The following is a 112902-nucleotide window of genomic DNA, read 5'->3' on the forward strand; positions in this document are numbered from 1 at the left end:
TCCGGCCAGCAGGCGTCGAGGAACGCCACGCCGTAGGGGAGTCGCACGCGGTACTGCTGCCGGCACGGGGGCAGTCCGGGGACGTCCAGGACGTGCCGCATGCCCCAGATCTCCAACTCGCTCTGCGACCCGCCGTCCACCAGGGCCAGTAGGGCGGCCAGGGCCGCGCGACCGGGCAGCTCCGGACGCCGGGCCAGTTCGCGCCGGATGGCCGGCACGCCGGCCCGGCGGGTGCGGACCGCCGTGATGACCGCCGCCCGGGCGACGCCCGGGAAGCGGAGTGACCGTCGTCCGCCGTGCGCCTGCCCCCAGGCGTCCACCAGCGTCCGGGCCGGCCGGGTCACCGTCAGGCCGTCGACCCGGGTGCCGGACAGCTCGGTCACCCGGTGGACGGTCAGCTGCCGGGCCCGGGCCGGTGCCCGGCGCCGGGCGTCGATGGAGACGTGCACACGGTCGGCCTCGGGCGCCAGCTGCCAGGTGGACAGCGCGGTGTGGTGGCTCAGCACGCCCCCGGTCGACAGGACGGCGGCGACCGCCCGGGTGCGCCACCGATCGGCGCACTCCGGCAGGACGACGACGTGCGGCAGCGGGCGGATCAGTCGCCCTTGGGCAACCCACCGCGACACGCTCGTCGAGCTGGTCCGGCCCACGAGGTCGTCGATGCGGCGGACGCCGTCCGTGCCCATCACGCCGCGCAGGTCGACCGCCACACCCCGGAGCCTGCCGACCGGGCCGCCCGGTCAGGAGGCCGCGAGCGGATCTGTGGACAGCCCACCGCACGCCCCGCGAGGCACTGTGCGGCTGGTGCCCAGATCACCGCCGAACTGGGCACTCAGCGCACAGTGCCAGGCCGCGGGGGCGTCTCAGCGGCCGGCGAGCCGCATCGCCCGGGTCTGCACGTCGGCGCGCAGCTCCGCCTCGTCGACGGTGGTCGACACCCCGTCACGGACGACCTGCCGCCCGGCGACCCAGGTGTCCCGCACGTGCCGCGAACCGACCGACCACACCAGGTGGGTGAGCAGGTCGGTGGGCTCGCCGACCGGGACGAACGCGATGTCCTCGCTGTCCACGTGCACCAGGTCCGCCCGCCGCCCGGCGGTGAGCTGCCCCAGGTCCTCGCGGTCGATCGCCGCGGCCGCGGCCCCGGTGGCCAGCCAGAACGCCTCCGGCGCGGTCAGCGCGGTGGCGTCCCGCTCGCGCAGCCGGGCCAGCTGGGCGGCCAGCCGCAGGTCCTCGAACAGGTCGAGGTTGTCGTTGGACGCCGGCCCGTCGGTGCCCATGCCGACCCGGATGCCCAGGTCGAGCATGTCCCGCAGCCGGGCGGTGCCGCTGGCCAGCTTGGTGTTGCTGCCCGGGCAGTGGGCGACGGCGACGTCGTACTCGCGCCACAGCTCCAGGTCGCCGTCGTCCATGTGCACGCAGTGGTTCGCCAGCACCCGGCCGCCGAGCACGTCGTGCGCGGCCAGCAGCTGCGGCACGCTCTGCCCGTGCTGGGCGAGCAGCTCGTTCCCCTCGGTCGCGGTCTCCGCGACGTGGGTGGTCAGCAGCATCCCGTGCTCGCGGGCCACCTCGGCGGCCTGGGTGAGCACCGGCAGCGGCACGGTGTAGGCCGCGTGCGGGCCGATGCCCCACTCGACCTGGTCGTCGCCGGTGCCGCCGGACGCCGCCGCAGCGGCCAGCTGCTCGTCGAAGCTGCCGAACCCGGGCAGGCCCAGCAGCGGGTGGGTGATCACGCCGCGCGCGCCGGTGCGCCGCACCGCGGCGGCCATCCGGTCGGGGTGGAAGTACATCTCCACGCTGGTGGTCACGCCGTGGCGCAGCATCTCCGCCGACGCCGCGGTCATCGCCACCTCGACGTCCTCGGGCGTCAGCCGGGCCTCCCGCGGCCACATGACCTCGTTCAGCCACCGGTCCAGCGGCAGCCCCTCGCCCTGGCCGCGGAACAGCAGCATCGGCGCGTGCGAGTGGGTGTTGACCATGCCGGGGGTGAGCACCCCGGGCAGGGCGGTGACCTCGGCGTCCGGGGCCTCCGGGGCGTCGGCCGCCCGGCCGACCCAGCGGATGACGCCGTCCTCGACGTCCAGCACGGCGTCGGGGACCACGGTGCCGGTCCGGTCCCCGACGACGACGGCCCGGGCGGTGAAGCGCTGCAGCATGAGAGCTGAACCTAGTGCCGCCGGCCCTCGCGGGCAGAGCGACGACACAGCGAGCCCGGATACCGTGACGCCATGCTGCCTCTCGCCGCGGCCGCCTCGGACGAGGGCGGCATCACCGGCTTCCTGCTCGACCTCATCGACTCCCTCGGCGCGGTGGGGGTCGGCCTGACCATCTTCATCGAGACGGTGATCCCGCCGATCCCCAGCGAGGCGGTGCTCGGCGCCGCGGGGGTGCTGATCAACGACGGCCGGATGTCGATCGTCCCGGTGATCATCTGGGCGACGATCGGGTCGGTGCTCGGTGCCACGATGCTCTACTGGGTCGGGCGGCTGCTCGGCCCGCGCCGGTCGCACGCCTTCCTCGACCGGTTGCCGCTGGTGGAGACCTCCGACGTCGACCGCTCGTTCGAGTGGTTCGCCCGGCACGGGCGAGGGGCGGTCTTCTTCGGCCGGATGGTGCCGATCGTGCGCAGCTTCGTCTCCGTCCCCGCGGGCGTGGTGAAGATGCCGTTCTGGCAGTTCCTGCTGTTCACCGCCGGCGGCAGCCTGCTGTGGAACTGCCTGCTGATCGGGCTGGGCGTCGCGGCCGGCGACTTCGTGCAGGCCAACCTGCACTACCTGGACTACGCGGTCGTCGCCGTCGTGGTCGTCGCCGTGGCCTGGTTCGTCTACAAGAAGGCGACCGGGCAGTACCGCCGGCCGCCGGACGCCGGGGAGAACCTGCCGATCGAGCACCAGGAGGCCGAGCGCGGGGAGCAGGCATGACCTCCGGCGGTCGCACCCGGCCCGACGTCGTCGCCTTCGACGTCAACGAGACGCTGCTGGACCTCGCGCCGGTGCAGGCGGCCATGGTCGAGCGCGGTCAGCCCGGCCACCTGCTGGCCACGGTCTTCTCCCGCACGCTGGTCACCGGGTTCGCCGCCGCGACCGTGGGCACCTGGTGCCGGTTCCGCGACGCGTTCGAGGCATCGCTGGCGCAGGTGACCGGGCTGCCGGCCGCCGAGTGCTCGGCGGTCGCCGACGCGTTCATGGAGCTGTCGCCGCACCCGGACGTCGAGCCCGCGCTGCGCCGCCTCGCCGAGGGCGGGGTGCGGGCGGTCACCCTGAGCCACGGGTCCCCCGGCGTCGCCGAGGCCGGGCTCTCCCGCGGCGGGGTGACGCCGCTGGTCGAGCGGACGCTCAGCACCGAGTCGATCCGGGCGTGGAAGCCGAACCGGGAGGCCTACCTGTGGGCCGCCGGCGTCTGCGACGTGGCCCCGGAGCGGATGGCGCTGGTGGCGGCCCACTCCTGGGACGTGCTGGGCGCCGGGCGGGCCGGGTTGACCACCGGCTGGGTCGCGCGCACCGAGCAGGAGCCCGCCGCGGTGTTCGCCCCGCCGCACGTGCAGGGCCGCTCGCTGCCCGAGGTGGTCGACGCCCTGCTCGCCCTGCCCGCGGCGTGACGGCGCTCGACGTCCCCACCCCGCTCGGCCCGGCCCGGGTGCACCGCGCGGAACCGGACACGTCCCCCCGCGGCACGCTGGTGCTCGGCCACGGCGCCGGTGGCGGCGTGGGGTCGCCCGACCTGGTCGCGGTGACCGGCGCCGCGTGCGCGGCGGGCTGGCGGGTGCTGCGGGTCGAGCAGCCGTGGCGGGTGGCCGGCAAGCGGATCGCCCCGGCGCCGGCCCGGCTCGACGAGGGCTGGACGGCGGTGCTCGCGCACCTGCGGGACGACGGCGCGCTGACCGGCCCACTGGTTTTCGGCGGCCGCAGCGCCGGCGCCCGGGTCGCCTGCCGCACCGCGGAGGCCTCGGGCGCCGCCGGTGTGCTGGGGCTGGCGTTCCCGCTGCACCCGCCGGGGAAGCCGGAGAAGAGCCGGGCGGCCGAGCTGCTGGGCGTGTCGGTTCCCCTGCTCGTGGTGCAGGGCGAGACCGACGCGTTCGGCACCCCCGCCGAGGTGGCCGCCGTCCGGGAAGGGGTGGTGCGCGCCGTCCCCGGCGACCACGCCCTGAAGAAGGACCCTGCCGCCGTCGCCGCCGCCGTCGCCGCCTGGCTCGGCACGCTCCCCGCCTGAGCCGCCGTCCCCCTGCACCAAAGCGCGTCCCCCTGCACCAGCATTGGTGCGGGGGGACGCGCTTCGATCAGGTCACCTGATCAAAGCCGGCGGACGGTCAGCGCTTGCGGCGGCGGCGGAGCAGCAGGGTGAGGAGCACCAGCACCGCGGCGACCCCGGCGGCCGGGGCCGCGTAGCGGGCCACTGCCGCGCCGCCGGCGACCTCGAGCAGGTCGATCGGCTCGGGCTCGGGCGCCGGGGAGGCGGCCGGCCGGGGCGCGGGCGGGCCGGCGGTGGGCGTGCTCTTGGCCGGTCCCCGCCGGCGGGCCGGTTCGGCGGTGCGGTGGTGCCCGCCGGCGGCCGGCTGGGGGCGGCCTTCGCCGGCGCGGACGTCGAGCGGCTCGGCGGGGCCAGCGGGTCCGGCACCGGTGCGGTCTCCGGAGCCGCCTTCGCCGCCTTGGCCGCCTTCGCGGGAGCCGCCTTGGTCGGGGCTGCCTTCGCGGGAGCCGCCTTGTCTGCTGCGGCCGCGGCCGTCTTCTTCGCCGCAGCGGCGGCCTTCTTCGCCGGGCCCTCGCCCGCGGCGCCCTCGGCGGACATCGCCGCCTCCTCCACCACGCCCGCGGTCGTGGCGGCCGCCCCGGCCGCTGCGGCGGCGGTCTTCTTCGCCACCGTCGGCTCCTGGGAGGTCGCGGCGGCCTCCTCGTCCACGGCCACGTCGTCCGCGCCGGTGGCCAGCTGGGCGGCGAGCTTGTCGGCGAACTGGCCGAGCAGCTTGTTGCCGACGTCGGTCATCACGCCGCGGCCGAACTGTGCCGGGCGGCCGGTGATGTTGAGGTCGGTGAGCACGTCGACCCGGGTGGTGCTGCCCTCGGCGGCCAGGGTGGCGGTGATGGTCGCCGCCGCGGTGCCGTTGCCCCGCTGGTCCTTGCCCTTGGCGTCGATGACCGCGCGGTGCGCCGCCTCGTCCTTCTCCACGAACGACGCCTTGCCCTGGTACGTCAGGTTGATCGGGCCGAGCTTCACCTTCACCCGGCCGGTGAAGTCGTCGCCGGTGACCGAGTCGAGGGCGGCGCCGGGCATGCACGGGGCGATCCGCTCGATGTCCAGCAGCACCCGCCAGGCGTCGTCGATCGGCACCGGGACGATGAACGAGTTCTCCAGCTGCACTGCGGGACCTCCGGGTACGGGTTGCTCGACGACCTCCATCCGACCACGTCAGGGGGCCGTGTGCAGGAGATCGGCCCGCGGCACGCCGGACGGCGGCCCGGACGTGACGGACCGGTCCGGCCTGCGGGGGGGCTACAAGCCGACCGCCACGGCGACCGCCCGCCGGGTGAGCACGGTGGCCAGGTGCTGGCGGTAGTCGGCCTGGGCGTTGAGGTCGCTGCTCGGGCTGGTGCCCTCGGCGGCCTGCGCGGCGGCGGCGGTGACCGTCTCCAGGCTGACGTCGACCCCGACGAGGGCGGCCTCGGTGGCCCGGGCCCGCAGCGGCGTGGGCCCCATGTTGGTCAGCCCGATCCGGGCCTCGGCGATCCGGCCGCCCTCGCGGCGGACGGCGGCGGCCACCGCGACGATCGACCAGGCCTGGGCGACGCGGTTGAACTTCTCGTACCGCACCCCCCAGTCGTTCCCGAGCTTGGGCAGCCGGACCTCGACCAGCAGCTCCCCCTCCGCCAGCGCCGTGGTCAGGTAGTCGACGAAGAAGTCGGCGGCACCGACGGTGCGTCGGCCGCCCGGCCCGGCGATCACGAACTCGGCGTCCAGCGCCAGCGCCACCGCGGGCAGGTCCCCGGCCGGGTCGGCGTGCGCGAGCGCGCCGCCGAACGTGCCGCGCCGGCGCACCTGCCGGTCGGCGACGGTCGCGGTGGCCTGCACCAGCAGCCGGCCGTACCGGGCCAGCAGCGGGTCGGTGAGCACGTCGGCGTGGGTGGTCATCGCCCCGATCACCAGCGAGTCGCCGTCCTCCCGGACGCCGCGCAGCTCGGGCACCCGGGTGAGGTCGACGAGGGTCTCCGGCGCGGCCAGCCGCAGCCGCATCACCGGGATCAGCGACTGCCCACCGGCGAGGACCTTCACGTCCTCCCCGCCGTCGGCGACCGCCTGCAGCGCCTCCTCGACGGTGGTGGGCCGCGCGTAGGCGAAGGGTGCGGGTATCACTGGCCTGCCTCCTCGTGGTCTGCGGACTCGTAGCCGGACTCCGTGGTGCGGGCCCCGCCGTAGGCGTTGCTGCCCTCGGCGGCCCGGTCGCCGCCGTCGCCGCCGGTGTGCAGCGCCCGCCACACCCGCTCCGGGGTGAGCGGCATCCGGATGTCGGTCACGCCGAGGTGCCGGACGGCGTCGAGCGCGGCGTTGACCACCGCGGGTGTGCTGGCGATGCACCCGGCCTCGCCGACGCCCTTGGCGCCCAGCGGGTTGCCGGTGGCCGGGTGCACGGTGGTGCCGGTGTCGAAGTGCGGCAGGTCGGTGGCCGAGGGCAGCAGGTAGTCGACGAACGTGCCGGTGGTCAGGTTGCCCTCGGCGTCGTAGACCGCCTCCTCGTACAGCGCCTGCGCGATGCCCTGGGCCAGGCCGCCGTGCACCTGCCCCTCCACGATCGTCGGGTTGACGATCGTGCCGACGTCGTCGACGCAGGCGTACCTGCGGATCTTCACGAAGCCGGTCTCGGTGTCGACCTCCATCGCGCAGATGTGCGTGCCGTGCGGGAAGGAGAAGTTGTCCGGGTCGAAGGTGGCCTCGGCGTCGATGGAGGGCTCGATCCCCTCCGGGTAGTCGTGCGCGGCGAAGACCGCCAGCGCGATCTCCTGGATGTCCATGCCGGCGCCCGGCGTCCCGCGGACGGCGAAGCGGCCGCCGGAGAACTCCAGGTCCTCCTCGCTGGCCTCCAGCAGGTGCGCGGCGACCCGGCGGGCCTTGGCGACCACCTTCTCCGCGGCCTTGACCACCGCGGTGCCGCCGACCACCAGGGAGCGGGAGCCGTAGGTGTCCATGCCGCGGGGGGAGACCGAGGTGTCCCCGTGCAGCACCTCGACGTCCTCGAACGGGACACCGAGGGAGTCGGCGACGATCTGGCTCCACGCCGTCTCGTGCCCCTGCCCGTGCGGGGTGGAGCCGGTGACCACCTCGACCTTGCCGGTGGGCAGCATCCGGATCGATGCGGACTCCCAGCCGCCGGCGCCGTAGGCGAGCGAGCCGAGCACCCGGGAGGGCGCCAGGCCGCACATCTCGGTGAAGGTGGAGAAGCCGATGCCCAGCTGCACCGGGTCGTTCGTGTCGCGGCGGCGGCGCTGCTCGGCGCGCAGCTCGTCGTAGCCGATCAGCGCCAGCGCCTGCTCGGTGGCGGTGGCGTAGTCACCGGAGTCGTACTCCAGCCCGGCGACGGTGGTGAACGGGAACTCCTCGGCGCCGATCCAGTTCTTCCGGCGCAGCTCCAGCGGGTCCATGCCGAGGGTGACGGCGAGCTCGTCCATGATCCGCTCGATCGCGAAGGTGGCCTCCGGCCGCCCTGCGCCGCGGTAGGCGTCGGTGGGCACCTTGTTGGTGAAGACGCCGTCGCACTCGAACCGGTAGGCCGGGAACTTGTAGATGCCGGGGAACATGAACGCGCCCAGCACCGGCACGCCCGGGGTGATCAGCCGCAGGTACGCGCCCATGTCGGCGAGCAGCCGCACCCGCAAGCCCTTGACGTTGCCCGCGCGGTCGCTGGCGACGTCGACGAACTGCACCTGGTCGCGGCCGTGGTGGGCGGTCATCAGCGACTCGCTGCGGGTCTCGGTCCACTTGACCGGCTTGCCCAGCCGGCGGGCGATCAGCAGGCAGAGGATCTCCTCCGGGTTGACCTGCAGCTTCCCGCCGAACCCACCGCCGACGTCGGGGGCGATGACGCGCAGCTTGTGCTCCGGGATGCCGGTGACCATCGCCGCCATCACCCGCAGGATGTGCGGCACCTGGGTGGCCGACCACATCGTGTAGTTGTCGCCGAGGGGCTGGACGACGACCGAGCGGGGCTCCATGAACGCCGGGATCAGCCGCTGCTGCACGAACCGGCGGCTGACCACCACCTCGGCGTCGGCGAAGGCGGCGTCGGTGTCCGCGCCGGTGCCGGCGTCGCCTGCGTCGAAGACGAAGTGGTAGCTGGTGTTGGACGTGGTGTGCTCGTGCACCAGCGGCGAGCCGTCCTGCACCGCCTGCTCCATGTCGAGCACCACCGGCAGCGGCTCGTAGTCGATCTCGATCGCCTCGAGCGCGTCCGCGGCCGCCGTCCGGCTGCGGGCGACGACGACCGCCACCGCCTCACCGACGTGGTTGACCCGGTCGACGGCGATCGAGGGGTGCCCGGGGTTGACCATGTCGGTGGTGACCGGCCAGGCGCACGGCAGCGAGCCCTGCTCGTCGGCGAGGTCGCGGCCGGTGTAGACGGCGACCACCCCGGGCCGCTCGCGGGCGGCGGCGACGTCGATCGCGGTGATCCGCGCGTGCGCCATCGGGCTGCGCAGCACCGCGAGGTGCAGCATCCCGGGCAGCACCGTGTTGTCGGTCCACGTCGTCCGCCCGGTGATCAGCCGGGCGTCCTCCTTGCGCCGGCGCGCCTGCCCGATCTCGGGGGCGGGGGCGCCGGGCTCCTCGGTGACGGTCATGCCTGGGCCACCCGCTCGTCCGCCCCGGCCTGCTCGACGATCCCGGCGTCCACGAGCCCGGGCACGGTCACCTCGTGCTCCGCGCGCATCTCCGCGGCGGCGGAGCGCACCGCCTTGACGATGTTCTGGTAGCCGGTGCAGCGGCAGAGGTTGCCCTCGATGCCCTCCCGGACCTCGTCGTCGCTGGGGTCGGGGTTCTCCTGCAGCAGGTCGATCGAGGCCATGATCATCCCCGGTGTGCAGAAGCCGCACTGCAGGCCGTGCATCTCGGTGAACGCCCGCTGGACCGGGTGCAGCACCCCGGATCCACCCGGCCCACCCGACCCACCCGACAGGCCCTCCACGGTGGTGACCTCGCAGCCGTCGGCCTGGACGGCGAAGACGGTGCAGGACTTCACCGCGTGCCCGTCGAGGTGCACGGTGCAGGCGCCGCAGTTGCTGGTGTCGCAGCCCACGACGGTGCCGACCTTGCCCAGCTGTTCCCGCAGGTGGTGCACGAGCAGGGTCCGTGGTTCGACGTCGTCCGTGTAGGACACCCCGTCGACCCGCAGGTTGATCTGGGTCACCGAGTCCTCCGCTCCATTGCGTGGCAGGTGTGGCCGGGGTCACCCGGCGAGGTGAGTGTGGCAACGGTCACGCCGATCCGCCAGACCACGGGACGCGCGCATTCCTGCCCCACCGGCGGCCATCCGTGCCCTAGCCTGCCGCGATGGACATCGCGCGTTCCCGCGCCCTGCAGGCCGTCGGTGGGGTGGCCATCGCCGGTGGGCTGCTGCTGGGTGGCGCCTCGATGCCGCTGGGGGACTACGGGTGCGGCGCGGCGTTCGGGTCCTCCCCGTACATCGGCGACAACACCACCGACGTCGTGATCGCCTGCGCCGAGCAGCGCGCGGATCGCCAGGAGGTCGCGATCGGCTTCCTCGTGCTCGGGACGGGCGCGGGGCTCGGCGCCCAGGTGCACCTGTGGTCGAGCCGGCGCCCGGCCCGGGCGGAGGACCCGGTCCGTCCGCGGCGCTGACCGGCCGTGCTCAGCGGGCGTGCCGTCCTGGGTCCGAACCCGTGAACCGGGCACTGCGCGTGCTGGTCACCGCGCTCGCCATCGAGGACGGGGCGGTCCGGCCACCGGTTGTCGGTCGGGTGGAGGCCTACCCGCTGGGCTTCACCGAGGTCGACGGCGACCCGGCCGCCTCGGTGCTGCGGGCCCGGGCCGAGCCGCTGACCGGAGATCGAGCCGACGGGGTACCGATGGGCCCCGGACGCATCTGGCCGACCCTGCTGGCCGGCGCCGGGTGGCAGGCGATCTGGCCGGCGCCGCGTCCGGTCGTGGGGGAGGTGGAGCTGCGCGGCACCCTCCTGGTCGACCTGCTGCTCGGCACCGACGGCTGGCCCACCCGCGGCCGGGTGACCCGGGTGCAGGTGGTCGCGGTGACCCGGGACCCGGCGGAGTCGGAGATCTGGCGCCCGCTGCCGGGCGGCCACCGGCTGCGGGACGTGGAGACCGCACCGCGCTGGTTCGACTCCGGGGTGCGTCCACCGCCGGGCATGGAGCCCGGCCGCTGGTACGCCCCCGTCCACGCCGACCCGTGGGTGCAGGAGACCGGCGTCCTGGTGGACCTGGACCTCGACGACGTCCCGCCGCTCCCGCTCCGCCCAGCACTGCTGCCCGGGGCGGTCGGCGGGTACGGCGACGACCTCTGGGTGGCCGACGAGCGGTTGCCGCTGCTCGTCCGGCTGCACGGTGGCCGCACCAGGATGGAGGTCGTGGCCGAGCACCCCTGGCCCGGCGAGATCCTCCCCGCCGGGCAGGAACGCGGGCGGACCCTGCACACCGACGCCAGCGGCTGCTGGCTCACCGGTCCGGACGGCACGCACCGCTGCGAGCGGGACGGCCCGGTGCACCTGGTGGACGACGTCCCGGTGTGGCTGGCGGCGGCATCGGGCGGGACGCTGGCCACCGTGTCGCGCCGCGATCCCGGCGATCCGCGCAGCCCTACGGCGCTCCGGCTCCACACCCGGGACGGCGGGGTCATCGAGGTGCCGGCGGCCGCCGACCGGGTCGTGGAACTGGTCGCGGTCCCCGACGGCTTCCTGCTCGCACTCCAGGGGGACGATCCGCGGCTGGCACACCTCGACCGGGCCGGCGAGCTCCTCGAGGGACCGCCGCTGACCGGCGTCCGGCACGTGCTCGGGCTGGTCGGCGGGGTGCGCCCGGCCCTCCAGGGTCCGGAGGCGGAGCTGCGGCCGGTGGACGTCGACCTGCGCGTGGGCGACCCGCTGCCCGGGCGGGTGCTGCGTGGCTGGGCGATGGACGGCCGGAGCTGGTGGTGGACCCATCCGCCGGACGACTGGGACCCGACCGCGGCCGGGATCGACCCGACCGACGACCGGCAGCGCTGGCTGCTCACCGAGATCGATGCGGCGACCGGGGCGCCGCGGGGCTCGGTCGCGGTGACCAGCCCCCCGGATCACGTGACCGTGGCCGCGGGTCGTGCGGTCTGGTGCTCGGCCGGCGCGGTGGAGCGCTGGCCGGTCCGCGGCGCCGTCCCCGAGCTGGTGGACGTCGCCGCCGCGCTGGCCCGGTTCCGCGGCGCCGCTGACCGCTGACGCGGCCGGACGGACCGGCCCACCCGGCCGCTGGACCGGCGCGGCTGACCCACCGCGCGGTCAGCGAGCGGCGAGCTCCCGGCGGCGCAGCACTGCGGAGGCGAGCAGGAAGCCCAGGCCGAGCACGGCCAGCCCGGCGCCGACGCCGCTGGGCGCTCGGTAGCCCCAGCCGGCGGCGATGACCAGCCCGCCGAGCCAGGCGCCGAGGGCGTTGGCGGCGTTGAGCGCGGAGTGGTTCAGCGCGGCGCCGAGCATCTGCGCCTCGCCGGCGACCTCCATCAGCCGCAGCTGGAGCAGCACCACCATCGTCGAGGCCGACGCGGCGACCAGGAAGACGTTCGCGATCAGGGTGACCGCCTGCAGCGACCCGACCAGCATCAGCGCCAGCAGCACGCCGGTGGCGATCGTGGCGCCGACCAGCGAGGGGAACAGCGCCCGGTCGGCCAGCCGGCCACCCAGCGCCGTCCCCAGCAGGCCCCCGAGGCCGAAGGCCAGCAGCACCACCGGCACGAACCCGGCGGACATCCCGGTGACGTCGGTGACGGTGGGCGCGATGTAGCTGTACATGGCGAAGAGACCGCCGAAGCCGACGGTGGCCACCCCCAGGGTGAGCAGCACCTGCGGGCGGCGCAGCGCGCCGAGCTCGGCGCGCATGGAGGCGTCCTGGCGCCCCGGCGACGAGGGCACCACCAGCAGGATCGCCACGACCGTGACGACGGCGATGCCCACCACCGCCCAGAAGGCCGACCGCCAGCCCAGGTGCTGGCCGAGCCACGTTCCCGCGGGCACGCCGGCGACGTTGGCCGCGGCCAGCCCCAGCATCACCGAGCTGACCGCGCGGCCGCGCAGGTGCGGGGCGACCAGCGAGGCGGCGATCAGCGACGCCGCCCCGAAGTAGGCCCCGTGCGGCAGCCCGCCGACGAACCGGGCCAGCAGCAGGGTCGGGTACCCGGGGGCCAGCGCGGTGAGCGCGTTGCCGACCAGGAAGGCGACCATCAGGCCGACGGCGAGCCCGCGGCGGGGGAGCCGGGCGCCCAGCGCGGCGAGCACCGGTGCGCCGATGACGACGCCGAGCGCGTAGGCGGAGATGTAGTGGCCGGCCTCGGGGATGGTGACCCCGGTGCCGGCGGCGATGTCCGGCAGCAGGCCCATGGTGACGAACTCGGTGGTCCCGATGGCGAAGCCGCCCAGGCCCAGCGCCCCGATCGCCAGGGCCGCGGTGCGCGCCGAGGGCAGCGCCGGCTCCGCCGTCGTGGCCGGGGTGGTCGTTGCCGAGGGTGCTGCGCTCACAGCCGGTGCCAAGGACACCCTGCCGTCCCGGCATTCCCCCCGGCCGGTGTGGCACGCGCCTCCGGGTTTCGGCGCGAACCCGGAGCGCTGCTGCCGAGACTCCCGGGAGGACCCGAGGAGAGGCGGCGATGGCCGGACCGCGCAGGACCACCCCGACCCGCAGGAGGAAGCGCCGCCCGGCGCGGCACCCCGGGCGCTGGGTGGTGCCCACGCTCGCCGTCGCCGGTGGGCTGCTGGTCGCGGCCACGCAGGTCGCCCCCACGGTGCTGGAGGTGACCACCACCAGTCGCGGCGTCGCCGTCGGCGCGCAGCTGAACGTCGACAGCCCGGTGGGCACCGACCCGTTCACCGCGGCCGTGACCAGCGAGGGGCTGGCGCACGCCGGCTCGGCGGCCGCCCGGCAGGCGGACACCGGCCTGGTCGTGCCCCAGCCGCCGCGGCCGCACCGGATCGTCGTGATGCCCAACGCCAACGTGGGCGAGCCGCCGGAGCTCACCCCGCGCCCCGACCCGTGCGGTGGCTTCACCACACCGCGGCGGATGGACCCCGGCGTCGTCCCCGGTCCCGGGTCGGCGACGGTGAGCTGGATGACCGCGAACCGGCCCGAGGTGCTGTCCTACCGGGTGTCCGCGGTGAGCCAGGTGCTGGTGCCGGGCGAGCAGGCCGACCCGGTCCGGCTGCAGGTGCCCGCGGCCGAGGGGTGCCAGGAGCAGGCCGTCGTGCTGCCCGGGCTGACCCCCGGCGTCCCCTACGTGTTCTGGCTGGAGGAGGAGACGCTCAGCCCGAGCACCGGGGTGGCCCGGCTGTTCCAGGTCGGCACCTCGGCGCCGGTGGTCATCGGCTGACCACCGGCGCCGCGGACGTCAGTGCGCGACGGCCGGGGTGTCGGCGGGGTCGACGTCGGTCAGCTCCCACGGCCGGACGACGGTGAAGAGGACCACCAGCGCGAGCACCAGCGACCCGACGATCACCGTGCCCATGGCGACCGCGTCGTTGCCGAGCAGCCCCACCACCGGGGAGACCGCGGCGCCCACGCCGAACTGCACCGCGCCGAGCAGCGCCGCGGCGGTGCCGGCGGCCTCCCCGTGCCGGGACAGCGCCAGCGCCGGGGCGTTGGGCAGCGCGAGACCGCAGGCGGCGAGCACGCCCCACAGCGGGATCGCCACGCCGAACAGACCGCCGGTGCCGGTGGCGGCCAGCGCCAGCAGCACCGCGCCGGCGACCGCGCCGGCGATCGTGGCCGAGACCAGGATCTGGGCCGGGCCGAACCAGCGCAGGAGCACCGGGTTGAACTGCGTGGCGCCGATCAGGAAGACCGCCCCGGCACCGAAGAACAGGCCGAACTGCTGCTCGCTCAGGCCGAAGTCGCGCTGGTAGACGAAGGACGAGCCGGAGACGTAGGCGAACAGCCCGGCCATGGTCAGGCCGGCGACGAGCACCAGGCCGACGTAGGTGCGGTCCCGCAGCAGGGCCCGGTAGCCGCGCAGCGTGCCGACGACGCCGTTGCTGCGCCGGCGCTCCGGCGGCAGGGTCTCACGCAGCGCGAACCAGCCCATGGCGACCAGCAGCGCGCCGTAGACGGCGAGGACGACGAACACCCCGCGCCAGGAGGTGAACCGGAGCACCTCGCCACCGATGGTCGGGGCGAGCACCGGTGCCGCGCCGATCACCAGGAACAGCCGGGAGAGCATGGTGGCCGCGGCCCGGCCGGTGAACAGGTCCCGGACGACGGCGATCGCGATCACCGCACCGGCGGCGGCGCCGACCCCCTGGAAGAACCGCAGCGCGCCGAGCACGGCGACGTTGGGGGCGACGAGCACCAGCAGCGACGCCAGCACGTGCACCGCGGTACCGGCCAGCAGCGGGCGGCGCCGGCCCAGCGCGTCGGCCAGCGGGCCGAGCACCAGCTGGCCCAGGGCGAGGCCGACGAGCGTGCCGGTGAGGGTGAGCTGCACCGTCGCCGAGGTGGTCTGCAGGTCCTCGGTGATGGTCGGCAGCGCCGGCAGGTACATGTCGATGGTCAGCGGGCCGAGGGCGACGAACGCCCCGAGGACCAGCGCGGTGCGGGCCTGGCTGCGCGGTGCCGGCTCCGGTGCGCGGTGTGCCCGCGCGCCGGTGGCGGGCGCCGCGGCAGCGGTGTCCTGGGTGGTGGTCAAGCGGGGCTCCCCGTGGTCGATCATCTCGCGGGGCCGACGCTGGTCACCGCACTACCGCGCAGGACAAGGCCGCGCTCCGTCAGCTTGTTCCAGCCCCCGGGTAGCCCAGGTGGTTGTTCACCGAAACGTCACCCGGGCGTGTCAGCCGGCGCCCCCACCAGCCCGGGGCAGGGTTCAGCCGGCGACGGGCGGCGGCGCGACCGGCAGCAGCGCGGTGGCGTCCCGGGCCCGCCAGGCGCCGGCCCACAGCCCGGCCCCGTAGGCGAGGTCCTCCAGCCGGCGGCCGGCGGCGAAGGCCGCGAGGTCGACCTCCGCCCGGTGCGGCCACCAGGCGGCGACGGCGTCCCCGGCCAGCACCGCGAGCACCAGCGCCCGCGCCCGGCGGGAGACCAGCGCCGCGGCCAGCGCGAGCGGCCAGTGGTGCCGGGTCACCGAGCGGGCGAGCATCCGGCCGGCCCCCGCCGTCCCGCGCAGCACCAGCCCGGCCGCCCACCGGTACGGCGGCCGCCGTCCGGGCGGGGCCACCCGGACGGCCAGCCGTCGGGACGCCTCGGCCAGCACGGCGGTGGCGGCCAGCGCCCCGGCCGGCCGGCCGGTGAGCGCGAGCGCCCAGGCCGCGCCCGACCACGGGGAGAGCACCACGGGAGCGACGAGCGCCCCATGCCGCTGGGCCAGCAGCGCCGCGCCGCTGCCGTAGAAGGCGCGGCGGGTGAGGAAGTCCCGCGGGTCGACCCGGTGCTCGTGCGCCACCCGGGCGGCGGGCTCGTAGCGGACCCGCCAGCCCGCGCCGATCAGCCGCCACACCAGGTCGACGTCCTCCGCCACCTGCATCGACTCGTCGAAGCCGTCGCCGATCGCCGACCGCCGGGCGAGCAGCGCCGCGCTGGGCACGTAGGGGACGGCGCTGCGCGGGTGCACCAGCGCCGTCCGCTCCCCCATGTCCAGCGCGCTCGACAGCGCCTCGTACCGGGCCACCCAGCCCTCGGCCCGCACCGGCAGCGCGGTGATCCGCGGTGCGGCCAGCGCCAGCCGCGGGTCGGCGCCCAGGTGCCCGGCCAGGAGCCCCAGCCAGCCGGGCTCGGGCACGCAGTCGGAGTCGACGAACGCCACCAGCGGCGTGGTCGCCACCCGGAGCCCGGCGTTGCGGGCCGCGGCCGGCCCCCGTGCCTGCTCGTGCCGGATCACCTGCGCCCCGGCCACCTGGACCGGGTCGGCCGAGCCGTCGTCGACCACGACCACCGGGCAGGCCGCCGTCCCCGGATCCGCGCGCAGGGCGGCCAACAGCCGGGTGAGCCCGTCGGTGCGGTCCTTCACCGGGACGACGATCGTGACGTCGCCGGTGGCGGCGGGCGAGACCTCCGGGTGGGCGATCCCGGCGTCGACGAGCCGGCCGGTGAGGGTGGCGCTGCGGGCGTCGGTGACGGTCACCCGGTCCCCGTCGACCATCGCGCGGGCGGCGGGGGCCAGGCGCAGCTGCCGCAGGGGCGAGCCGCCGACCAGCACCGCGCCGTCCTCCCGGCGCTGCACGGCGGGGTCCAGCCGGACCACCAGCCCGGTGGGCAGCGGCTCCTCCGGCGGGGACGGCGTCGTCAGCACGTGCCGGACGGTAACGGGCCCGCACACGACGACGCCCCCGCCGGCCCGGGGAGGGCCGACGGGGGCGTCAGGTGCTGCGGGCGGTCAGCCGCGGGTGCGGGCGCCGTACCGCTGGTTGAACTTCTCGACCCGGCCGGCGGTGTCCAGCACGCGCTGGTTGCCGGTCCAGAACGGGTGCGACGACGCGCTGATCTCGACCGGGACCACGGGCAGGGTCTCGCCGTCCAGCTCGACGGTGCGCTCGCTGGCGATCGTCGAACGGGTGCGGAAGGTGGCACCGGTCGACGTGTCCTGGAAGACGACGGTCCGGTACTCGGGGTGGATGCCGTTGCGCATGGTGGGTCCTCTCGGTCTGCGCGGGACGTCCGCCCCCAGGCGGGGCGGGCTGATCGCGACTGCCCGGTACAACCGGCCCCCGGGGTTCGCTGTTCCCGGGTGGACCCGCCCGGGGCAGGGTCGAGCCGCGTGCGCACGCGGCCTCACCCCACCCGGCCCGGGTTGACCCGGGCGACGGGCAGGGCAGGGCTCAGAGCCGGGGGTCGACCGGCTCGGACTCCAGCGCCAGGACGGCGAAGACGCACTCGTGCACCCGCCACAGCGGCTCGCCGCGGGCCAGCCGCTCCAGCCCCTCCAGGCCGAGCGCGTACTCGCGCAGCGCCAGCCCGCGCTTGCGGCCCAGGTTCCGCTCGCGCAGCCGGGTCAGGTTCGCCGGCTCGGTGTACTCGGGGCCGTAGACCAGCCGCAGGTACTCCCGCCCGCGCACCTTCAGCCCGGGCTGCACCACCCCGCGCCGGCCGCGGGTGAGGTTGCCGGCCGGCTTCACCACCATGCCCTCGCCACCGCCGGCGGTGAGCGCGGTCCACCAGGCGGTCGCCGCCTCCTCCTGCGCCGGGTCGGTGACGTCGACGAACCGGTGCCCGGTGCCGCGCAGCAGCCCGGGGTCGGCGGCGGCCAGCCGGTCACCGACGGCGAGGTGCCAGTCGTGCGGGCGGTCGCTGAAGGTCGCCCCGGCGGAGGCGAGCAGCTGGAACGGGGCGAACGCGGTGCCGGTGAGCCCGTCGGTGGGCCAGCAGTAGCGCCGGTAGGCGGCGGTGAACCCCTCGGCGTCGGCCCGGCGGGCACGCTGGCGGTCCAGCAGTTCCCCGACGTCCAGGCCCCGGCCGGCCGCCTCGGCGAGCACCGCCTCGGCCACCGGCAGCGCGGCGCGGGCGGCGGCGCCGACCGGGGCGTACTGGCCACGGATCAGCTCCCCGGCCTTGGCCGACCAGGGCAGCAGCTCCCCGTCGAGCAGCAGCCAGTCGCTGCCGAGCTCGTCGAAGAGACCGGCGGTCTCCGCCGCCCCGGCCAGCCGGGCGAGGAAGGCCGTGGTCAGCTCCGCGCCGAAGAACGACCGGCCGGTGCGGGTGTACAGCGCGCCCCGCTCGGTGACCGGCCGGTCCGGGTCGCCGGTGGCGTCGGCCCGGCGGACCAGCGCCACCGCCCGCGAGCCCATGTGCTTCTCCTGGCAGACGACCCGGTCGACGCCCTCGCCGCGGTAGTAGGAGAAGGCCTCGGCCGGGTGCTCCAGCCGGTCCTCCCGCGCCGAGGTGGCGACCGGGCTCATCGTCGGCGGCAGGTAGGCCAGCTGCTGCGGCGCCAGCGCGAACCGGCTCATCACCTCGATCGCGGCGGCCGCGTTCTCCTCGCGCACGGTCACCCGCCCGGACAGCCGGGTCTCCACCACCCGCTTGCCCAGCACGTCGGCGACGTCGAGGACGGCGTCCGGCCGGGCCGGCGGTGCGTCGTCCGCGCTCAGGAACGGGCGGGCCGGCTCGTACCAGGTGCGCTGCGCGGGCACGGCGACCAGCTCGCGCTCGGGGTAGCGCAGCGCGGTGAGCCGGCCGCCGAACACGCAGCCGGTGTCCAGGCACATCGTGTTGTTGACCCACTCGGGCTCGGGCACCGGGGTGTGGCCGTAGAGCACCGTCGCCCGGCCGCGGTAGTCCTGCGCCCACGGGTAGCGCACCGGCAGCCCGAACTCGTCGGTCTCCCCGGTGGTGTCGCCGTAGAGGGCGAAGCTGCGCACCCTGCCGCTGGACCGGCCCTGCAGGTGCTCGGGCAGCCCGGCGTGCGCGACCACCAGCGCGCCGCCGTCCAGCACGAGGTGGCTGACCAGGCCGTCGCAGAACTGCTCGACGTCGGCGCGGAACTCCGGGCTCTCCGCCGAGAGCTGCTCCAGCGTCTCGGCCAGGCCGTGGGTGACCTGCACGTCGCGCCCGCGCAGCGCCTTGACCAGCTTGTTCTCGTGGTTGCCGGGCACGCACAACGCGGTGCCGGCGCGCACCATGCCCATGACCAGCCGCAGCACGCCCGGGGAGTCGGGCCCGCGGTCGACCAGGTCGCCGAGGAAGAGCGCCGTCCGGCCCCCGGGGTGGGTGGCGCCGACCGGCCGGCCGGCGTCGTCGCGCGCCAGCTGCCAGCCGAGGGCGGTGAGCAGCTCCTCCAGCTCCGCCCGGCAGCCGTGCACGTCGCCGACGACGTCGAACGGGCCGGTCCGCTCCCGCTCGTCGTTGTACTGCTTCTCCCAGGTGACCACCGCGGACTCGACGTCGGCCACCGAGGTGAGCCGGTGCACCTTGCGGAAGCCCTCCCGGGACAGCCCGCGGAGGCCGCGGTGCAGCTCGGCGCGCTGCCGGCTGACCACCCCGCGCGGCAGGTCCCGGTCCGTGCGGGCGGCGTTGCGCTCCTGGCACACCCCCTCGGGCAGGTCGAGCACGATCGCCACCGGCAGGACGTCGTGGTCGCGGGCCAGCTGCACCAGCGAAGCGCGGTCCTCCCGCTTGACGTTGGTGGCGTCGACGACGGTGAGCCGGCCGGCGCGCAACCGGGTCGCGGCGATGAAGTGCAGGACGGCGAAGGCGTCCGGGGTGGCCGACTGGTCGTCCTCGTCGTCGGCGACCAGGCCGCGGCAGACGTCGCTGGAGAGCACCTGGGTGGGGCGGAAGTGCGCGCGGGCGAAGGTGGACTTGCCCGCGCCGGAGGCCCCGATCAGCACCACCAGCGCCAGGTCCGGGATCGCGAGCTCGGTCATGCCGCCACCTCCGCGACGACGCCCCGGGTGAAGACCGCCAGCTGGGTCGGCGGCCCGACCTGCGGGTCGTCCTCCCCCACGCCGAGCAACCGCACCGTGTACCCGTGCCGCGCGGCGACCCCCTCCGCCCAGCCGGCGAACTCCGCCCGGGTCCACTCGAAGCGGTGGTCGCGGTGCCGGAACCCGCCGGCGGCCAGCGCGGGGTACCGCACGTTGTGCTCCACGTTGGGCGTGGTGACGACGACGGTGCCCGGTGATGCCGCGGCGAAGACGGCGTCCTCCAGCGCCGGCAACCGGTCGGGGTCCAGGTGCTCGACGACCTCCATGAGCACGGCGGCGTCGTAGCCGGCCAGCCGGGCGTCCCGGTAGGTGAGAGCGCTCTGCACGAGGGTGAGCCGCGCCCGCTGGCGCTCCGGCATCCGGTCCAGGTGCAGCCGGCGGGCGGCGACCTGCAGGGCGCGGGCGCTGACGTCGACCCCGACCACCTCGGTGAACGACGGCTCGCCGAGCAGCGCCGGGAGCAGCGCGCCGCTGCCACAGCCCAGGTCGACGACGCGGTGGGCGCCGGCGGCCCGGAGCGCGGCGAGCACGGCGCCGGCCCGCAGCTGGGCCAGCGGGGTGGGCCGGTCGGCGGGCGCGTCGGCGGGCAGGTCGGTGGGCACGGCGTCGTCGAACGTCTCGGCGTCCGTGTCGTCGACCTCGGCGAGCCGGGCGAGCGCCTGCCCGGCCAGCGACCGGCGGTGCGCCAGGTACCGCTGGGTGATCAGCTCCCGGTCGGGGTGGGTGGCCAGCCAGCCCTGCCCGGCGCGCAGCAGCTTGTCGACCTCGTCGGTGCTGACCCAGTAGTGCTTGGCGTCGTCGAGCACCGGCAGGGCGACGTAGAGGTGGTTGACCGCGTCGGCCAGCCGCATCGTGCCGGTCAGCCGCAGGTCGACCAGCCGCGAGTCGCCCCACTCCGGGAACTGCTCGTCCAGCGGCAGCGGGGTGGCCTGCACCGTCCAGCCCAGCGGGGTGAAGAACCGCTCGGCCAGCTCCGCGCCGCCCCGGCAGGACAGCGCCGGCAGGTGCACCTCCAGCGGCAGCGGCCGCCCGACCAGGTCCGGCCGCTCCTTGCTGACCCCGCGGCGGGCGCTGGCGAAGGCCTTGCCCAGGGCGACGGCGAGCAGGCTGGACGCCGCGTACGGGCGGTCGTTGACGTACTGGCCGAGGCTGAAGCCCTCGGCGGCGGCGCCCCGCGCGCCGCGGACCAGCCCGATCGGGTCGACCTCCAGCAGCAGCGCGACGGTGCACCGCTGCTCGGTCGCCTCCGGGTAGAACACGTGCGCGACCCCGGTGGAGACCTCGACCTGCTGCGCCCGGGCAGGGTTCTTGTGCAGCAGGAAGCCCAGGTCGGTGGCGGGTTCGTGGGTGGTCGAGAGGGTCAGCAGCACTGCGGCAGTGTGTCGGTTCCGGCACGCGTCCGGCCAGTGCGTTCGCGGGTGCGCGGTGACCGGACCGTGACCTCCGTGTGGTGAGGTCAGCCTCACCTGACCACCTGAAGGAGCACTGCATGTCCCGCACCGCCCTCCGCGGCACCGTCCTCCGGGGCACCGCCCTGCTGGCCGCCGCACTCGTCGTCACCAGCTGCGGCTCCGACTCCGGCGACGAGGAGACCAGCGCCGGGGGTGGCACGCCGTCCAGCAGCTCGTCCGGCGCCTTCCCGGTCACCGTGGACACCGCCTTCGGTGAGGTCGAGGTGCCCGAGGAGCCGACCCGGGTGGTGGCGCTGGGCTGGGGCGACGCCGAGACGGCGCTGGCGCTGGGCGTGCAGCCGGTGGGCGCGAGCGACTGGCTGGGCTTCGGCGGCGAGGGCGTGGGCCCGTGGGCCGAGGGGCTCTACGACGAGGCACCGGAGCTCATCGAGACGATCGAGCCCAGCTACGAGGCGATCGCGGCGCTCGACCCGGACCTGATCCTGGACACCAAGTCCCCGGCCACCCAGGAGCGCTACGACGCGCTGAGCGCCATCGCGCCGACGATCGGGCAGCCCGAGGGCGCCGACCAGTACCTGACCAGCCCGGAGCAGCAGCTGGAGATGATCGGCGCCGCGCTCGGCAAGAGCGAGGAGGCCGCCGCGCTGCAGGCCGAGGTCGACCAGGCGTTCGCCGACGCCGCCGCCGCGCACCCCGAGTTCGACGGGAAGACCGTGGTCGTCGGCACCCGCACCAGCGAGGGCTACGGCGCCTACGTCGAGGGCGACACCCGGGTGGAGTTCATGGAGCAGCTGGGCTTCACCAACTCCCCCGCGGTGCAGGAGCTGGCCGAGGACAGCTTCTCCGTCTCGCTGAGCAACGAGCAGCTCCCGCTGCTGGACGCCGACCTCACGGTGATGTTCCCGATCTTCATCGACGCCAGCGAGATCACCGACGACGCCCTGTTCCAGGCGGTGCCCTCCGTGCAGGACGGCCGCGCGGTGGTGCTCGACGACACCACGCTGACCAACGCGTTCTCGATCGGCACCCCGCTGGCCACCCAGTACGCGCTGGAGAACGCCGTCCCGCTGTTCGCCGACGCCGTCAGCTGAGCCACCCCGAACGGCCGTCCCGGCGCCCAGGTGGGCCGCCGGGGCGGCCGTTCGGCGTTCAGCCGCGGAGGCGGCCGGTGGGGTCGACGTCCCAGCCGGCGACGGCGGCCACCAGCCGGCGCACCATCCCGGCCAGCAGCTCCGCCCCCTCGGCCGCCGAGGCACCGGTCGGGTCGCCCAGCACGCCGTCCGGGCTGACCCCGCGCACCCCCTCGGCCCGCAGCCGCGGCAGCAGCTCGCCGATCGGCGTCGTCACCCCGGGGGTGGCGACCGCCTCGTCCACCCCGTCCGGTTCCACGTGCAACATCAGTGACGTCTCGGTGCGCCCGGCGTGCGCGTCGCCCCCGGCAACGCCGCAGGGGAACCAGGCGACGTCCCGCCGCTCCGTGCGCAGCAGCGGCACCGCCGCGCGCAGCGCGTCCAGGTTCCCGCCGTGGCCGTTGACCACCAGCACCCGGCCGGCCCACCGCCCGGCGGAGCGGCCGTACTCGGTGAGCAGCGCGGTGAGCGCCTCGGTGCCGAGGGAGATGGTGCCGGGGAAGCCCTCGTGCTCGCCGCTGGCGCCGTAGCCCAGCTCGGGCGCCAGCCAGGCGCCGTCCAGGTCGGGGACGGCGGCCTCGGCGACGGCGCGGGCGACGACGGTGTCGGTGGCCAGCGGCAGGTGCCGGCCGTGCTGCTCGACCGACCCCAGCGGGACGACGACCAGCGGCCGCGACCCGATCTCCGGCCACCTGGCCCCGCTCAGCCGCACGTCCGGAACCCTGCCAGACGGGGTGTCACCCGCCCCGGCGCGGGGCAGGGAGCAGCCCATGACCTCCAACGACGAGACCCGCAAGGTCGCCGAGCTGCTGAAGGACGAGCGGATCGCCGCGCTCACCACCACCGCCCTCGACGGCACCCTGATGAGCCGGCCGATGGCGATGCAGGAGGTGGAGTTCGACGGCGACCTGTGGTTCTTCGCCGCGCGCGACTCCCGCAAGGTCGCCCAGGTGCGTGAGCGCCCCCAGGTCAACGTGGCCACCTCCGGCAGCTCCAGCTGGGTGTCGCTGACCGGGATCGCGGTGGTGATCGACGACCTGGCGAAGAAGCAGAAGCTGTGGAACAAGGCCGTGGAGGCGTGGTTCCCCGACGGCCCGGACGACGCTGACGTCGTGCTGCTGCGGGTGGAGGCGACCTCCGCGGAGTACTGGAACTCCCCCGGGGGCCGGGTCGCGAGCGTCATCAGCTTCGCCAAGGCCAAGCTCACCGGCCAGGCCTACGACGGCGGCGAGAACGAGCGCGTCGACCTCTGAGGCCGGGCGCCCCGGTCCGCCGCGCTGTGGGCAACAGCGCGGCGGGCGGCCCGGTCAGCCGAGCTGCAGCCCGGCCAGCGGCGACTCGTCGCAGATCCGGGCGGGCGGTGCGGGTGTCGGCCGAGCGGGGATGCTCGGCATCCCGAGCAGGGTGGGCTGGCCGCGGACCGGGCCCTTGTGCGAGTGGTCCAGGTGGCTCTTGGGCGTGACCAGCTCCAGGTCCCGAGCCGCCAGTGCGGTCTCCCCGTGGCCCTGCACGCACTCCGGGTCCGGGCCGTCCAGCGGCAGGCCGGTGAAGAACTTCGCCGCCATGCAGCCACCGCGGCAGGCGTCGAAGTGGGCGCACTTGGTGCACGCGCCGCCGGTCTGCGGGCTGCGCAGCTCGGTGAACAGGTCCGAGGTCTGCCAGACCCGCTGGAACCCACCCTCGCTGCGCACGTTGCCGGCGAGGAAGTTCTCGTGGATGGCGAACGGGCAGGCGTAGACGTCACCGACCGGGTCGATCAGGCAGACGACCCGGCCGGCGCCGCACAGGTTCAGCCCGGGCAGGGCCTCGCCGAACGCGGAGAGGTGGAAGAACGAGTCGCCGGTGAGCACGCCGTCGCCGTTGGCCAGCAGCCAGGAGTAGAGCTCCCGCTGCTGCGCCTGGGTCGGGTGCAGCTGGTCCCAGACGTCCGCACCACGGCCGGAGGGGCGGAATCGGGTGATCCGCAGCTGGGCGCCGTAGCGGTCGGTGAGCGCCTTGAAGTCGTCGAGCTGGGAGACGTTCTCCCGGGTGACGACGACCGAGACCTTGAAGTCCTTCATCCCGGCCTCGGCCAGGTTCTCCAGCGCCCTCGTGGCGGTGGCGAACGAGCCGGCGCCGCGGACCCGGTCGTTGACCTCCGCGGTCGCGCCGTCGAGGGAGATCTGCACGTCGACGTAGTCGGTGCGGGCCAGCTGCGCGGCGCGGGTCTTGTCCAGCTTCACGCCGTTGGTGGAGAACTTGACCCCGACGTCGTGGCCGATGGCGTAGTCCAGCAGGTGCCAGAAGTCCGGCCGGACGGTGGGCTCCCCGCCGCCGACGTTGACGTAGAAGACCTGCATCCGCTGCAGCTCGTCGATGACCGCCTCGGCCTCGGCGGTGGACAGCTCGCGGGGGTCGCGCCGTCCGGAGGAGGACAGGCAGTGCACGCACGCCAGGTTGCAGGCGTAGGTGAGCTCCCAGGTCAGGCAGATGGGGGCGTCGAGGCCGTACTCGAACTGGTCGACCAGCCGGCCGCCGGTGGGGCGCTCGACGGCGGGGCGGGAGGGCAGAACGGCGGTCATGCGGATCGCCTCTCGATCATCTGGGAGCGGGCGAGGTCGGCCAGGGCCTTCACGTACGCCGGGCGCTGGGCCTCCGGCACGTCGCAGGCGGCGAGCGTGGCCGCCGCACTGGGGTGGTCGGCGAGGGACTCCACGACCCGGACCAGCGCCTTCGACTTCAGGAAGGAGAGCTTCCGGTTGCCGAAGTGGTAGACCAGCGCGCCGAACGGCTCCGGCCGCAGCGCGACCGACCGGGCCCGCCGCCAGGGGAGTGCGGGATCGAAACCGGCTGCTGCGGCCGGAGCGGGGGCGGACACGGTCGGCTCAGTAGACGCCGCACATGCCGTCGATGGAGACCTCCTCGACGAGGGACTCCTCGACCAGCGCCTCCTCGGCGGGCGCGGCGGTCTCGATCTGGCTGTCCTGCTGCGTGGTCTCGGGCACCATTGCCTCCGGGTGAGCTGGGTCACGCTGACCCCGGCGACGCTAGGTGACACCCAGTGCCACCGACAAGGGAGACGAGGGGCCCTTTCCGCGCGGCGGAAGAGAGAGGATGGCGGGGTGGTCGAGACGGTGGCCGGGGACGCGCGTGACCTCACGCGGGCCCGGATCGAGCAGGCGGCGCTGGAGCTGTTCACCGGCACCGGCTTCGAGCAGGTGACCACCGACGAGGTCGCCGACGCCGCCGGGATCAGCCGGCGCACGTTCTTCCGCTACTTCGCCACCAAGGCCGACGCCGTGTGGGGCGACTTCGCCGGCCACGTCGCGCGCCTGGAGTCCCGGCTGGCCGCCACCGACGACACCCAGCCGGTGATGGCCTCGATCTGCGCGGCCTACGTGGCGGTCAACGACTACGCCGCGGCCGACCTGCCCCTGCTGCGGCAGCGGATGCGGCTGATCCTCACCGAGCCGGCGCTGCAGGCGCACTCCCAGCTGCGCTACGCCGCCGTCGACCGGGTGGTGGCCGAGCACGTCGCCCGGCGCGCCGGGACGACGCCGGACGCGCTGCTGCCCCGGCTGGTGGCCACCAGCACCCGCGCCGCGGCGACGACCGCGTTCGAGGTGTGGCTGGCCGACGGGGAGATGACCCTGGCGGTCTCGCTGCACAGCGCCTTCGACCAGCTCGCCGACGGCTTCCCCGCGCTGCGCCGCTGACCCCCCCCATCGGAGGGGGCGTCCCTGGCGGGTGCGTCCAGTGCTCGGGTGATCCGGCCGATCGGACGGGCATGCCCTCCGCGCGCCCGCTGCCGGCCCCCTCCCGGCGCGCGGCCGTGTGCGCGCCGCCGACGTCGACTCCGCCGAGGTCCGCCGCCACGTCGCCGGCCGGGCCCGCACGTCGGGGCTCGCGGCCGGCTCGGTGGCCGCGGTCGGCTACCCGGGGTGGGCGGTGCTCGACGCGGCCCTGGAGCCCGCCGCGGCCGGCCGGCTGCTCGCCGTGCGCGCGGTGGGCACGGCGCTGATCTGGGCGCTGCTGCTGGTGCTGTGGCGCCGGCCGGTGGGCCGGCGGTACCCCGGGGCACTGGTCTTCGCCCTGCTCGCGGTGGTCCAGGTGACGACCGCGTGGATGCTCACCGAGGTGCGGCACCTGGAGTTCTACCTGCTGGGCCTGTCGCTGGCGCTGCACGCCAGCGGGCTGCTGCTGGTGGTCCGGCCCCGCTGGACGGTCCGCCTGGTGCTGTGCACGTGGGCCGCGTTCCTCGTGGCGGTCCCCCTCGACCCCACACCGGTCCCCGCGCGGCTCGTCGTGGCCGTCGTCGTGTTCCTCGCCATCACGAGCTTGGTGGTGCTGGTCGCCCACTGGCACCGCTGGCAGCTGGCCCTGCGCGAGTTCGTCGCGCGCCGGCGCCTGGAGGCAGAGCAGCAGCGCACCCAGGAACTGCTCGTGCGGCTGGAGCGTCTCAGCCACGAGGACCCGCTCACCGGCCTGGCGAACCGGCGGCGCTGGGACACCGCGCTCGCGACGCGGTGCTCCGGGGCCCGGGAAGCCGGCACCCCGGTGGCGGTCGTGCTCATCGACCTGGACCACTTCAAGCAGGTCAACGACCGGTTCGGCCACGCGGCCGGTGACGCGGCCCTGCAAGCGGTGGCGCAGCTGCTCCGCAGCCGGGTGCGCGGCGGTGACCTGGTGGCCCGGCTGGGCGGGGACGAGCTCGCCCTGCTGCTGCCCGGCGCCGAGCTGGTCGACGCCGTGCGGTTGGCCGAGCGGGTGCGGGCCGAGGCCCACGCCCTGTGGCCGGCGGGCTTCAGCGGCCCGGGGATCAGCCTGTCCCTCGGCGTCGCCGCCGCGGTCGGGGACGGGGCCGACCCACGGGCCCTGCTGGCCTCGGCCGACGCCCAGCTGTACCGGGCGAAGGCGAGCCGGGACGCGGTCAGCGCGGCGCGGTCCGTGCTCGCCTGACCGACCGGACGGCGTCGCTCAGGCGGCCACCGGGTCATCGGTGAGCCGCGCCCGGCGACGCCGCAGCCGGGCCGGCTCGAAGCACCAGGCCACCGCCGCCGCGCCGAAGCCGACGGCGCCCAGCCACCACCACGGCGTGTCGTTCAGCGCGAGCAGCACGGCGCAGCCCGTGGCCAGCGTGAAGGCCAGTGCACCGACCACCAGCTGGGCGCTGGTCGCCGCCCGCCGCCCGTCGAGCAGCCGGACGGCGGCGACGCGCACCCGCGGGTCGGTCGGCACGGGGCCCCGGCGCGACGCGCGGTCCGCCGTCCGGGCGGCGTGGCGGCTCAGCCCGGCGGTGACCTCCCGGAACCGGGCGTCCTCCCGGCGGGCGCCCCGCGATCCGGCCAGCCCGGCGACCACCCCCACGAGCAGCCCGCTGAGCAGCGCCTGGGTCAGGGAGAGGTCGAGGTCGTCGTCGGTGCCGAGCAGGAAGGCGCCGTAGGCGGTGAACACCAGGCCGAGCCCGAGGGTCTGCACCCACCACGGCCGTCGCGGAACGAGAACGGACACCACCCGAGGGTGGCAGGCCGTGGCGCCGGTGACCAGCACCGACGCCACGGCCCGGGGTGATCAGACGGTGGGGTTCTTCTGGGAGACGCCGCGCAGCACCTCCGACGGGCGCTGCTGCTCCCCGGCGTAGGAGCTGACGACGACCAGCGCGCCGGTCAGCGCCGGGATGACCCACTGCAGCGTGTCGAGCCGCTCCTGGGCGACGGCGACCTCGGCGCGGGCCCGCTTGGACGGCTTGGTGCCCCGCTTGGACGGGGTGGCGCCGCCGGCGGCGACGATCTGGCCCAACGCCCGGCTGTAGGCGGTGACACCCAGGGCGGCGGCGGTGAGGGCGGTCTTGACGACCGACATGCCAGCGGCGCCCTGCTGCTGGGCGACGCGGCGCTTGTTGGCCTGGAGCTGGCCGACGCTGCCGATCAGGTGCGCACCGATCGCGGCGGCGTTGACCGGCGTCCACCGGTTCCAGCCGGCGTTGGCGACGGCGCCGGCGGCCTTGGCGCTGCCGGCCTCGGCGGCGGCCTCGTTCAGGGCGACCGCGTTGGCCAGGGTGCCGCCGAACCAGGCGGCGAGGCCGACGTCGTGCAGGGAACGGGAGAGCGTGTTGCGGGCCATGGCTGGGCTCCAGGTGTCGGGGACGGGCCGGCGGCCGAGGGCCGCCGCGCATGGGCCGACCGGTACCCCGCGGTTCCGCGTCCCACCCGCCGACACGCCATCCGCCGCCGGCCGTGGCAGCCTCGGGCCATGGCGGACGCGGACCTGCACTTCTACTTCGACCCGGTGTGCCCCTTCGCCTGGATGACCAGCCGGTGGGTGCGCCTGGTGCAGTCCCAGCGCGACTACACCGTCGACTGGCGGTTCATCTCGCTGCGGCTGATCAACGCCCACGTCGACTACGACGCCCAGTTCCCGCCGGAGTACGAGGCCGGGCACACCGCCGGCCTGCGACTGCTGCGGGTGGCCGCCCGCAGCCGCGCCGAGCACGGCCGGGCCGCCGTCGGCACGCTGTACGCGGCCCTGGGGCAGCGCATCTTCGACACCGCGCCCGACCCGGGGGCGACCGGCGCCGAGCGGGGCACCCGCGAGTACCTGACGCCGGTGCTGGAGCGCGCCGGCCTCCCGGTCGAGCTGGCCGATGCGCTGGAGGACACGTCCTTCGACGCCGTCGTCCAGGCCGAGACCGACGAGGCGCTGGCACTGACCGGCAAGGACGTCGGCACGCCGATCCTGCACGTGCAGCCGCCGGAGGGGCTGGCGTTCTTCGGCCCGGTGATCAGCCGGCTGCCCGCCGAGGAGGACGCCGTCCGGCTGTGGGACCACGTCGTCGGCCTGGCCGGCTTCCCCGGCTTCGCCGAGCTCAAGCGCAGCCTGCGGGAGCTGCCCCAGCTGCGGGGGCTGGGCGTCGCCGACGGCGAGGTCGGCACCCAGGAGGACTGGCACGGCGGCAGCCGCCGTCAGCACCGGTAGAACTCACCCGTGACCGAGAGCCTGACGCACCGCGACTCGATCGTCGTCGCGACCACCCCCGACGCGCTCTACGACCTGGTGTCCGACGTGACCCGGACCGGCGAGTGGAGCCCGATCTGCGCCGCCTGCTGGTGGGACGAGGGCGCCACCGGGGCGGTCGGGGACTGGTTCACCGGCCGCAACGAGGTGCCCGGCCGGACGTGGGAGACCCGCAGCCAGGTGGTCGCGGCCGAGCGGGGCCGGGAGTTCGCCTGGCTGGTCGGCGGGAGGCTGGTGCGCTGGGGTTTCACCATGACGCCGGTCGAGGGCGGCACCCGGCTCACCGAGACCTGGGAGTTCCTCCCCGCCGGCCTGGCCCTCTTCGCGGAGAACTACGGCGACCAGGCCCCGGCGCAGATCGCGGACCGGACCCGGGCCGCGCACGAGGGCATCCCGGCGACGCTGGCCGCGATCAAGCGGATCGCCGAACAAAGCTAAAGAGTCCTTGCGCAAGACTTCTTGCGCATGTCACGCTCTCGCCATGACCGACGACCCGGGACGGCGCGAGCTCCGCGATCCGCAGGCGATCCGCGCCCTGGCCCATCCGCTTCGCATCGCCCTGCTGGAGGTGCTCTCCGGGGAGGGCACCGCCACCGCCACCCGCTGCGCCGAGCTGCTCGGCGAGAGCGTGGCCAGCTGCTCGTTCCACCTGCGCACCCTGGAGAAGCACGGCTTCATCGAGCGCGCGCCGGGTGAGGGGCGGGAGAAGCCGTGGCGACTGCTGGCCCTGACCCAGGAGATCCGCCCGGCCGACGACGAGGCCGGCCGCGCGGCCGGGACCGCCACCGACGACTTCTTCCTCGACCACGAGACCGCCCGGATCCGCGCCTGGTGGGACCGGCGGGCGCAGGACGACCCGGAGTGGCGGCACGCCACCTGGATGACCGGGTCGACGTCGTGGCTGACCCGGGCGGAGCTGGCCGAGCTGCAGACGGAGATCGGCGCGGTGGTCGAGCGCTTCTTCGTCGACCGGGCCGAGGGCGCGGCGCAGCGGCCCGGCGCGCGGCCGGTCCGGCTGTTCACCGCCACCAGCGTGGGCCTCAGCAACGGCGTCGGCTGATGGGCGCGTTCCGGGAACCCCGATTCCGGCGGCTGTTCGTCGGCTGGTCGCTGGGCAACTTCGGCGACAGCGCGCTGTACCTGACGCTGGGCATCTGGGCCAAGGAGCTCACCGGCAGCAACGCCGCGGCGGGCCTGGTCTTCCTGGCGATCCTGCTGCCCACCGTCGCCGCCCCGGCGATCGGGCACCTGGCCGACCGGGTGCGCCGCCGCCCGCTGCTCATCACCGTCGACCTGGCCGCGGGGCTGGGTGTCCTCTCGCTGCTCACGGTGCGGGGCCCGGACCAGCTGTGGCTGCTGTACGCGGTCGCCTTCGGCTACGGCCTGGTGGCGACGGTGCACACCGCGGCGCAGTCCGGGCTCGTGCGCGACCTGCTGCCCGACGAGCTGCTGCCCTCGGCCAACGGCGCGCTCTCCACCGTCGACCAGGGGCTCCGCCTGGTCAGCCCGCTGGTGGGGGCGGGGCTGTACGCCGCGTTCGGTGGCGGGGCGGTGGCGGTGCTGACCGCGTCGACCTTCGCCGTCGCCGCGGTTCTGCTCGGCACCGTCCGGATCATCGAGTCCGACCCGGCAGCGGTCGCCCGGGAGCCGTTCCGGCGTGAGTTCACCGCCGGGTTCCGGCACCTGGCCGGCGACCCGGTGCTCCGCCAGATCGTGCTGGCGCTCGCGGCGGGGATGAGCGTGCTCGGCCTGCTGGACACCGTGGTATTCGCGGTGATCGACGAGGGGCTGGGCCGGCCGGCAGCGTTCTTCGGCGTGCTCACCAGCGTGCAGGGTGGCGGCAGCGTGGTCGGCGGCCTCACCGCCGCCTGGCTGCTGCGCCGGGTGGGCGAGGTGCGGGCCGTCGGCGTCTCGCTGGCCGCGTTCGCCGTCGCACTCACCCCGATGGCGTTCGGCTCCACGGCGCTGGTGCTGGCCGGTGCCGCGCTGGCCGGGGCGTCGATCCCGTGGTTCGTCGTCGCCTACGTCACCGCCCGGCAGAAGCGCACACCCCGCCACCTGCAGGGCCGGGTGGCCGGCGCCGGGATCGTCGCGATGAACGGTGCGCAGACCGTCTCGTCCGGGCTCGGGGCGGTGCTCATCGGGCTGGTCGACCACCGGCTGCTCATCGCCGTGGCCGTCGCCGTCCTCGCCGTCACCGGGGCGCGGCTGGTGCTGCGGCCGAGGTCAGCCGGCCAGCCAGTCCCGCAGCCCGGCCAGCAGCCGGTCGACGTCGGCGTCGTCGCTGTAGGGGGCCAGGCCCACCCGCAGCCCACCGGCGTCGCCCAGCCCCAGGTGGCGGCTGGCCTCGAGCGCGTAGAAGGAGCCGGCGGGGGCGTTGACGCCCCGCTCGGCCAGGTACCGGTGGGCGTCCCGGGGGTCCCGGTCGGCGAAGGTCAGCAGCAGGGTGGGGGTGCGCCGGGCCGCGCGTGACCACAGGGTGACGCCGGGCAGCTCCCGGACGCCGTCCTCGATGCGCGCCCGCAGCCGGTCCTCGTGCTCCTCGACGGCGGTCATCGCCGCGATGAGCCGGCTGCGCCGGTGGCCCTCGGGGCCGGCGATCCCGGCCAGCACGTCGACGGCGGCGGTGGTGCCGGCGAGCAGCTCGTAGGGCAGCGTGCCCAGCTCGAACCGCTCGGGGACGGCGTTCGTCGAGGGCAGCAGCTTGTCCGGGTGCAGCGTCTCCAGCAGCGCCGGGGCGGCGACCAGGCAGCCGCAGTGCGGGCCGAGGAACTTGTACGGCGAGCAGACCAGGAAGTCCGCGCCCAGGGCGGCGACGTCGACCGGGGCGTGCGCGGCGAGGTGCACGCCGTCGACCCAGGTCAGCGCGCCGGCTGCGTGGGCGAGCGCGGTGATGGCGGCGACGTCGGGGCGGGTGCCGATCAGGTTGGAGGCGCCGGTGACCGCGACCAGCCCGGTGCGCTCGGACAGCAGCGCGCCGACGGTGGCCGGGTCGAGCTCGCCGGTAGCCGGGTCGAAGTCGGCCCAGCGCACGGTCGCGCCGCGTGCCTGCGCGGCCTGCACCCAGGGCCGGATGTTCGCGTCGTGGTCGAGCCGGGTGACCACCACCTCGTCGCCCGGGCCCCAGCCGGCCGACAGCACCCGGGACAGCTCGTACGTCAGGGCCGTGGCGCTGCGGCCGAAGACGACCCCGCCCGGGTCGCCGCCGGTGAGGTCGGCGATCGCCTGCCGGGCGGCGACGACGACGGCGTCGGCACGCCGCTCGGCCGCGGTGACCGAGCCGCGGTTGGCCATCGGCGCGGTCATCGTCGCGGCGACCGCCTGGGCCACGGCGAGCGGGGTCTGCGACCCGCCCGGCCCGTCGAAGTGGGCGGCCCCGCCGGCCAGGGCGGGGAACTGGGCACGCAGTGCGGCGACGTCGAAGCTCACCCGGCCACGCTAACCGCGCCGGGTGACAGGGGTCGGCGCTAGGTTCCGCCGCATGGTCGACCTCTCCGACGCCACCCAGCTGCTGGTCTTCGGCAGCACGCGGGTCCCGAAGCCGGAGTCCCGGCACCTGTTGCTGCTGGCCGAGGGCGTCGTGCACGTCGACTTCGACGACCCCGACCACGTCTTCCTGGCGACCGTCACCCGCGTCGCCCGGGTGCACCTGCCGACCGGCGACCCGGTCGTGGCGGTGCTCGACGGGGTCGGCGTGCGCCTGACCGACGTCGAGCTCGCCAACCACGTGACGGTCGTGCTGGCGGGCAGCGGACCGGACGCCGAGGAGCAGGCGCGCGCGTACACCGAGGCGTTCAGCGCGTGGGGTGCGGTCGCCCGGCACGAGGCGCCGCCCTCGGCTCCGGGCGAGCGCCTGAGTGCGCTCCACTGCGGAGTCACCGACGACGTCGGGACGGTCTATGCGCTCTCGTCCGGGGCGTTCGGCGGCAGCGAGGACCCGTGGCAGGGCCGGTGGCAGTTCCTGCCCCTGCCCCCGCCGGACGCGCGCCGGCTGCGGGTCACCGTCGGGGACGGTCCCGCCGTCGACGTGCCACTGCCCGACCGGAGCTGACCGGGCGGGCCGTGGGCTACGGGTTGGGCTGCCCCGGTCGCAGGCGGCCGGTCAGCGTCGTGACCCGGGTGCCGACCACCACCAGGTTGAGCACGATGACCGCCAGCCAGACGGCCCGCCACCCGCCGGTCTGCGCGACCGCACCGATGGACAGCAGGATCGTGGAGAGGACCAGCCAGCCGAGCTCCGCGGTCAGGAGCAGCTGGGTCCGGCGCCGGGACATGGCCGGAGGATGGCCCAGCCTGGTGCGCCTGTACAGCTCTGCGCCAGGATGCAGCCCGTGTCGGGAGCCGAGCCGGTCGTGCGCGTCGCCGGGCCGGGCGACGTCCCGGCCGTCTGCCGGTTCGGCGAGGAGCACGTCCCGCCGCACTACACCCCGCTGATCGGCGCCGAGGCAGCCGCCGCCCAGGTCCGCGACTGGTGGGACGAGCCGTCCATCGGCGCGGCCGTGGCCGAGGGGCTGGTGGTCGTCGCCGAGGCCGGCGGGCAGCTGCTGGGTGTCGCCCAGCGGGGGTGGTTCGCCGGCCACCACGTGGTCTGGAAGCTCTACGTGCACCCCGACCACCGCAGCCAGGGACTCGGCTCGCGGCTGCTCGACGCCGTCATCAGGCAGCTGCCGAACGACGCCCAGCGGCTGCGCATCGAGCACTTCGCGGCCAACGAGCGGGCGGGTGCCTTCTACGAGCGGGTGGGCTTCGCCGTCGAACGGATCGAGCCCAGCCCCACCGGCGACCCGGCGCTCGCCGTCGTCTGGCGCGCCCGCCGGCTGGACCTTCAGGGCGGCGACCAGGTGTAGGTGCAGTCGGCTTCCCGCTCCTCGTTCCGGCTGCCGTCGTCCTCGTCGACCAGGGTGAAGCCTGCGGCCTCGTAGAAGTGCCGGGCGCGGATGTTGCGCTGGAACACCCGCAGCGACAGCCCCTCCGGCCGGGCGCGCACGGCGTCGTCGAGCAGAGCCCGGCCCACCCCGGCGCCCTGGTGGTCCGGGTCGACGTACAGCTGCGCCAGCCAGTCGCCGTCCACCGCGGCGAAGCCGACGACGCGCCCGCCGTCCAGCGCGACCCGCACCCGCTGCCCGGCCAGCACCACGTGCGCCATCCACCAGCGGGTGGCGGCCTCGTCGTGGGGGGAAGCCAGCCAGGGCATCGCCACCGACCGCGACCGCCGGAGCAGCGCGGTCAGCGCCTCGGCGTCGTCCGGCGCGCCGTCCCGGATCAGCAGGGTCACGAGAGGCGCGACGCGAGCAGCTGCCGGCCGGGCCCCTCGAGCTCGGTCAGGGCGACGGTCCGGCCGCAGGCGGCCAGCAGGAGGTCGATGCCGCGGCCGCGGACCTCGGCGCCGTCGCCCTGCGCCCGGTCCAGGTCGGTGCTGACCAGCCGGAGGCCGCGGAGCCGGCCGCGGGGCACGAACCCGACCGGCCGCCCGGTGGTGATGAACTCCAGCGCGACCGCCACGGCCGCGGGGTCCGGGTCGAACGGCAGGCCGAGCGGCAGCCGCATGTCGCCCTCGTGCACCAGCACCTCGGTCAGCGGGGCCCGCGGCCCGGTGAGCGGCGGGGTGAACCGGCTCTCCGCCCGCTCCCGCAGCAGCGCGACCGTCTCGGCCACCGGACGACGGCCGGCCCGGCGCGCCGCCTCGTCGTTCGCCCGGTGCAGCCGTCCGCCGGCCCGCACCAGGTCGCGGGCGAACTCCCCCAGGGCGCCCGGCGCAGCTGCGTCGGCGAGGTGGGCACCGACGGTGCGGACGTCCCACCCCGCGCAGAGGCTCGGCGTGGCCAGCTGGGCGTCGTCCAGCCCGGCCAGCAGGTCCGCGACCGCCCGCCGGCGCACCGCGGCCAGCGCGAACGGGTCGGCGCTCATCGGGCCACCGCCGCGACGACCCGGTCCGGGCGCACCAGCACCGAGCGGCCACGCAGCCAGCGCACCAGCTCCGCGGAGCCGAACGCCGTCGCGTCGAGCACCGGCCCGGGCCAGTCGCCGGGCACCCGGCCACCCGCGGTGAGCACCGCCCAGCCCTCGCCCAGCAGGTCGTCCAGCCGCCCGCCCGCCACCGCCGGCTGCGGCAGCAGCGCCCCCACCGGCGACCCCGGGGCGAACCGCCGACGGCGCACCAGCGGCCCCGGCCGCAGCGGCGGCGTCCGGCTGTCGGCGGCGAAGGCGGCGACCCCGGGCAGCGCGAGCACGCCCCGGCGGAGCAGCGCCGCGGAGCGCCCGCCGCCGTTCATCAGCCGGCCGAGCAGCACCGCCAGCCGGACGAGCGCGGTCGCATGCGGCGCCCGCTCCGCCTGGTGGGTGTCCAGCAGCGCGTCGTCCGCCCCGGCCAGCACCGCCGCGAGCTTCCAGGCGAGCTGGTGGACGTCGCGCAGCCCCAGGCCGAGGCCCTGGCCGATGAACGGCGGGGTGAGATGCGCGGCGTCGCCGCACAGCAGCACCCGCCCGGCGCGCCAGCGGTCGGCGACGGCAGCGCGGTAGGTGTACTCCGCCGTCCGCACGACGGCGCACCCCGCGGCGCCGAACCGGCCGAGCAGCGCCGGGAGGTCCGGGTCCCGGGCCGACTCCCCCGGCGCGAGCCGGAACTCCGCCCGGTACCGGTCGCCGGCCACCGGCATGAACGTCGCCGGCCGCGCCGGGTCGCAGACCTGGTGCACGCCGGGCCAGACGTCGAGCGGGACGTCGGACGTCAGGTCGACCACCAGCCAGCGCTCGGCGGGGCCGAGGTCGCGCATCCACCCGCCGATCAGCCGGCGCACCGTGCTGTTGGCGCCGTCGCAGCCGAGCACCGCCTCGGCGACCAGCTCCTCGACCGCCCCGGTCCCCCGGTCCCGCAGCCCGAGCCAGACCGCCCCGTCCCGCTGTTCCACGTGCAACACGTCCACCCCGCCCCGCAGCGACGCCCGCGGCTCGGCGTCCAGCGCGGCGCGCAGCACCGCCTCCAGGTCGGGCTGGCTGAACATCGAGCCCTGCGGCCAGCCGTGCACCCCGCGCCCCCGCGGGGCCTCCAGCAGCACCCGGTGCTCGGCGTCCAGCAGGCGCAGCCCGGCCATCGGCCGGCTCACCGCGGCGAACGCGTCGGCGACGCCGGCGGCCTGCAGCACCCGCAGCGACTCGTCGTCCAGGTGGACCGCGCGCGGCTGCGGGTACGGCGCATCGTGCCGGTCGAGCACCAGGACGTCGACCCCACGACGGGCCAGCAGCAGCGCCGCCGTCACCCCCACCGGGCCGGCGCCCACCACCACCACGGTCACCGGCTCAGTCTCGCCCACGTGCGGGGTGCCACCTGACGGAAGTCGGCGTCGCGCCGATGTGACCGACGGCATAGGTTCCGGCTCCGGGTGCGGGAGCGCGCCCGCCCACCGACGCCCTCGACGAGGAGGGCAGGAGGAGGTCCCCGTGCCCGTCCCCACCCGCGGCGCGATCCTGCGTGAGGCCCCCGGCAGCTGGGAGGTCACCGACCTGCTGGCCGACGACCCCCGTACCGGCGAGATCCAGGTGAAGCTGTCCACCTCCGGGCTCTGCCACTCCGACGACCACATCGCCACCGGCGACATGCCCAGCGGCCACTACCCGATCTGCGGCGGCCACGAGGGCGCCGGCGAGGTGATCGGGGTGGGCCCGGGCGTCACCGACATCCGGGAGGGCGACCACGTCGTCTTCTCCTTCCTGCCGGCGTGCGGCCGCTGCCGCTGGTGCGCCACCGGCAAGCAGTACCTGTGCGACTCCGGCGCCAACATCGGCATGGGCTCGCGCTGGGACGACGCCGAGAGCTTCCGGTACTCCCTGCCCGACGGCACCCCGGTCGGGCAGATGTGCGGGCTGGGCAGCTTCTCCGAGGTCACCACGATCGACGTCCGGTCGGCGGTGAAGATCGCCTCCGACATCCCGATGGACATCGCCTGCCTGGTCTCCTGCGGCGTCGGCACCGGCTTCGGCACCGCCACCCAGGCCGGCGCGGTCGAACCGGGCGAGACGGTGATCGTGATGGGCATCGGCGGGATCGGCATCAACGCCGTGCAGGGCGCGGCCTTCGCCGGCGCCAGCCACGTGATCGCCGTCGACCCGGTGCCGTTCAAGCAGGAGAAGGCCCGCGAGTACGGCGCCACGCACGCCTTCGGTGACATCGAGGAGGCCACCGACTTCGCCCGCAGCGTCACCAACGGCCAGGGCGCGGACAAGGCGCTGGTCACCGTGGGCGTCACCACCGGCGAGCACGTGGCCCAGGCGCTGGCCAGCGTCCGCAAGGCCGGGGTGGTCGTGGTGACCGGGCTCGGCCCGGTCTCCGCCGTCGGCCTGCCGATCTCCTCCATGGACTTCACCCTCTTCGGCAAGGAGATCAAGGGCGCGCTGTTCGGCGACCAGAACCCGACCACCGACATCCCGCGGATGCTGCGGCTCTGGCAGGAGGGCAACCTCAAGCTCGACGGCCTGATCACCAACCGCTACCGGCTGGACGACATCAACACCGGCTACCAGGACATGCACGCCGGCAAGAACCTGCGCGGCGTCCTCGAGTTCAGCTGATGACGATGACGACCTCCGCCTCCCCGACCTCCGCCGCCCGCCTCGACGGCGTCGGCATGGTGCACACCGCCCGGCAGCGGGTGGTGGCCCGGGTGCGGGAGGCGGAGGTCGTCGCCGCCGCGCTGGCGGCGGGCCGGAACGTGGTGCTGGAGGGTCCGCCCGGCACCGGCAAGACCACCCTGCTGCGGGCCCTGGCCGACGGCACCGGGGTGCCGCTGGTGCTCGTCGAGGGCAACGCCGAGCTCACCCCGACCCGGCTGGTCGGCCACCACGACGCCTCCCGGGTGCTCACCGAGGACTACCGGCCGGAGAACTTCGTGCCCGGCCCGCTGACCCGGGCGATGACCGAGGGCGCGCTCCTCTACGTCGAGGAGTTCAACCGGGTGCCCGAGGAGACGATGAACGTGCTGCTCGGGGTGCTCTCCGAGCGCGAGATGCACGTGCCGCGGTTCGGCCGGGTCACCGCCCGGCCGACGTTCCGGCTGGTGGCGGCGATGAACCCGTTCGACGCCGTCGGCACCGCCCGGATCACCCCGGCGCTGTACGACCGCTCCTGCCGGGTGGCCATGGGGTACCAGACCGAGGACGACGAGCGGGCGGTGGTCACCACCGCCACCGGCGGCCCGGCGCCGCTGCTGCACCGCGCCGTGCGGGCGGTGCGGATCACCCGCGACCACCCCGAGCTGCGGATCGGCTCCTCCGTCCGTGGCGCCATCGACACCGTGCTGATCGCCCGGGAGCTGGCCGGCGTGCGCGGGGTCGGCCCGGACGACGAGGAGGTCGGCACCGACGCCGCCCTCGCCGCGCTGACCGGCAAGGTCACCGTCTCCGACGGCATCGCGCGCCCGGTGGAGGACGTCGTCCGCGACATCTGGCGCCGGGCCGGTGAGGAGCTGGGAAAAGCCTGACCCCCGGGCCCGACCCCGGGGCACCGGCACCGCCCCCCGCACCGGACCGGCTCGCCGACCCGCCGGGACGGCGACCGGCGCAGCCCGCACCCGTCAGCGAGGACGCCGACGTCGAGGCGCTGCTGCGCGGGCAGCGCACCCCGCGCGCCGGGCGGGCGGAGCTCACCCGCGCCCACCCTGACCTGCCGCAGGTCAGCCCGGAGGCCGGTCAGCTCGACGAGGCGGCGCTGGCGGAGGTGGCCGGCCGGGACCCCGATGCGGCGGTGCGCCTGCTGACCGCGCTGGGGCGGGCGGTCGACCCGGCGCTGCGGGCCGCCGCCCGGGCGCTCGCCGCACGCCTGCCGGTGACCGCACCGCGGCGCGGCCTGCCGGACCGGCCGGGCAGCCGGCGGGTGGTCACCCGCCGCGATCCCACGGGCGCCGACGTCGATCTGGACGCCACGCTGGCCGCCCGCGGCGCCGAGCCGCACTGGCGGGCCGAGCACCTGCACACCCGCGGCTGGCGGGCGACCGGGCGGGCCTGCGTGCTGCTGGTCGACGCCTCCGGCTCGGTGGCCGGCGACGAGCTGGCCTCGGCGGTGCTCACCGCGTCGGCGCTCACCCAGCGGATGCGCCCGGGCGACGAGCTCGCCGTCGTCGCGTTCTGGTCGACGGCGGTGGTGCTGCAGCCGCTGTCCGCGGTCGCCCGGCCGCAGCTGGTCGTCGACCGGCTGTTCGACCTGCGCGGGGGCGGCACGACCGACCTGGACCTGGCGCTGCGGACGGCGGCCCGGGAGCTGGCCCGCACCCGGACGGCGGCGCGGGAGGTGCTGCTGCTGTCCGACGGGATGCCCACCGACAGCCCCGACCCCCGCCCGGCGGCAGCCGCGCTCACCCGGGCGGGAGCGCGGCTGCACGTGCTGGGGCTGTCCACCGACGAGGAGTCGGTGGCGAACTGCGCAGCGCTGGCCGCGGCCGGCGGGGGTCGCAGTGCACCGTTGCACCGCCCCGCGCTGGCCCCGGCCGCGGTCCGCGCGCTGCTGGATTGAACGCTGCCGGGTCAGGCGCCCGGCTGCAACGTGTTCAGGTCGATCGGCGCCTCCGGGGCGACGATGTCGAACTGCTCACCGTGCTCGGTCAGGGTCAGGGTCTGGTTCCCGTCGTCGGTGTTCTCCAGCTGCAGCGGGTACGGCTCCCCCTCGGCCGCGACGGCCAGCGTGCTGCCGTCGGTCTGGGTCACGATCAGCACCTCCTCGCCGTCGAGCTCGTCGGTGGTCACCTCGTCCTCGATCTCGGTGTCGGGGTTGCGCAGCTGGTCGACCAGGGTGGCCAGGGTGAGCTCCTCGAAGCCGGCCGTGCCCTCCTCGGGGACGACGACCCAGGCACCGTCGAGCTGTCCGGCCACCTCGGCGGGCACGCCGGAGGCGGTCCAGAAGTCGCCGGGCGCCTGCAGGTAGACGACGCCGCCGGTGCGCAGCAGGCTGAGGGTCAGCCCGCCGGTGGTCACGGTGCCGCTCACGTCCTCACCCTGCATCACCAGGTCGACGGTCTCCGCCTCCGCGCCCGCACCGGTACCGCCGGTGACGTGCACGGAGCCCGCCTCCTCGAGGGCATCGGCGGCGGCCGAGGCGACCTCCGGGCCGGTCTGGTCGGTCGCGCCGGACTCGCTGCCGCTCTCCGCGGCGGAGGACGACGACGCCTCGCCGGTCGTCTCCTCGTCACCGCCGCAGCCGGCGAGCAGGACGGCGGCGAGTCCCGCGGTGGCGCCGGCGGTGGCCAGCCTGCGGATCTGCATGGGGTCTCCGTTCCTCGGTGCCGGGAGCACGCTCGTCGCGCCCCGGCCGGGCGCATCATGCCCGGCGCGGCTGCGCGGCACTCGCAGGGCGCACCGGTGGGCGGATCGCCAGGCCGGCCCGCGCCGCGTCCAGCTGCACCGGCGAGCGCAGCACCGCCGGCCCCAGCCGCAGCACCCCGTCGCTGCGCGGCGCGCACCGCACACCGCCCCGGCCGCGCATGCCGCGGTGCGCGCCCGGGGCGAGCACCCGGTCCAGCCAGGCGCAGGGGTGGGCCGGCCGGCCGCCGGCGAGCACGATCCCGTCCAGGCTGAACTCCACCCCGCGGAGCGCCTCGACCTCCGCGCCGCGCAGCACCACGTTGCGCCGGGTGGCCAGCGGGTCGAGCGGGCCGGCCCCGAGCTCGGCGGCGAGCGCCTCGACCGCCTCGGCGGCGAGCACGGTCACCGAGGCGTCCCGGTGCGCGGGCTTGCCGAAGTAGCGGTCCCCGACGACGCCGAGCCCGGCCCGCACCTCGATCCGGTCCACCCGCTCCACCGGCCGCGCGGCCACGGCGTCGTCCGGCCGCCCGTCGTACCGGTGCTCCGGCGAGGCGAGCAGCCCGACGACCTCGACGTCGTACCGGTACGGCAGGTCGTCGGTCTCCACGCCGCCATCCTGCCCGCTGCCCCGGGCGGTTCGCGGCCGGTTCGGGACCGCCGGGCCACGCCGGGGCGACCCTAGGGTGGGCGCATGGGCGTCCACGAGGCGGTGCGGCGGTTCGGCCGGATCTCGGCCGACCGCGGGCTCCGCGTCCACGGCCTGGTCGTGCACCAGCGGGGGGCGGCGGCTGTCGACGAGCACTGGGACCTCGATCTGCGCCGGGACGTCTTCTCCGCGTCGAAGACGGTCACCGCGCTGGCGGTGGGTCTCGCCGAGGCGGAGGGCCTGCTCAGCCGGGACGACCCTGTCCTGCGCCACCTGCCGCAGCTCGCCGCTCGGGCAGCTCCCGGCGTCGAGCTGGTGACCGTGGACTCGCTGCTGCGGATGACGTCGGGCCTGACCTGGCGTTGGGCGGCTCCCGATGCCGATCACCCCGGCGATCCCGCCGTCGACGTCCTGGCCGGCCGCCCCGTCGCGACGCCCGGATCGGTGTTCCGGTACCGCGGGGGGAGCACCTACCTGCTCAGCCGCGTGATCCACGCGTGCTCCGGCGTGGACCTGCGGGACTTCCTGGTGCCGCGGCTGTTCACCCCGCTGGGCATCGCGAACCCCCAGTGGCACCGGTGCCCGTTGGGACACTCCCTCGGCGCGGTCGGACTGTGCCTGCGCACCTCCGAGCTCGCCGCGTTCGGTCGGCTGCTGCTGGACTCGGGCCGGTGGCACGACCACCAGCTGGTGCCCCCGGACTTCGTCAGCGCGTTGACCAGCGACCCGGTCGACACCGACGGGCACGTGGCAACCGGCGCCCCCGGCCCGCACCCGGACAACGCCCGCTATGGCCGGGGCGTGTGGTTGTGCGCCCGGGACGACGCCTGGCGGATGGACGGCATCCACGGCCAGGTGAGCGTCGTGCTGCCCCGACACGACGCCTGCGTCACCGTGACGGCCGGGTACCCCGGGCCCACCAGCGACGTCCTCGACGCACTGTGGTCGGTGGTCGTCCCGGCGCTCGGCTGACCGGACCGTCCGGGCGGTGGTCCGGGCCGGCGTCACCCCGCGGAGGCCAGCCCCGCCAGCACGTCCCGCAGCGGCGTCGCCGGGCGCCCGAGCAGCTCGGCGAGCAGCGGCCCGGTGGCGGCGAACTCCCCGCGCCGGGACGCGGCGAACATGCCCAGCAGCATCCGCGCCTGCCCCTCGGGCACACCGTGGCCGATCAGCCCCGCCGCCCACTCCTCGTCGTCGACGACCACCCGCCGCACCGGCCGGCCGGTCAGCTCGGTGAGGAGGGCGGCCACGTCGGCGAGGTCGAGGGCGGCCGGACCGGTCAGCGGCGGGGTCGGGCCGTCGAACCGGCCCGGGTCGGCCAGCAGGACGGCGGCCGCCTCGGCGAGGTCACCGTGCGTCGTCCAGGAGACCGGCCCGTCGGCCGGGGCGACGAGCTCACCGGTCTGCAGCGCCGGGCCGAGCAGCAGCGGGACGGTGCTCGCGTAGAAGCCGTTGTGCAGGGCGGTGAACGGCACCTCGGCGCCGGCCGCGTACGTCTCGGTCGCCGCGTGGTCGAGCATCGGCCCGAACAGCGAGTCGGCCGCGGCCGCCTGGTGGCTGGTGTAGACGACCCGCCCGGCTCCCGCCGCACGGGCCGCGTCGACCGCGGCGGCGTGCTGGGTGACGGCATCGGTTCCGGTCGAGTCCACCGAGACGACGAACACCTGGGTGGCGCCGGCGAAGGCGTCGGCGAGGGACGCGGGGTCGGCGAAGTCGCCGCGCCGCACGCGCACGCCGCGGTGGGCGAGGTCGGTGGCGCGCTGCGGGTCGCGGACGCTCACCCCGACCTGGTCGGCGGGCACCCGCTGCAGCAGGTGCTCGACGACCTGGGACCCGAGCTGGCCGGTGGCACCGGTGATGACGATCATTGATCTGCTCCTTGCGTTATCGGTGGAAACATCAGCACGCTAACAGCCCGCTTCCGTCGATATCAAGAGGGCGTTATCGTTGGTCCATGACGCAACCGGGGCGGGACGCGACGCGGTCGGCGCTGGTGGAGGTCGCCGCGGCGCTGCTGCGTGACGCCGGGCCGGCCGCGGTCACCACGCGGGCCGTCGCCCAGGCCGCCGGCGTGCAGCCGCCGACGATCTACCGGCTCTTCGGCGACAAGGACGGGCTGCTCGACGCGGTCGCCGAGCAGGTGTTCGCCACCTGGGTCGCCGGCAAGCGGCTGGCGACCGAGACCGACGACCCGGTGGCCGACCTGCGCGCGGGCTGGGACGGCCAGATCGCCTTCGGCCTGGCCAACCCCGGGCTCTACGGGCTGCTCAACGAGCCGGGCCGGGCCACCCGTTCACCGGCGACGCTGGCCGGGATCGACGTGCTGCGCGCCCGGGTGCACCGGATCGCGGCGGCGGGCCGGCTGCGGGTCTCCGAGCGGCGGGCCGTGGAGATGGTGCACGCCGCCGGCACGGGTGCCGTGCTCGCGCTGCTCACCCAGCCCCCCGCCGATCGGGACCTCGGTCTCGCCGACGCCATGTGGGCGGCCCTGGCCGCGGCCGTCCTGACCGATGAGCCGCCGGCTGCGGCGGGCGACACCACGGCAGCCGCGGTCGCCTTCCGCACGGTCGCGCCCGACCTGCCCGGCCTCACCCCGGCCGAGCGGGCCCTGCTCAGCGAGTGGCTGGACCGCGCGATCGAGGGGTGAGGTCAGCGCTCCGCGGTGCGGTGGATCGGGCCGGCCACCTCGGCCAGCCGCTCCCCCGTGCCACCCCAGCGACCGGAGATGATCTCCGCGGCGATCGAGATGGCGGTCTCCTCCGGCGTGCGGGCGCCCAGGTCCAGCCCGATCGGCGAGGCCAGCCGGCCCAGCTCGGCGTCGGTCAGCCCTGCGTCGGACAGCCGCGCGAGTCGTTCGGCGTGCGTCCGTCGCGATCCCATCGCGCCGACGTAGGCCACCGGCAGCCGCAGCGCGACCTCCAGCAGCGGGACGTCGAACTTCGGGTCGTGGGTGAGCACGCAGAGCACGGTGCGCTCGTCGATCCGGCCGGCGTCCACCTCGGCCTGCAGGTACCGGTGCGGCCACTCGACCACCACCTCGTCGGCGTCGGGGAAGCGGCGGGCGGTGGCGAAGACCGGCCGGGCGTCGCAGACGGTGACCCGGTAGCCGAGGAACGCCCCGACCCGGGCGACGGCGGCGGCGAAGTCGATCGCGCCGAACACGACCATCCGGGCCGGCGGGGCGAAGGAGGAGACGAACAGCGTCAGCTCGTCGCCGCGCCGCTCGCCGTCGTGGCCGTAGGTGAGCGTCGCCGTGCGCCCGGCGGCGAGCAGCCCGCGGGCGTCGTCGGCGACGGCGTCGTCCAGCCGCTGGAGGCCGAGGGTGCCCGACGCCCGGTCGGGCCAGAGCACCAGCCGCTTCCCCAGCCGGTCGTCGGGCCCCGAGATGCAGGTGACGACGGCGACCGGCTCGTGCGCGCCCACCGACGCGGCGACGGCACCGAGCTCGGGGAAGGACTCCCGGGAGACCGACTCCACGTACACGTCGAGGACCCCGCCGCAGGTCAGGCCGACGGCGAAGGCGTCGTCGTCGCTCACGCCGTACCGCTGCAGCGACGGCGTCCCGGTCGCGACGGCGTCCCGGGCCTCCTCGTAGACCGCGCCCTCGACGCAGCCGCCGGAGACGCTGCCCACCGCCGTCCCGTCCGGGCCGACCAGCATCGCTGCCCCGGGCGGGCGGGGCGCGGACCGCCAGGTGCCCACCACCGTGCCCACGCCGACCGTCTCCCCGGCCTGCCACCACCCGACCAGGTCCTCAAGAACTTCGCGCATCTGCGTCCTCCTGTCTTTCGGCCTCGGTCGGAGGCTCGCCGCGAGCCTGCGAGTGGTGAGTGGACCGGGGTCCTTCAGGCATGTGTGATCACCCCTGCCAGCTCCTCGAACGCGGCCAGGCTGTGCCCGGCGACGAAGTGGTCGACCGACGGCAGCGCCGCCACCATCCCGCCGGTCAGCGGCTCGTAGCCGGACCGGCCCTTGTGCGGGTTCACCCAGACGACGGCGTGCGCGAGCCGGTGCAGCCGGGCCATCTGCTCGCCCAGCAGCTCCGCTCCCCCGCGCTCCCACCCGTCGCTGCACACCACGACGACGGCGCCCCGGGCGGTGCCGCGCTGACCCCAGCGGTCCAGGAACGCCTTGAGCACCTCGCCGATCCGGGTGCCGCCGGACCAGTCCGGGATCGCCGCACCCCCGGCGGCCAGCGCCCGGTCCGGGTCACGCAACCGCAGTTCCCGGGTGACCCGGGTCAGCCGGGTGCCGATGGTGAACACCTCGGTCGACGCCGGCCGGGCCCGGACGGCGGCGTGCGCGAACCGCAGCAGGGCGTCCGCGTAGGGGCTCATCGAGCCGGAGACGTCGACCAGCAGCACCACCCGGCGCGGGCGGGGCCGGGCCCGGTGGTGCGCCAGCCGGCGCACCTCCCCGCCGTCCCGCAGCGCGGCGCGGACGGTGCGGCCGGCGTCGACGGCGCCGTGCGGGGAGGGTGCCCGCCGCCGCGACCGGCGCATCGGGGTGGCCGGGGCGAGCAGGGCGAACAGCCGGCGCAGCTCGACGCGCTCGGCGACGGTGAGCTCGGCGACGTCCCGGTGCCGCAGCACCTCCGCGCCGCTGGCCTTCGTCGCCAGGTCCGACGGTTCCTCGCCGGCGTCCCCGGTGCCGCCGCCGGTGAGCGGCGCGACCGTCGCGAGCCGGGCCGGTTCGTCCCCGCCCCGGGGACGACCGCGCGGCACCTGCCCGGAGAACCAGGCGGCGAAGGCCGCGTCGTAGCGGTCGAGGTCGTCGGGGCTGCCGCAGAGGGTCAGCCGGCCGGCCCAGTAGACGGCGGTGGCGTCGAGGACGTCGAGGTGCGCGACGGCGGCGAGCATGGCCTCGACCCGGTCGGGCGAGGCGGCGACCCCGGCGTTCCGCAGCGTGCGGGCGAAGCCCAGCACCGTCGAGACGACGTCCCGGGTGTCAGGCACCGAACAACGCCCCCCGGGCCAGGGAGCGCACCCGCTCGCCGTCCTCCCGGTACTTGAGCACCGCGCCGAGGGTGCGGGCCGCGGTGTCCGGGTCGAGCTCGCGGCAGCCCAGGGCGTGCAGCGCGCTCGCCCAGTCCATCGCCTCGGCGACCCCGGGCGGCTTGAGCAGGTCCAGCTCGCGCAGCCGGCCCGTGGCCCGGGCCACCTGACGGGCCAGCTCGTCGGTCACCTCGGGCAGCCGGCGGCGCAGGATCGCCACCTCGCGGTCGAAGTCCGGGTGCTCCAGCCAGTGGTAGAGGCAGCGGCGCTTGAGCGCGTCGTGCACCTCGCGGGTGCGGTTGGAGGTGAGCACGACGAGCGGCGGGGTCTCGGCCCGGATCGTGCCCAGCTCGGGGACGGAGATGGTGAAGTCGCTGAGCACCTCGAGCAGGAACGCCTCGAACTCGTCGTCGGCCCGGTCGACCTCGTCGACCAGCAGCACCGACGGGGAGTCCTCCAGCGCCTGCAGCAGCGGGCGCGCCAGCAGGAAGCGCCGGTCGTAGAGCCCGGCCTCCAGCTGCTCGGTGTCGCCGGTGGCGTGCGCGGCCTCGGCGGCGCGCAGGTGCAGCAGCTGGCGGCCGAAGTCCCAGTCGTAGAGGGCGTGGCTGGCCTCCAGCCCCTCGTAGCACTGCAGCCGGTACAGCGGCCGGCCGGTGACCTCGGCCAGCGCCCGGGCCAGCGCGGTCTTGCCGACGCCGGCCTCCCCCTCCAGGAACAGCGGGCGGTGCATGACCAGCGCCAGGTACGCCGCCGTCGCCAGACCCTCGTCCGGCAGGTAGTCGGTCGACTCCAGGGCGTCGGCGAGCTGAGCGGGGTCCGTGGGCTGCGTCACCTGACGCAGCATCCCACCGCCGGGCCGGCGCGGTCGGTCAGTCTTCCGCCATCGCGGGCAGGTAGTCGTCGTAACTGGCGATGACGTCCTCCAGCTCGACGACGTCGGGGAAGTCGGCGACGTCCTGGTGCGTGCGCAGGAACCGCACGGTGCGCCGCACGACGTCCTCCTCGTCGTCGGCGCCCAGCCGGTCCAGCGCCTCGGAGCTGAGCCGGAACCAGGTGGTCACGTCCTCGGCCTCGGTGGGCTGCACCACCACGTACTCGCCCTCGCCCTGGGCCTGGATCTCGATGTCGTCGTCCCGCACGTCGTCAGCCACGGCGGGAGCCCTACCCGGAGCGGCCCCGGGAAACGCGGGTCAGGCGGGCGGACCCCAGGCCCGGTGACACTGGGCCAGGCTCGCCGCGTCCAGCTGGTCGGCGCTGAGCGCGGCGACCGGCAGCGGCGGGCCGCCGGGCCGCAGCCCGGGCAGCAGCAGGGCCAGATAGCGCCGCCAGATCTGCGGCGCGGTGCCCTCCGCGAGCTCGGCGACGGCGCAGACCATCTGGGTGATCATCTTGAAGTCACCGGGGGTGAGGTCGGTGCGCAGCTCGCCGGCCGCCTGGGCCCGCTCGACGAGCTCGGTGAGCGGCTCCTCGAGCTTCTCCTTGACCCGCAGCATGCTCTGCGGGTCGGAGGCGCTCATCAGCACCTCGCGCAGCCCCCGGTTGAAGGCCTGCAGCTCCATCGCCGACTCGAGGCAGCTGACCAGCCCGCGCCACGGGTCCTCGTCGGCCAGCGCCCTCTCGGCGTTGGCCACCAGCACGTCGATGCACTCCTCGAGCACGGCGGTGGCCAGCTCGAACTTGTTGGCGAAGTGCCGGTAGGCGGTGCCGACGCCGACGCCGGCCTCGCGGGCCACGTCGTCCAGCGTCGCCTCGAGGCCCCGCTGGGCGAAGACGGTGCGGGCGGCCTCCAGCAGCAGCTCGCGGTTGCGGGCGGCGTCGCGGCGCAGCGGGCGGGCGGCGGTCTCCGCGGTGGTGCTCATCGTGCTGGTCACGGAGTCCTCCTGTCCCGCCCGCCGCGCCGTCGCGACGGTCATCCCTCACAGGGTGCCACGTCCGGCCCCTGCCGCTACAGCGCGACGACCGCCGTGGACTCGTCGATCTCCGGCACCCCGGGCCGCAGCACGACGGCCGAGAGCACCCCGCCGACGGCGAAGATCGCCGCGGCCCACCAGAACGCGGTCGTGTAGCTGTGCACCGCGGCCTCGGCCAGCAGGGTCGGCCCACCGGCGTGCCCGCCGATCCAGTCCGCCGCCGCGGTCGCCGCGATGGTGTTCAGCAGCGCCGCACCGATCGAACCGCCCACCTGCTGGGTCGTGTTGACCATCGCCGAGGCGACGCCCGCGTCGTCCTCGGTGACGCCCAGGGTGCCCAGGCTGAACGACGTGGCGAACACCAGGCCCAGGCCGACGCCGGTGAGCAGGATCGCCGGCAGCACCGTGGTCGAGTAGTGCGACTGGATGTCGATCCGGGTCAGCACCACCATGCCGGCGGCGGACAGCAGCATGCCGCCGGGGACCAGGATGCGCGGCGGCACCCGCGGCGCCAGGACCGTGCTGGCCGCACCGGCGGTGACGATCAGCGCGCCGGTCATCGGCAGGAACGCGATCCCGGCCCGGACCGCGCTGTAGCCGAGCGTCGCCTGCAGGTAGTAGGTGAGGAAGAGGAAGACGCCGAACATGCCGGCCGCGGCCAGCGCCATCGCCAGGTACGCCCCGCCGCGGTTGCGGTCCAGGACGACGCGCATCGGCAGCAGCGGGTGCCGCACCCGGGTCTCCAGGACGACGAAGGCGGTCAGCAGCAGCGCGGCGGCGACGAGCAGCCCGACCGTGACGCCGTCGGACCAGCCGTCGCTCTCCGCTCGGGAGAACCCGTAGACCAGCGCGAACAGCCCGGCGCTGACCAGCAGGGTGCCGGGGAGGTCGAGCCGGGGCCGGTGCGCCGACGCCCGGTGGGTGATCAGCAGGAACCCGCCGACCAGCGCGGCGATCGCGAAGAAGAGGTTGACGTACATCGTCCAGCGCCACGAGGCGTACTCGGTGAGGACGCCACCGAGCAGCAGCCCGATCGAGGCACCGGCGCCGGCGATGCCGCCGTAGATGCCGAAGGCGCGCCCGCGCTCGCGCGCGGTGACGAAGGTGGTGGCGAGCAGGGAGAGCCCGGCGGGCGCCAGCAGCGCACCGAAGGCGCCCTGGACGGCGCGGGCGGCGACGAGCATGCCGAAGTCGGTGGCGGCGCCGCCGACGGCGGAGGCGACGGCGAAGCCGCCGAGACCGACCAGGAAGACGGCCTTGCGGCCGAGCAGGTCGGCGATCCGGCCGCCGATGAGCAGCAGGCTGCCGAAGGCGAGGGCGTAGGCGGTGATGACCCACTGCCGGTCGGCGTCGCTGAACGCGAGGTCGGCCTGGGCGTAGGGCAGGGCGATGTTCACGACGGTCGCGTCGAGCACGACCATCAGCTGCGCCACGGCCAGGACGGCGAGCACCCACCAGCGGCGGGCGTGGTCGGGCGGGTCGTCGACCGTGGTCGATCGGCTCACGAGGGTGTCGGACACGGTTCCTCCAGACGACGATGCGGAGTCGGGATCTCCGCTTCGTCGGAGACCGTACGGCACATCCGGAGTCGCTGTCTCCACTTTTCGCCCTGCGATCTGCATCTCGCCCGGTCGGGGCACGATGGGCGGATGCCGGACACCCCGCCCCACGACCTGGCCCGCGATGACCTGGCCCTCGGCGACGACCTGCGCGCCTTCATCGACGCCTCCCCCTCGCCGGGGCACGCGGTGGCCGAGATGGCCCGCCGCCTGGTCGCGGCCGGCTTCACCGAGCTGGCCGAGACCGACAGCTGGGCCCTCACCCCGGGCGGCGCCCACTTCGTCGTCCGGCGGGGCGGCAGCCTCATCGCCTTCCGGGTGGGCAGCGGCGCGCCGGCGGAGACCGGGATGCGGCTGGTCGGGGCGCACACCGACTCCCCGACCTTCCGGGTGCGGCCGCACTCCGACGTCCGGCAGGCGGGGTACCGGCTGGTCGGCGTGGAGCCCTACGGCGGCGGGCTGTGGCACACCTGGCTGGACCGGGAGCTCACCGTCGCCGGCCGGGTGGCGCTGCGCGGCGGCGGGGAGGCGCTGGTCGAGCTGCCGGGCGCACCGCTGCGGCTGCCGTCGCTCGCCATCCACCTGGACCGCAGCGTGCGGGACGGGCTGACCCTCGACCCGCAGCGGCACCTCGTGCCGGTCTGGGACCGCGACCTGGGCACCGAGCCGGGGCTCCGGGAGGCCGTCGCGGCGGCGGCGGGGGTCGGGGTGGACGACGTCGTCGGTCACGACCTGGTGCTGGCCGACACCCAGCCCGCCGCCCGGGCCGGCGCCGACGGCAGCTGGGTCGCCGCACCACGGCTGGACGACCTGGCCTGCTGCCACTCGGGGCTGACCGCGTTGATCGGGGCGCCGGCCGGGGAGCGCACGCAGCTGCTGGTCTGCAACGACCACGAGGAGGTGGGCAGCGGCTCGATGTCCGGGGCGCGCGGCAGCTTCCTGGAGGACGTGGTCGACCGCCTGGTGGCGGCGACCACGCCGGGTGATGCGCAGGCGGTGCACCGCACGCTCGCCCGGTCGGTGCTGGTCAGCGCGGACATGGCGCACGCCGTGCACCCGACCCGGGGCGAACGGCACGAGCCGGCGCACACGCCGCAGCTGGGTGGCGGGCCGGTGCTGAAGGTGAACGCGAACCAGGCGTACGCGACCGACGGCGTGGGCGGCGCGTGGTTCGCCGAGCGCTGCGCGGCGGCGTCGGTGCCGGTGCAGTGGTTCGTCAGCCGCGCGGATCTGCCGTGCGGCAGCACCATCGGCCCGCTGACCGCGACCCGGCTGGGCATCGCCACGGTGGACGTCGGCGCCCCGATGCTCGCCATGCACTCGGCTCGCGAGCTGGCCAGCGCGCGGGACGTGCCCCTGATGGTGGCGGCGTTGACCGCCTGCTTCACCGACTGATCCGCGCGTCACCGCCCGCCGCCGCCGATCAGTACGGCGGCGGCGCGGTGACGGCGGTCAGGCCGGTGGGGGTGGTCACGGTGAGCGTGCCGTCGACGGCCAGCTCGTGCCGCCAGCCTGGCGCCTGGTGCTTGCCCCGGTGGTCGGTGGTGCAGTAGCCGACGAGGTTGGTCGCGCTGGTCGATCCCTGCGGGTACGGGACGTCGTGGTCGAGCTCGCCACCCCGGGGCACGCGGCGGCGACAGCCGGGGAAGCGGCAGCGGCGGTCGCGGGTGCGGACGAACCGGTTCAGCTCAGACCCCGGCCGGTAGCCGTCGGTGGCCGGCGGCGGGCCCAGCCCGGCGCGGCCGGCCAGGTCATGGGCGCACCCCTCCGGACGCCGCCGACAGGCGCGAGCACCGCAGCGCGCGGCGCGACGCAGTTCGGGGAGGCCGGCCAGCGCCAGGAAGGTCCCGGTCAGCGCGTCGGCGAGCACGAGCCGCGGCCGGTCGGCGAGCCCACCGCCGCCGGTGCGGGCGAGCAGGTCGGCGAGCACCGACCGCTGGTCGTCGTCGGCAGCGGCGAGCGCGGCCAGCGCATCGTCGGCCGCATCGACCCGGCCGGCCGCACTGTTCCGCCAGCCGTCCTCGTCGGCGGCGTCGGCGCGGCAGGCATCGGCGACCTCCCGACGGGCGTGCCCGACCGCCTCCTGCGCCGTGCGCAGGGCGGTGCTCGCCTGGTCGACCGCCTCATCGGCGCGCGACCACCACCCGGGACGGCCCGGTGGCGCCTCACCGTCGCCCGGCGGTGCGACCGCCTCCGCGGGAGCCCCGACATCACCGGGGGACCCCAGGGATCCCGCGCACCGCTCCGCCTCCTCGGCAGCCCAGGCGTCCAGGACGTGGTGCTCGAACTGCGCCCACCCGGCGTGCGGCCAGACCTCGTCGACGTCCTCGGGCTCCCGGCGCTCCGCGGAGCTGCCGCCGCGGACGGCCGGCGTCGAGTCCGGGTCGGCATCGGCATCGGCGTCGGCATCGGCGTCGGCGTCGGCATCGGCGTCGGCATCGGCGTCGGCGTCGGCGTCGGCGTCGGCATCAGCGCCGGCGGGGGCATCAGCGCCGGCTGACACTACGTCCGCCTGGGCGTCCAGATCGGCGGCCCCGGCGGTCACCTCGACGCCGGTCGACGGGGAGCCGCTCTCACCGTCGACCGCCTCCCCCGCCGGGTGCTGGTGCTCACCGCCTCCCCCGAAGGCTCGGACCAGCGCTCGGACCACCTCGGCCGGGACGACCTGGCCGTCGACCTCACCGGGTGCGTCACCACCGAGCACCGTGGCGACCGGCGCAACCACCTGGAGCACCACCTGCACCGCCGGCCAGTCCCGCCCACCGGGGCGGAGGACGAGATCGAGCAGGCAGTCGGCCATCTTCTGACCGCGGGTGCGCTGGTCGCCCGGCTCGTCGAGCGCGTCGGCGTAGGCCTCCAGCGCCCGGTACAGGGCCTGCGCCTCGGGGATGGTGAGCAGGGCGGCAACCTCGGCGGTGCCGTCGATCCGCCCGGGACGCCGGTGGACGCCGCGCTCGGCGAGCGCCCGCGAGAGCCGACGGGCCGCGGCCCGGGCGTCGCGGCGGAGCACCTCACGCCGCGCCTTGGCGCCGAGCTGCGCCGGCGTGGTCACCCGCCCGGCCGACCACTCGAGCAGCGCGGCCTCCACCTCACCGCGGACCTGGTCGTCCTCGATCGGGGCGACCTTGTCGAGCATCGGCCACAGGTGCCCGGTGTGCAGGGCGCCGGACTCCAGCGCCGCCAGCGTGCGGGGCAGCCGGTGGACCAGCGTCAGCGACCGTTCGAGCAGCGCCTCCGCCGCCTCGGCGCTGATCGACAGCGCGACCACGAGCTCTCGCGCGGCCCACTCGCTCACCGGCCGCAGGACCTCGGCCCGGGCGGCCCAGCGTTCGGCGCTCATCGCACCCGGCTCGCCCGGCGACCGGTCGGCCGACGCGGGCCGGGATGCGGCGAACGCGGCCACCGCCCGAGCGCGCTGCGCCGTCTGCCGGGCGATCTCCCGGTCCGCGACCTGGACGGCGCCGAGCGGACCCGACGAGAGCGCGACCGCAGGGGACGTCAGCCCCTGCTCGGCAGTCCCCGTCGCGGTCACATGTTCGATCATACGTTCGAAAGGCGATCGCCACAAGCGCTTGACTGGGCAGATAACCATCTCGCCGGCACGCCGACCGGCCATGATCGGCGAGGCCACCGACAGTCCTGCCCGGACGTCGGCCGCGACCGTCGGGGACGTCGTCCGCCCGTGACAAGGTCATGACACCAGCGACAGAGGAGGACCGCCATGCCGCCGTCGAGCAGGTCGGCGAGTGGACGACCTGCGACACGAGCGGGGCGCCCTACACGGTGACCACCCACCGCTGACCAGGCCGTGCGTGGCCTGCGGCACACTCTGCGTCGTGCTCACCGAGGACCGGCAGGACTCGTCGTGGCGTCCGGCGCCCGACCGTTACGAGCAGACCCCGTACCGGCGGGCGGGCCGCAGCGGGGTCCTGCTGCCGCCGGTCTCGCTGGGCCTGTGGCAGAACTTCGGCGGGGACCGGCCGCTGGAGACCGCCCGGGCGATCCTGCGGCGGGCGTTCGACCTCGGCGTCACCCACATCGACCTGGCCAACAACTACGGCCCGCCCTACGGCGCCGCGGAGACGACGTTCGGGCAGGTGCTGCGCAGCGACCTGGCGCCGTACCGGGACGAGCTGTTCATCGCCACCAAGGCCGGCTACGACATGTGGCCCGGCCCCTACGGCGACGGCGGGTCGCGCAAGTACCTGCTGGCCAGCCTCGACCAGTCGCTGCGCCGCACCGGCCTGGACCACGTCGACGTCTTCTACCACCACCGCCGCGACCCGGAGACGCCGCTCGCGGAGACGATGGGTGCCCTGGACGCCGCTGTCCGCGCGGGCAAGGCGCTCTACGTCGGCCTGTCCAACTACGCCCCGGCCGACCTGCGCGAGGCCGCCGCGATCCTCGCCGACCTCGGCACGCCGGTGCTGCTGCTCCAGCCGCGCTACTCGATGTTCGACCGGCGGCCGGAGGGTGAGCTGCTCGACACCGCGGCCGAGGTCGGTGCCGGGGTGGCGGTCTTCTCCCCGCTCGCCCAGGGCCGGCTCACCGACCGGTACCTCGACGGCATCCCGGAAGGGTCCCGGGCCACCCGCAGCGCCTACCTCTCCGCCTCCGACGTCACCGACGACCTGCTCTCCCGCGCCCGCGCGCTGGACGCCCTCGCCGCCGCGCGCGGGCAGAGCCTGGCCCAGCTGGCGCTCCGCTGGGCGGTCCGCGACGAGCGGGTCACCACCGCGCTGATCGGTGCGAGCAGCGTGGCCCAGCTGGAGGCGAACCTCGCCGCCACCACGGGACCGGACCTCACCGACGAGGAGCTGGCCGCGATCGAGGCGCACCTCCCCTCGGCCGGGACGGCGCTGCAGGTCTGAGGGATGGCGCCCCGACGCTGCCCCTGCGGCACCGGCCTCCCGCTGGCCGAGTGCTGCGGCCGGCTGCACGACGGCACCGCCACCGCGGCGACCGCCGAGCAGCTGATGCGCTCCCGGTACAGCGCCTTCGTCGTCGGCGCCCCGGCGTACCTGCTGGCCACCTGGCACTCCACCACCCGCCCGCGCTCGCTCACGCTCGACCCGGACGTGCGCTGGACCGGCCTGGACGTGCTCCGCACCACCGGCGGCACGCTGCTCGCCGCCGAGGGCACGGTCGAGTTCCGCGCCTCCCACGTCATCGGCAGCGCGGCCGGCAGCCAGCACGAGGACAGCCGCTTCGTCCGGGAGGACGGCGCCTGGCGCTACCTGGACGGCGTCGCCCTGCCCTGACCACCGCACTGTTCACCGGGGCGTCGTCCGGCGGTTTGTTGCGACCCGTTCGCAACAGCTAGGTTGTTGCGAGCTGTTCGCAGCAAGCCCTGGCCGCCCGTGAACGGAGCCCCGTTGCCCTCCCGCGCACCGCTCGTCCTGCTCGCCGCCGTGGTCCTGACCGGTTGCACCGCCCCCGGCAGCGGTACCGACGCCGCCGAGGCGGGCACCGACCGGCTGGTGCTGGCCGACGCCTACGAGCCCGAGGCGTTCAACCCGGTCGCCGGGCACGGCGAGACCGGCTACTCGCGGGTGTACGACGGGCTGGTCCGCCTCGCCGGCGGCGGGGACGGGATCCCCGAGCTCGAGCCGGCGCTGGCCAGCCAGCTGCCGCAGGGCAACGACGACGCCACCGAGTGGACCGTCCCGCTGCGCGAGGGCGTCACCTTCTCCGACGGCACGACGTTCGACGCCGAGGACGTCGTCGCCACCTACGAGGCCGTGCTCGACCCCGCGTCCGCCTCCCCGATCGCCAGCAACTACGCGATGGTCGAGAGCGTCGAGGCGGTCGACCCGCAGACCGTCGTCTTCCGGCTGGCCTACTCCTACGTGCCGTTCCCGACCAAGCTGCTGCTGGGGATCGCGCCGGCCGAGGCGCTGGCCACCCCCGGCCCGGCCGAGGAGTCGGCGCTGAACACCGCCCCGGTCGGCACCGGGCCGTTCGTGCTCACCGAACGGCGCGGCGACCGGACGGTGTTCGAGGCCAACCCGGAGCACTGGGGCGGCGCACCCGAGGTCGACGAGCTGGTCGTCGTGTACGTGCCCGACGACAACACGCGCGCCCAGCGGATGGCCAGCGGGGAGTTCGACGGGACGACGCTGCCGCCGCTGCTGGCCGACACCCTCGCCGACGACGAGGAGCTGACCGTGGTCGGCCACCCCTCCGCCGACTGGCGCGCGGTCTCGCTGCCGGCCGGCAACCCGGTGACCGGCGACCCGGCCGTGCGGCGGGCGCTCAACGTCGCCGTCGACCGCGAGGCGATCGTCGCGTCGGTGCTCGGCGGGCACGGGGAGGCGGCCTCGACCTTCGTGCCGGCGGTGTTCGGTGCGTACGCCGAGCCCGCGGCGGTGTTCGGGCACGACCCGGACGAGGCGCGCCGCATCCTCGACGACGCCGGCTGGGTGCCCGGACCGGACGGCGTCCGGGTGCGGGACGGCCAGCGGGCCGAGTTCACCGTCATGTACTTCCCGGAGGAGACGCTGCGCCGCGACCTCGCCCAGGCCTTCGCCTCCGACGCGCTGGCGGTCGGCGTGGAGGTCGACCTGGAGGCGGTCGACCGGCCGCAGTTCCGGCCGCGCATCCCCACCGACGGCGCACTGCTGGGCGGCGGCGACGTCCCCTACGACCCGGACACCCAGCTGTACAACGCGCTGCACTCCTCGTTCACCGCCGACGGCGTCGGCGGCCCGTTCGACAACCCCGCCGACTACCGCAACCCTGCCGTGGACGCCGCGCTCGACGAGGCCCGGCGCAGCACCGACGACGGCGTGCGGGTCGACGCCTACCGCGAGGTGCAGCGCCAGCTGGTCGCCGACCCGCCGGCGGTCGCGCTGGCCTTCCTCGAGCACGTCTACGTGATGCGGGACGGCGGCTGGACCGGCACCGAACCGGTGCTCGAGCCGCACTCGCACGGCGTGAGCTGGGGCCCGTGGTGGAACCTGCGCGACTGGCGGCGCGAGGGGTGACCCTGACCGATCTCCCGGCGCCCCGGGTCGCCGACGCACCGGCCGGAACGGCCCCGCGTCGGCGACCCCGGCGGGCGCGCTGGCAGGCGGCCGGACGGCTGGCCCGCCGGCGGCTGCTGTTCGTCCTGCCGGTGCTCGCCGTCGTCTCCGGCGGCGTCTTCGCCCTCGCCGCGGCCTCCCCGTTCGACCCGCTGACCGGCTACCTCGGCGACCGGTACCTGACCGCCAGCGAGGAGGCGCAGGCCCGGATCGCCGAGGAGCTGGGCACCGGGCGGCCCTGGTGGGAGCAGTACGGCGACTGGCTGGGCGGGCTGGTCACCGGCGACCTCGGCACGTCCCGGTCCTTCGGCCAGCCGGTCGCCGAGGTGCTCGCCGAGCGGCTGCCCTGGACGCTGCTGCTGGTCACCGTCGCCCTGGGCCTCGCCGTCGTCGCCGCGCTCGTGCTGGGCACGTGGAGCGCGGCCCGGCGCGGCGGCTGGGTCGACCGGGTGGTCACCCCGGTCTGCCTGCTGCTGCAGGCGGTGCCGCCGTTCGTGGTGGCGCTGGGCGCGGTCGCGCTGTTCGCCATCGCGCTGTCCTGGCTGCCGGTCGCCGGCCTCACCGACGCCGGCGCCGAGCTCTCGGCCGGGCAGGTGGCCCGGCACCTGGTGCTGCCCGCCGCCGTGCTGGCCGCCTCGCAGCTGCCCTGGCTGCTGCTCAACGTGCGCCAGTCGGTGCTCGCCGCGCTCGCCGACGACGCCGTCGTCGCCGCCCGCGCCCGTGGCCTCAGCGAGCGCACCGTCGTCACCAGGCACGCCCTGCCGACGGCGCTGCTGCCGTTCGTGACGCTGCTCGGCGCCCGGCTGCCCGAGCTGGTGGTCGGCGCCGTGCTGGTCGAGGAGGTGTTCAGCTGGCCGGGGGTGGCGCAGGCGGTGGTCACCTCCGCGGTGCAGCTGGACTTCCCGCTGCTCGCGGTGCTCACCCTGCTCACCACCGCGGCGGTGCTGCTCGGTTCGCTGCTCGCCGACGCCGCCTACGTGCTGCTCGACCCCCGGGTGGCCGCCGATGGCTGACCGCCGGCTGCTCACCGGGCTGGCCCTGCTCGCGCTCGTCGCCGGGTACGCCCTGCTGGTGCCCTGGGTCGCCGGCGTCGACGACCGGGTCACCGACTTCGCCGCCGCCCGGCAGGCGCCGTCGTGGGCGCACCTGTTCGGCACCGACTCCGCCGGGCGGGACCTGTTCGTCCGCACCGCCGCCGGGCTCCGGATCTCGCTGCTCATCGCCGTCGTCTGCGCGGTGCTGTCGGTGCTCATCGGCGCGCTGGTCGGTGCGCTCTCGGCAGCCGCCGGCGGCTGGGTCGACCGGGTGACCATGCGGGTGGTCGACGCGGTCAACGCCGTGCCGCACCTGCTGCTCGGCATCGTGCTGGTGGCGCTGTTCCGCGGCAGCCTGGTCGCGATCATCGCCTCCATCGCGCTCACCCACTGGACCCAGGTGGCCCGGATCGTCCGCGCGGAGGTGCTCTCGCTGCGCGACCGGGAGCACGTGGACGCCGCGCTGCTCGGCGGGGCGGGCCGGTGGCGGGTGGTGCGACGGCACCTGCTGCCCGCCGCCGCCCCGCAGGCGCTGGTCGCCGCCGTCCTGCTGCTGCCGCACGCGGTGTGGCACGAGTCGACGCTGAGCTTCCTCGGACTGGGCCTGCCCCCGCACGCGGCGAGCCTGGGCACGCTGCTGCAGGAGGCCCGCAGCTCGCTGCTGCTCGGCGGCTGGTGGACGCTGGTGTTCCCCGCGCTCGGCCTGGTGCTCGCCACCCTCGCCGTCGCGGCGGTCGGGTCGGCGCTGCGTGACCGCACCGCGCTGCCCGAGCGGGCCGGAGCCCGGCTGTGACCGCCCCGGTGCTCGCCGTCCCGGTGCTGACCGTCTCCGGGCTCACCGTCCGGTTCCCCACGGGACGGCGGTCCACGGTGCACGCGGCCACCGACGTCTCCTTCGACCTGGTCCCGGGCCGGGTGCTGGCGCTGGTCGGGGAGAGCGGGTGTGGCAAGTCGGTGCTGGCGGCGGCGCTGCTGCGGCTGCTCCCGCCCGGCACCGAGGTCAGCGGCACGGCCGTGCTGGCCGGCGGCACCGACCTGCTCGGCGCCCCCGGACGGGTGCTGCGCCGCAGCATCCGGGGCCGCCGGGTGGCGCTGGTGCCGCAGTCCGCGGCGACCGCGCTCACCCCGGTGCGCACCGTGCGCGCGCAGGTCGAGGAGACCGTCGCCGAGCTGACCCCGGACGTCGACCGCCGGGCCCGCGCCGACGAGCTGGCCACCCGGGTGGGGCTGGCCCCGGCCGACCTGGACCGCTACCCGCACGAGCTCTCCGGCGGCATGGCGCAGCGGGTGGTCGTGGCGCTGGCGCTGGCCGGCGACCCCGACGTCGTGCTCGCCGACGAGCCGACCGCCGGCCTGGACCGACCGCTGGTCGACCGCACCCTGCGGCTGCTGCGCTCGGTGGCCGACCGCGGCTGCGCCGTCCTGCTGATCACCCACGACCTCGGCGCGCTGCAGCGCACGCCCGGGCTGGTGGACGACGTCGCCGTCATGTACGCGGGCCGGCTGGTCGAGACCGGCCCGGCGGACGCCGTGCTCGGCGACCCGGCGCACGACTACACCCGGGCACTGCTGGGCGCGCTGCCCGCGGGCGGGTTGGTGCCGATCCCCGGCATCGCGCCGACGCTCACCGACCTGCCGCCCGGCTGCGCCTGGCACGCCCGCCGGCCGCACAGCGGCGCCTGCGACGGCGGGGAGGCGGTGCACGTCGCCGGAGCCCGGACGAGCCGCTGCCGGCCCCCGGCAGGTGCCCGGTGCTGACGCTGGCCGGCGTGACCGCCGGGTACGGGGCGGAGCCGGTGCTGCACGACGTCGACCTCCGGGTCGCGCCCGGCGAGGTGGTCGGGCTGGCCGGGCCCAGCGGCACCGGCAAGACGACGCTCGCCCGGGTCGCCGCGCTGCTGCTGGCGCCCCGGCAGGGCACCGTGACCGTGGACGGCGTCCCGGCCGGCGGCGTCCGGTACGCCCGCCCACCGGAGCTGCGCACCGCCGTCGGCATGGTCTTCCAGTCGCCGCGCCGGTCGGTCGACGCCCGGCTGCGGCTGCGCGACGTGATCGCCGAACCGCTGCGGCTGCGCGGACTGCCCACCGCCGGACGGCGCGGCGCGGCCGCCCGCGACGCGCGCACCGCCGAGCTCGCCGACCGGGTCGGGCTGACCGCCGACCTGCTCGCCAGAAGGCCGCACGAGGTCAGCGACGGGCAGCTGCAGCGGGCCTGCCTGGCCCGGGGGCTGGCCGCGCGGCCGCGCTACCTGGTGTGCGACGAGATGACCGCGATGCTCGACGCGTCGACGGCGGCCGCGCTGGTCGGCGTCGTGCGGGCCGAGGTCGCCGCCGGGCGGCTGGGCGTGCTCGCGATCAGCCACGACGAGGACCTGCTCGCCGTCTGGGCCGACCGCGTCGTCGGGCTCGGCGGGGTTCGGCCCGCCGTCTGAGGGGCAGGGGTCCGGCATGCGTGTGACCTTCATCGTGCTCGGCGGCCGGGGCGACCTGACCGGACGACTCCTCCTGCCCGGGCTGGCCGAGCTGTTCGCCGCCGACGGCGACGGCGTCGGCGGGGACGAGATCGACCTGCTCGCGGTGGGTCGGGCCGGGTGGTCCGACGAGGACTACCGCGGCTGGGCCCGGGAGCGGCTGGCCGAGCACGCCGGGCACGTGCCGGAGGAGGTCCGGGACCGCCTGGTCGGCCGGCTGGCCTACCAGCAGGGCGACGTCACCGAGGCCGCAGACCTGCGCCGGGCCCTGGCTCGGGCCGCGGGCCGCCCGGTCGTCTACCTGGCCCTGCCGAACACCGTCTTCCTGCCGACGCTGCAGGCGCTCACCGAGGTCGACCTGCCCGAGGGCACCTCGATCGGCGTGGAGAAGCCGTTCGGCCGCGACCAGGCCGACGCCCGCGAGCTCAACACCGTGCTGCACCGGCTGGTGCCCGAGGACCGGGTGTTCCGCACCGACCACTTCCTGGCCAAGCAGACCGTGCTCAACCTGCTGGGGCTGCGGTTCGCCAACCGGCTGTTCGAGCCGGTCTGGAACGCCGGCCACGTGGACCGGGTGGAGATCGTCTTCGACGAGACGCTGGGCCTCGAGGGACGGGCCGGCTACTACGACGGAGCCGGCGCGCTGCGGGACATGCTGCAGAACCACCTGCTGCAGCAGCTGGCGCTCGTGGCGATGGAGCCGCCACTCGCCGTCGACGGGCCCAGCCTGTCCGCGCGCAAGGCCGACGTGCTGCGCGCGGTGCGCCCCCCGGCCGACATGGCCCGGGACACGGTGCGCGCCCGGTACACCGCCGGCACGGTCGGGGGCCGCCACCTGCCCGACTACACCAGCGAGGACGGCGTCGACCCGGCGCGGGAGACCGAGACCTACGCCGAGTACACGGTCACCATCGACAACTGGCGCTGGGCCGGGGTGCCCTTCCGGCTGCGCAGCGGCAAGGCGCTGGGGGAGGGCCGCCGGGAGATCGCGGTGTGGTTCAAGCCGGTGCCGCACCTCGCCTTCGACGGCGTCGGGCAGCCGGAGCCCGACGTCCTGCGGCTGGGGCTCGACCCGGACCACGTCACGCTGGAGCTGAACCTCAACGGGGCGGGCGAGCCGTTCGACCTGGAACGCCGCGACCTGGACATCGACCTCCCACCCAACTCCCTGTCGGCCTACGGCCTGCTGCTCCGGGAGATGGCCACCGGCGCCGCGGCGCTGTCGATCAGCGACGTGGAGGCCGAGGAGTCGTGGCGGGTCGTCGAGCCGATCCTCGCCGCGTGGGCCGCCGGGGCGGTGCCGCTGCAGGAGTACGCGGCCGGTTCGTCGGGGCCGACCCGCGACTGAGACGTCGCCCGGCCGGGTGACATCCCGGCCGGGATTCGCCGTCCCGACGGGGACGCGCCAGGCAGCGGCCACCGCTCGGACACCTGACCCGCTGAACCTGGCGGCGTCCGGGCCCCGCCCAGGGGCCTCCCGGCACCCGAGGTGTCCCTGTGACCCCCACCGCGCTCGCCGTCCCCGCCGCGCTCCGGTACACGACGGCCACCCACACGACGGCCACCTACACGACGGCCACCTACACGGCGGCACTCGCCACCGACGCCGCCGACCTCGCCGCCGTCCAGCGCCTGCGCCACGAGGTGTTCGCCGTGGAGGGCGGCGCCCAGCTGGGTCCGGCAGGCGCCGCCGTCGGCCTGGACGTCGACGAGTGGGACGAGCTCTGCGACCACCTGCTGGTCCGCGAGGAGAGCACCGGCGAGGTGGTCGGCACGTACCGGCTGCTGCCGCCGGAGAGCGCCGCCGTCGCCGGCCGCAGCTACTCCAGCGGCGAGTTCGACCTCGACCGGCACGCCACCCTGCGCCCCGGCCTGGTCGAGGCGGGCCGCAGCTGCGTGCACCCGGCCCACCGCAGCGGTGCGGTGATCACCCGACTCTGGGCGGGCGTCGCCCGGTACGTGCTCGACCGCGGCGCCACCCACCTGGGCGGCTGCGCCTCCGTGTCGCTGTCCGACGGCGGCGCGACCGCCGCGGGCGTGTGGGACCTGGTCCGCGACCGGCACCTGTCCCCCGCCGCCCTGCGGGTCGTGCCGCACGTGCCCTTCGACGTCGAGCGCCCGCCCCGGCCGGACCGGCTGGTGGTGCCGCCCCTGCTGCGCGCCTACCTGAAGCTGGGCGCGCGGGTCTGCGGCCGGCCGGCCTGGGACGGCGCCTTCGGGACGGCGGACTTCTACGTGCTGCTCGACCTCGCCGACGTCCCCCGCCCGGTGCTCGACCGGCTGACCGGGGGAACCCGATGAGCGTCTGGCTGCCCGTGAGCGCCTGCACCGCCGCCTGCGCCGGCGACCCGGCCGCCACCGCGGACGCCGCCACCCGGCGCCGCCGCTGGCTGCGGCTGGCCGGCGCGCTCGCCGGGGCGGGCGCCGCATCGCTGCGCGCGCCGGCGACCAGCACGCGTGGCCGCCGCCGCATCCTGGTCTGCGCCGCGGCCCGGGTGCTGACCGCCGTCGGCGTCCGGGTCGAGGTGCACCCCTCCCCGGTCGGCTGGCCCCGCACCGGGCCCGGGCACGGCCCCGGCCACCTGGTGGTCAGCAACCACGTGTCCTGGGTCGACGACCTGGCGATGCTCACCGTCGTCCCCGGGTTGCCGGTGGCCAAGCGCGAGGTCGGCGAGTGGCCGCTCGTCGGCGGGCTGGCCCGCCGGGCCGGGCTGGTGCTGCTCGACCGCGCCCGGATCCGCACCCTCCCCGGCGCCGTCGCGCAGGCCGCCGCCGCGCTGCGGGCCGGCGCCACCGTCACGGTGCACCCGGAGGGGACGACGTCGTGCGGGGTGGAGCTGGCGCGGTTCCGCCCCGCCTTCTTCCAGGCCGCGGTGGACGCCGCCGCCCCGGTCTGCCCGGTCGCCGTCCGGTACCGGCTGGCCGGCGGGGACCCCACCGCGCTCGCCGGCTACCTGGCCGACGAACCGCTGTGGCGGAGCGTAGCCCGGGTCGTCGCCGCCCGCGGACTGGTCGTGGAGGTGCACCTGCTGCCCGCCCTGGACCCGGCAGGGGCGAGCCGCCGGGAGCTGGCCGCACTGGCCGAGTACGCCGTCGCCGCGGTCACCGAGTCCCGCGCCCCGGTCGTCGCCGCGCACCCGCGCCGGCTCCGGACGCCCGTCCGGCGGGTCGTGCCGGCGCCGCGGGAGCCCTCCCGTGCTGCGTGAGACCGCGCTGCCCGACACCGCGCCCGGCGACCCGGCCACCGTTGCCGTCCCCGGCACGCCGGGGATGCGGGTGCTGGTGGTCGCCGAGACGTTCCTCCCCGCGGTGAACGGGGTGGTGAACTCGGTCCTGCGGCTGGTCGACCACCTGGCCGTGCGGGGGCACGACCCGGTCGTGCTGGCGCCGTCGGGGGCCGACTACGAGTCCCGGTGCGGCGCCCGGGTGCAGGTGGTCACCGTGCCGGCGATGCGGCTGCCCCGCTACCGGCAGCTGCAGCTGGCCCGCCCCACCGGCGACCTCACCCCGGTCGTGCGGCGGCTGGCCCCGGACGTCGTCCACCTCGCCTCCCCGGCGCTGCTCGGGCTGGCCGCGGCGCGCGCCGCCCGCACGCTGGGCGTGCCGTCGGTCGCGGTGTTCCAGACCGACCTCGCCGCCTTCGCCCAGCGCTACCGGCTGCCCGGCGGCCCGGCCGCCGCGTGGCGCTTCCTGCGCACCGTGCACGGCACCGCCGACCTCACGCTCGCACCGTCCTCACCGACGGCGGCCGAGCTCCGGCGGCACGGGATCGGCCCCGTCGCCCTGTGGCCCCGGGGCGTGGACCTGGAGCAGTTCTGCCCCTCCCGGCGCGACCCGGCGCTGCGGGCCGAGCTGGCACCCGGGGGCGAGCTGCTGGTCGGGGTGGTGGCGCGCCTCGCGCTGGAGAAGCGGCTGGACCTGCTCGGCCCGATCAGCGAGCTGCCCGGGGTGCGGCTGGTCGTGGTCGGGGACGGCCCGCAGCGGCGGGCGCTGACCCGGGCGATGCCGCGGGCCCGGTTCCTCGGCCAGCTGGGCGGGGCGGACCTCGGCGCCGTCGTCGCGTCGCTGGACCTGTTCGCGCACCCGGGCGCCGACGAGACGTTCTGCCAGGCGGTGCAGGAGTCGCTCGCCGCCGGGGTGCCGGCGGTGGTGGCCGCGTCGGGCGGGCCGCTGGACCTGGTGCGGCACCAGGAGAACGGCTGGCTGTGGGCCGGCGACGACCCGCACGTGCTGGCCGCGATGGTCGCCGGGCTGCGCGACGACCCGGCGGCGCTCGCCGCGGCCGCCGCCCGGGCCCGGCCGTCGGTGGCCTGCCGCACCTGGGGCCGGATGGGCGATGCGCTCATCGACCACCTGCGGGGGGTCCGGGCGGCCGCGGCGCTGCCCCCGTGACCGCACGCACCGGTTCCACACAGACCGGTTCCACGTGGAACGAACCGGCCGGTTCGGGTGAGGATCGGGGGGTGGACATCCAGCCGGCGCCCTCATCGCTCATCGACCTGTCGCAGTGGCGGCTCAACGCGCTGCCGGACACCAACAGCGACGAGGACTGGGACGACGACCGCGAGCTGTTCGACCCCCAGGGCAACCGGGTCGACTCCTGGCGCGAGGGCTTTCCCTACGACGAGCGGCTGCAGCGCCGCGAGTACGAGATCCAGAAGCGGCTGCTCCAGATCGAGCTCCTCAAGCTGCAGGGCTGGGTGAAGGACACCGGCCAGCGGCTGGTCATCGTGTTCGAGGGTCGTGACGCCGCGGGCAAGGGCGGCACCATCAAGCGGTTCACCGAGCACCTGAACCCCCGTGGCGCCCGGGTGGTGGCCCTGGACAAGCCGTCCGAGCGCGAGCAGACGCAGTGGTACTTCCAGCGGTACGTGCAGCACCTGCCCGCTGCCGGGGAGATCGTGCTGTTCGACCGCTCCTGGTACAACCGGGCCGGCGTCGAACGGGTGATGGGCTACTGCACGCCCGAGCAGTACCGGCTGTTCATGCGCCAGGCGCCGGAGTTCGAGCGGATGCTCGTCGAGTCGGGCACGCACCTGGTGAAGTTCTGGTTCTCGGTGACCCGCAGCGAGCAGCGCAGCCGGTTCATCGTCCGGCAGATCGACCCCGTGCGGCAGTGGAAGCTCTCCCCCACCGACCTGGCCTCACTGGACCGGTGGGAGGCCTACACCGAGGCGAAGGAAGCCATGTTCCTGCACACCGACACCGGGCACGCGCCGTGGACGGTGGTCAAGAGCAACGACAAGAAGCGCGCCCGCCTCGGTGCCATGCGGCACGTGCTGGACCGCTTCGACTACACCGACAAGGACGCCGCGGCCGTCGGGACCCCGGACCCGCTCATCGTCGGTGCGGCCGCCGACGAGCTGCCCGCGGCGCGCTGACCCCCGGACCCGGGGACGACACAGCGCCCGCCCCGAACTGCCGGGGCGGGCGCTGTGCTGGATCAGGTGGTGCTGGGTGTCGCTGCGATCAGCGGCGGGTCTCGTCGATCCCGTCGGTGTCGACCTGCTCCTTGCGGACGGTCTCGCTCACCTGCTGCTGGTCGGTGACGGTCTCGGTGCCCAGGCGGACGCGCTCGACCGGCACGGCCTCCTTCTCCACGACGGGACGCTCGGCGTGCAGCGTCACCTCGTGCTCCTCCTCGGAGATGGCCGGTCCGTCCATGGCGTTGCCACGGTTGGCGTCGGTGATCGGCTCACGCTCGAGCCGCACCTCCTCGTGGGACACCGGCACGGTCTCGGTCACGTTCTCGGTGACCACGAACTTGCGGAGCCGGGCGCGGCCGGTCTCCTCCTGCCGGGTGCCGACGTTCATGCGCTCCTCGGAGAGCGTCATCGCGTCGTCGGTGTTCGGGCCGGAGGTGTCGTGGCCCGTGGTCCCGTGCCGGTCGGTGTCGGTCGTCCCGGCAACCGTCTCCGTACGGGTGGTCTCCGTCGTCGCGGTGCCGCGGGTGGTGCCGTAGTACCGGTAGAGCTCCTGCTCCTCCTCGGGGGAGAGGTGCCCGTCGGTGTCGATCTTCGGCGCGTCCTTGACCTGCGCCTTGCTCACCGGGACGCGCACACCGTCGCCGGTCAGGTCGGCGTCCGCGATCGGGACGAAGGACTCCTTGGTGCCGAACATGCCGGTCTTCACGGTGACCCACTCCGGGTTGCCGGACTGGTCGTCGAGGTAGACCTCGGAGGCGGTGCCGATCTTGTCGCCGTCAGCGTCATAGACGTCTGCGCCGATCACGCGGTCGAGGGTGTCGGTGCCGATCATGGTTCCGTTCTCCTCAAGTTCGGGGACGTGTCGTCGCAGAGGGGTCTGCCCTCACGGCCCGCGCGGAAACGGCTGCAACACGATCGACATGCCCGAACGCGTGTGCCGCGCGGCGGGAAGGGAGGGCATCCGCGCAGGTCACGTGCTCGCGAGGGGCGAGATCGGCATCCGGAGCGACACGCCCGGGCGCGCTGGATTGGTCCCCGGCCAGGCGTGTCGTCCAGATCTGCGCCCGCTCCCGCCGCAGCATGGGGGCGTGCCTCCCCGTTCGCCGTACGACGACCTGGTCCACCCCCGCACCCAGAAGAAGCCCTCGCCCCAGGTCGAGGCGCTGAAGGACGTCGTCGTCGAGGACCCCAGCAGCGGGTTCGTCGGCGCCGTCGTGCGCTGCGAGAAGGACGTCGTCCACCTCGAGGACCGGTTCGGGAAGGTCCGCGCCTACCCGCTCGGGCCCGGGTTCTGGGTCGACGGCCGGCCGGTGGTGCTGGTGCGGCCGAAGACCAACGCGCCGTCCGGCCCGCAGCGCAGCGCGTCGGGCTCGACGTACGTCGTCGGGGCCCGCGCCCGGGTGGCCCGCGAGGGGCGCATCTACGTGGAGGGCAAGCACGACGCCGAGCTGGTGGAGAAGGTCTGGGGCCACGACCTGCGGATCGAGGGCGTCGTCGTCGAGCCGCTGCACGGTGTGGACGACCTGCCGGGCATCGTCACGGAGTTCCGCCCGTCGTCGGGCCGCCGGCTGGGTGTGCTCGTCGACCACCTGGTGACCGGTTCCAAGGAGTCCCGGATCGCCGCCCAGGTCACCGGCGACCACGCGCTGGTGGTCGGGCACCCGTTCATCGACATCTGGCAGGCCGTCAAGCCGTCCGTGGTCGGGATCAAGGCCTGGCCGACGGTGCCGAGGGGTGAGGACTGGAAGACCGGCGTCTGCAAGCGGCTGGGCTGGGAGGACGACACCGGCTACGTCTGGGCGCAGCGCATCCTGGCCCGGGTGAAGGTGTGGACCGACCTGGAGCCGACGCTGATCGGCCGGGTCGAGGAGCTCATCGACTTCGTGACCACCGACTGACCCGCCTTCGACGTCGACACTGTGCGGTGAGTGCCCACTCCGGGATCCGAGTGGGCACTCACCGCACAGTGCCCGGAGACGACGGCGGCCGCCGCCCCCGGTGGGGACGGCGGCCGGCGCACGCGACGTGCTTGCTCAGCTGGGGATGTAGTTGAACTCGTCGGGGTTCGGGCCGTTGCGGCCGTCCTTGCGGTCCAGACCGTCGATCTCCCGCATGTCGTCCTCGGTGAGCTCGAAGTCGAACAGCGCGAAGTTCTGCTCGACCCGGCTGCGGGTGACCGACTTGGGGAAGATGATGTCCCCGCGCTGGACGGCCCAGCGGAGCGCGGCCTGCGCCGGGCTCTTGCCGTACCGCTCACCGACCCGGATGAGCGTCGGGTCGTCGAGCACCTTGCCCTGCGCGATCGGGGCCCAGGCCTCGGTGTGGATCTCGTGCTCGGCGTTGAACGCCCGCAGGTCGTCCTGCGCGAAGTAGGGGTGCACCTCGATCTGGTTCACCACCGGCCGGACCTCGGTCTCGGCGAACAGCCGGTTGAGGTGGTGGGCGTTGAAGTTGGAGACGCCGATGGCCTTGACCCGGCCGGAGCGGTAGATCTCCTCCATCGCCTTCCAGGTCTCGACGTAGTCGACGTCGATGCCCGGCAGCGGCCAGTGCACGAGGAACAGGTCCAGGTAGTCGAACTCCAGCGCGTCCATGGTGCCGTCGAACGCCTTCAGCGCGGCGTCGCGGGCGTGGAAGCCGTTGTTCAGCTTGGAGGTCACGAAGACCTCCTCGCGCGGCACGCCGGACTGGCGGACGGCCTCGCCGACCTCGGCCTCGTTGCCGTACATCTCGGCGGTGTCGATGTGCCGGTAGCCGACCTCGAGGGCCGTGCGGGTGGCCTCGACGGTGTCCTCGGGCTTGATCTGGAAGACGCCGAAGCCCAGCTGCGGGATCTCGACGCCGTTGTTCAGGGTGATCGTGGGCACGGTGGTGGTGGCCATGCGTGGTCTCCTCTTCTCGACTACGGGTGAGTGGCGGCGCGCGGGGACCTTCCGCGCTGCCGGCCTGGGGCTCTGCCTACCCGGGCCCGGCCGCCGCTACCCGCGAGTCATCTCACCCCGGGTGGCGGGAATGCTCAGGGCAGCCGCCGGGCCAGGTCGCCGGCGAAGTCCTCGGCCACGGCCAGCTGCTCGCGCAGCGCGGTGACCCGGGCGGTGGCCGCCTCGTGGAACATCCGCAGCCGGTCCAGCAGGCGTTCGCGGTCACCGGTGGCCCGCTCGAGGTCGGCCAGCAGGGTGAGCAGCTCCTGCATCTCCTCGAGGCTGAAGCCCAGCGGCTTCATCCGCTTGATGACCTCGAACCGGGCGACGTCGGCCTCGCTGTAGAGCCGGAAGCCGCCCTCGGTCCGCGCCGTGGGGACGACGAGGCCGTTCTCCTCGTAGAACCGGATGGTGCGCAGGCTGAGCCCGGTCCGCTCGGCGACCTGGCCGATCTGCACCAGCCCGCCGCCGGCGGCCGCGGTGGCCGGGGGCATCAGTGCGCCCCGGCGAGCTGGCCGGTGTGCCGGTCGTAGCGGTCGGCCGAGTGGCCGGTCAGGCCGACGACCTGGACCTGCTTGCCGCGCAACTCGTACTTGTGCGTGATCGCGTCCAGCGCGGCCACCGTGGAGGCGTCCCAGACGTGCGCGTGGGTCAGGTCGATGACGACGTTCGTCGGGTCGCCGGCGTAGTCGAACTGGGTGTAGAGGTCGTTGCTGGAGGCGAAGAACAGCGCGCCGCTCACCTGGTAGACGCGGGTGTCGCCGTCCGGGTCGGTGACGCTGGTGACCTCGACCAGGTGGGCCACCCGGCGGGCGAACAGCACGCAGGCGACCAGCACGCCGGCGCCCACGCCGATGGCGAGGTTGTGGGTGATCAGGGTGCCGGCCACCGTCGTGAGCATCACCGCGGTCTCGCTGTACGGCATCCGGTGGATGGTGCGCAGGCTGTGCCAGTCGAAGGTGGCGATGGAGACGAACACCATCACCGCGACGAGGGCGGCCATCGGGATGATGCCGACGACGTCGCCCAGCGCGACCACGAGCACGAGCAGCAGGGCGCCGGCCAGGAAGGTCGACAGCCGGGTGCGGGCGCCGGACTTCACGTTGATCATGGTCTGGCCGATCATCGCGCAGCCGCCCATGCCGCCGAACAGGCCCGAGGCGATGTTCGCGGTGCCCTGGCCCCAGGACTCCCGGGTCTTGTTCGAGGGCGTGTCGGTGATGTCGTCGACCAGCTTCGCCGTCATCAGCGACTCCATCAGCCCGACGAAGGCGACGCCGAGGGCGAAGGGCGTGATGATCGCCAGCGTCTCGAGCGTGAACGGCACCGCCGGGATGCCGAAGAAGGGCAGGGTGTCGGGCAGCGCGCCCTGGTCCCCCACGGTGGGCACCTCCCATCCGGCGGCGACGACGGCACCGGTGACCAGCACGATCGCCACCAGCGGCGCCGGGACGGCGCTGGTGAGCCGCGGCAGCCCGAAGATGATCGCCAGGCCGACGGCGGCCAGCGGGTAGACCAGCCACGGGACGTCGACCAGGTGGGTCAGCTGGGCGGTGAAGATCAGGATGGCCAGGGCGTTGACGAAGCCCACCATCACGCTGCGCGGGATGAACCGCATGAGCTTGGCGAACCCGAGCAGGCCGAGCACCACCTGGAAGACCCCGCCGAGGACGACGGCGGCGAAGAGGTACTCGACGCCGTACTCCAGCGCCAGCGGCGCCACCACCAGCGCGATCGCACCCGTTGCCGCGGTGATCATCGCCGGTCGGCCGCCGGTGAAGGCGATGACCACGGCCATCACGAACGACGAGTAGAGGCCCACCCGCGGGTCGACCCCGGCCAGGATGGAGAAGCTGATCGCCTCGGGGATCAGTGCCAGCGCGACGACGAGGCCGGCCAGCACCTCGGTGCGGGCGACGGAGGGGTGCAGCCAGGCGGGGCGGCTCAGCCGTGCGGCGGGCAGGGTGAGGGACAAGCAGGACTCCAGGAGCTCTCCGGCGCAGGGCGGCACGCCCGCGCGATCTACCCCCACCCTGCCGGACGACCCTTCCCTCACGTAAGGGTCAGGTGGTGAGTCCTCCGTCACGTCCGGCGGGGACCTCGGCCACGACGGGGGCGTCCGGACGGCGCAGCACCAGCCACCCGGCGACACCGACCAGCCCGGCCAGCGCCGCACCGAGCGCGGGGACGGCGAACGCGCCCTCGGCGCCCCACGCGTCCACGGCGGCGCCGGCCAGGGCCGAGCCGGCGGTCACCCCGACGGTCAGCCCGGTGGAGGTCCAGGTCAGCCCCTCGGTGAGCGCTGCCCGGGGCACCCGCGACTCGACCAGCGACATCCCGGCCACCAGCAGCGGGGCGATGGCCAGCCCGGCCAGGAAGGCCACCCCGACCAGCACCGGCAGCGAGTCGACCAGGTGCAGCGCCTGCGCCGCGAGGCCGAACAGCAGGGCGCAGGCCAGGAACCGGCTGACCAGCGTGCCGGGCAGCCGGAGCACCCCGTAGGCCAGCCCGGCGACCAGGCTGCCCGCGGCGTAGGTGGACAGCGCGAGCCCGGCGGCGGCCGGGTGCCCCTCCGCCTCGGCGAACCCCACGACCACGACGTCGATCGCGCCGAACACGCTGCCCATCGCCAGGTAGGTGACCGCGATCGCCACCAGCCCCGGGGTGAGCACCCGCACCCGGGGCCGCGGCTCGCCGGCCACCCGCCGCTCCACCGGCGGCGCGGTCGCCTCCAGCCGGGAGAGCACCAGCCCGCCGACGACGCCCAGCAGCAGCCCGGTCAGGAAGCCGGCCGGCGGGGACACCGAGGCGGCGAGCACGGTGACGGCGGGCGGGGCGGCGACGAAGACCACCTCGTCTGCGACGGACTCGAAGGCGAAGGCGGTCTGCCGCTGCTCGGCGTCCGGCAGCGCGTGCGCCCACCGGCTGCGCACCACCGAGCCGACGTTGGAGCCGCTGGCCCCGCAGACGGCGGCCAGCGCGAACCAGGCCCAGCGGGGCCCGTCGGCGACGACCACGGTGACGAAGGCCAGCCCGGTGACCAGGTAGAGCAGCGCCGTCCAGCGCAGCACCGGGCTCTGCCCGATCCGGTCCATCAGCCGGGCCCACTGGGGGCTGGCGACCGCGAAGGCGAGCGACAGCGTGCCGGCGATCGCGCCGGCCAGCGCGTAGCTGCCGGTCTCCCCGGCGACCAGCAGCACCGAGCCCAGCCCGACGGTGGCCATCGGCACCCGGGCGAACCAGCCGGCCAGGGAGAAGGCCCGGGCGCCCGGCACGCTGAACAGCCGGGCGTAGGGGGAGAAGACGGTGCGGGCTGACACGTTCTCGTTCTCGCGCTTCCTGGCCACAGGCGAGTGCGGGGGTGCCCGCCGGACCCTCGGGTGGCGGTGCCGAACCTAGCAGCGCACCACCGCTCGCGTACGCCACTACATTGGGTCGGGTGACCACCTCCAGCCCCCTGCCCGACCCGCGGGTGCGCCCCCAGGTCACCCCGGGCACCGGCGGGCTGGTCGACCGGCACGGCCGGGTCGCCACCGACCTGCGCGTGTCCCTGACCGACCGCTGCAACCTGCGCTGCACGTACTGCATGCCGCCGGAGGGCCTGCAGTGGCTGCCGAAGGTCGAGCAGCTCACCGACGACGAGGTCGTCCGGCTGGTCCGGATCGGCGTCGAGCTGCTGGGCGTCCGCGAGGTCCGGTTCACCGGTGGTGAGCCGCTGCTGCGCCCGGGGCTGCCCGGCATCGTCGCGGCCAGCACCGCGCTGCACCCCCGGCCGGAGGTCTCGCTGACCACCAATGCGATCGGGCTGTCCCGGATGGCGCCGGCGCTGGCGGCGGCCGGGCTCGACCGGATCAACGTCAGCCTGGACACCCTGGACCGCGACCGGTTCAAGCAGCTCACCTACCGCGACCGGCTCGACGACGTGCTGGCCGGCCTGCGGGCCGCGCACGACGCCGGGCTCACCCCGGTCAAGGTCAACGCCGTGCTGCTGCACGGGATCAACGACGTCGACGCCGTCCCGCTGCTCGACTTCTGCCTGGAGCAGGGCTACGAGCTGCGGTTCATCGAGCAGATGCCGCTGGACGCCCACCACGCCTGGACCCGCGGCCGGATGGTCACCGGCGAGGACATCCTGGATCGGCTCTCCACCGCGCACACGCTGACCCCCGCCACGGAGGACCGCGGCTCTGCCCCGGCCGAGCGCTGGCTGGTCGACGGCGGCCCGGCCACCGTGGGCGTGATCGCCTCGGTCACCCGCTCCTTCTGCGGCGCCTGCGACCGCACCCGGGTCACCGCCGACGGCCAGGTGCGCAACTGCCTGTTCGCCCGGGACGAGTCCGACCTGCGTGGCCCGATGCGCGAGGGCGCCACCGACGCCGAGCTGGCCGACCGCTGGCGGATCGCCACGCTGGGCAAGCTGCCCGGCCACGGCATCGACGACCCGTCGTTCCTGCAACCCTCGCGGCCGATGTCCGCGATCGGGGGCTGAGGCCGGTGACGGTCACCGTCCGGTACTTCGCCGGGGCGCGCGCCGCCGCCGGTGTCACCACCGAGTCGCGGGAGGCGGCCAGCCTCGCCGAGCTGGTCGGCCAGATCGTCGACGACCACGGCGAGCGGCTGGAGCGGGTGCTCACCGCGTGCTCGTTCCTGGTCGACGGAACGCAGACCCGGGACCGGTCGTTGGTGCTGTCGCCCGGTGCGGTGGTGGACGTCCTGCCGCCGTTCGCCGGGGGATGACGTGAGGAGAGCGACATGAGCGTGTGGGACAAGGCCAAGGCCAAGGTGGACCAGGCCGTGGGCCATGCCGAGGAGCTCTGGGGCCAGTCGCACGGCGACGCGGCCGCCGCGCTCGACGGCGAGGCCCGCCGCCTGGAGGGCGAGGTCGAGGAGGAGCAGGCCGAGCACCCCGAGCACTCGCACCCCGGGCAGCACCCCGACGACGACGGGCTGGCCGGCGCCGGAGCCCGCTGACCCACGCCGCGGCGGCCACCGCGGGCCGCCCGGTGCGGCCAGACTGACCCCCTCAGGCACCACGCCGGTCGACCGAGGGAGTCGTCATGACCGAGCTGGCCCCACCCCTGCCGCAGCTGCTGCACGCCGACGAGGGCGCGGCGCTGTGGTTCACGGGCAACCTGATCACCGTGAAGGCGACCGGCGGGGAGACCCACGGCCGCGTCACGGTGGTCGAGTTCCTGAACCCGCCGGGCTTCGGCCCCCCGCTGCACCGGCACGTGCACGAGGACGAGATGTTCTACGTCCTCGAAGGATCGGCGGTGTTCCACTGCGACGGCGCGGAACTGCCGGCCGGTCCGGGGGACTTCGTGCTCCTCCCGTCCGGCATCCCGCACACCTTCCTGGTCTCCCCGGACGGGCCGCTGCGCACCCTGCAGATCACCACCCCGGCCGGCTTCGAGCAGTTCGCCGCCGCCGTGGGGGAGCCGGCCACGGAGCGCCGGCTGCCGGACCCGGCACCCGTCGACCCCGCCGCCCTCGCCCACGCCGCGGCGCTGCACGGGCTGGAGATCCTGGGGCCGCCCCCGAGCCCGTGACGCCGGGAGGACGCCGTTCAGCCGACCCGGACCGGCGCGACCAGCCGGATGGCGACCAACGCGACGTCGTCCTCCGGCCGGCCGTGCACCAGCCGGTCCAGCAGCTCGTCGCACAGCTTCCCCAGCGGCAGCCCGGCCACCTCGACGGCTGCCTGGCGCAGGCGCGCCATCCCCTCGTCGAGGTCCCCACCGCGCCGCTCGATCAGGCCGTCGGTGTAGAGCAGCACGGTCGTCCCGCAGTCGAGCGTGACCACCGACTCCGCCCGCTCGGCGGTCGCGTCCACGCCGAGCATCAGGTCACCGCGCCAGTCGGCGAGCGCGGCGAGGGTGCCGTCGGGGTGGATCACCAGCGGCGGCAGGTGGCCGGCGTTGCTCCACCGCATCCGGGTCAGCCCGCGGTCGGCCTCCGCGGGGGTCTGCTCGAAGCGGGCCACCGCCGCGGTGGCGTAGGTGTCCACGTGCAGCTGCGACATGGCGGCGTCCAGCCCGCGCAGCACCTCGCCGGGGCCGGCGTCGCTGTAGGTGGCGACCCCGCGCAGCAGCGCCCGCAGCTGGCCCATCGCCGCGGCGGCCGCGGTGTCGTGCCCGACGACGTCGCCGATCACCAGCATCGTCGCACCGGACGGCTGGGTGAACGCGTCGTACCAGTCACCGCCGACCCGGGCGGCCTCCGCCGCGGGGGTGTAGCGGACCACCACCTCGGCCTGGTCGTCCTCGTACCCACCGGTGAGCAGGCTGCGCTGCAGCGCCTCGGCCAGCTGGCGCTGCTGGTCGAACAGCCGGGCGTTGTCCAGCACCAGCCCGGCCCGGTCGGCGACCTCCTGGGAGGTGGCCAGGTCGGCCTCGCTCGGCGTGCGCCGGCCGTCGAAGTAGAGGGTCAGCACCCCGAGGGTCCGGCCGCGGCCGCGCAACGGCAGGGTCACCCCGGAGCTCGGCGCGAGCAGCTGGAGCAGCTCCCGGGCCTCGCACTCGGGCATCAGGTCGGCCACGTCCGGACCGGGCGCGACCACCATCTCCCCCAGCAGCGCCCGCACCACCGGTGAGGTCACCGGCATCGAGGAGAGCCGGACCTCGGCGTACCGCGCGACGATCGCGCGCTTCGCCGGGTCGACGTGCCACCAGCCGACGTCGCGGGGGCGCCCGTCGTCGTCCAGGACGGTGAGGATGCACCAGTCGCCCAGCACCGGGACGATCAGCCGCGGGATGCGGGCGGCCGCGGTGTCGACGTCCAGCGTGCCGGCCAGCTCGGCGCTCACCCGGGCCAGCATGGCCAGCCGCTCCTGGGCGGCCCGCCGGTCGGACACGTCGATGAAGTACATCGCCAGGCCGGCCTCGCTGGGCACCGCCCGCACCTCGAACCAGGCGTTCAGCGGGTGCGGGTAGAACGACTCCACCATGGCCGATCGTCCGGTCGCGACGCACTCCCGGTAGGTCCGCCCGAAGTCGTCGTCGCGGTTGGCCGGGAACATCTCCCAGTAGTCGCGGCCGATCAGCTCCTCGCGCGGCACCCCGACGATCGCCTCGCCCGCCGCGTTCAGGTAGGTGATGCACCACTCGCGGTCGACGGACATGTAGCCCATCGGCATGAGCTCGAGCTCCCGCTCGCCGTCCTGATGAGCCGTCACGCCCCACCTCCCCGTCCCGGTTCGGAGGCCGAGCGGTTCAGTTATGTCATGACGGCTCGATGACGAGCAAGCAGCCACACCCCAGCCGCCCCAGCGGTCACGGGCAGGCGACCCACTCCTCGGCGCCGTCGGTGAACACCTGCCGCTTCCAGATCGGCAACCGGGCCTTCACCTCGTCGACCAGCTCCGCGCAGGCGGTGAACGCCTGACCGCGGTGCGCGGCGCTGACCGCGCACGCCAGCGCCACGTCCCCGATGCCCAGCAGGCCGACCCGGTGCGAGACGGCGACCGACTCCACCTCCGGCCGCGCGGCGAACTCGGCGGCGATCTCGGCGATCAGCGCGGCGGCGGTCGGGTGGCCGACGTACTCCAGCTCGGTGACCGAACGTCCGCCGTCGTGGTCGCGGACGACGCCGGCGAAGGAGACCACCGCGCCGGCCGCCTTCCCGGCGACGGCGTCCTCGTGCTCGGCGACCGAGAGCGGCTCGTCGGTGACCCGGGCCAGCAGCGTGCTCACGGCGGCGACGGTACCCGGGGAGGTCACCCGGAGGGCGGGACGTCGAGGTCGGTGGGGTCGGCCAGACCGGTGCAGTCGACCTCGACCACGTCGCGGCCGGCCAGGTAGGCGCGGGCGCCCTCGTCGCCGGTGGCCGTCTCCACCACCCCGGCCCAGTGCTCGCGGCCGAGCAGCACCGGGTGGCCACGGACGCCGCCGTAGCTGGCCACCGCCAGGGCGTCGGGGGCCGCGTGCGCGGCGACCCGGGCCAGCGCCTCCGGCGTCATCCCCGGCATGTCGACCAGCTGCACCAGCACGGCGGTGACCCGGCCGGGCCACCCGCGCAGGCCCTCCAGCCCGGTGCGCAGGCTGGAGGCCATGCCGGTCTCCCAGTCGCGGTTGGCCAGCACGCTGGCGCCGGAGAGGTCGGCACGCTGCCACACCTCCACGGCGGCGGCGCCCAGGACGACGAGCACCGGGTCGCAGACCGCCGTCGCCGTCCGCACCGCCCGTTCGACCAGCAGGCTGCCGCGGTACTCGACCAGCGCCTTCGGCATGCCGTACCGCCGGCCTCCCCCGGCGGCGAGGACCAGGCCGGCCACGGGTGCGCCGGAGGTCATCCGCCGGCCGCCGCTCGGACCTGCTCGCTGGTCAGGCACGGCTCGGCCTGGTCGCTGGCGTGCGCCACCCGGGCCAGCAGCCGGCGCAGCTGCGCGCTCTCGTCCGCGTCGAGGTCGCCGAGGAGCCGGCCCTCCACCGCCCGCAGTGCCGCCCGGGACCGCTCCAGCGCCGCCCGGCCCTCGGCGGTGACCACCACCTGGCGCACCCGCCGGTCAGCGGGGTCGGGCCTGCGGGTGACCAGCCCCGCGGCCTGCAGGTCGTCGACCAGGTAGGTCATCGCGGTCTTGTCGATGGCCAGCCGCTGGGCCAGCGCCAGCTGGGAGGACGGCGGCCCGGCCTGCACCGCCACCAGCACCTGGTAGCCCCGCGGGCCACCGGGCAGGTCGTCGACCGCGGTGAGGGCGGTCTGCCGGAAGGCAGTGGCGACCCGGTGCAGCGACCACCCCAGCTCGTCCTCCAGCCCGGGGGCGGCCGGGCCGACCTGCTCTCGACTGCTCGTCACCGGCGCATCGTACGGGAATGCTACCGTCCGGTCAACAGATCATCTGAGTGCCAGACGATCTCACCGACCGACGACCGTGAGGCGACCGACCATGAGCACGACCAACCACCCCGACCGCGCCGCGACCGCCGCCGACGCGGTCCACCCGTTCACCGTCGACGTGCCGCAGGCCCAGCTCGACGACCTGCAGCAGCGACTGGCCGCCACCCGCTGGCCGGACGCCGAGACCGTCGCCGACACCAGCCAGGGGCCGCAGCTGGCCAAGGTCCGGGCCCTGGTCGAGCGCTGGCGCACCGGCTACGACTGGCGGGCCACCGAGGCGCTGCTGAACGGGTGGGACCAGTTCGTCACCACCATCGACGGCCTGGACGTGCACTTCCTGCACGTCCGCTCCCCCGAGCCGGACGCGATGCCGATGGTGATGACCCACGGTTGGCCGGGCTCCGTGCTGGAGTTCCGCTCGGTCATCGGGCCGCTGACCGACCCCGTGGCGCACGGCGGCCGTGCCGAGGACGCCTTCTCCCTGGTGATCCCGAGCCTGCCCGGCTTCGGGTTCTCCGGACGGCCCACCGGCACCGGCTGGGACCTGCCCCGCACGGCCCGCGCCTGGATCACGCTGATGGCCCGGCTGGGCTACGACCGCTTCGTCGCCCAGGGCGGCGACCTCGGCGCCGGGGTCACCGAGGAGATGGCCGCACTGACCGCCACCACCCCCACCGGGCTGGCCGGCATGCACCTGAACATGGCCATGTTCTGGCCCACCCCGCAGGAGATGGCCGAGGCCACCCCGGAGGAGCAGCAGATGCTCACCGAGGCCCGCTACTACGACGAGGTGCTGTCCGGCTACGCCAAGCAGATGTCCACCCGGCCGCAGACGATCGGCTACGCCCTGTCGGACTCCCCCGTCGGGCTGGCCGCGTGGATCTACGCGATGTTCCAGGACGTCGGCGGCGCGCGCGGGGACGCCGAGGCGGTCTTCGACGTCGACGAGATGATCGACGACGTGATGCTGTACTGGCTCACCGGCACCGCGGCGTCCTCGGCCCGGATGTACTGGGAGCTCGCCCAGGGCCAGTGGGGGCCGCCGGCCGGCGCAGCGCCGATCGACCTGCCGACCGGGATCACCATCATGCCGGGGGAGTACGTGCGCAAGTCCCGCCGCTGGGTCGAGCGCCGCTACACCGACCTGCTGCACTTCGACCAGGTCGCCGCCGGCGGGCACTTCGCCGCGCTGGAGCAGCCGGAGCTGCTGGTCGAGGAGATCCGGACGACGTTCCGGCGGCTGCGCTGATCCCTCACCGGCTGACCGCCCTCACCGGGGGTAGACGGCGACCTCGGAGGCCTTGACCGAGGCCCAGACGTCGGCGCCGGGCGCGAGCCCCAGCTCGGCGAAGGAGGTGGCGGTGACGTCGGCGGTCAGCGCCACCTCCCCGGCCAGGTCGCAGCGCACCACCGGCCCGTGCGGGGTGGCGGTGACCAGCCGCAGCGGCCACACGTTGCGCGGGCTGCCCGCCGGGCGCTGCAGGTAGAGCGCCACCGACTCCGGCCGGACGGCGACGAACACCGACCCCCGCGCGTCGGCGGCCACCGCGACCACGCCGCCGCCGTCCAGCTCGACCGTCGTCCCGGCGCCGGTGCCGGCCAGCAGGACCAGGCCGACCAGCCGGGCCACGTAGTCGGTGCGCGGCCGGCGCGCGACCTCGGCCGGGGTGCCGGCCTGCACCACCCGGCCCTCCTCGATGACCAGGATCCGGTCGGCCAGCGCCATTGCGTCGACCGGGTCGTGGGTGACCAGCACCGCGCTGCCGGCGTAGTCGGCGAGGTGCCGGTGCAGCTCGGCCCGGACGGCGAGCCGGGTGCGCGCGTCCAGCGCCGACAGCGGCTCGTCGAGCAGCAGCACCCGGGGGTCGCCGACCAGCGCCCGGGCGAGCGCGGCCCGCTGCGCCTGCCCACCGGAGAGCTGCCCGGGACGCCGCGCCCCGAGGTCGGCCAACCCCACCCGCTCCAGCCAGCGCCCGGCGACGGCGCGCGCCTCCGCCCGCCCGGCACCGCGGGTGCGCAGCCCGAACGCCACGTTCTCGGTGACCGTCAGGTGCGGGAACAGCAGGTGGTCCTGGAACACCACGCCCACCGACCGCTGGTGCGCGGGCAGTGGATCCCAGGCCCGGCCGTCCACCCGCACGTACCCGTCACCGGGACGCAGCAGCCCGGCCAGGACGCGCAAGACGGTGGACTTGCCGGCGCCGTTGGGTCCCAGCACCGCGAGCACCTCGCCGTCGGCCACCGCGACGTCGACGTCGACGCTGACGCCGCCCCGGTCGACCACGACGCGCGCGTCCAGCGTCATGCCGCGGCCCGGCCCAGCCAGCGGTCGCGCAGCAGCAGCAGGGTGGCCAGCGAGACGCCGAGCAGCACCAGCGAGAGCGCGATCGCCGCTTCCGGGTCCGACTGCAACGCCAGGTAGACCGCCAGCGGCATCGTCTGCGTCGTCCCGGGGAAGTTGCCGGCGAAGGTGATCGTCGCGCCGAACTCGCCCAGCGCCCGGGCCCAGCAGAGCACGGCGCCGGCGGCGATCCCGGGGGCGACCAGCGGCAGGGTGACCCGGCGGAACGTCGTCCACCGGTTCGCGCCCAGGGTGGCGGCGGCGTCCTCGAACCGGGCGTCCGCCGCGCGCAGCGCGCCCTCGACGCTGATCACCAGGAACGGCATCGCCACGAACGTCTCGGCGATCACCACCGCGGTCGTGGTGAACGGGATGCTCACCCCGAGGTGCTCGTACAGCGGCCCGCCGAGCAGCCCGGTGCGGCCGAGGACCAGGAAGAGCGCGACGCCGCCGACCACCGGCGGCAGCACCAGCGGCACGGTCACCAGCGCGCGGAGGACGGCGCGGCCGCGGATCCGGGAGCGGGCCAGCACCCAGGCCAGCGGGACGCCCAGCACCAGGGAGAGCGCGGTGGCCGCGGTCGCCGAGACGAGCGAGAGCCGCAGCGCCTCGCCGACCTGTTCCCGGGCCAGCTGCGGTCCGATCTCCGACCACGGCGCCCGGACGACCAGCCCGACGAGCGGCAGCACCAGGAACGCGACCGCCACGGCCGCCGGGACGAGCAGCGGCGCCGGGACCCCGCCGTCCCGGAGGCGGCGGCTCACGGGGTGCGGAAGCCGGCGTCGGCGAGGGCCTGCCGGCCGGCCGGGGACCGCACCAGGTCGACGAACGCGCGGGCGGCCTCCGGGGCGGGCGCGTCGGCCAGCACGCCGATCGGGTACTCGTTGACCGCCCCGTCCGCCTCCGGGAACGCGATGCCCTCGACGTCGGGGCCGGCCGCGCGGACGTCGGTGGCGTAGACCAGCGCCGCGTCGACCTCGCCCAGCTGCACCTTGGTGAGGGCGGCCCTGACGTCCTCCTCCTCGGTGTCCGGCCGCGCGGTGATGCCGGCCGCGGCGAAGACGTCCTCCGCCGCGGCGCCGCAGGGCACCTCCCGGGCGCAGACGGCGAGGGTGAGCTCCGGGTCGGCGAAGTCGGCCAGCCCGGTGACGTCGCCCGGGTTGCCGGCGGGCACCGCGATCTCCAGCACGTTCGCCGCGACGACCGCCGGTTCCCCGGCCAGCAGCCCGGCATCGGCGACGACGGCCATCTGCTGCTCGTTGGCCGGGGCGAAGACGTCGGCCGGGGCGCCCTGGGCGAGCTGGGTGGCCAGCGCCGAGCTGCCGGCGAAGGTGAACCGCACGTCCAGCCCGGGGTCGTCGGCCTCCAGCTGCTCGCCCAGGTCGGTGAAGACGTCGGTGAGCGAGGCGGCGGCGAACACGGTGAGCGTGCGGTCGGCCCCGGCGGCGGGGCCCCCACAGCCGGCCAGGAGCAACGCGACCATGCAGAGGACCAGCACCCCCACGGCACGGCGGCACCGCAGATGCGCGCTCGCTCCGCTCCTCGCTCGCTGGCGCTCGCTGCGGTGCTCACTCACGGCACGTCCACGCTGACCTGGGTGGCCTTCACCGTCGCCACCGCACGGGCGCCGACCTCCAGCCCGAGCTCGTCGGCGGCCTCCCGGCTCATCAGCGACACCAGCCGGAAGGGCCCGGCCTGGATCTCCACCTGGGCCATCACGCCGTCCCGCAGCACCCGGGTGACGATGCCGGCCATCCGGTTGCGCGCCGAGGACGACCGGGTCACCCCGGGCGCCGGCGCCTCGTGCAGCTCGGCGGCCACCCGGGCCAGGTCGACCCCGTCGACCTGCGCCGGGCCGGCGTCGCGGGAGGCGGCGAGCCGGTCGGCGTCGATCCAGCGCCGCACGGTGTCATCGCTCACCCCGAGCAGCGCGGCGGCCTCGGCGATGCGGTAGGTGGCGGCCACCAGAGCACGGTAACCACCGCAGATGCGGAACTACAAGCGCGTATCCCCCGCCACTGCGGCGATCCGGGTCAGGCGGGGACGCGTCGGCGGAGCAGCACCGGGGACCGGCCGCGGACCGGCCGGGCCTCCCCGCGGGCCGGCCGCAGCGAGGCGAGCGACCAGGCCCCCACCCGGAACAGGGCCTCGCGGATGATCCGGCCGTTCATCTTGCTCTGCCCGAACTCCCGGTCGGCGAAGACGATGGGCACCTCGGCCACGCGGAGCCCCCGGGACCACGCCTGCCGGGCCACGTCGATCTGGAAGCAGTACCCCTGCGACTGCACCGATCCCAGGTCCAGCGACTGCAGCGCCTGCCGGCGGAAGGCGCGGAACCCGCCGGTCGCGTCACCGATCGGCAGGCCGAGGGCCACCTGGACGTAGCGGTTCGCCGTCCGGCTGAGCACCTCGCGGCGCCGCGGCCAGTCGCGCACGCTGCCACCGGGCACCCAGCGCGACCCCAGGACGACGTCGGCGGTCGCCAACCGCGCCAGCAGCCCGGGCAGGTCCTCCGCGCGGTGCGAACCGTCGGCGTCCATCTGCGCGACCACCTCGTAGCCGGCGTCCAGCGCCCAGCGGAACCCCTGCACGTAGGCCGGCCCGAGACCGGCCTTGCCGGGGCGGTGCAGCACGTGCACCCGGGGGTCCGTCGCGGCGATCCGGTCGGCCAGGGCGCCGGTGCCGTCCGGGCTCGCGTCGTCGATGACCAGCACGTGCGCCTCCGGGACGGCCGCCAGCACCGCGCTCAGCGTCCGGGGCAGGCTCTCGCGCTCCTGGTAGGTCGGGATGCAGACGCACACGTCTCGAAGGCTCACCGTCGGGCCGTGCCCCCCTCCGACCGGGGGACACCTGCCCGAGGACACGATCGGGCAACGATTTACGAGTCTTGACCGGATCGTTACCCCGTGGTGCGGGTGCCTCGCCGGAGCCGCGGACATGGCAGGAGGGACCGACGAACGCGACCTCAAGGAGCACGACATGAACCGCATCGCCCGTGGCCTCGCAGCCGCGTCCGCCTCCAGCCTCATCGTGTTCGGCGCCGCCGCCTGCAGCGGCGAGAACGAGGACGACGACGGCACGGTCCAGGTGACCGAGACCGAGGAGCTCACCGAGACCGAGGAGCTCGAGACCGAGGTCACCGAGACCCTCGAGCCCACCGAGACCGAGACGGCGACCGAGGAAGAGGTCGTCGAGACCGAGACCGAGGTCGACACCGAGACCGAGACCGAGTTCGACGTCGACGTCACCGAGGACAACTGACCAGTGCTCCTCGCCGCTCCAGCGGCTGAACAGTCCCCAGCGGGCGGCGCCTCCGGGCGCCGCCCGCTGTGGGTCTGGGCACTGCCCCTGACGCTCCTCCTGCTGGGCGCCGCGCTCCGCTTCTGGGCCCTGGGCGACCCCGGCCGGCTCTACTTCGACGAGAAGTACTACGCCCAGGACGCCCGCGACTACGTGACCCGCGGCGTCGAGGAGGGCCGGCCGGCCCACCCGCCACTGGGCAAGTGGGTCATCGCCCTGGGCATCCAGGTCTTCGGCTGGACCCCGTTCGGCTGGCGGGTCGGCGTCGCGCTGGCCGGGTCGCTGACGGTGCTCCTCACCTACCTCACCGGACGCCGGCTGTTCCGACACCCCGCCTGGGCCGCGCTCGCCGCCCTCCTCGTGGCGCTGGACGGGCTCGCGCTGACCAGCAGCCGGATCGCCATGCTGGACGCCGTCCTCGCACTGTTCGTCGTGCTGGCGGTCTGGCTCGTGCTCGTCGACCGGGACGCCCGTCGCGCCGGGGGCGGGGCCGGGGAGCCGCTGCGCAGCTCCTTCATGGGCTCCCGGTACCGCTGGCTGGCCGGCCTGGCCCTGGGACTCGCCGTGGCGACCAAGTGGTCCGGGCTGCTGGCCATCGGCGCCGCCGCGCTGCTGGTGCTCGGCACCGAGCTCGCCGGCCGCCGCGAGGGGATCGGCCGGGCGACCCGCCGCGGCCTGGCCGTGACCGCCGGCGGGGTGCTGGCCTTCCTGCTCGTGCCCGCGGCCGTCTACGTCGCCAGCTTCACCGGCTGGTTCGTCAACTACGCCGACAGCCACGCCGGCGTCCAGGCCTGCGAGGCCGGGGAGTGCGACACGTCGTTCGGCCAGCGGGTGGACACCTGGGTCGACACCCAGGTCGACCTGGTCGGCTTCCACCAGCGCCTCGAGGCCACCCACCCCTACCGGTCGGACCCGCAGGGCTGGCCCTGGCTCGAACGCCCGGTGCTGGTCTACCTGGAGCGCTGCCTGAGCCCCGAGGACGTCGACGAGGGGTGCGCCGTGCCCGCCGGCACCGACGCCCGCATCGTGATGCTCGGCAGCCCTGCGCTGTGGTGGCCGGCCCTGCTCGCCGCGCCGGTGCTGCTCTGGCGGTCGGTCGTCCGGCGGGACGGCGCGGCGGCCACGATCGGGGTGACCCTGCTGGCGCTGTGGCTGCCCTGGTTCGCCGCGGGCAAGCCCGGCTACTCCTTCTACCTCGTGCCCGCGGTGCCCTTCCTCGCCCTGGCGCTGGTCCGCGCCGTGCAGGTCAGCCGGTGGCCGCGGCTGCTGGGTGGCGGGGTGCTCGCCCTGAACCTCGCCGCCTTCGTCTTCTTCGCCCCGATCTGGCTCGGCCTCCCCCTCACCCCGGACTCCCTCGACCTGCGCTACTGGCTGGACTCCTGGCGGTGACGCGCCGCCCGTCCTGCACCCCGTTTGTCGATCTCGGAGGCCGGGCATCGGGCGCCGGTGACCGTGACCGAGCAGCACAATCCGGTTGGCCGCGATGCTTCTGCGCGCACCCGGCGCATCCGGCAGACCGCCCGGGAGGTGCTCGGGTTCACGGAGTTCCGCCCCGGCCAGGAGGAGGCGATGAAGGCCGTCGCCGCCGGCCGGGACACCCTGGCGGTGCTGCCCAGCGGAGCCGGCAAGTCGGCGGTCTACACGGTGCTGGGCGCGCTGCTCGAGGGGCCGGTGCTGATCGTCTCGCCGCTCATCGCGCTGCAGCGGGACCAGGTCCAGCGGCTGACGGAGCTGGGCGAGGAGGCCGTCGGCCAGGCCGCCGTGCTGAACTCCGGCCTCTCCGGCAGCGACCAGCAGGCGGTGCTCGACGGGCTCCGTGACGGGACCGTCCGCTTCTGCTTCCTCGCGCCGGAACAGCTGGCCAAGCCCGAGGTCGTCGACACCATCCGCGAGGCCGGGCCCGCGCTGTTCGTCGTCGACGAGGCGCACTGCGTCTCCGCCTGGGGCCACGACTTCCGCCCCGACTACCTGCGCCTGGGCGGCGTGGTCGAGCAGCTCGGCCACCCGACCGTGCTGGCCCTCACCGCCACCGCCGCACCCCCGGTGCGCACCGAGATCCTGGAACGGCTGGAGATGCGCGACCCGGAGGTCGTCGTCGCCGGGTTCGACCGGCCGGAGATCCGCCTCGAGGTCGAGCAGCACCCCGACGCGCACGGCAAGCACGCCGCGGTCCTCGACCGGGTCAGCGAGCTGAGCGAGCGGGGCAGCGGGATCCTCTACAGCGCCACCCGCCGCTCGACCGAGGAGTTCGCGCAGGCACTCGCCGGGCGGGGGCTGCGGGCCCGCGCCTACCACGCCGGGCTGAGGAAGGCCGAGCGCGAGGAGGTCCAGCGCGAGTTCATGGCCGACGAGCTGGACGTCGTCGTCGCCACCACCGCCTTCGGGATGGGCATCGACAAGCCCGGCACCCGGTTCGTGGTGCACGCGGAGCCCGCGGACTCCGTCGACAGCTACTACCAGGAGATCGGCCGCGCCGGCCGTGACGGCGAGCCCGCGGTCGCGGTGCTGGTCTACCGGCAGGAGGACCTCGGCATCCGCAGGTTCTTCGCCGCCGGCGCCCCCGCCGAGGAGGAGCTGCAGCAGGTGGCCGGGCTGGTCCGCGCCGGCGTGCAGGCCGGCATGGACGGCGTCGACGTGCGGTCGCTGCGCGAGGAGACCGGCCGGGCCGCGACGCCGCTGGTACGCGACCTCAACCTGCTGGAGCAGGCCGGTGCGGTGGTGCTGGACGACGAGGGGACGGCCTCCCCCGCCCCCGACGCACCGCCCCCGGGCGCGGCCGCCGCGGCCGCCCGCGAGCTCGCCGAGCACCACGTCCGGGTCGACGAGAGCCGGATCGAGATGATGCGCGGCTACGCCGAGACCACCGGGTGCCGGCGCCAGTTCCTGCTCGGCTACTTCGGTGAGCAGCTCGACGAGCCGTGCGGCAACTGCGACAACTGCAGCGCCGGGCTGTCCACCGGGCAGCACACCGCCGACGCCGACCACCCCTTCCCGGTGGACGCGGCGGTGGAGCACGCCGAGTGGGGCCCGGGCGTGGTCATGCGGCACGAGGACGACCGGGTGGTCGTGCTCTTCGAGGCGGTCGGCTACAAGACCCTCGCCCTGCAGGCCGTGCTGGACCACGACCTGCTCCGCGTCCGCACGGGCGGGTGATCTGCGTCCGCTCGCCGTGCGGGTTCCCTGCGGTGGCTTGATCATGAACGGGGACCGGGCGGAACGCGCCCGGCCGGGAGGAGCACGCGTGAAGGTCCTGGGCATCAACGCCATCTACCACGACCCGGCGGCGGCCCTGGTCGTCGACGGGAAGGTCGTGGCCGCGGCCGAGGAGGAGCGCTTCAGCCGGCGCAAGCACGGCAAGCGCCCGCTGCCGTGGAGCGCCTGGGAGCAGCCGGAGCTGGCCGCGGCCTGGTGCCTGGCGGAGGCCGGCATCCGGCCCGAGGAGCTCGACGCGGTCGCCTACTCCTTCGACCCGGCGCTGATGGGCACCCCGGAGGAGTCCGGGCTGGACGACCCCGGCGACGTGATGCGCAAGCAGTACGCGGAGATGGCGCCGGAGTTCCTGGCCCACGCGCTGCCCGGGCTGGACCCGGCGAAGGTCCGCTTCGTCAAGCACCACGTCGCGCACGCCGCCTCGGCCGGCAAGGCCGCCCCGCAGCGGGACAACGCGGTGCTGGTGCTCGACGGTCGCGGGGAGGCGCACAGCCACCTCGCCGGCCGTTACGTCGACGGGCAGCTCGAGGTGCTCGCCGGCCAGGCGCTGCCGCACTCGCTCGGCCTGATGTACGAGGACCTCACCGCCCACCTGGGCTTCCTGCGGAGCTCCGACGAGTTCAAGGTCATGGCGATGGCGTCCTACGGCAAGCCGCGCTTCCTCGGTGAGCTGTCGGAGCTGATCCGGGCCACCGACGACGGCGGCTTCCGCACCGAGGCGATCGACTTCGCCGAGTTCGCCCCCCGGCTGGGCAAGGGCGAGCAGTGGACCGCCGACCACGCCGACCTCGCCGCCAGCGTGCAGACGCGGCTGGAGGAGGTGCTGGTCGACCTGGCCCGCTGGGTGCACGAGCAGACCGGCGAGAAGACCCTCACCCTGGCCGGCGGCACCGCGCTGAACTGCGTCGCCAACACCCGCATCCTCGCCGAGAGCCCGTTCGAGGAGGTGTGGGTGCAGCCGGCCGCGGGCGACGCCGGCACCGCCCTGGGCGCCGCGCTGCACGTCGCCGCCGAGCTGGGCGAGACCACCGAGCCGATGCCGGGGGCGGCGCTGGGCCGCGGCTGGAGCGACGACGAGATCGAGCAGTGGCTCGTCACCGCGGCGATCGACTACGAGCGCCCGCACGACGTCGCCGAGACGGTCGCCGAGGTGCTGGCCGACAACGGCATCGTCGCCTGGTTCCAGGGCCGCAGCGAGTACGGCCCGCGCGCGCTGGGCCACCGGTCGCTGCTCGCCCACCCCGGCTTCGAGGCGAACCTGGAGCGGATGAACGACGTCAAGGGCCGCGAGCAGTTCCGCCCGGTGGCGCCGATGGTGCTGCTGGAGAGGGCGCCGGAGATCTTCAGCCGCGGCCCGATCCCGTCGCCGTACATGCTCTTCGTGCACGACGTCGCCCCGGAGTGGAAGGACCGCATCCCCACCGTCACCCACGTCGACGGCACGGCGCGGATCCAGACCATCGACCCGGCCACCGAGCCGCTGGTGCACCGGATGATCTCCGCCTTCGAGCGGCGCACCGGCGTCCCGGTGGTGGTGAACACCAGCCTGAACACCGCCGGGCGGCCGATGGTCGACGACCCGCGCGACGCCCTGGAGTGCTTCGGCTCGGCCCCGGTCGACCTGCTGGCCATCGGCCCGTTCGTCGTCCGTCGACCGAAGGCCACCGCCCGACCGGCCTGAGGTCACGATCCGGGATCGACCGCCACCCCATCGGGTGGCGGTCGTTTTCGTACCGCCCGCCTGGGAACTCCCTGTGACGGCCCGTCGAGACAGGGCGGCGCCGACGACGATCCCGGAGGCACCCATGACCACAGCAGACCAGCACGGCGCCGGCCGCCGAGGCATGACCTGGCCGCAGATGCTCGCCCTGGCGATCGGCGTGGTCTACACGCTCGTCGGCATCGTCGGCTTCTTCATCACCGGGTTCGACGACTTCGCCGAGCACACCGACGAGACGATCCTCGGCTTCGGCATCAACCCGCTGCACAACATCGTGCACCTGGTGATCGGCCTGGCCGGCATCGCCCTGTCCCGGAAGCTGGGCACCGCCCGCACGTACGGCTGGCTGCTGGCCGTCGGCTACGGGGCGGCCTTCGTCTACGGCCTGTTCGCCGCCGGCGAGACCGACTCGCTGAACTTCCTCAGCATCAACTGGGCCGACAACTGGCTGCACCTGGCCAGCGTGCTCGCCGGCCTGGCCATCGCGCTGGGCCCGGTGAAGGACGCGACCACCCGCGGGCGCGACGAGTCGCTGCGCACTCGCTGAGCCCCACCGCACGAACCGCACCACCGCCCCGGCCGCCCACCCGGCGTCCGGGGCGGTCGTGTGTGCACACCCCGGTGGGGCGTGGATCACATCTGCCGCTACCGTCCGGGCATGGACTTCAGCCTCTCCGCCCGGGCCGAGGACGTCACCGGCCGGATGTGGGACTTCATGCGGGAGCGGGTGTTCCCCGCGGAGCCGGTGTACGACGCCTGGCGGGCCGCCCGCGGCCACGACGACCACGGCCACCCGCCGGTGCTCGAGGAGCTCAAGGCCGAGGCTCGCGCCCGCGGGCTGTGGAACCTCTTCTCCCCCGAGCACTCCGGGCTGTCCAACCTGGAGTACGCCAGCGTCGCCGAGGTGACCGGGTGGTCGCCGGTGATCGCGCCCGAGGCGACCAACTGCGGCGCGCCGGACACCGGCAACATGGAGACCCTGATGCTCTTCGGGACGCCGGAGCAGCAGGAGCGCTGGCTGGCGCCGCTGCTGGCCGGGGAGATCCGGTCCGGGTTCGCGATGACCGAACCCGACGTCGCCAGCTCCGACGCCCGCAACATCCAGACCTCGATCGTCCGCGACGGCGACGAGTACGTGGTCAACGGACGCAAGTGGTGGACCTCCGGCGCCGCCGACGAGCGCTGCCAGGTGTTCATCGTGATGGGCAAGACCGACCCCGACGGCGAGCCGCACCGCCAGCAGTCGATGGTGCTGGTGCCCCGGGACACCCCCGGCCTGGAGATCGTCCGGCACCTGCCGGTCTTCGGCTACCAGGACCAGCACGGGCACTCGGAGCTGCGGTTCACCGACGTCCGGGTGCCGGCGGCGAACCTGCTGGCCGGGGAGGGTGACGGCTTCATGATCGCCCAGGCCCGGCTGGGCCCCGGTCGCATCCACCACTGCATGCGCGCGCTGGGCATGGCCGAGCGGGCCCTGATGCTCATGGTCGAGCGCGCCAAGGCCCGGGTCGCCTTCGGCCGGCCGCTGGCCGAGCAGGGCACCGTGCGTGAGCTGATCGCCCGCTCGCGGATCGAGATCGACTCCGCCCGGCTGCTCGTGCTCAAGACCGCCGACCTCATCGACCGGCACGGGGCGAAGGGCGCGCGCACCGAGATCGCCGCGATCAAGGTGGCCGCGCCGCAGGTGGCCTGCGACGTGATCGACCGGGCGATCCAGGTGCACGGGGGCGCCGGGGTCAGCAACGACACGGTGCTGGCCCGCTTCTACGCCAGCGCCCGCACACTGCGGATCGTCGACGGGCCCGATGCGGTGCACGTCCGCTCGGTGGCCCGCGAGGAGTTGGCGCGCGAGCGCCCCTGGCACGGCTGACGTCGGTAGATCCGCCCGGTCCGGGGTGTATCAGGACCCGGGGGTCACGACTCGGTCACGGCGACGTCCCTCCCGCGCCCGCACGGCGTCTGCAGGGGTGACGGCGGGAGGAGACCGGGTGCGAGGCGACGACGAGGTGCAGCACAGCGGGGCGGGGAGCGAGCCGGCCTCGGTGGTGGCGATGCGCCAGCTGGCCGAGGAGGCCCACCGGCGGCCGTACGGTCACCGGCCGCCGAGAACGCTCCCAGCTGCGCGGGCCGTTCCCACCGGGCTGCGGCGGTGGCCCGTCGGGAGCCTCGCGGAGGAGGCAGTGTGGACGACGTCCGGACGCTGGCGGCGATCCCGCCCCGGCTGAGTGGCCGGGTCGTGTCCATCGGGGTCGGCTCGGCGATCGTCCCGGTGGCCGCCTTCAGCGGTCCGGCGCCGGTCACGCCGTTCCCCTCCGAGCTGGTGGCGCGGGAGAGCGCCTGACGGGTCTCAGGTGCGCGGGGCGCGCCGGTACAGCAGGAACCCGACGACCGCGAGCGCCACCCCGAGCACCAGCTGGGCGATGCCGACGCCGGCCCGGTCCGAGCCGAACCAGGAGACGCTGGAGACCAGCAGCACGGCCGCGACGCCCAGCACCAGCAGGGCGACGAGTCGTTCGCGGGGACGGTGGGGACCGGGAGAGCTCACACCCCGACCTTACGGAGCAGGGACCTCCGGACCTGCCCGACCCGGCGGCGCGGGGGATACGTTCACCGGCCATGACCGAGGTGATCACGGTGTCCGGGCTGGTGAAGACGTTCGGCCGCACCCGGGCGCTGGACGGGCTGGACCTCACCGTGCGCGCCGGGGAGGTGCACGGCTTCCTCGGGCCCAACGGCGCCGGGAAGTCCACCGCCATCCGGGTGCTGCTCGGGCTGCTGCGGGCCGACTCCGGCGACGTCCGCCTGCTGGGCGGGGATCCCTGGCGCGACGCCGTCGCCCTGCACCGCCGGCTGGCCTACGTGCCCGGCGACGTCCTGCTGTGGCCCTCCCTCAGCGGTGGCGAGGTGATCGACCTCCTCGGCCGGCTGCGTGGCGGCCTGGACGGCCGCCGCCGCGCCGAGCTGCTGGACCGTTTCGACCTGGACCCGCGCAAGAAGGCGCGCACCTACTCCAAGGGCAACCGGCAGAAGGTCGCGCTGGTCGCCGCGCTCGCCTCCGACGCCGAGCTGCTGCTGCTCGACGAACCGACGTCCGGCCTGGACCCGCTCATGGAGGCGACCTTCCAGAGCTGCATCCAGGAGATCCGGGCGGAGGGCCGCACCGTCCTGCTGAGCAGCCACGTCCTCGCCGAGGCCGAGGCGCTGTGCGACCGGGTGAGCATCATCCGCGCCGGCCGGGTGGTGGAGAGCGGGACGCTCGCGGAGCTGCGGCACCTGACCCGCACCTCCGTCACCGCCGAGACCGTCCGCCCGGTCGCGGCGCTCGAGGGGCTGGCCGGGGTCCACGACCTGGTCCACCGGGACGGCCGGGTGGCCTTCGACGTCGACGGCGACGCCCTGGACGCGGCCGTGCGCTGCCTCAGCGAGGCGGGGCTGCGGACGCTGACCAGCAGCCCGCCGACCCTGGAGGAGCTGTTCCTCCGCCACTACGACGACGAGCTGCCCCGGATCGAGCACCCCGCCGAGGAGGCGGCCCGGTGAGCGCCGCCCGCGCCGGGGCCGGCACGGGCACCCTGCTGCGGTTCGCGCTGCGCCGGGACCGGGTCCGGCTGCCGGTGTGGGCGCTGCTGGGGGCGCTGCTGGTGGCCGTGCAGACCTCGGCCAGCCAGTCGACCTACGACACGCCGGAGTCCCTGGTCACCTACCGCGCGACCGTGGGCAGCAACGCGGCGAGCATCGCCCTGTCCGGCCCCCCGGTCGGGCTGGACACGGTCGCCGGGACGGTGGCCTTCGAGATGGCCACCCCGCTGGCGCTGGTGGCCGTGCTGATGGTGATGTTCACCGTCGTCCGGCACACCCGCGCCGACGAGGAGGCCGGGCGCACCGAGCTGGTCCGGTCGGCCCGGGTGGGCCGGCACGCGCCGCTGTTCGCCGCCACGGGCACCGCGGGCGCCGCCTCGGTGGCGCTGGGCGCGGCGGTGACCACCGGCGCCGTCAGCACGGGGCTGCCGGCCGGCGGGGCGGTGCTGCTGGGCGCCTCGGTGGCCGGCACCGGCCTGGTGTTCACCGGGGTGACCGCCGTGCTGGCCCAGGTGAGCGGAGGCGCCCGCGGCGTGTACGGGCTGGTCGGTGCGGTGCTCGGGCTGGCGGTCGTGCTGCGCGCGGTCGGGGACGTCGAGGGCAACGGGCTGAGCTGGGCGTCCCCGATCGGCTGGGCCCAGGCCACGCACCCGTGGTCGGACGACCGCTGGTGGCCGCTGCTGGTGTGCCTGGCCGCCGTGGGCGCACTGGTGCTGACCGCCCGGCAGCTGGTCGACCACCGCGACCTCGGCGCCGGACTGGTCGCGCCCGGGCCCGCCCGGGCCACCGCGCCGCGCAGCCTGCGGTCCCCCCTCGGGCTGGCCTGGCGGCTGCACCGCGGTGCGCTGCTCGGCTGGGCGGTGGGGGTGTCGCTGCTCGGAGCGGTCTACGGCCTGCTGGCCGAGTCGGTGGAGACGCTGCTGGCCGACAACCCCGAGGCGGCCCAGTTCCTGCCGGACGGGTCCCCCGGCGGCCTGGTGGACGCCTACCTGAGCGTGACGGTGACCGTGAACGCGCTGCTGGCCACCGCGTACGGGGTCAGCGCCGCGATCCGCGCCCGCACCGAGGAGGCCGCCGGCCGCGCCGAGCCGGTGCTCGCGACCGCGACCGGGCGGATGGGCTGGCTGGGCAGCCACGTCCTCGTCGCCCTCGCCGGGACGGCGCTGCTCCTCGTGCTCATCGGGCTCGCCACGGGCGCGGCACGGGCCACCGCCACCGGCGACGCCGCCGAGCTCAGCCGGCTCGCCGGCGCGGCGCTGGGCTACGCGCCCGCGGTCTGGCTGGTCACCGGGGTCGCGGTCGCGCTCGCCGGCGTGCTCCCCGCCGCCGCCACCGCCGCCGCGTGGTCGGCGTTCGGCCTGGTGGCCGTGCTCACCGTCTTCGGCGACTCCTTCGACCTGCCGGCGTGGCTGGTCGAGCTGTCCCCGCTGGCCCGGACGCCGGCGATGCCCACCGAGCCGTGGTCGACGCCGCCGGTGCTGGTCCTGGCGGTCGTCGCCGCCGCGCTGATCACCGTGGGCCTGGTGGGCTTCCGGCGTCGTGACCTGACCACCGCCTGAGACCGGTCAGCCCCGCTTCGTCGGCGGCTTGCCCTCGGCGCGCGCCTCCTGGGCCTGGACCGGGTCGTAGGCGCAGGCGTCGGCCACCTCGGCGGCCGGGTCGCCCGGCGTGGTCGAGGCGGCGGAGGAGCTGGGCGCCGCGGACCCGGTGGCCGGCGCCGGCGGCGTCGTGCTGGCCGCTGCGCCGTCCGCCGGGGCACCGTCCCCGGCGTCGCCGCCCGGAGCGGGGTCCAGCGCCTGCTGCACCAGCGAGCGGATCCGGTCGTAGTCGGGGTAGGCCGGGGTGATCACGGTGTCGTCGAAGACGACGCTGCGGATCTCGGTGTCCTGCACCAGGAAGGCGAGGTCGACGACGTCGTCCAGCAGCGACTGCGGGATGTCGGTGGAGACGATGTCCTGGGTGGTCGCGGCCAGCTCCCGGTACCGGGACAGCAGGGTGACCGGGTCGGCGGCCTCGACGATCGCGTCGATGACGCAGCGCTGGCGGTCCATCCGCTGGTAGTCCGACAGCCCGTACCGGCCCCGGGCGAAGTCCAGCGCCCGCGGACCGTCGAGGTGCTGGTCGGGGCCGGGGGCGATGTAGTCGTCGGGGAGCTCCTCACCGACGATGCCGTTGACCGGCACCCAGTAGTTCACGTTGACGTCGATGCCGCCGAGCGCGTCGACGAGCCGGCTGAACCCCTCGAGGTTGACCAGCACGAAGTAGTCGATCTGCAGCCCGAGGGCCTCGCCGACGCCCAGCTTGAGCATGTCCGCGCCGAGGTCGTCGGTCGGCCCCAGGATGTCCGGGTACCAGGCCGGGCCGTTGCGGTAGACGGCGTTGAGCAGGCTCTCGCTCTCGCTGCCGACGTCGAACCCGTCGGGCCACACCTCGTGCAGCGGGCTGTCCTCGGGGAAGGGCAGCTCCTGCAGGTTGCGGGGGAGGCTGAACAGCGTCGTCTCGCCGGTCCCGGTCTGGATGTTGGCCACGATGACGGTGTCGGTGCGCACCCCGTCGCGCCCGTCCCCGCCGTCGCCGCCGAGCAGGAGGATGTTCACCTCCTCCCGGTCCCCGAAGGGGTGGGCGTCGTCGACCGGGTCGGTGACCGTGGCGCTCTCCCGGTCGGCGAAGACCGTGTCGACCAGGTCCCGCTGGGCCAGGACGGCGCCGACCGCCTGGGAGGCCGGCCAGGCGATCCCCGCGCACAGGGCCAGGACGACCCCGGCCCCCAGCGCCTGCTGCCAGGCGCGCAACCGGCTCGGGCGCAGCACGAGGTACCCGGCGACCACCATCAGCGCCCAGGCCACCGCGAGCGCGACCACCCCGACGACCAGCCAGGTGAGGGCGGTGGAGTCGACGGCCACCATGATCGCGTCCCGCCAGCCGCCGAGGCCGAGCCACACCAGGCCGGCCATCAGCAGCCCGAAGACGACGAGCACGGCGGCGCCCAGGCGGCGCCGGCCAGCGGCCAGGAACGCCGTGCCGGGGAGGACGGCGCCGAGGACGGTGAGCCCGAGCGCCGGGCCGAAGTCGCGGGGTGCGTGCCGGGGGCGGCGGTGCAGGGCACGCGCCCCGCCCCGGGCGCGGCCAGGTGGCTGGTCCGGGCCCGTCGGGTCGTCGCTCACGCGGCCGTCGTCCCCTCGCAGCACCTGGTCATCCCGCCCATGCTCCCACCGTCGGCCGCGGGTTCGCCCTGGTTCCGACGCTGGATCACTCGTCCGGACCGGTCAGGGCGACGTTGCGTCCGCGCACGACCACGGTCTGCCGCGGATCCGGGGCGCGGCGGTGACCAGCGGCACAGTCTGCGGACTGGGCAGCCCCGGCGGCGGGTAGCCCCGAGGAACGCCGGGCCCCGGCCCGCGTTGTTACGGTTGCGTAGGTTACGAGACCGTAGGTGACGTCCAGGAGGACCAGTGACGCAGACGACCCCGCAGACAGCCCTGCTGATCGAGCTCGAGTCCGTCGTGGCGGAGAACCTCGACCGCCACCTCGGGCTGGCCCAGGAGTGGCACCCGCACGACTACGTCCCCTGGTCCCAGGGCCGCGACTTCGCCTTCCTCGGCGGCGAGGACTGGTCCCCGGAGCAGTCGAAGCTGGACGAGACCGCCAAGGCGGCGATGTTCACCAACCTGCTCACCGAGGACAACCTGCCCAGCTACCACCGGGAGATCGCCACCCAGTTCGGCCGGGACGGCGCCTGGGGCACCTGGGTGGGCCGCTGGACGGCGGAGGAGAACCGCCACGGCATCGCCCTGCGCGACTACCTCGTCGTCACCCGCGGCGTGGACCCCGTCGAGCTCGAGCGCGCCCGGATGGACTACATGACCTCCGGCTACGACTCCGGGGACAAGACCGCCCTGGAGACGGTCGCCTACGTCTCCTTCCAGGAGCTGGCGACCCGGGTGAGCCACCGGAACACCGGCAAGGCCACCGGCGACCCGATCGCGGACAAGCTGCTCGCCCGGATCGCCAAGGACGAGAACCTGCACATGGTCTTCTACCGGAACATCGTCTCCGCGGCCTTCGAGATCGACCCCGACGCCACGATGCGCGCGGTGGCCGACGAGGTCATGCGGTTCGAGATGCCCGGGGCCACCATGGCCGGCTTCCGCAAGAACTCGGTGATCATCGCCAAGGCCGGCATCTACGACCTGCGCCTGCACCACGACGAGGTCATCTCGCCCGTGCTGCGGGCCTGGAAGGTGTTCGAGCGGACCAACCTCGGCCCCGCCGGCGAGCAGGCCCGCGAGGAGCTCGCCCAGTTCATGGTCGGGCTGGACGCGCAGGCGACGAAGTTCGTGGAGAGCCGCGAGCGCATGCGCGCCCGCCAGCAGGCCCGCCAGGAGACCCCGCTGACGCCGCTCCCCCAGGCCTGAGGCGACCCGGGGGACCGGCCTAGGCTCGGTCCCCGTGCGCCTGGCGACCTGGAACGTGAACAGCATCCGCAGCCGCGTCGACCGGGTGGAGGCCTGGCTGCAGCGCAGCGACGTCGACGTCCTGGCGCTGCAGGAGACCAAGTGCAAGGACGAGCAGTTCCCGGAGGACCGCTTCCGGGCGCTGGGGTACGAGGTCGCGCACGTCGGCCACTCGCAGTGGAACGGCGTGGCCCTGCTGTCCCGGGTGGGTCTGACCGACGTCGAGGTGGGCTTCCCGGGCATGCCGTCGTGGGCCAAGGAGGGCGCCGAACCGGTCGCCGAGGCCCGGGCACTGGGCGCGACCTGCGGCGGGGTGCGGGTGTGGAGCCTCTACGTGCCCAACGGCCGCACGCTGACCGACCCGCACCTGCAGTACAAGCTCGAGTGGCTCGAGGCGCTGCGGGTGAGCGCGGGCGGCTGGCTGGGTGCGGACGCCGACGCGCCGGTCGCCCTGGTCGGTGACTGGAACATCGCGCCGCAGGACGACGACGTCTGGGACATCTCGGTGTTCAGCCACTCCACGCACGTCTCCGAGCCCGAGCGGGCGGCGTTCCGCGGGGTGGTCGAGGCCGGCTTCACCGACGTCGTCCGGCCCTACACCCCGGGGCCCGGCGTCTACACGTACTGGGACTACACGCAGCTGCGCTTCCCCCGCCGCGAGGGCATGCGGATCGACTTCGTGCTCGGCTCCCCCGCCCTCACCCGCCGGGTCACCGACGCCCGGATCGACCGCGAGGAGCGCAAGGGCAAGGGCGCCAGCGACCACGCCCCGGTCGTCGTCGACCTCGCCGACTGAGCACCCATCCGGCGGTTCCGCCGGATCACCGGACGCCGCTGACCAGCGAGAACCGTCGGTGGCCAGGGGCATGATCGAACGGATGATCGCCCGGCCCGGGTGCGCGGAGACCCGGGTCGAGCGGCTGCACGCCCACCACCTGCGGCAGGCTGCAGGGAGGAGGCCCCGACGTCTTGCTTGGCTGCGCGGGCGAATCGCGCTGACTTCAGTGGACGCTCTCGAAAGTTGGGCTGGCCTGCGTCGTCGGCTGCCTCTCCCTGCGTAGTCTCTCCCTGCTATGGGTGACTTCTGGAACCTCGGGACGGACGCCCCGTGGGGACGCGCTGATTGGCTGTCGTTCGGCCAGTTGGTCTTCACTGTCCTGGGTTTCGGCCTGGCATTTTTTCAACTCCGGCGCGGAGCAGAGGCTGCGGAAGGAAGTCAGCAACTCCTTAAGAACCTTGGCCTTCGACTTCTCGGCAACGACTTGCTAGTTCTGCTGCCACAGCTTCAACGCGTGGAAGACGACATCTACTACGCGGTCAAGTCTGGCGATCCCGACTTAGTGGAAAAGCATTTGGTTATTTATGCCAGGAGCGCTAGCCATGTTGCGGAGTTACTCCGGAAGCATGAGGGCGACGAAAACAGAGCGCTCGTAGACTTGCTGGACCAAACAATTAAGGCCGCGACCCGCGCAAAAGGCGAGCTGGCGGAGGGTGCGTCGCGAGATCTGCGCGAGGTGGTGAAGTTGACAACCGGCAGAATGACCAAGGCCTCCGTTGAGGTCAGCGCCGCCGTAGCTCGACTCCAGCGGAAAGTAGGAGACGAATGAGCATATTGTCGGGCGAAGACGCGACTGAAGTCCTGAGACGGCTCCATGAGCGAACGGAGCAGGGGCAGCTCCAGTGGGACATCTGGCGTGAGGCCGTGGAGTATCAAGCATCCACCGAAAACTTCCATTATTACCTGAAATCCCGCGACGAAGATGACTCGCCGCCGTACCGCCTCGAGTTATGGAAGAGGCGCACAAAACCTACCGGCGAGAGTGACAACGTTAAGGTCGCCGAGATATCGACTACCGATGGGGCCGCATACAACAGTCAGCTTTCTCGTCTCTACGCGGCAGTGAAACTATCAAGCATTGGGATTAGAGACCTGAAAAATGACGTCCTGAAGGACCTGGAGTGATGGGCGAATCCTGCCGCAGACGGGTCGCCTTGACTGAGGTCGCAATGTAACTCGTACTTGCCTTCAGACTTCGCTTCCCGGCTCTCCGGCCCTCCGGCAGTGAGTGCATCGCCGCGAGGGTCGTCGCGGTGCACGATTCTGCCCGACAAGTGCCCGTGAGCTACGTCGGCACCAGTGGCGCCCTCGACGGATGGGGAGGGCGACCGCAAGGCGCCGCTGGATGGTGGACAGCGCCCCGGGCTCGGGCTGTGGCGGACCCTCTGCTCGCCGGGCGTCTCAGGCGACCCGAGGGGGTCGCCTCTTGGCACTTCTTCTGCACCGTGCGGGACGCGTCCGGCGGTGTTCTCTTCTCATTGCCGCCCCACGCGGCGGCTCTTGGCCGCTGGCTCGGGCCGCCTGAGCAGGAAGGGCGCCGCCCCGACAGCCGTTGCACCAGGCGATGACCACCGCGCTCGCCGCTCCCGCCACTGCCCCGGCTCCCTCCGCCACCCGCCGCTGGACGCCGTCCCGCGTCCTGGTCACCCGCTCCGCCGCCGAACGGCCCTACGGCCAGCGGGTGCTCGCCCGCCTGGAGGCGGCCGGGGTGAACGACATCGAGCTTCTGCGCGGCGACCGGCTGGCCAACCTGCGCGGCGACGGCGACCGGGCGGCGTTCATGGCGGCCAAGCAGACGCTTGCGCTGGTGGTGCCGCCGGCGTCGCTGCGCCGGCTCCAGCCGATCGCCCCCTCGGCCGACTGGCGGTTCGACCTGGCGCAGGGCTGCCCCGCGCACTGCCAGTACTGCTACCTGGCCGGTTCGCTGTCCGGGCCGCCGATCACCCGGGTGTACGCCGACCTCGACGAGGCGCTGGCCGGCCTGGACGCCTACGTGGGCCACGGCACGGTCACCTCCGGCTCCGCCGCCCGGGCCGGGGAGGGCACCACCTTCGAGGCCTCCTGCTACACCGACCCGCTGGCGCTGGAGCACCTGACCGGTGGCCTGGCCACCGCGGTCGAGCACTTCGGCACCCACGACTGGGCCGGGCCGGTGCAGCTGCGCGCGACCACCAAGTTCGACGACGTCGCCGGCCTGCTAGAGCTCGCGCACGCCGGCCGCACCCGGCTGCGCTTCTCGCTCAACGCCGGCCCGGTGGCCCAGCGCTTCGAGGGCGCCACCTCGCCGGTGGCCGCACGGATCGCCGCGCTCGGCGCCGTCGCCGGGGCCGGCTACCCGGTCGGGCTCACGCTCGCGCCGATCATGCCGGTCGACGACTGGCGCGAGCACTACGGCCGGCTGCTCGACGACGTCGCCACGGCACTGCCCGCGGGCACCGACCTGACCGTCGAGTGCATCACCCACCGCTTCACGCCGGGCAGCAAGGAGACGCTGCTCGACTGGTACCCGCGCACCCGCCTGGAGATGGACGAGGAGCGGCGGACGACCAAGCGCGGGAAGTTCGGCTCGGTCAAGCACGTCTACCCGCGGGAGACGATGAGCGAGCTGCGGAGCTGGTTCGAGACCGCGATCGCCGACCGGCTCCCGCACGCCCGGCTGCTGTACTGGACCTGACGGTCAGTGCGGGCGGTGCTGGACCAGCCCGATCGGCACCGGGCCGGGCCAGTCGGCCTCCAGCGCCTCGGCGGTCTCCTCCCGCAGCTCCGACGCCGCCCCCACGGTGCACAGCCGCAGCGGCAGGGGCCCCTCGATCGAGCGCACGTCGGCGACCACCACGGTGATGTTGTCCGTCGGCGGCCCGGCCAGCGCGGCGTCCCGCAGCGTCGCGGCCGCCTCGGCGGGGCTGCCGGTGCCGAGCAGCCCGGCGATCACGTCGGCGGGGACGACGTCGGAGAGGCCGTCGGAGCAGACCATCACCCGGTCACCGGGGTGCGCGTCGAGCCGGATGACGTCGAGCGCGGCGACGTCGTCGTCGGCGCCGTGCAGGGCGGCGTAGACCGCGGACCGCTGGGGGTGCACCTTCGCCTCGGCCGGGGTGAGGCTGCCGGCGTCGATCAGCGCCTGCACCAGGGTGTGGTCGGTGCTCACCTGGCGGAGCTCGCCGTCCGCGAGCAGGTAGCCGCGCGAGTCACCGATGTGCAGCAGCACCAGACCCTCGGCGTCCGCGTGCACCGCGGTGAGCGTGGTCGCCATGGTGCGCAGCCGCGGCCGTTCGGTGTAGGCGGCCCGGATCCGCTCGTTGGCGCTGGCCACCACCCGCACCGGGTCCTCGGCGCCGTCCCCGGGGGCGCCCACCGCCAGCGGCGCCAGCCAGGTGGCCACCAGCGAGGAGGCCACCGCCCCGCCGACGTTGCCGCCGACCCCGTCGGCGATCGCCACGAGCAGCGGCCCGCCGACGGCGGAGTCCTGGTTGTCCGGGCGCGGACCGCGGGTGGAGACGGCTGCGCTGTCCAGCACGAGCACCGTCTCCACCTCCTGACCTGCCGCACGTCCGCCGGGCACTGCGCACAGCAGTGATCACGAGGACGTTAGATGACTCGACCGCGCATCGCCCGCGGGCAGCGCCGTACGCCGCCCGCGGCTCCGGGCGCCCCGACAGACTGCCACCGGGGTACCCGGACGCCGAGCCCCGCCCCGTGGCGTCGTGCGCCCAGCCCCGTAGCGTCGGAGGGCGTGCTCGTCCTGCTGCCCCCGTCGGAGACCAAGCAACCCGGTGGCGAGGGACCTCCGCTCGATCTCGCCGCGCTCACCGCACCGGAGCTGACGCCGGTCCGGGCGCAGCTGGTCGACGCGCTCGTCGCCCTCTCCGCCGACGTCCCGGCCGCCCGTGCCGCGCTCGGGCTGTCGGCGAAGCAGGACGACGAGATCGCCCGGAACGCCGCGCTGCGCACCAGCCCGACGCTGCCGGCCATCGAGCGCTACACCGGCGTGCTCTACGACGCGCTGGACGTCCGCTCGCTCACCCGCGCCCAGCGAGCCAGGGCCGCGACCCGGCTGGCGGTCGGCTCGGCGCTGTTCGGCGTCGTCCGGGCCGGTGACCCGGTGCCGGCCTACCGGCTGTCGGCAGGCTCGGCGCTGCCCGGCCTGCCCACCCTGCGGTCGCTGTGGAAGCCGGCGCTCACCGACGTGCTCACCGCGACCGGCGAGCTCGTCGTCGACCTGCGGTCCGGCGCCTACGCCGAGCTGGCTCCCGTGCCCGACGCGGTCACCGTGCAGGTGCTCAGCGAGCGGCCCGACGGCACCCGGGCGGTCGTCTCCCACTTCAACAAGGCGCACAAGGGCCGCCTGGCCCGGCTGCTGGCCACCACGACCGCTGAGCCGGACTCGGTGGTGCGGCTGCGCGCCCTGCTGCGCCGCAACGGGTTGCACGTGGAACATCCCGGTGGCAGCGAGCTGGTGCTGGTCGTGCCGGCCGACGCGGTCACCCGGTGAGCACGGTTCCTCAGCGCTGAGAGACCGGCTAGCGTCGCCGGGGTGAGCGACGACCTCTGCACCCGCCCGGCGACCGAGCTCGCGGCGTTGGTCCGCGGGCGGGAGGTCAGCGCCCGCGAGCTGCTGGACGCCCACCTGGCGCGGATCGAGCGGCTGAACCCGGCGCTCAACGCGATCGTGACGCTGGACGCCGAGGGCGCCCGGGCCGCGGCCGACGCCGCCGACGCCCAGCTCGCCGCGGGCCGGCCGGTCGGCCCGCTGCACGGGCTGCCGGTGGCGCACAAGGACACCCACCAGACCGGCGGCATGCGGACGACGTGGGGCTCGCCGCTGCACCGGGACACGGTGCCCGCCCGGGACGAGCTCGCCGTCGCCCGCCTGCGGGCCGCCGGCGCGATCCGGGTGGGGAAGACGAACGTGCCGGAGTTCGCCGCCGGCTCGCACACCTTCAACACGTTGTTCGGCGCGACGCACAACCCGTACCGGCACGGGCTGTCGGCCGGCGGCTCCTCCGGCGGGGCGGCCGCGGCGCTCGCGGCCGGGCTGGTGCCACTGGCCGAGGGCAGCGACATGGGCGGCTCGCTGCGCAACCCGGCCGCCTTCTGCAACGTCGTCGGGCTGCGGACCACCCCGGGCCGGGTGCCCACCCACCCCGCGCCGATCGGCTGGTCGCAGCTGTCGGTGCAGGGCCCGATGGGGCGCACCGTCGCCGACGTCGCGCTCCAGCTGTCGGTGCTGGCCGGCCCCGACCCGCGGGTGCCGATCTCGCTGTCCGACCCCGGCCACCCCTTCGCCGCGCCGCTGCCCACCGAGCTCACCGGCCTGCGGATCGCCTGGACCCCGGACCTGGGTGGTCGGGTGCCGGTCGACCCGGCGATCACCGAGGTGCTGATGGCCCAGCTCGGCGTCTTCCGCGAGCTGGGCGCCACCGTCGAGGAGGACTGCCCGGACCTGCGCGACGCCGACGAGGTGTTCGGCGTGCTGCGCGCCTGGCTGTTCGAGGCGAGCTTCGGTGACCAGGTGCGGCGCAGCCCGGACTCGTTCAAGGAGACGATCCGCTGGAACGCCGCGCGCGGTGCCGAACTGACCGGCGCCGACGTCGGCCGGGCGGAGGTCGCGCACACGAAGCTGTACGAGCGGGTGGTCGGGTTCTTCGAGCGGTACGACGTGCTCCTCGCGCCGACCACCCAGGTGCTGCCCTTCCCGGTGGAGGTCGAGTACCCCACCGAGGTGAACGGGGTCGAGTTCGACGACTACCTGGGCTGGATGCGCTCGTGCACGCTCGTCTCCGCCACCGGCTGCCCGGCGCTGTCGGTGCCCGGTGGGTTCACCGCCGACGGGCTGCCGGTGGGCCTGCAGATCGTCGGCGCGCCCCGGTCCGACCGGCGGGTGCTGGAGGTCGGCCACGCCTTCGAGCAGGCCACCGGCCACGGCCTGCGCCGTCCGCAGCTGGGCTGAGGGATCAGTCCTCGGGGCGGGTGGCGGCGCGGTAGGCGCCGCCGGTGCCGGGGGTGCCGGCCGGGCGGTGTGCCCGCGCCACCTGCACGTGCTCCTCGTGCCGGGCGAAGACCACCGTCCCCACGAGGAACAGCCCCGAGATGACCAGCACCACCGCGGTGAACGCGTTGGTGAAGGGCAGGTCCAGCCCGGCCAGGACCAGCACCCCGGCGGCGACCAGGGCGAGGGCCGCGAGGACGGCGCCGGCGGCCCGCCAGGGGCTGCGGCCGACCTCCTCGACGCCCGCCACCGCCTTGTCCTGGGCGTAGTCCAGCGGCTTCTTCGCCCACGCGAACCGGGTGGCCAGCACGGCCAGCCCCGCGGCGACGAGCACGAACCCCGGCCCGGGCAGCACGAGCAGCGCGAGGCCGGAGAGGGTCAGCAGGCCACCGAGCACGGCGACGACGACGGTCTTCACCGTCCGGTTGTGCCCCACCGGTCCCCCGGCCATGCCCCCGGGGTCAGCGGGCGCGGCGGCGCAGGCCGCGGAGCGTGCGGACGGCGACCAGCAGCTCGGCGAGCTCGTGCCGCTCGCCGGTCGCCAGCTCCTCCAGCTGGACGGCGGCACGCTGCTGGGCGACGTCCCAAGCGTCGGCCCACCGTCCGACCAGCGCGTCCGCCGGCTCGTCGTCGGAGCTGCGCAGGTCCAGCACGTCGGCGGTGAGGGTGGCCTGCTCCGCGGCCAGGTCGTCGCGCAGCGAGGTGCGGGCGATGGAGTCCCAGCGCCGGTTGCGCGGCAGCGCGATGACCAGCTCGCGCAGCGGGACCAGCCCCAGCCGCTCGCCCAGGCACTGGGCCACCTGGCCGGCGAGCGCGATCGGCGCCCCCGCGGCCTCGGCGACCACCGCGAGGTCAAGCGCGGCCGGCAGCAGCGGCGCCGCGGCCACCTCCGCCGCGAGGTCGGCGGGCACGCCGTCGGCCTGCAGCGCGGCGGCCCGCTCGGCGTACCCGGCCGCGTCGGCCCCCAGCAGCCACCCCGGCAGCCCCGCGCAGACCTCCGTGACCGGCCCGGCGAACCGGTCGACGACCGTCTGCAGCGACGGCGCCGGCTCGGCGGTCAGCTCCGGCAGCCGGATCAGCCAGCGGGTGGCCCGCTCGGCCAGCCGGGTCGCCTCGGTGCGCAGGTGGACGAGGGTGGCGGCCGGCACCCGGTTGTCCAGCTCCCGTGGGGCGTCCCACATCCGGTCGACGTCGAACACGGCCCGGGCGACCGCGTGGGCGCGGACCACCGCGGCCAGCGGCGCACCGGTCTCCTCGGCCAGCCGGAACACCCCGGTGACGCCGGCGGTGTTCACCGTCCGGTTGGTGAGGACGGTCGCCACGATCTCCCGCCGCAGCGGGTGGTCGGCGATCGCCGCGGCGAAGCGGCCGCGCAGCGGGCTCGGGAAGTAGTCCGACAGCAGCCCGGCCAGCGCCGGGTCGTCGGGCAGCCCGGAGGCGAGCACGGCGTCGCCGGCCTCGATCTTGGCGTAGGCCAGCAGCACCGACAGCTCGGGCCCGGTGAGCGCCAGCCCGTCGCGGCGACGCTCGGTGATCGCCCGGTCGTCGGGCAGGAACTCCACGGCCCGGTCCAGCCGCCCCGCCCGCTCCAGCCAGCGCAGGTAGCGCTGGTGCGCGTCGAGCAGGCCCCGCGAGGCCGCGGCGTCGCTGGCCAGCGTGGCGTTCTGCGCGTGGTTGTCGGTGAGCACGGCGGCCGCGACCTCGTCGGTCATCCCGACCAGCAGCCGGGCCCGGCCGTCGGCGTCCAGCCCGCCCTCGTCGACCACCCGGTTCAGCGCGATCTTGATGTTGACCTCGTGGTCGGAGGTGTCCACCCCGGCCGAGTTGTCGATGGCGTCGGTGTTCAGCCGCCCGCCGGTCAGCGCGTACTCGATCCGGCCGCGCTGGGTCAGGCCGAGGTTGCCGCCCTCCCCCACCACCCGCACCCGCAGTTGCCCGCCGTTGACCCGGACGGCGTCGTTGGCCTTGTCGCCCACGTCGGCCGCGCTCTCGGTGGCCGCCTTCACGTAGGTGCCGATGCCACCGTTGAACAGCAGGTCGACCGGGGCGAGCAGCACCGCGCGGACCAGGTCCACCGGGCTGAGCGACGCGACGTCGGCGGGCAGCCCGAGGGCCTCGCGCATCGGCGCGGAGACCGGCACGGCCTTCGCCGTCCGGGGCCACACCCCGCCGCCGGGGCTGATCAGCGACCGGTCGTAGTCCGCCCAGGAGGAACGGGGCAGGGCGAACAGCCGCTGCCGCTCGGCGAAGGAGGCGGCGGCGTCCGGCGTCGGGTCGACGAACACGTGCCGGTGGTCGAAGGCGGCGACCAGCCGCAGGTGCTCCGACAGCAGCATGCCGTTGCCGAAGACGTCGCCGGACATGTCACCGACGCCGACGACGGTGACCTCCTGGCTCTGCACGTCGACGCCGAGCTCGCGGAAGTGCCGGGTGACCGATTCCCACGCCCCGCGCGCGGTGATGCCCATCGCCTTGTGGTCGTAGCCGACCGAACCGCCGGAGGCGAACGCGTCGCCCAGCCAGAAAGCCCGCTCGATCGCCACCGAGTTGGCCAGGTCGGAGAAGGTCGCCGTCCCCTTGTCGGCGGCGACCACCAGGTAGGTGTCGTCGCCGTCGTGCCGGACCACCCGCTCGGGCGGCACGACGGTGCCGTCGACCAGGTTGTCGGTGAGGGAGAGCAGCGCGCCGATGAACAGCCGGTAGCAGGCCTGCCCCTCGGCGACGACGTCGTCGCGGGTGGCGCCGTCGGCCGGCGGCCGGAGCGGCACGAACCCACCCTTGGCGCCGGTGGGCACGATGACCGTGTTCTTCACCGTCTGCGCCTTGACCAGGCCGAGCACCTCGGTGCGCAGGTCCTCCCGGCGGTCGCTCCAGCGCAGCCCGCCCCGGGCGACGGCGCCGAAGCGCAGGTGCACGCCCAGCACCCGCGGCGAGCTCACCCACACCTCCCGGGCCGGCCGCGGCTCGGGCAGGTCGGGCACGCCGGTCGGGTCGAGCTTCAGCGCGAGCGGCGCCCGGCCGGCGACGACGTCGGCGGTGTAGGCGGTGGTCCGCAGGGTGGCCCGGACCGCGGCCAGCAGCGCGCTGAGCACCCGGTCGGCGTCCAGCGACGCCACCTCGCCGATGGCCTCGGTGAGCGAGCCGACCAGCGCCTCGGTGCGGGCCTCCCGCCCGGCGGCGCGGTCGGGGTGGAAGCGGGTCTCGAACAGCGCCACCAGCCGGGCGACGATGCCGGGGTGGGCGGCGAGGGTCTGCTGCACGTAGTCCTGCCCGAAGGGCAGCCCGCCCTGGCGCAGCCACTGCACGTAGGCGCGCAGCACCGCCACCTGCCGCCAGGTCAGTCCGGCCAGCAGCACCAGCGCGTTGAGCCCGTCGTCCTCGGCGCGGCCGGCCCAGATCGCGGTGACGGCGTCGGTGAAGCGCTCCGGCAGCGTGCCGGCGAAGGGCACCTCGTCGGTCGGCGAGGCGAGCCCGAAGTCGTACACCCAGGCCAGCGGCGCGCCGATCCGGTCGATCTCGTAGGGCCGCTCGTCGAGGACGTCGACCCCCATGTGCTGCAGCACCGGGAGGACGTCGGACAGCAGGAGCCGATCCCCCACCCGGTAGACCGTCAGCCGCCGCTCCCCCTCGGCCGGGTTCCGCGGGGCACGCAGCCGCAGGTCCATCTCACCGGGGCCGAGCCGGTCGAGCCGGGCCAGGTCGTCGACGGCGACCGCGGCCGGGAAGTCGCCCTGGTAGGCGGCCGGGAAGGCGTCCGCGACCCGGGCGAGCAGCCGGGGTGCGTCGTCGCCGTACCGGGCGGTCAGCGCGTCGGACAGCTCGTCGGTCCAGCTGCGGGCGGCACCGGCCAGCGCCGTCTCCAGCGCCGGCACGTCGACGTCGGGCAGCCGCGGCAGCTCCCGCCGGCTGACCGGCACCCGCACGACGAAGTGCAGCCGGGTCAGCACCGACTCGCTGGAGCGGACGGTGAACTCCACCGTCGTCCCGCCCAGGTGCTCCAGCAGCAGCTGCTGCATCGCCAGGCGGACGGCGGTCGTGTACCGGTCCCGGGGCAGGTAGACCAGCGCGGAGAAGAACCGGCCGAACGGGTCCCGGCGCAGGAACAGCCGGGTCTGCCGCCGCTCGCGCAGGTGCAGCACCGCCAGCGCGACCGGCAGCAGCTCGTCGACGTCGACCTGGAGCAGCTCGTCGCGCGGGTAGCTCTCCAGGACGTCGAGCAGCTCCTTGCCCGAGTGGCTGTCGGCCGGCACGCCGGAGCCGGCGAGGACGGCGTCGGCGGTGCGGCGCACCAGCGGCACGTCCCGGACGCTGCTCGCGTAGGCCTCGGTGGGGAACAGGCCGACCAGCAGGTGCTGGCGGGCCCGGCTGCCCGGGGCGTCGCTGGGCAGGTCGACGACGACGAGGTCCAGCCAGGCCGGGCGCTGCACGGTCGACCGGGCATCGCCCTTGGTGACCAGCACCCGGTGGCCGGTGCCGCCGCGCGCGGCCAGCGCGGCCGGGGCGACGGAGGTGGCCCGGTCGGGCGAGCTGCGCAGCAGCCCGAGCTCGGAGCCGGGCACGACCTCCGGGGTGGCGTCGGCCCCCACCAGCTCGACGGTGCGGGCGCCGAGGAAGAGGAACGTCCCGTCGGCGAGCCAGCGCAGCAGCGCAGCGGCCTCCGCCGGGTCGTCGGCCGGGTGACCGGCCCGGTCGTCGGCCGGCGCGCCGGGGAGCCGGTCCAGGGCCTCGGCCACCTCACGGGCGCGGTCGGCGAGCGCCGCGGCGTCCTCGTGGGCGCGCCGGACGTCGGCGAGCACCCCACCGAGCCCGGCGACGAGGTCGGCGGCGGCCTCGTCGTCGACCTGGCCGGCCAGCACCACCGCCATCCACGACTCGGCGGCCGCGCCCGCACCGCAGGACGCGACGTCGGCGCTGTCGCAGAACGCGGTCAGCCCGCCGTCGGTGTCCCGGCGGACCACCACGACCGGGTGGACGACGTGCTCCACGACCACGCCCTGGCGGACCACCTCCGCGGTGACCGAGTCGACCAGGTAGGGCATGTCGTCGACGACCACCCGCAGCACCGCCCGCCCCCCGGCGGTGCGGTGCACGTCGACCGTGGCCGTGCCCGGCGGCCGGGTGGCGGCCAGCCGGAGGTGCGCCAGGGCCAGCCCCGCGAGGTCGGCCGGGTCGTGACCGACGATCTCGGCGGCCGGCTCACCGGAGTAGAAGCGGTGCAGCAGGGCCGCGGCGTCGACCGGGCCGAACGAGGCGGGCGCGTCGGCGGACTCGGCGAGCAGCGTGCCGGCGGTCTCGGCCGCCCGGTCCAGGAGGCGGTGCTTCTCCTCCTGGGCCGCCTCGAGGGCGGCCATGTCGGCGCCGACGTCGGGAGAGGAACCGCGGCGGACCATGTCCGGCCACGCTAGTGGCCTCTCCCCCGGGCCGCACGCACATCGGCGAGCCGGGCGCGGCTCGCCGCGGGAATCAGCTCGCGCGGACCTTCAGCGGGAGGATCAGCTCGGCGATCCAGCTGAACAGCGCGATGAGGAAGCCGCCGAACAGCGCCGCCAGGAAACCGTCCACGCTGAACCGGTCGGAGATCAGCGCGGTGAGGCCCAGCATCGCCGCGTTGATCACCAGCAGGAACAGCCCCAGGGTGAGGATCACGAACGGCAGCGCGAGCAGCCGCACGATCGGCCCGACGATGGAGTTGACCAGCGCGAACAGCAGCGCCACCCACAGGTAGGTGCCGGTCTCGCCGAAGAAGCCGGTGGGGTTGCCGATCACCTCGATCCCGTCGACGAGCCGGGTGACGGCGTAGATGATCGCCGCCAGCACGACGACGCGGAGGGCGAACTTCCCGATCGTGGCCACGGCGGCACGCTAGCCCCTGGTGATCGTCATCGTGCGCTGTTGGACCGTCTAGCGGACTCTCGCGTCTGCACTAGACGTTCGCAGAGACCGGCAGCACGCACACTGGACGGACCATGACCACCCAGGAGCGACACCACCGGCTGCCGGCGCCCACTGCCGGCCGGGCTGCCCTCCTGCTCGTACTGCTGCTCTGCGGTGCCGCCCTCGCCCTCGTCGTCGACGTGCCCGGGGTGGGAGAGGTGCGCCGGTGGCTGGACGACGCCGGCCCCGCCGGATGGGCGGGCCTGCTGGCCGGCCTGGCGCTGGCCACCCTGGCCCCGGTGCCGCGGACCGCGCTGTCGGTGCTGGCCGGGGTGCTCGCCGGCTTCTGGGGCGGCCTGGCGCTGGCCCTGCCCAGCGGCGTGCTCGGTGCCCTGGCCGGTTTCACGCTGGCGCGACTGCTGGGCCGCGAGGCGGTCACCCGCCTGGCCGGGCCGCGGCTGCTCCGGGCCGACGCACTGCTCACCGACCGCGGCGTGCTCGCGGTGCTGATCGCCCGGCTGACGCCGGTGCTGCCGTTCACCCTGATCAGCTACGCCGGGGGCCTGTCCGGCATGCGGCTGCGCGACCACCTGCTCGGTTCGGCCGTCGGCCTGACGCCGGGCACGGTGCTGCACGTGGCCGTGGGCGCTAGCGTGGGCGCGGCCGGCCTCGGAGACGGCCGGACCCTGCTCCTCACGCTGGTGCCGCTGACCCTGGCGCTGCTCGCCCTGGCGGGCGCGCGGTGGTGGCGACGCCGGGCGGCACCGGCCGGTCGGGCGGCGGAGGAGACGGCTCTGCCGTCGTCTACCGCTCTCTAGCGCAGGCGGAAGAGAGTCGCAGACCGTGCTCGTCATGATGCCCTCCCCTCGGCGTCCCGCCTATTCGAACACACGTTCGATCTCTCTGCTAGTCTCGGCAGCGCGGACGTCGCACGGACTCTGACCCCGTCTCACGACGTCTAGCGCAGCGGCTAGACACGGGCAGACGACGGTCGAGTGGGCACTGCATGCCCTCGTCTACCCGTGTCTACCGAGCGAGCTATACGAGGCCATAGGCTGCTCGACATGGACCCCGTGCGGAACCCGTACGCCCCCGGCGCCGGGCAGCGCCCGCCCGAGCTCGCCGGCCGGGACACCGAGCTCTCCGCGTTCGACGTCGTCCTCGAGCGGATCGCGCACGGCCGGCCGGAGCGGTCGCTGGTGCTCACCGGCCTCCGCGGGGTCGGGAAGACGGTGCTGCTCAACCAGCTGCGCTCGGCGGCGATCAGCCGCGGCTGGGGCACCGGGAAGATCGAGGCCCGCCCCGACCAGTCGCTGCGCCGGCCGGTCTCCTCCGCCCTGCACATGGCCCTGCGCGAGCTCCGGCACCCCGACCAGGAGTCGATGGAGGCGGTGCTCGGCGTGCTGAAGGCCTTCGCGCTGCGCGGCTCGGACGCCTCGGCGAAGGTCCGCGAGCGCTGGCAGCCGGGGATCGACGCCCCCGCCAGCAGCGGCCGGGCCGACTCCGGGGACATGGAGATCGACCTGGTCGAGCTGCTCAGCGACGCCGCGGGGCTGGCCGCCGACGTCGGCAAGGGCATCGCCCTGTTCATCGACGAGATGCAGGACGTGCAGGCACCCGACGTCTCGGCGATCTGCGCGGCCTGCCACGAGCTGTCCCAGCAGGGCGCGCCGCTGATCGTCGTCGGCGCCGGGCTCCCCCACCTGCCCGCGGTGCTGTCGGCGTCCAAGAGCTACTCCGAGCGGCTGTTCCGCTACCTGCGGATCGACCGGCTCGACCGGCCCGCCGCCGACCGGGCGCTGCTGGCCCCCGCCGAGCGCGAGGACGTCACCTTCGAGGCCGCGGCGCTGGACGCCCTCTACGCCGCCGCCGACGGCTACCCCTACTTCGTGCAGGCCTACGGCAAGGTCACCTGGGACGTCGCCGCCTCCTCCCCCGTCACCGCCGCCGACGTCGCGATGGCCGCCCCCGCCGCCGAGGCCGAGCTGGCGGTCGGGTTCTTCGGCTCCCGCTACGACCGCGCGACCCCGGCCGAGCGGGAGTACATGCACGCCATGGCCGAGCTCGGCGGACCGCAGGGCACCCCGGTGGCGACCGCCGAGGTGGCCGCCGCGCTGGGCCGCAAGCCGGCGTCGCTCTCCCCCGCGCGGGACTCGCTGATCAAGAAGGGCCTGGTCTACTCCGCCGAACGCGGGCAGATCGCCTTCACCGTGCCGCACTTCGGCCGCTACCTGCTCAGCCACGCCGAGTGAACCGGGCGGGCCGGTGCCGGACGTGCGACCACCGGCCCGCCGGGGCAGGGTGATCCCATGAGCGCCACCGGGAGCAGCAGCCACGACGTCCGCACGCCGGAGGAGATCACCGTCCCGGTCGCCGGCGGTGACCTCGCCGCGCTCTACTGGGGCGCGGACGCACCCGGCTCGCCCCTGGTGGTGCTGCTGCACGGCATCACCTCCAACGCGGCCACCTGGGGGCCGGTGGCCGCGGCGCTCGCCGGCGAGTGCGAGGTGGTCGCCCCGGACCTGCGGGGCCGCGCCGGGAGCGCCGGCCTGCCCGGCCCGTACGGGCTGTCCGCGCACGCCGCCGACGTCACCGCCCTGCTGGAGCGCTTCGGCGCCTCCGGGGACGCCGGTGCCGACGCGACGGTGCTCGTCGGGCACTCGATGGGCGCCTTCGTCGCCACCCTGGCCACCGCCGGTCAGGCCCGCGACCTCGTGCACGGGCTGGTGCTCGTCGACGGCGGCCTGCCCTTCGCCGTCCCCCCGGCCGCGGACACCGACGACATGCTCGCCGCCTTCCTCGGCCCGACGCTGGAGCGGCTGGACCGCACCTTCCCCGACCTCGCCGCCGTCCGCGGGTTCTGGGCCGCCCACCCGGTCATCGGCCGGTGGGTCGACGACCCCACCGTCGGGGCCTTCCTCGCCCGCGACCTCACCGGCGAGCCGCCGGAGCTGCGCAGCTCGGTGGTGCACGAGGCGGTCCGGGTCGACGGGGCGGACATGCTGCGCAACCAGCCGGTGCTGGAGACGACGACGAACCTGCCGGTGCCGGCCACCCTGCTGTGGGCCACCGGCGGCATGGACGGCGAGGTGCCCGGCCTCTACGACGAGGTGCGACTGGACCGGATGAACCTCTCCGACGCGCACGTGCGTGCCCGGGAGGTGCCCGGCACCGACCACGACACGATCATCTGGTCGGCCGACGGCGTGGCCGCGGTGGCCGAGGCGGTCCGGGCGGCGGCAGCAGCGGGCCGCTAGACCACCGGGTGACAGCGCACCGCGAGCAGGGCGACGTCGTCCTCCGCGCCGTCGGCCAGCAGCTCCGCCAGCAGCCCGTCGGCGAGCCGGTCCAGCGGCTCCCCCGCCAGCCGGGACGCCGCGGCCCGCAGCCGCTCGCGCCCGGCGTCCAGGTCGCTGGTGCGCCGCTCGAACAGCCCGTCGGTGAACAGCAGCAGCGTGCTGTCCGGCGGCAGCACGGTCAGCCCCTCACCCCGGGCGCCGTCCCGCTCCGGCAGGCCCAGGTCGAGCCCCAGCCCCAGCGGTGGCCCCACCGGCGCCTCGAGGTCGGTCACCGTGCCGTCGGGGAGCACCAGCAGCGGCATGGGGTGCCCGGCGACGGCCCAGCGCAGCCGGCGCAGGCCGGCGGCCCGGTCGGCGTCGTCCATCTCGATCCGGGCGACCAGCGCGGTGGCCAGGGAGGCGACCTGCAGGCCGACGACGGCGCGGTCGACCCGACGCAGCACCTCGCCCGGTCCGGTCTGCCGGTCGTAGGCGATCGCCCGCACCAGGGTGCGCAGCTCCGCCATCGTGGCGGCGGCCTCCAGGTCGTGGCCCATCACGTCGCCGATGACCAGCACGGTCGCGCCGTCGGGCTGGAGGAAGGAGTCGTACCAGTCGCCGCCGATGGAGACGTCCTGCGCCGCGGGGCGGTAGCGGACGGCCAGCTCCAGGTGGTCGGGCTGCACGGGTGGGGACAGCAGGCTGCGCTGCAGCCGCTCGGCGACGCGGGTCTGCGCCGCGGCCAGCCGGGCGTTGTCCAGCGCCAGCCCGGCCCGCCGGGACATGATGTCGGCGGTGCGCAGCTCGGCGTCGGTGAACGCGCCCCGCTCCGGCCCGGTGACGAGGGTGACCGCGCCGAACAGCTCGCCCCGGGCCACCAGCGGGAAGGTGGCCACCGAGTGCACCCGCAGCGGCGCGAGCGCCTCCCGGGCCGCCGGGGTGGTCATCGCCTCCACCTGCCGGGGCTCGATCCCCTGGATCACCACCGGCCGGCCGTCCCGCAGCGCGGTGGGCACCGGCGCCGTCGCCTGGTTGGTGCGGGCCCGCAGGTCGGCGTACCGGTGCATGTGCGGCACCAT

The 112902-nt window shown here is 75.3% G+C and carries 112 protein-coding genes and 1 pseudogene (2 of these 113 cut by a window edge); 59 read left to right on the forward strand and 54 right to left on the reverse strand.

Going from position 1 to position 112902, the window contains the following annotated elements:
* Positions 1-710, reverse strand: the 5' portion of a protein-coding gene (locus JD78_RS16435) for a DUF559 domain-containing protein (protein WP_153359661.1). The gene continues 208 nt to the left of window position 1, outside the view; the window shows 710 of its 918 coding nt (coding positions 1-710); the start codon lies at positions 708-710; its stop codon lies off the left edge, out of view.
* Positions 711-863: 153 nt separating this feature from the next.
* A complete protein-coding gene (locus JD78_RS16440) occupies positions 864-2156 on the reverse strand; it encodes an amidohydrolase family protein (protein WP_153359659.1) in 1293 nt (430 codons plus the stop codon).
* A 72-nt stretch (positions 2157-2228) separates the two neighbouring features.
* Here JD78_RS16440 and JD78_RS16445 point away from each other — a divergent pair, with 72 nt between their 5' ends.
* Genes JD78_RS16445 through JD78_RS16455 form a run of 3 tightly spaced genes read left to right on the forward strand, consistent with a single transcriptional unit; the run spans position 2229 to position 4209 of the window.
* A complete protein-coding gene (locus tag JD78_RS16445; protein ID WP_153359657.1) occupies positions 2229-2921 on the forward strand; it encodes a DedA family protein in 693 nt (230 codons plus the stop codon).
* A complete protein-coding gene (locus tag JD78_RS16450) occupies positions 2918-3598 on the forward strand; it encodes an HAD-IA family hydrolase (protein WP_153359655.1) in 681 nt (226 codons plus the stop codon). Before JD78_RS16445 ends, JD78_RS16450 begins: the two co-directional genes overlap by 4 nt.
* Positions 3595-4209, forward strand: coding sequence for an alpha/beta hydrolase family protein (locus tag JD78_RS16455; RefSeq protein ID WP_153359653.1), 615 nt, complete (start codon positions 3595-3597; stop codon positions 4207-4209). The genes JD78_RS16450 and JD78_RS16455 overlap by 4 nt, the downstream gene beginning before the upstream one ends.
* 72 nt (positions 4210-4281) lie before the next feature.
* Here JD78_RS16455 and JD78_RS22360 read toward each other — a convergent pair whose 3' ends face one another.
* From JD78_RS22360 to JD78_RS16475, 4 genes are all read right to left on the reverse strand, one after another.
* Complete coding sequence (locus JD78_RS22360) at positions 4282-5355, reverse strand: SRPBCC family protein (RefSeq protein ID WP_243731062.1); 1074 nt, start codon at positions 5353-5355, stop codon at positions 4282-4284.
* 132 nt (positions 5356-5487) lie between these two features.
* Positions 5488-6345, reverse strand: a complete 858-nt coding sequence (locus tag JD78_RS16465; RefSeq protein ID WP_153359649.1) for an FAD binding domain-containing protein — start codon at positions 6343-6345, stop codon at positions 5488-5490.
* Positions 6342-8822 (reverse strand): xanthine dehydrogenase family protein molybdopterin-binding subunit, encoded by a 2481-nt coding sequence (locus JD78_RS16470; protein WP_153359647.1) that lies wholly within the window; start codon positions 8820-8822, stop codon positions 6342-6344. The genes JD78_RS16465 and JD78_RS16470 overlap by 4 nt, the downstream gene beginning before the upstream one ends.
* Positions 8819-9388, reverse strand: a complete 570-nt coding sequence (locus tag JD78_RS16475; protein WP_153359645.1) for a (2Fe-2S)-binding protein — start codon at positions 9386-9388, stop codon at positions 8819-8821. Before JD78_RS16475 ends, JD78_RS16470 begins: the two co-directional genes overlap by 4 nt.
* A gap of 143 nt (positions 9389-9531) precedes the next feature.
* Here JD78_RS16475 and JD78_RS16480 point away from each other — a divergent pair, with 143 nt between their 5' ends.
* Positions 9532-9840 carry a hypothetical protein gene (locus JD78_RS16480; protein ID WP_153359643.1) on the forward strand — a complete coding sequence of 103 codons (309 nt, stop codon included), beginning with the start codon at positions 9532-9534 and terminating at the stop codon, positions 9838-9840.
* 41 nt (positions 9841-9881) lie between these two features.
* Entirely contained in the window at positions 9882-11426 is a 1545-nt protein-coding gene (locus JD78_RS16485; protein ID WP_153359641.1) for a hypothetical protein, read from the forward strand.
* Positions 11427-11486: 60 nt separating this feature from the next.
* On the opposite strand, the gene JD78_RS16490 is transcribed toward JD78_RS16485, so the two are convergent.
* Positions 11487-12716, reverse strand: coding sequence for an MFS transporter (locus tag JD78_RS16490; RefSeq protein ID WP_153359640.1), 1230 nt, complete (start codon positions 12714-12716; stop codon positions 11487-11489).
* Positions 12717-12844: 128 nt separating this feature from the next.
* On the opposite strand from JD78_RS16490, the gene JD78_RS16495 reads away from it, so the two are divergent.
* Complete coding sequence (locus JD78_RS16495; protein ID WP_153359638.1) at positions 12845-13561, forward strand: fibronectin type III domain-containing protein; 717 nt, start codon at positions 12845-12847, stop codon at positions 13559-13561.
* A gap of 18 nt (positions 13562-13579) precedes the next feature.
* Here the strand turns inward: JD78_RS16495 and JD78_RS16500 are convergent, their stop codons facing one another.
* The 5 genes from JD78_RS16500 to JD78_RS16520 all read right to left on the reverse strand — a co-directional run bounded on the left by JD78_RS16500 (position 13580) and on the right by JD78_RS16520 (position 20968).
* Positions 13580-14872 carry a multidrug effflux MFS transporter gene (locus tag JD78_RS16500; RefSeq protein WP_228395116.1) on the reverse strand — a complete coding sequence of 431 codons (1293 nt, stop codon included), beginning with the start codon at positions 14870-14872 and terminating at the stop codon, positions 13580-13582.
* 174 nt (positions 14873-15046) lie between these two features.
* Complete coding sequence (gene mftF, locus JD78_RS16505) at positions 15047-16468, reverse strand: mycofactocin biosynthesis glycosyltransferase MftF (RefSeq protein WP_228395115.1); 1422 nt, start codon at positions 16466-16468, stop codon at positions 15047-15049.
* Between the two features lie 84 nt (positions 16469-16552).
* Positions 16553-16804: a type B 50S ribosomal protein L31 gene (locus tag JD78_RS16510; protein WP_153359634.1), complete on the reverse strand. Its 252-nt coding sequence runs from the start codon at positions 16802-16804 to the stop codon at positions 16553-16555.
* 190 nt (positions 16805-16994) lie between these two features.
* Positions 16995-19538, reverse strand: a complete 2544-nt coding sequence (locus JD78_RS16515; protein ID WP_153359632.1) for a polynucleotide kinase-phosphatase — start codon at positions 19536-19538, stop codon at positions 16995-16997.
* Positions 19535-20968 (reverse strand): 3' terminal RNA ribose 2'-O-methyltransferase Hen1, encoded by a 1434-nt coding sequence (locus JD78_RS16520; protein WP_153359630.1) that lies wholly within the window; start codon positions 20966-20968, stop codon positions 19535-19537. Before JD78_RS16520 ends, JD78_RS16515 begins: the two co-directional genes overlap by 4 nt.
* A gap of 119 nt (positions 20969-21087) precedes the next feature.
* On the opposite strand from JD78_RS16520, the gene JD78_RS16525 reads away from it, so the two are divergent.
* The gene (locus JD78_RS16525; RefSeq protein ID WP_153359629.1) at positions 21088-22101 is read left to right on the forward strand and encodes an ABC transporter substrate-binding protein; all 1014 of its coding nucleotides are present in this window, start codon (positions 21088-21090) and stop codon (positions 22099-22101) included.
* A 58-nt stretch (positions 22102-22159) separates the two neighbouring features.
* On the opposite strand, the gene mftE is transcribed toward JD78_RS16525, so the two are convergent.
* Complete coding sequence (gene mftE, locus JD78_RS16530) at positions 22160-22852, reverse strand: mycofactocin biosynthesis peptidyl-dipeptidase MftE (protein ID WP_228395114.1); 693 nt, start codon at positions 22850-22852, stop codon at positions 22160-22162.
* 58 nt (positions 22853-22910) lie between these two features.
* On the opposite strand from mftE, the gene JD78_RS16535 reads away from it, so the two are divergent.
* Positions 22911-23393: a pyridoxamine 5'-phosphate oxidase family protein gene (locus JD78_RS16535; RefSeq protein ID WP_153359625.1), complete on the forward strand. Its 483-nt coding sequence runs from the start codon at positions 22911-22913 to the stop codon at positions 23391-23393.
* A 54-nt stretch (positions 23394-23447) separates the two neighbouring features.
* On the opposite strand, the gene mftC is transcribed toward JD78_RS16535, so the two are convergent.
* The 3 genes from mftC to mftA are packed head-to-tail and all read right to left on the reverse strand — an operon-like array spanning position 23448 to position 25124.
* Positions 23448-24701, reverse strand: a complete 1254-nt coding sequence (gene mftC, locus JD78_RS16540) for a mycofactocin radical SAM maturase (protein ID WP_153359622.1) — start codon at positions 24699-24701, stop codon at positions 23448-23450.
* Entirely contained in the window at positions 24698-24997 is a 300-nt protein-coding gene (mftB, locus tag JD78_RS16545) for a mycofactocin biosynthesis chaperone MftB (RefSeq protein ID WP_153359621.1), read from the reverse strand. Before mftB ends, mftC begins: the two co-directional genes overlap by 4 nt.
* Positions 24998-25004: 7 nt before the next feature.
* A complete protein-coding gene (gene mftA / locus JD78_RS16550; RefSeq protein ID WP_243731063.1) occupies positions 25005-25124 on the reverse strand; it encodes a mycofactocin precursor MftA in 120 nt (39 codons plus the stop codon).
* A gap of 117 nt (positions 25125-25241) precedes the next feature.
* Here mftA and mftR point away from each other — a divergent pair, with 117 nt between their 5' ends.
* Positions 25242-25835 carry a mycofactocin system transcriptional regulator gene (mftR, locus tag JD78_RS16555; RefSeq protein WP_153359619.1) on the forward strand — a complete coding sequence of 198 codons (594 nt, stop codon included), beginning with the start codon at positions 25242-25244 and terminating at the stop codon, positions 25833-25835.
* 118 nt (positions 25836-25953) lie between these two features.
* Positions 25954-27078, forward strand: coding sequence for a GGDEF domain-containing protein (locus JD78_RS16560; RefSeq protein ID WP_166521238.1), 1125 nt, complete (start codon positions 25954-25956; stop codon positions 27076-27078).
* A gap of 18 nt (positions 27079-27096) precedes the next feature.
* Here JD78_RS16560 and JD78_RS16565 read toward each other — a convergent pair whose 3' ends face one another.
* A complete protein-coding gene (locus tag JD78_RS16565) occupies positions 27097-27630 on the reverse strand; it encodes a hypothetical protein (protein ID WP_153359615.1) in 534 nt (177 codons plus the stop codon).
* Positions 27631-27690: 60 nt separating this feature from the next.
* Positions 27691-28242: a hypothetical protein gene (locus JD78_RS16570; protein ID WP_153359613.1), complete on the reverse strand. Its 552-nt coding sequence runs from the start codon at positions 28240-28242 to the stop codon at positions 27691-27693.
* 129 nt (positions 28243-28371) lie between these two features.
* Between JD78_RS16570 and JD78_RS16575 the strand changes: the two genes are divergently transcribed.
* From JD78_RS16575 to JD78_RS22365, 4 genes and pseudogenes are all read left to right on the forward strand, one after another.
* Entirely contained in the window at positions 28372-29094 is a 723-nt protein-coding gene (locus tag JD78_RS16575; RefSeq protein WP_153359611.1) for a mycothiol-dependent nitroreductase Rv2466c family protein, read from the forward strand.
* Between the two features lie 9 nt (positions 29095-29103).
* Positions 29104-29571 carry an SRPBCC family protein gene (locus tag JD78_RS16580; RefSeq protein ID WP_153359610.1) on the forward strand — a complete coding sequence of 156 codons (468 nt, stop codon included), beginning with the start codon at positions 29104-29106 and terminating at the stop codon, positions 29569-29571.
* 43 nt (positions 29572-29614) lie between these two features.
* Positions 29615-30193, forward strand: coding sequence for a winged helix-turn-helix domain-containing protein (locus tag JD78_RS16585; protein WP_153359608.1), 579 nt, complete (start codon positions 29615-29617; stop codon positions 30191-30193).
* Positions 30193-31338: pseudogene (locus tag JD78_RS22365) on the forward strand (MFS transporter); the annotation flags it as partial. The gene JD78_RS16585 and the pseudogene JD78_RS22365, both read left to right, overlap by 1 nt.
* Positions 31339-31359: 21 nt before the next feature.
* Here JD78_RS22365 and JD78_RS16590 read toward each other — a convergent pair.
* Positions 31360-32562 (reverse strand): cysteine desulfurase-like protein, encoded by a 1203-nt coding sequence (locus JD78_RS16590; RefSeq protein WP_153359604.1) that lies wholly within the window; start codon positions 32560-32562, stop codon positions 31360-31362.
* A 52-nt stretch (positions 32563-32614) separates the two neighbouring features.
* On the opposite strand from JD78_RS16590, the gene JD78_RS16595 reads away from it, so the two are divergent.
* Positions 32615-33184, forward strand: coding sequence for a hypothetical protein (locus JD78_RS16595; protein WP_153359602.1), 570 nt, complete (start codon positions 32615-32617; stop codon positions 33182-33184).
* A 16-nt stretch (positions 33185-33200) separates the two neighbouring features.
* Here the strand turns inward: JD78_RS16595 and JD78_RS16600 are convergent, their stop codons facing one another.
* Positions 33201-33407, reverse strand: coding sequence for a hypothetical protein (locus JD78_RS16600; protein ID WP_153359600.1), 207 nt, complete (start codon positions 33405-33407; stop codon positions 33201-33203).
* Positions 33408-33464: 57 nt separating this feature from the next.
* Here JD78_RS16600 and JD78_RS16605 point away from each other — a divergent pair, with 57 nt between their 5' ends.
* Positions 33465-33980: a GNAT family N-acetyltransferase gene (locus JD78_RS16605; RefSeq protein WP_208104126.1), complete on the forward strand. Its 516-nt coding sequence runs from the start codon at positions 33465-33467 to the stop codon at positions 33978-33980.
* Here the strand turns inward: JD78_RS16605 and JD78_RS16610 are convergent.
* The 3 genes from JD78_RS16610 to JD78_RS16620 are packed head-to-tail and all read right to left on the reverse strand — an operon-like array spanning position 33959 to position 36443.
* The gene (locus JD78_RS16610; RefSeq protein ID WP_208104127.1) at positions 33959-34408 is read right to left on the reverse strand and encodes a GNAT family N-acetyltransferase; all 450 of its coding nucleotides are present in this window, start codon (positions 34406-34408) and stop codon (positions 33959-33961) included. The genes JD78_RS16605 and JD78_RS16610 overlap by 22 nt on opposite strands.
* Positions 34405-35040 carry a maleylpyruvate isomerase family mycothiol-dependent enzyme gene (locus tag JD78_RS16615; protein ID WP_153359596.1) on the reverse strand — a complete coding sequence of 212 codons (636 nt, stop codon included), beginning with the start codon at positions 35038-35040 and terminating at the stop codon, positions 34405-34407. Before JD78_RS16615 ends, JD78_RS16610 begins: the two co-directional genes overlap by 4 nt.
* Positions 35037-36443, reverse strand: coding sequence for a bifunctional 3-(3-hydroxy-phenyl)propionate/3-hydroxycinnamic acid hydroxylase (locus JD78_RS16620; protein ID WP_228395113.1), 1407 nt, complete (start codon positions 36441-36443; stop codon positions 35037-35039). Before JD78_RS16620 ends, JD78_RS16615 begins: the two co-directional genes overlap by 4 nt.
* A 127-nt stretch (positions 36444-36570) precedes the next feature.
* Between JD78_RS16620 and JD78_RS16625 the strand changes: the two genes are divergently transcribed.
* The 3 genes from JD78_RS16625 (at position 36571) to JD78_RS16635 (ending at position 39634) form a co-directional block, all read left to right on the forward strand.
* The gene (locus JD78_RS16625) at positions 36571-37698 is read left to right on the forward strand and encodes an NDMA-dependent alcohol dehydrogenase (protein WP_153359594.1); all 1128 of its coding nucleotides are present in this window, start codon (positions 36571-36573) and stop codon (positions 37696-37698) included.
* Positions 37698-38606, forward strand: a complete 909-nt coding sequence (locus JD78_RS16630) for an AAA family ATPase (protein WP_228395112.1) — start codon at positions 37698-37700, stop codon at positions 38604-38606. The genes JD78_RS16625 and JD78_RS16630 overlap by 1 nt, the downstream gene beginning before the upstream one ends.
* A gap of 263 nt (positions 38607-38869) precedes the next feature.
* Entirely contained in the window at positions 38870-39634 is a 765-nt protein-coding gene (locus JD78_RS16635; protein WP_228395111.1) for a vWA domain-containing protein, read from the forward strand.
* A gap of 11 nt (positions 39635-39645) precedes the next feature.
* Here the strand turns inward: JD78_RS16635 and JD78_RS16640 are convergent, their stop codons facing one another.
* Together JD78_RS16640 and JD78_RS16645 are read right to left on the reverse strand one after the other, a co-directional pair.
* Positions 39646-40380, reverse strand: coding sequence for a hypothetical protein (locus JD78_RS16640; RefSeq protein ID WP_153359593.1), 735 nt, complete (start codon positions 40378-40380; stop codon positions 39646-39648).
* A gap of 55 nt (positions 40381-40435) precedes the next feature.
* Positions 40436-41026 carry an MOSC domain-containing protein gene (locus tag JD78_RS16645; RefSeq protein WP_228395110.1) on the reverse strand — a complete coding sequence of 197 codons (591 nt, stop codon included), beginning with the start codon at positions 41024-41026 and terminating at the stop codon, positions 40436-40438.
* An 84-nt stretch (positions 41027-41110) separates the two neighbouring features.
* On the opposite strand from JD78_RS16645, the gene JD78_RS16650 reads away from it, so the two are divergent.
* The gene (locus JD78_RS16650) at positions 41111-42037 is read left to right on the forward strand and encodes a serine hydrolase domain-containing protein (protein ID WP_153359591.1); all 927 of its coding nucleotides are present in this window, start codon (positions 41111-41113) and stop codon (positions 42035-42037) included.
* Between the two features lie 32 nt (positions 42038-42069).
* On the opposite strand, the gene JD78_RS16655 is transcribed toward JD78_RS16650, so the two are convergent.
* Positions 42070-42933, reverse strand: a complete 864-nt coding sequence (locus JD78_RS16655) for an NmrA family NAD(P)-binding protein (RefSeq protein ID WP_153359589.1) — start codon at positions 42931-42933, stop codon at positions 42070-42072.
* Between the two features lie 86 nt (positions 42934-43019).
* Here JD78_RS16655 and JD78_RS16660 point away from each other — a divergent pair, with 86 nt between their 5' ends.
* Positions 43020-43712, forward strand: coding sequence for a TetR/AcrR family transcriptional regulator (locus JD78_RS16660; RefSeq protein ID WP_153359587.1), 693 nt, complete (start codon positions 43020-43022; stop codon positions 43710-43712).
* 2 nt (positions 43713-43714) lie between these two features.
* Here the strand turns inward: JD78_RS16660 and JD78_RS16665 are convergent, their stop codons facing one another.
* From JD78_RS16665 to JD78_RS16690, 6 genes are all read right to left on the reverse strand, one after another.
* Positions 43715-44836 (reverse strand): XdhC family protein, encoded by a 1122-nt coding sequence (locus JD78_RS16665; RefSeq protein ID WP_153359585.1) that lies wholly within the window; start codon positions 44834-44836, stop codon positions 43715-43717.
* A 74-nt stretch (positions 44837-44910) separates the two neighbouring features.
* Entirely contained in the window at positions 44911-46020 is a 1110-nt protein-coding gene (locus tag JD78_RS16670; protein ID WP_153359583.1) for a vWA domain-containing protein, read from the reverse strand.
* Positions 46013-46891: an AAA family ATPase gene (locus tag JD78_RS16675; RefSeq protein WP_228395109.1), complete on the reverse strand. Its 879-nt coding sequence runs from the start codon at positions 46889-46891 to the stop codon at positions 46013-46015. The genes JD78_RS16670 and JD78_RS16675 overlap by 8 nt, the downstream gene beginning before the upstream one ends.
* Positions 46892-46928: 37 nt before the next feature.
* A complete protein-coding gene (locus tag JD78_RS16680; protein ID WP_153359579.1) occupies positions 46929-47210 on the reverse strand; it encodes a hypothetical protein in 282 nt (93 codons plus the stop codon).
* A 39-nt stretch (positions 47211-47249) separates the two neighbouring features.
* Positions 47250-47972, reverse strand: coding sequence for a TetR/AcrR family transcriptional regulator (locus tag JD78_RS16685; RefSeq protein WP_208104128.1), 723 nt, complete (start codon positions 47970-47972; stop codon positions 47250-47252).
* A gap of 32 nt (positions 47973-48004) precedes the next feature.
* Positions 48005-49489 carry an MFS transporter gene (locus tag JD78_RS16690; protein ID WP_228395108.1) on the reverse strand — a complete coding sequence of 495 codons (1485 nt, stop codon included), beginning with the start codon at positions 49487-49489 and terminating at the stop codon, positions 48005-48007.
* A 129-nt stretch (positions 49490-49618) separates the two neighbouring features.
* Here JD78_RS16690 and JD78_RS16695 point away from each other — a divergent pair, with 129 nt between their 5' ends.
* Positions 49619-50923 carry a M18 family aminopeptidase gene (locus JD78_RS16695; protein ID WP_153359574.1) on the forward strand — a complete coding sequence of 435 codons (1305 nt, stop codon included), beginning with the start codon at positions 49619-49621 and terminating at the stop codon, positions 50921-50923.
* A gap of 28 nt (positions 50924-50951) precedes the next feature.
* On the opposite strand, the gene JD78_RS16700 is transcribed toward JD78_RS16695, so the two are convergent.
* Positions 50952-53060, reverse strand: coding sequence for an HNH endonuclease signature motif containing protein (locus JD78_RS16700; RefSeq protein ID WP_153359572.1), 2109 nt, complete (start codon positions 53058-53060; stop codon positions 50952-50954).
* Between the two features lie 304 nt (positions 53061-53364).
* Between JD78_RS16700 and JD78_RS16705 the strand changes: the two genes are divergently transcribed.
* The 12 genes from JD78_RS16705 (at position 53365) to ppk2 (ending at position 65439) form a co-directional block, all read left to right on the forward strand.
* A complete protein-coding gene (locus JD78_RS16705) occupies positions 53365-54399 on the forward strand; it encodes an aldo/keto reductase (RefSeq protein ID WP_153359570.1) in 1035 nt (344 codons plus the stop codon).
* A gap of 3 nt (positions 54400-54402) precedes the next feature.
* Positions 54403-54789, forward strand: a complete 387-nt coding sequence (locus JD78_RS16710) for a YchJ family protein (protein WP_153359568.1) — start codon at positions 54403-54405, stop codon at positions 54787-54789.
* Positions 54790-54903: 114 nt separating this feature from the next.
* Positions 54904-56514, forward strand: coding sequence for an ABC transporter substrate-binding protein (locus tag JD78_RS16715; RefSeq protein ID WP_208104129.1), 1611 nt, complete (start codon positions 54904-54906; stop codon positions 56512-56514).
* On the forward strand, positions 56511-57566 hold the full coding sequence (locus JD78_RS16720; protein WP_228395107.1) for an ABC transporter permease: 1056 nt from the start codon (positions 56511-56513) through the stop codon (positions 57564-57566). The genes JD78_RS16715 and JD78_RS16720 overlap by 4 nt, the downstream gene beginning before the upstream one ends.
* Entirely contained in the window at positions 57559-58380 is an 822-nt protein-coding gene (locus JD78_RS16725) for an ABC transporter permease (protein WP_153359564.1), read from the forward strand. Before JD78_RS16720 ends, JD78_RS16725 begins: the two co-directional genes overlap by 8 nt.
* Positions 58377-59345 carry an ABC transporter ATP-binding protein gene (locus JD78_RS16730; RefSeq protein ID WP_153359561.1) on the forward strand — a complete coding sequence of 323 codons (969 nt, stop codon included), beginning with the start codon at positions 58377-58379 and terminating at the stop codon, positions 59343-59345. The genes JD78_RS16725 and JD78_RS16730 overlap by 4 nt, the downstream gene beginning before the upstream one ends.
* Positions 59339-60019 (forward strand): ABC transporter ATP-binding protein, encoded by a 681-nt coding sequence (locus JD78_RS16735; RefSeq protein WP_153359558.1) that lies wholly within the window; start codon positions 59339-59341, stop codon positions 60017-60019. The genes JD78_RS16730 and JD78_RS16735 overlap by 7 nt, the downstream gene beginning before the upstream one ends.
* Before the next feature lie 16 nt (positions 60020-60035).
* Complete coding sequence (locus JD78_RS16740; RefSeq protein ID WP_153359555.1) at positions 60036-61406, forward strand: glucose-6-phosphate dehydrogenase; 1371 nt, start codon at positions 60036-60038, stop codon at positions 61404-61406.
* 149 nt (positions 61407-61555) lie between these two features.
* Positions 61556-62359: a GNAT family N-acetyltransferase gene (locus tag JD78_RS16745; RefSeq protein WP_153359552.1), complete on the forward strand. Its 804-nt coding sequence runs from the start codon at positions 61556-61558 to the stop codon at positions 62357-62359.
* Positions 62356-63264, forward strand: a complete 909-nt coding sequence (locus JD78_RS16750) for a lysophospholipid acyltransferase family protein (protein ID WP_153359549.1) — start codon at positions 62356-62358, stop codon at positions 63262-63264. The genes JD78_RS16745 and JD78_RS16750 overlap by 4 nt, the downstream gene beginning before the upstream one ends.
* On the forward strand, positions 63254-64450 hold the full coding sequence (locus tag JD78_RS16755; RefSeq protein WP_208104130.1) for a glycosyltransferase: 1197 nt from the start codon (positions 63254-63256) through the stop codon (positions 64448-64450). The genes JD78_RS16750 and JD78_RS16755 overlap by 11 nt, the downstream gene beginning before the upstream one ends.
* Before the next feature lie 71 nt (positions 64451-64521).
* Positions 64522-65439 (forward strand): polyphosphate kinase 2, encoded by a 918-nt coding sequence (gene ppk2, locus JD78_RS16760; protein WP_153359547.1) that lies wholly within the window; start codon positions 64522-64524, stop codon positions 65437-65439.
* A gap of 88 nt (positions 65440-65527) precedes the next feature.
* On the opposite strand, the gene JD78_RS16765 is transcribed toward ppk2, so the two are convergent.
* Positions 65528-66316, reverse strand: a complete 789-nt coding sequence (locus tag JD78_RS16765) for a DUF2382 domain-containing protein (protein WP_153359545.1) — start codon at positions 66314-66316, stop codon at positions 65528-65530.
* Between the two features lie 256 nt (positions 66317-66572).
* Between JD78_RS16765 and JD78_RS16770 the strand changes: the two genes are divergently transcribed.
* Positions 66573-67382, forward strand: coding sequence for a DUF3097 domain-containing protein (locus JD78_RS16770; protein ID WP_153359543.1), 810 nt, complete (start codon positions 66573-66575; stop codon positions 67380-67382).
* A 135-nt stretch (positions 67383-67517) separates the two neighbouring features.
* Here JD78_RS16770 and JD78_RS16775 read toward each other — a convergent pair whose 3' ends face one another.
* The 4 genes from JD78_RS16775 to JD78_RS16790 form a co-directional block, all read right to left on the reverse strand.
* Positions 67518-68366 carry an aldo/keto reductase gene (locus JD78_RS16775; RefSeq protein ID WP_153359541.1) on the reverse strand — a complete coding sequence of 283 codons (849 nt, stop codon included), beginning with the start codon at positions 68364-68366 and terminating at the stop codon, positions 67518-67520.
* Between the two features lie 134 nt (positions 68367-68500).
* On the reverse strand, positions 68501-68899 hold the full coding sequence (locus tag JD78_RS16780; RefSeq protein ID WP_153359539.1) for a MerR family transcriptional regulator: 399 nt from the start codon (positions 68897-68899) through the stop codon (positions 68501-68503).
* Complete coding sequence (locus JD78_RS16785; RefSeq protein WP_153359537.1) at positions 68899-70380, reverse strand: SulP family inorganic anion transporter; 1482 nt, start codon at positions 70378-70380, stop codon at positions 68899-68901. The genes JD78_RS16780 and JD78_RS16785 overlap by 1 nt, the downstream gene beginning before the upstream one ends.
* Positions 70381-70468: 88 nt before the next feature.
* Entirely contained in the window at positions 70469-71725 is a 1257-nt protein-coding gene (locus JD78_RS16790; RefSeq protein WP_153359535.1) for an MFS transporter, read from the reverse strand.
* A gap of 119 nt (positions 71726-71844) precedes the next feature.
* Here JD78_RS16790 and moaA point away from each other — a divergent pair, with 119 nt between their 5' ends.
* From moaA to JD78_RS16810, 4 genes are all read left to right on the forward strand, one after another.
* Entirely contained in the window at positions 71845-72894 is a 1050-nt protein-coding gene (moaA, locus tag JD78_RS16795; protein ID WP_194290449.1) for a GTP 3',8-cyclase MoaA, read from the forward strand.
* 5 nt (positions 72895-72899) lie between these two features.
* Positions 72900-73142: a MoaD/ThiS family protein gene (locus tag JD78_RS16800; protein ID WP_208104131.1), complete on the forward strand. Its 243-nt coding sequence runs from the start codon at positions 72900-72902 to the stop codon at positions 73140-73142.
* 15 nt (positions 73143-73157) lie between these two features.
* Entirely contained in the window at positions 73158-73376 is a 219-nt protein-coding gene (locus JD78_RS16805) for a hypothetical protein (RefSeq protein WP_153359531.1), read from the forward strand.
* A gap of 86 nt (positions 73377-73462) precedes the next feature.
* Positions 73463-73954 (forward strand): cupin domain-containing protein, encoded by a 492-nt coding sequence (locus JD78_RS16810; RefSeq protein ID WP_153359529.1) that lies wholly within the window; start codon positions 73463-73465, stop codon positions 73952-73954.
* Positions 73955-73971: 17 nt separating this feature from the next.
* Here JD78_RS16810 and JD78_RS16815 read toward each other — a convergent pair whose 3' ends face one another.
* The 4 genes from JD78_RS16815 to JD78_RS22665 all read right to left on the reverse strand — a co-directional run bounded on the left by JD78_RS16815 (position 73972) and on the right by JD78_RS22665 (position 77198).
* The gene (locus JD78_RS16815; RefSeq protein ID WP_228395106.1) at positions 73972-75579 is read right to left on the reverse strand and encodes a SpoIIE family protein phosphatase; all 1608 of its coding nucleotides are present in this window, start codon (positions 75577-75579) and stop codon (positions 73972-73974) included.
* 97 nt (positions 75580-75676) lie between these two features.
* Positions 75677-76096 carry a molybdenum cofactor biosynthesis protein MoaE gene (locus JD78_RS16820; protein WP_228395105.1) on the reverse strand — a complete coding sequence of 140 codons (420 nt, stop codon included), beginning with the start codon at positions 76094-76096 and terminating at the stop codon, positions 75677-75679.
* A gap of 23 nt (positions 76097-76119) precedes the next feature.
* A complete protein-coding gene (locus JD78_RS16825) occupies positions 76120-76695 on the reverse strand; it encodes a nucleotidyltransferase family protein (protein WP_166521240.1) in 576 nt (191 codons plus the stop codon).
* A complete protein-coding gene (locus JD78_RS22665; protein ID WP_208104132.1) occupies positions 76692-77198 on the reverse strand; it encodes a MarR family winged helix-turn-helix transcriptional regulator in 507 nt (168 codons plus the stop codon). Before JD78_RS22665 ends, JD78_RS16825 begins: the two co-directional genes overlap by 4 nt.
* Before the next feature lie 91 nt (positions 77199-77289).
* Between JD78_RS22665 and JD78_RS16835 the strand changes: the two genes are divergently transcribed.
* Positions 77290-78489, forward strand: coding sequence for an epoxide hydrolase family protein (locus JD78_RS16835; protein WP_166521241.1), 1200 nt, complete (start codon positions 77290-77292; stop codon positions 78487-78489).
* A gap of 21 nt (positions 78490-78510) precedes the next feature.
* Here the strand turns inward: JD78_RS16835 and JD78_RS16840 are convergent, their stop codons facing one another.
* The 5 genes from JD78_RS16840 to JD78_RS16860 form a co-directional block, all read right to left on the reverse strand.
* Entirely contained in the window at positions 78511-79545 is a 1035-nt protein-coding gene (locus JD78_RS16840) for an ABC transporter ATP-binding protein (RefSeq protein ID WP_153362144.1), read from the reverse strand.
* Complete coding sequence (locus JD78_RS16845; RefSeq protein WP_153362145.1) at positions 79542-80345, reverse strand: ABC transporter permease; 804 nt, start codon at positions 80343-80345, stop codon at positions 79542-79544. Before JD78_RS16845 ends, JD78_RS16840 begins: the two co-directional genes overlap by 4 nt.
* The gene (gene modA, locus JD78_RS16850) at positions 80342-81064 is read right to left on the reverse strand and encodes a molybdate ABC transporter substrate-binding protein (protein ID WP_153362146.1); all 723 of its coding nucleotides are present in this window, start codon (positions 81062-81064) and stop codon (positions 80342-80344) included. Before modA ends, JD78_RS16845 begins: the two co-directional genes overlap by 4 nt.
* An 89-nt stretch (positions 81065-81153) precedes the next feature.
* On the reverse strand, positions 81154-81546 hold the full coding sequence (locus tag JD78_RS16855) for a TOBE domain-containing protein (protein WP_153362147.1): 393 nt from the start codon (positions 81544-81546) through the stop codon (positions 81154-81156).
* 68 nt (positions 81547-81614) lie between these two features.
* Positions 81615-82397: a polyprenol monophosphomannose synthase gene (locus tag JD78_RS16860; protein ID WP_228395396.1), complete on the reverse strand. Its 783-nt coding sequence runs from the start codon at positions 82395-82397 to the stop codon at positions 81615-81617.
* Between the two features lie 121 nt (positions 82398-82518).
* Between JD78_RS16860 and JD78_RS16865 the strand changes: the two genes are divergently transcribed.
* From JD78_RS16865 to JD78_RS16895, 7 genes are all read left to right on the forward strand, one after another.
* Positions 82519-82842 (forward strand): hypothetical protein, encoded by a 324-nt coding sequence (locus tag JD78_RS16865; RefSeq protein ID WP_153362149.1) that lies wholly within the window; start codon positions 82519-82521, stop codon positions 82840-82842.
* A 3-nt stretch (positions 82843-82845) separates the two neighbouring features.
* On the forward strand, positions 82846-84270 hold the full coding sequence (locus JD78_RS16870) for a phospholipid carrier-dependent glycosyltransferase (RefSeq protein ID WP_153362150.1): 1425 nt from the start codon (positions 82846-82848) through the stop codon (positions 84268-84270).
* A 57-nt stretch (positions 84271-84327) separates the two neighbouring features.
* Positions 84328-86034, forward strand: coding sequence for a RecQ family ATP-dependent DNA helicase (locus JD78_RS16875; protein ID WP_153362151.1), 1707 nt, complete (start codon positions 84328-84330; stop codon positions 86032-86034).
* Between the two features lie 88 nt (positions 86035-86122).
* Positions 86123-87772 carry a carbamoyltransferase family protein gene (locus JD78_RS16880; RefSeq protein ID WP_153362152.1) on the forward strand — a complete coding sequence of 550 codons (1650 nt, stop codon included), beginning with the start codon at positions 86123-86125 and terminating at the stop codon, positions 87770-87772.
* 124 nt (positions 87773-87896) lie between these two features.
* Complete coding sequence (locus JD78_RS16885) at positions 87897-88358, forward strand: DUF4383 domain-containing protein (RefSeq protein WP_153362153.1); 462 nt, start codon at positions 87897-87899, stop codon at positions 88356-88358.
* Between the two features lie 111 nt (positions 88359-88469).
* Complete coding sequence (locus JD78_RS16890; RefSeq protein ID WP_153362154.1) at positions 88470-89681, forward strand: acyl-CoA dehydrogenase family protein; 1212 nt, start codon at positions 88470-88472, stop codon at positions 89679-89681.
* A 312-nt stretch (positions 89682-89993) separates the two neighbouring features.
* Positions 89994-90152, forward strand: coding sequence for a hypothetical protein (locus tag JD78_RS16895; protein ID WP_153362155.1), 159 nt, complete (start codon positions 89994-89996; stop codon positions 90150-90152).
* A 6-nt stretch (positions 90153-90158) separates the two neighbouring features.
* Here JD78_RS16895 and JD78_RS16900 read toward each other — a convergent pair whose 3' ends face one another.
* Complete coding sequence (locus tag JD78_RS16900) at positions 90159-90356, reverse strand: hypothetical protein (RefSeq protein WP_153362156.1); 198 nt, start codon at positions 90354-90356, stop codon at positions 90159-90161.
* Positions 90357-90427: 71 nt separating this feature from the next.
* On the opposite strand from JD78_RS16900, the gene JD78_RS16905 reads away from it, so the two are divergent.
* On the forward strand, positions 90428-91351 hold the full coding sequence (locus JD78_RS16905) for an ABC transporter ATP-binding protein (RefSeq protein ID WP_153362157.1): 924 nt from the start codon (positions 90428-90430) through the stop codon (positions 91349-91351).
* The gene (locus tag JD78_RS16910) at positions 91348-92949 is read left to right on the forward strand and encodes an ABC transporter permease (RefSeq protein WP_153362158.1); all 1602 of its coding nucleotides are present in this window, start codon (positions 91348-91350) and stop codon (positions 92947-92949) included. The genes JD78_RS16905 and JD78_RS16910 overlap by 4 nt, the downstream gene beginning before the upstream one ends.
* Positions 92950-92955: 6 nt before the next feature.
* On the opposite strand, the gene JD78_RS16915 is transcribed toward JD78_RS16910, so the two are convergent.
* Positions 92956-94554 carry an LCP family protein gene (locus JD78_RS16915; RefSeq protein WP_153362159.1) on the reverse strand — a complete coding sequence of 533 codons (1599 nt, stop codon included), beginning with the start codon at positions 94552-94554 and terminating at the stop codon, positions 92956-92958.
* Positions 94555-94842: 288 nt separating this feature from the next.
* Here JD78_RS16915 and JD78_RS16920 point away from each other — a divergent pair, with 288 nt between their 5' ends.
* The 5 genes from JD78_RS16920 to JD78_RS16940 all read left to right on the forward strand — a co-directional run bounded on the left by JD78_RS16920 (position 94843) and on the right by JD78_RS16940 (position 99356).
* A complete protein-coding gene (locus JD78_RS16920; RefSeq protein WP_153362160.1) occupies positions 94843-95805 on the forward strand; it encodes an acyl-ACP desaturase in 963 nt (320 codons plus the stop codon).
* Between the two features lie 34 nt (positions 95806-95839).
* Positions 95840-96640: an exodeoxyribonuclease III gene (locus JD78_RS16925; protein ID WP_153362161.1), complete on the forward strand. Its 801-nt coding sequence runs from the start codon at positions 95840-95842 to the stop codon at positions 96638-96640.
* A gap of 277 nt (positions 96641-96917) precedes the next feature.
* Positions 96918-97451 (forward strand): hypothetical protein, encoded by a 534-nt coding sequence (locus JD78_RS16930; protein WP_153362162.1) that lies wholly within the window; start codon positions 96918-96920, stop codon positions 97449-97451.
* Positions 97448-97807, forward strand: a complete 360-nt coding sequence (locus JD78_RS16935; RefSeq protein WP_153362163.1) for a hypothetical protein — start codon at positions 97448-97450, stop codon at positions 97805-97807. Before JD78_RS16930 ends, JD78_RS16935 begins: the two co-directional genes overlap by 4 nt.
* A gap of 439 nt (positions 97808-98246) precedes the next feature.
* Complete coding sequence (locus JD78_RS16940) at positions 98247-99356, forward strand: SPL family radical SAM protein (protein ID WP_153362164.1); 1110 nt, start codon at positions 98247-98249, stop codon at positions 99354-99356.
* Positions 99357-99359: 3 nt separating this feature from the next.
* On the opposite strand, the gene JD78_RS16945 is transcribed toward JD78_RS16940, so the two are convergent.
* Positions 99360-100214: a PP2C family protein-serine/threonine phosphatase gene (locus tag JD78_RS16945; RefSeq protein ID WP_166521242.1), complete on the reverse strand. Its 855-nt coding sequence runs from the start codon at positions 100212-100214 to the stop codon at positions 99360-99362.
* 201 nt (positions 100215-100415) lie between these two features.
* Between JD78_RS16945 and yaaA the strand changes: the two genes are divergently transcribed.
* Together yaaA and JD78_RS16955 are read left to right on the forward strand one after the other, a co-directional pair.
* On the forward strand, positions 100416-101174 hold the full coding sequence (gene yaaA, locus JD78_RS16950) for a peroxide stress protein YaaA (RefSeq protein WP_153362198.1): 759 nt from the start codon (positions 100416-100418) through the stop codon (positions 101172-101174).
* Positions 101175-101216: 42 nt separating this feature from the next.
* The gene (locus JD78_RS16955; protein WP_153362199.1) at positions 101217-102632 is read left to right on the forward strand and encodes an amidase; all 1416 of its coding nucleotides are present in this window, start codon (positions 101217-101219) and stop codon (positions 102630-102632) included.
* A gap of 4 nt (positions 102633-102636) precedes the next feature.
* Here JD78_RS16955 and JD78_RS16960 read toward each other — a convergent pair whose 3' ends face one another.
* From JD78_RS16960 to JD78_RS16970, 3 genes are all read right to left on the reverse strand, one after another.
* The gene (locus JD78_RS16960; protein WP_228395405.1) at positions 102637-103122 is read right to left on the reverse strand and encodes a PGPGW domain-containing protein; all 486 of its coding nucleotides are present in this window, start codon (positions 103120-103122) and stop codon (positions 102637-102639) included.
* A 10-nt stretch (positions 103123-103132) separates the two neighbouring features.
* Positions 103133-108061 carry an NAD-glutamate dehydrogenase gene (locus tag JD78_RS16965; RefSeq protein WP_153362200.1) on the reverse strand — a complete coding sequence of 1643 codons (4929 nt, stop codon included), beginning with the start codon at positions 108059-108061 and terminating at the stop codon, positions 103133-103135.
* A gap of 73 nt (positions 108062-108134) precedes the next feature.
* Entirely contained in the window at positions 108135-108524 is a 390-nt protein-coding gene (locus JD78_RS16970) for a phage holin family protein (RefSeq protein ID WP_228395406.1), read from the reverse strand.
* 113 nt (positions 108525-108637) lie between these two features.
* On the opposite strand from JD78_RS16970, the gene JD78_RS16975 reads away from it, so the two are divergent.
* From JD78_RS16975 to JD78_RS16985, 3 genes are all read left to right on the forward strand, one after another.
* On the forward strand, positions 108638-109363 hold the full coding sequence (locus tag JD78_RS16975; protein ID WP_153362201.1) for a TVP38/TMEM64 family protein: 726 nt from the start codon (positions 108638-108640) through the stop codon (positions 109361-109363).
* Between the two features lie 246 nt (positions 109364-109609).
* Positions 109610-110797, forward strand: a complete 1188-nt coding sequence (locus JD78_RS16980) for an ATP-binding protein (protein WP_153362202.1) — start codon at positions 109610-109612, stop codon at positions 110795-110797.
* Positions 110798-110854: 57 nt separating this feature from the next.
* Positions 110855-111802 (forward strand): alpha/beta fold hydrolase, encoded by a 948-nt coding sequence (locus JD78_RS16985; RefSeq protein ID WP_153362203.1) that lies wholly within the window; start codon positions 110855-110857, stop codon positions 111800-111802.
* Here the strand turns inward: JD78_RS16985 and JD78_RS16990 are convergent.
* Positions 111799-112902, reverse strand: the 3' portion of a protein-coding gene (locus JD78_RS16990) for a SpoIIE family protein phosphatase (RefSeq protein ID WP_153362204.1). Its footprint extends 621 nt past the window's final position; 1104 of the gene's 1725 nt are visible here — the last part of the coding sequence; its start codon lies off the right edge, out of view — the gene reads right to left on this strand; its stop codon occupies positions 111799-111801. The two genes, JD78_RS16985 and JD78_RS16990, sit on opposite strands and share 4 nt — an antisense overlap.

This window comes from Modestobacter roseus (genome assembly GCF_007994135.1).
GTDB classification, from domain to species: Bacteria; Actinomycetota; Actinomycetes; order Mycobacteriales; family Geodermatophilaceae; genus Modestobacter; species Modestobacter roseus.

Bases quoted from the DNA above. Each gene is read 5' to 3' on its own strand.
- JD78_RS16440 (WP_153359659.1), bottom strand. From the start codon at position 2,156: ATGCTGCAGCGCTTCACCGCCCGGGCCGTCGTCGTCGGGGACCGGACC.
- JD78_RS16445 (WP_153359657.1), top strand. From the start codon at position 2,229: ATGCTGCCTCTCGCCGCGGCCGCCTCGGACGAGGGCGGCATCACCGGC.
- JD78_RS16450 (WP_153359655.1), top strand. From the start codon at position 2,918: ATGACCTCCGGCGGTCGCACCCGGCCCGACGTCGTCGCCTTCGACGTC.
- JD78_RS16470 (WP_153359647.1), bottom strand. From the start codon at position 8,822: ATGACCGTCACCGAGGAGCCCGGCGCCCCCGCCCCCGAGATCGGGCAG.
- JD78_RS16480 (WP_153359643.1), top strand. From the start codon at position 9,532: ATGGACATCGCGCGTTCCCGCGCCCTGCAGGCCGTCGGTGGGGTGGCC.
- JD78_RS16495 (WP_153359638.1), top strand. From the start codon at position 12,845: ATGGCCGGACCGCGCAGGACCACCCCGACCCGCAGGAGGAAGCGCCGC.
- JD78_RS16510 (WP_153359634.1), bottom strand. From the start codon at position 16,804: ATGCGCAACGGCATCCACCCCGAGTACCGGACCGTCGTCTTCCAGGAC.
- JD78_RS16515 (WP_153359632.1), bottom strand. From the start codon at position 19,538: ATGACCGAGCTCGCGATCCCGGACCTGGCGCTGGTGGTGCTGATCGGG.
- JD78_RS16525 (WP_153359629.1), top strand. From the start codon at position 21,088: ATGTCCCGCACCGCCCTCCGCGGCACCGTCCTCCGGGGCACCGCCCTG.
- JD78_RS16535 (WP_153359625.1), top strand. From the start codon at position 22,911: ATGACCTCCAACGACGAGACCCGCAAGGTCGCCGAGCTGCTGAAGGAC.
- mftC (WP_153359622.1), bottom strand. From the start codon at position 24,701: ATGACCGCCGTTCTGCCCTCCCGCCCCGCCGTCGAGCGCCCCACCGGC.
- JD78_RS16570 (WP_153359613.1), bottom strand. From the start codon at position 28,242: ATGGCCCGCAACACGCTCTCCCGTTCCCTGCACGACGTCGGCCTCGCC.
- JD78_RS16575 (WP_153359611.1), top strand. From the start codon at position 28,372: ATGGCGGACGCGGACCTGCACTTCTACTTCGACCCGGTGTGCCCCTTC.
- JD78_RS16585 (WP_153359608.1), top strand. From the start codon at position 29,615: ATGACCGACGACCCGGGACGGCGCGAGCTCCGCGATCCGCAGGCGATC.
- JD78_RS16595 (WP_153359602.1), top strand. From the start codon at position 32,615: ATGGTCGACCTCTCCGACGCCACCCAGCTGCTGGTCTTCGGCAGCACG.
- JD78_RS16600 (WP_153359600.1), bottom strand. From the start codon at position 33,407: ATGTCCCGGCGCCGGACCCAGCTGCTCCTGACCGCGGAGCTCGGCTGG.
- JD78_RS16615 (WP_153359596.1), bottom strand. From the start codon at position 35,040: ATGAGCGCCGACCCGTTCGCGCTGGCCGCGGTGCGCCGGCGGGCGGTC.
- JD78_RS16630 (WP_228395112.1), top strand. From the start codon at position 37,698: ATGACGATGACGACCTCCGCCTCCCCGACCTCCGCCGCCCGCCTCGAC.
- JD78_RS16640 (WP_153359593.1), bottom strand. From the start codon at position 40,380: ATGCAGATCCGCAGGCTGGCCACCGCCGGCGCCACCGCGGGACTCGCC.
- JD78_RS16650 (WP_153359591.1), top strand. From the start codon at position 41,111: ATGGGCGTCCACGAGGCGGTGCGGCGGTTCGGCCGGATCTCGGCCGAC.
- JD78_RS16655 (WP_153359589.1), bottom strand. From the start codon at position 42,933: ATGATCGTCATCACCGGTGCCACCGGCCAGCTCGGGTCCCAGGTCGTC.
- JD78_RS16660 (WP_153359587.1), top strand. From the start codon at position 43,020: ATGACGCAACCGGGGCGGGACGCGACGCGGTCGGCGCTGGTGGAGGTC.
- JD78_RS16665 (WP_153359585.1), bottom strand. From the start codon at position 44,836: ATGCGCGAAGTTCTTGAGGACCTGGTCGGGTGGTGGCAGGCCGGGGAG.
- JD78_RS16685 (WP_208104128.1), bottom strand. From the start codon at position 47,972: ATGACCGTCGCGACGGCGCGGCGGGCGGGACAGGAGGACTCCGTGACC.
- JD78_RS16695 (WP_153359574.1), top strand. From the start codon at position 49,619: ATGCCGGACACCCCGCCCCACGACCTGGCCCGCGATGACCTGGCCCTC.
- JD78_RS16710 (WP_153359568.1), top strand. From the start codon at position 54,403: ATGGCGCCCCGACGCTGCCCCTGCGGCACCGGCCTCCCGCTGGCCGAG.
- JD78_RS16725 (WP_153359564.1), top strand. From the start codon at position 57,559: ATGGCTGACCGCCGGCTGCTCACCGGGCTGGCCCTGCTCGCGCTCGTC.
- JD78_RS16740 (WP_153359555.1), top strand. From the start codon at position 60,036: ATGCGTGTGACCTTCATCGTGCTCGGCGGCCGGGGCGACCTGACCGGA.
- JD78_RS16750 (WP_153359549.1), top strand. From the start codon at position 62,356: ATGAGCGTCTGGCTGCCCGTGAGCGCCTGCACCGCCGCCTGCGCCGGC.
- JD78_RS16765 (WP_153359545.1), bottom strand. From the start codon at position 66,316: ATGATCGGCACCGACACCCTCGACCGCGTGATCGGCGCAGACGTCTAT.
- JD78_RS16775 (WP_153359541.1), bottom strand. From the start codon at position 68,366: ATGGCCACCACCACCGTGCCCACGATCACCCTGAACAACGGCGTCGAG.
- JD78_RS16780 (WP_153359539.1), bottom strand. From the start codon at position 68,899: ATGCCCCCGGCCACCGCGGCCGCCGGCGGCGGGCTGGTGCAGATCGGC.
- JD78_RS16805 (WP_153359531.1), top strand. From the start codon at position 73,158: ATGAGCGTGTGGGACAAGGCCAAGGCCAAGGTGGACCAGGCCGTGGGC.
- JD78_RS16810 (WP_153359529.1), top strand. From the start codon at position 73,463: ATGACCGAGCTGGCCCCACCCCTGCCGCAGCTGCTGCACGCCGACGAG.
- JD78_RS16825 (WP_166521240.1), bottom strand. From the start codon at position 76,695: ATGACCTCCGGCGCACCCGTGGCCGGCCTGGTCCTCGCCGCCGGGGGA.
- JD78_RS16835 (WP_166521241.1), top strand. From the start codon at position 77,290: ATGAGCACGACCAACCACCCCGACCGCGCCGCGACCGCCGCCGACGCG.
- JD78_RS16840 (WP_153362144.1), bottom strand. From the start codon at position 79,545: ATGACGCTGGACGCGCGCGTCGTGGTCGACCGGGGCGGCGTCAGCGTC.
- modA (WP_153362146.1), bottom strand. From the start codon at position 81,064: ATGGTCGCGTTGCTCCTGGCCGGCTGTGGGGGCCCCGCCGCCGGGGCC.
- JD78_RS16865 (WP_153362149.1), top strand. From the start codon at position 82,519: ATGGCAGGAGGGACCGACGAACGCGACCTCAAGGAGCACGACATGAAC.
- JD78_RS16885 (WP_153362153.1), top strand. From the start codon at position 87,897: ATGACCACAGCAGACCAGCACGGCGCCGGCCGCCGAGGCATGACCTGG.
- JD78_RS16890 (WP_153362154.1), top strand. From the start codon at position 88,470: ATGGACTTCAGCCTCTCCGCCCGGGCCGAGGACGTCACCGGCCGGATG.
- JD78_RS16905 (WP_153362157.1), top strand. From the start codon at position 90,428: ATGACCGAGGTGATCACGGTGTCCGGGCTGGTGAAGACGTTCGGCCGC.
- JD78_RS16930 (WP_153362162.1), top strand. From the start codon at position 96,918: ATGGGTGACTTCTGGAACCTCGGGACGGACGCCCCGTGGGGACGCGCT.
- JD78_RS16935 (WP_153362163.1), top strand. From the start codon at position 97,448: ATGAGCATATTGTCGGGCGAAGACGCGACTGAAGTCCTGAGACGGCTC.
- JD78_RS16940 (WP_153362164.1), top strand. From the start codon at position 98,247: ATGACCACCGCGCTCGCCGCTCCCGCCACTGCCCCGGCTCCCTCCGCC.
- JD78_RS16960 (WP_228395405.1), bottom strand. From the start codon at position 103,122: ATGGCCGGGGGACCGGTGGGGCACAACCGGACGGTGAAGACCGTCGTC.
- JD78_RS16965 (WP_153362200.1), bottom strand. From the start codon at position 108,061: ATGGTCCGCCGCGGTTCCTCTCCCGACGTCGGCGCCGACATGGCCGCC.
- JD78_RS16975 (WP_153362201.1), top strand. From the start codon at position 108,638: ATGACCACCCAGGAGCGACACCACCGGCTGCCGGCGCCCACTGCCGGC.
- JD78_RS16980 (WP_153362202.1), top strand. From the start codon at position 109,610: ATGGACCCCGTGCGGAACCCGTACGCCCCCGGCGCCGGGCAGCGCCCG.
- JD78_RS16985 (WP_153362203.1), top strand. From the start codon at position 110,855: ATGAGCGCCACCGGGAGCAGCAGCCACGACGTCCGCACGCCGGAGGAG.